We start from the raw sequence: 115343 nt of genomic DNA on the forward strand, positions 1-115343 counted from the left end.
CTGCATTTCGCCATCCAGCCACAGCGCATTTTCCACCCCTGTGGAGCTGATGCAGTTCATCGCCAGGCTGCGCCGTCTTTCAGGCGGCAAGCCCACGGGTTTCAAGTTCTGCGTCGGTCACCCTTGGGAATGGTTTGCCATGGTCAAGGCCATGCTGGAAACCAATATCACGCCCGACTTCATCGTCGTCGACGGTGCCGAGGGCGGAACGGGCGCTGCGCCTGTGGAATTTGTCGACCATGTGGGCGTACCGCTGCAGGAAGGCCTGCTGCTGGTGCACAACACGCTGCTGGGCGTGAACCTGCGCCAGCGCATCAAGATCGGTGCGGCAGGCAAGGTCATCACGGCCTTCGACATTGCCCGCATGATGGCCCTGGGTGCCGATTGGTGCAATTCGGGGCGCGGCTTCATGATGGCGCTGGGCTGCATTCAGGCCCAGAGCTGCCACACAGGCACCTGCCCCACGGGCGTCACCACGCAAGACGCCGTGCGCCAGCAGGCGCTGGTCGTGCCCGACAAGGCCACGCGCGTGGCCAGCTTCCACAAGAACACCTTGCATGCGCTGCAGGAGCTGGTTCAGGCCGCTGGCCTCAGGCATCCCAACGAGATCACGGCCCACCATATAGTGCGCCGGCTGGACGACACCCAGGTCAGCCTGCTGTCCAACCTGATATTGCGCGTGGAGCCGGGCTGCCTGCTCAAGAACCTGGAGCGCCAGCACAAGGTCTTCCAGAACTACTGGCCGCTGGCCACGGCACAGAGCTTTCAGCCGCTGCACGAGCCCGTGTTGCGCCCTTCTGCTGCGGGCAGTTCCGACAACGCGGCACAATCGCAGGCTTTTCCCCAGCGCAACGGCATCTGGACCTGAGAAGCCAGAGCCTCGCGCGCCTGACAGACCCCACGCCGTGCCATCTCAGGATATTTCCACCCAAGAGCAGATGCCATCTGCGCATAACGCCATCGATTACCAGGCATTCCTGCGCGAGCATCTGGACCAGCCCCATAGCATCATGCGCTATGAACTCGCGCATGAAACCCTTTGGGTCAAACGCGCCAACAAGGGCAACCCGGCCCTCAACTACTGGCTGCTGAGCACACTGGCCAAGCTGTTCAGGGCCGCCGTGCTGCAGCCCGTGCCCAACCCCGGCGGGACCGAATCCCTGCAAACCGAGGTGCGCCGCCTGCGCAGCTTCATGGCCAAGGGCCTGCGCGTGCCGCAAGTGCTGGCCACGGACGACCAGGCCTTTGTAATGCGCCATCTGGGCCGCCCGGGCGAAGAGGCGCCGTCCCTGAGCAATGCCATCGAAGACGCGATTGCCCAGGGTGCGCAGGCCACGCTGCAGCTCTGGCAAAGAGGCCTGGAGGCCATCGAGCAGGCCCATGCCAGCGGCGAGGTACTGAGCCAGGCCGTAGCGCGCAATATGGTGGTCTGCGCCGATGGGGTCATAGGCTTCATCGACTTTGAAGACGACCCTGCTGCCCATTTGCCGCAAGCCGTCTGCATGGCGCGCGATGCGCTCAACTACGCCCAGTCCACGGCACTGTTTCTGCAGCAGGCAGGTGCGCTGGAGCAGGCCCGGCAGGCCTGGCTGCAGTTTGTGCAGCAGCTTCCCGCCGAGGCCCGGCAGGTACTGGAGCGCACCGTCAACAAACTGAGCTGGGTGCGCTTTCTGCCCCGCAGCAAGAGCCTGGGGCGCGACACCCTGCGCGTGCTGGCGGCCCATGACTTGCTGACGGCCACCTCACACTCCGCCTGAATGCAATCGAATCAATAGCTATCAACGCCTTCCCCTGCTGGGCTTAAAGCCTGAAATCCATGAAAAAAGCCCCGACCTGATGGCCGGGGCTTTTTGGCATGAGGCCTGTGCTCGCTCAGGCGTGAGCGGACACCGCCTCGTTTTCTTCCTTGCCTGCCAGAGCAGCATCCAGCTTTTCGTAGTCCAGCGCGCTCTCCCATTTGGAGACCACCACGGTAGCGACGGCGTTACCGATGAAGTTGGTCAGCGAGCGGCATTCGGACATGAAGCGGTCCACCCCCAGAATCAGAGCCATGCCGGCCACTGGCACCTCGGGCACCACGGCCAGGGTCGCTGCCAGGGTGATGAAGCCAGCCCCCGTCACACCCGCCGCGCCCTTGGACGACAGCATGGCAACCAGCAGCAAAGCAATCTGGTGGCCCAGGGTCAGATGGGTATCGGTCGCCTGGGCAATGAACAGAGCAGCCAGCGTCATGTAGATATTGGTGCCGTCCAGGTTGAAGGAATAGCCGGTAGGCACGACCAGACCGACGACGGACTTGCTGCAGCCGGCTTTTTCCATCTTGTGCATCAGCGAAGGCAGAGCCGATTCGGAAGACGATGTGCCCAGCACCAGCAACAGCTCGTCCTTGAGGTACTTGATCAGCTTGATCACGGAGAAGCCGCAAAAGCGCGCCACCGCACCCAGGACCACCAGCACGAACAGGGCCGAGGTGATGTAGAAGGTCAGCACCAGCTCGGCGAGGTTGACCAGCGAGCCCAGACCGAACTTGCCGATGGTGAAGGCCATGGCGCCAAAGGCACCGATGGGAGCGAACTTCATCACGATGTTGACCAGCTTGAACACGGGCTTGGTCAGGGCTTCGAAGAAGCTCAGCACGGGCTTGCCGGCCTCGCCGACCAAGGCAAGGGACACGCCGAACAGCACGGCCACCAGCAGCACCTGCAGGATGTTGTCACCCACGAATGGACTGATCAGCGTCTTGGGGATGATGTCCATCACGAAGCCGGTCAGCGTCATCTCGTGCGACTTGGCCACATAGCCCTTGACGGCCGTCTGGTCCAGGTCGGCAGGGTTGATATGCATGCCGGCACCAGGCTGCATCACATTCGCCACGATCAGGCCCACAACCAGCGCCAGCGTGGAAAAGGTCAGGAAATACGCCATGGCCTTGCCGAACACACGACCCACGGCGCTCAGGTGCGTCATGCTGGCGATGCCGGTGACGATGGTCAGGAAGATCACCGGCGCGATGATCATCTTGATGAGCTTGATGAAGGCATCGCCAAAGGGCTTCATGGCTTCGCCGTAGGCGGGCTCGAAGTGCCCCAGCAGCACGCCCAAGATGATGGCGAACACCACCTGGAAGTAGAGCTGACGGTAGAACGGCAAGTGCTCGCGCGGAGCAGATTCTGTGGGCAGAGTGTGCACGCTGCATCTCCAAAATTGCGGGCGCACCACCGTGGTGCGCCGAATTGCTGCCGTTTGTACTCCCGCGCCCTTTTTGTGCCGATAACCCATTGGTATTAGGTCGGGACGCGCTCCCTGGGAGAGCATGCACCAACTTAGGGAAATCCCTAGGCCTCAGAATCCGCACTGAAACTGCTCCAGAGCCACACTGGGCTCCTTGATCACCCGACCTCGTCATGCGTCTTGCGCGAAACCTTGCCCGAAACCGACTGTTTCTGACCCTTGTCATCGTCCTCAGCGGCATGCTGCTGAGCATGTGGGCCGCCAGTCGCGTCGCGCTGCAAACCTCTTTGCACGATGAAAGCGAAAGCGTGCAACGCCAGCTCACGCTCTATGCCCAGGCCATGGTGCAGCGCGTGGACCGCTACCGCACCCTGCCCGAGGTGCTGGCGCTCGATGCCGAACTCAAGAGCGCGCTCAGCCACCCGCTCAGAGCCACCGAGGTGGACAGGCTCAACCGCAAGCTGGAGCAGGCCAACGGCGCCAGCCGAGCTTCCACGCTGACCCTCATCGACAGAAGCGGCAAGGCCGTGGCCGCCAGCAACTGGCGCGACTCGCACAGCAATGTGGGCGAGGACTACAGCTTTCGCCCCTATGTGACTCAGGCGCTGAACCAGGGCAGTGGCCGCTTCTATGGCATCGGCATGACCACGGGACTGCCCGGCTACTTTCTCTCCCAGGCCATTCATGATGATGACGGCTCGGTGCTTGGACTCATCGCCATCAAGATCCTGTTTCAGGAGCTCGAAGGCGAGTGGAGCCAGTCGCCCGACATCGTCTTCGCCTCGGACGAGCATGGCGTGGTCTTTCTCTCCAACCGCGACGAATGGCGCTACCGCCTGCTGGAGCCGCTGTCCAGCAGCGACCAGCAGGAGGTACGGGACACCCATCAATACGCGGGCCAGACTCTGATTCCGCTCGGCTATCGCACCAGCCGGCAGCCTGCGGGCATCGGCATGCTGGCGCATTTCAGCCAGCCTCCGCTGGTCGACCCCATGCTCTGGCTGCGCATGGAACTCCCCGAAAGCCAATGGCAGCTGCACCTGCTGCACGACATCGTCCACAGCCAGACGGCCAGCCACTGGGCGGCAGTGGCCGCTGGCGGCCTGTGGCTGGCCGCCTCGCTGCTGGTACTCTATATCCGCCAGCGCCAGCGTCTGGCTGCCCTGCGCCAGCGCAGCCGCAAGGAGCTGGAGACCGTTCTGCACCAGCATGCGCAGGAGCTGCGCACCGCGCAGGACGGCATTGTCCAGGCCGCCAAGCAGGCCGACACCGGACTCTCGCGCAGCCTGCAGCATCTGCCGCAAGGCGTGGTGGTCGTGGACCCACAGCTGCGGCTGGTGGCCTGGAACTCGCGCTATGTGGAGCTGTTCCGCTACCCGCCCGAGCTCATGCATGTGGGCCAGCCCATTGAGGCTCTGATACGCCACAACGCCAGGCGCGGCCTGCTGGGCAAGGGCGATGTGGAGCCTGCGATCCAGCGCCGCCTCCAGCATCTGCGCAGCGGCAGCCCTCATCTGCACGAAAGCGCCAAGGGCGACGGCACGGTGCTGGAGATTCGCGGCAACCCCCTGCCCGATGGCGGCTTTGTCACCAGCTATGCCGACATCACCAGCTACAAGAACACGGCGCGCGAGTTGCGCAATCTGGCCGATACGCTGGAAAAGCGCATTGCCGATCGCACCCGGGACCTGGCCCAGGCCAAACAGGAGGCCGAGCGCGCCAACCGCTACAAAACCCGCTTTGTCGCCTCGGCCGTGCATGACCTGCTGCAGCCGCTGAATGCGGCGCGCATTTTCACCAGCCTGCTGCCCACCTATCTGCACGATGAGGCAGGCCGCCAACTGGCCCAGCGGGTGGACAAGGCACTGGCCTCTCAGGACGCCATTCTCACCAGCCTGCTCGACATCTCGCGCATGGAATCGGGCCAGCTCGAAGTCCGTGTACGTGACTTCGCGCTCAACTCCTTGCTGGAAGTGGTGCACAACAATTTTGCACTGCAGGCCGAGAACGAGGGCCTGAGCCTGCACTGCATGCCCAGCCGGCTGATCGTGCGCAGCGACGAAGCCCTGCTGCGCCGCATATTGCAGAACTTTGTCTCCAACGCCATCCGCTATACGCGCAAGGGCCGTATCGTCGTGGGCTGTCGCCGCCAGGGCGACCAGGTGCGCATCGAGGTGCATGACCAGGGTCCTGGCATCCCCCAAAGCCTGCAAAAGGAAATCTTCGAAGAGTTCCGCCGCCTCGACGAAGGCCATGCCGACGACCGCGGCACCGGCCTGGGCCTGGCCATCGTGGAACGCCTGGGCAGATTGCTGGACCATGAGATCGGCCTGCGCTCCACCCTGGGCAAGGGCAGCGTCTTCTGGGTCAAGGTTCCACTGGGCCAGGCCGCTGCATTGACGCCGGTATCGCAGCAGCCTTCCCCCAGCGCTCGTGTGGAAAGTCCGCTGCAGGGCGGCACCGTCTGGTATGTGGAGGACGATCCCGCCACCCGCGACGCCACCTGCGCCCTGCTCGAGCGCTGGGGCTGCGACGTGCCGCTGGCCGCCAATGCCCCCGAAGCCCTGGCCTACGCAGCGCCCGGCAATGCCCCGCAACTGGTGCTGCTCGATGTGCATCTGGGCCAGCTCTACGGCCCCGATATCTATGCCCAGCTCTGCGAGCGCTGGGGGCAGCAGCCTCCCGTCATCCTGCTGACCGCTGAAGGCGATAGCACCCTGCGCCGCCAGGCTGCCGAACGCGGCTGGGGCTTTCTGGCCAAGCCGGTCAGACCGCCGGCGCTGCGGGCGCTGATGAGCCAGACCTTTTTGCGCGGACGAGAAGGCGGGAGCGCCTGACAACCAAAGTCATTTCCAGCTGCGGTGCTTTCAGTGCATCGAACTCTCGCTATCAATTCAGGACCAGCACCGGTCTGCACGCCATGACTGCGCAAGCCGAGCGGCGGATTCTTCGATATGCTGCAACAGCCTCTGCGGCTTTCAGGCACGCGGGCCGTTCAACCCTGACAGAGACAGCATGCACCATCATCCCGTTGAATCCGCCGTTCCGCCCGGCAGCCGCATCGCACAGCGATTGGCCGGGGCCAGCTTTCACGACTCCTGGAGCATCGTCTCGGACGCCACAGGCCTGTCTGCACTGGACCACTTCATTCTTGCCGCGCGGAAAACGCCGCGCTGGATTGAAATCTGCATGCGTGCGCGCAATCTGGTCGGCGGCCTGGTGGGGCTCAAGAACCTGGGCACCTTGTCGGCCCTGAAGCCCGGAAAACCAGCAGCCAGCTACGGCCCCGGCGACAGGGTCGGCATCTTCACGGTGTTCGAGAACACCTTTGATGAAGCCCTGATCGGCGACGATGACAAGCATCTGAAAGTCGTGCTCAGCATTCACCGCAAGAGCGACATCCGTTCCCTGGACACCGTCATCACCGTCACAACCGTCGTGCATGTCAAGAACGCACTGGGGCATCTCTACATGCTGCCCGTCAAACCCATGCACAGGCTGATCGCTCCTGCCGTTCTGTCCTCCCTGGGAGGGCCAACCCATGCAGCATGAGGCGACACACCTGTGCATGCCTGCTCTTCCTTAGACGGTTGCAGAAGACATGCGCGACTACGACAGCCTGGCTCATCGACACGACAGCAAAGACATGTGCGTGGAGAAGCCCATGTCACTCATTGCCAATCTGATCGGCTTTGCGCCTGCAGAGGAAGACTTGCACTATGCGCTGGGCTTTTATGCCGGAGGCAGCGGCATTGACGACCGCCTGGCTGTGCGCTGCCGGATCGATCTCGCTCATTGGCCCGATGTGGTCAGCAGGCTGCGTCTGAAATCCGTGCATGAAGTATCGTGCGACGCCGACTGGCAAGAGGACTTCCTCTGGCTGATCGATGCGCAAGATGCCCAAGGCTCGCTCCCGACCCATTGTCATCGCTTCATCAATGCGGCGAGACAGGTTTTTCAGGACGAGGTCGATCATCGCTGGGAGATCTTTTTCTCCCACGGCAGCGATATCAATGCATGGTGTGCGGTCTGGCGTAGCCAGGAGCATCTGAACTATCTAAGCTTCGATCAAGGCTGACATCCCGGTGGCGGCCCGTCTCAACACAAGGGGTCGCCAGATGCTGAAATCCTATCGTGCCAGCTGCCATTGCAGCCGGGTTCAGGTTGAAGTCGGCCTGGACCTGAGCCAGCCCAGCTATCGCTGCAACTGCTCCATCTGCAGACGCAGCCGATTCTGGCCCGCCATCGCCAGCCCCGAAAATTTTCGCCTTATTACGGGCGAGAAGGAGCTCACACTCTATGTGTTTGGCTCGCAAAAGAACCAGCATTTCTTCTGCAAACGTTGCGGCATCCGCGTCTTTGGCGTGGGCCACAACACGCCGATAGGCCAGATGTACGGCATCAATATCGGCTGCCTGGAAGAGCTGTCGGAGGAGGAGCTGTCGCGAATTCCCGTCACCTATGTCGATGGCATGCACGATCGCTGGGACACGACGCCGGAGTTTTTTGCGCACTTGTAGCCATCGAACTGCGACAGCGGCATGCCGCTGCAAGCGGCACAAAAATGAGGCAAAACACCTCGAACCATTACCAGAAAAGCGCAGCAAGCTATCAAAACTGAGGGACCTTGAGGCACCAGGGCAATCAAACCTCGTGATCGTTTTCCAGGCTCTTGACCAGCACGGCGGCCTGGGTGCGTGAATAGCATTCGAGCTTCTTGAGAATCGCCGTCACATGGACCTTGACGGTGTTTTCGGCCAGGCCCAGTTCGTGCGCGATCTGCTTGTTGAGCAGTCCGTCGGCAATGCACAGCAGCACGCGAAACTGCTGGGGCGTGAGCTGAGCCAGGCGAGCGGCCAGGGCCGCATCGGCCTCCGAGCGCTCGGCCACCATGGAGGGAAAGCTGATATCCCCGCTCAGCACATCGTCAATGGCGGCACTCATATCGTCTGCAGCAGCAGACTTGGAGATAAAGCCTGCCGCCCCGAACTGCTGGGCGCGACGGATGATGCGAGGGTCGTCATTGGAGGAGATGATGATCACCGGAACCTGCGCATATTCGCCGCGCAGATGCAGCAGGGACGAGAAGCCGCGCGCTCCGGGCATGGCCAGGTCCAGCAGCACCAGCTCGATTTCAGGATTCTCCTGCATCGCTGCGCCCAGGGTCTGGGCGCTGGCCGCCTCCACAATGCGGAATTGCGGAAAGCGGTCGTGCAGCACCTGGATCAACGCTGCGCGAAACAGCGGGTGATCGTCGGCAACGAGAAGAGTGGGCTCGGACATGGCCCGCAGTCTGCCACGGCTGGCACGGCGCTGCATCTGCAAAAACGCATATCCCGCAGCGCCCGGGCCTGTCCGTCACCCAGGCTGCGGCCCACTGAGTCTGGTTGTCAATCGAGCTTGATGTTGTTGGCCGTGATCACGCGCCCCCATTTGCTGCGCTCGTTGCTGACGAATTTCTCCATCTGCTCGGAGCTGCCGGGCATGGGCTCGACCCCCATGGCTGCCAGACGGGCCTTGGTGCGAGTGTCGGCCAGTGCAAACTGCAGCGACTGGCTGAACTTCTTGACCACCTCGGCCGAGCTGCCCTTGGGCACGACGATGCCCTGCCAGGCATAGCCTTCGAAGCCCTTGAGGCCCTGCTCCTGCAAGGTGGCGACCTTGGGCAGCACATCGATGCGGGCCGGGCTGGCCACGCCTATGGCCTTGAGCTTTTTCTCGCCGAGGAAGGGAATGATGGTGGCGCTATCGGCCCACATGGCAGGAATCTGGCCGCCGATCACATCCTGTACTGCCGGCGCAGCACCGCGATAAGGAACATGGGTCATATTGCCCAGACCGGCTTCTTCGCGAAACAGCTCGCCAACCAGATGATGAGGGCTGCCCAGGCCGGCCGAGCCCCAGCTCACGCCGGTCTTCTGCTGCTTGGCCCAGGCGACAAACTCGCTCAGATTGCTGACCGGCACATCGTTGTTGACCACCAGCAGCATGGGAAAGCGCACCAGCATGCCCACGGGCTTGAAGTCCTTTTCGGCGTTGTAGTTGAGCTTGCGGAACAGAAACGGATTGGCAGCCAGCGTGGCGAAGTCGGCCGTGAACATCAGGTTGCCGTAGTCATGCGAGCGTGCGCTGTACTCGGCCGCGATATTGGTTCCCGCACCGGGCTTGTTGTTGATGACGATGGGGCGCTCCAGATTGCGGCCCATGGCTTCGGCAATCACGCGGGCCACCACGTCGGAGCCCCCGCCTGCGGCGTAGCCTATGACCCATTCCAGGGGCTTTTCCTGCGCCATGGCGACCGGCCCTGCAGCCCATGCCAGCGTCGAGCAGGCCAGTGCGGCCAGAAATTTTTTGCGTTGCATCATCCTTGTCTCCTTGATTCATGGCCCCTTGAATAGATTTTGGTGACGGGGCCTTTAGGGGATGGCGCAGCTGCCGCCAGGCCGGCGGCTTGCTGCATCTCAAGCGGCAGCGTGTACCGGGGCAACCGGTGTCACGGCACCGCGCTCGGCAGGATCTGCGCCGGCAGGAGGGAATCCTGCGCTGGCGCGGGCCAGTTCGAGCGCATGCAGCAAGGTCTCTTGATGGCCGATGTGATTGGCCAGCAGCAGCACCAGGCGGGCATTGAGGGCGTGGCTTTGCGCGGTTTCCAGGCCCTGATGCGTGGTGATCAGGGCTTCATAGAAATCGTCGCAGGCCTGCAGATTTGGATGGGTGGACAGCAGCATGGCGGTCTCCTGAAAAGAAGGGAATCCTCTGGGGTATTTCATTGCAAGGCGCCGCTGGCTTGCAGCAGCGCGGCACGCACGCCAGCCTCGTCAGGACGGCGCCAGCGCGCGCAGACATGCTGGTCGGGGCGCAGCAGATAGCTGGTGCCCGGCCGCGCATCCAGGCGCTGCGCCGCCAGACCCTGCACATCCAGCAGATCGGCTCGCGCGGCCCCGGCATCGCCCTCGGCGGCTATCGAGAGATTGAGCACACCGGTCAGCTCGCGCGCCCAGTCCGGCGTGGGGCCGAAATGCAGCAGCGTGAAGTCCGGGCCCAGGGCGCGCAGCAGCCAGGTGATCTGGCTGTCGCCGGGACGGCGCATGGGCGCGTCGCTGAGCACGGCGCCGGGCAGTTGCGAACCCGCGAAGGCCTCGCTGTCCGGCGTGTTGAGCGGCGAGTGATGCAGCGTGGCCGGCACCGACAGACGCCCGCTGTTGACGATGCGACGCGCAAACTCATGCTCGCGCGCCAGCTCCAGCGCCGCATCGCGAAACAGGCGGCTGATCTCGCTCTTGGGCGTAATGAAGTCGGTGGCGCGCGTGGAGTTGCGGATGTTCTCGTCGGCCGCGTATTCGCGCTCGGCACCGTACGTCGCGATCAGCGCAGCGTCGGCCTGGCCGCGCAGCACGCGGTCGAGCTTCCAGGCCAGGTTCTCGGCATCCTGCACGCCGCTGTTGGCGCCGCGTGCGCCGAAGGGCGAGACACCATGCGCGCTGTCACCCGCGAAGACCACGCGGCCGTGGACGAAGCGGTCCATGCGCAGGCAGGCAAAGGTGTAGACACTGGCCCATTCGAGCTCGAAGTGCGCGTCCTTGCCCAGCAATGCACGGATGCGCGGCAGGATGTTCTCGGGCTTTTTCTCCTCCTCGGGATCGGCCTCCCAGCCCAGCTGGAAGTCGATGCGCCAGACATCGTCGGGCTGGCGGTGCAGCAGCACGCTCTGGCCCGGATGAAATGGCGGATCGAACCAGAACCAGCGCTCGCTCGGGAAATCCGCATGCATCTTCACATCGGCAATCAGAAAGCGGTCGCGGAAGATGCGGCCATGGCTTTCCTGGCCCAGCAGGCCGCGCAAGGGCGAGCGCGATCCGTCGCAGGCCAGCACCCACTGGACATCGATCCGGTACTCGCCTTCGGGCGTTTCCACGGTCACCAGGGCTCCGTCGTCGCGCGGCGCCAGCGCCGTGACCTTGTTGTGCCAGCGCAGGTCGATCAGCGGCAGCTGCAGTGCGCGCTCGACCAGATAGGCTTCGGCGTAATACTGCTGCAGATTGATGAAGGCCGGGCGCTCGTGACCGGCTTCGGGCAGCAGGTCGAACTGGTAGAGCGACCTATCCCCGGCAAACACCTTGCCCAGATTCCAGGACACGCCCTTGTCCACCATGGACTGGCCCACGCCCAGGCGGTCCCAGATCTCCAGCGTGCGCTTGGAAAAGCAGATGGCGCGCGAGCCCGTGGACAGCTTGCAGTCGTTGTCGAGCACCACCACCGGCTGGCCGCGCTGGGCCAGATCGATGGCCAGCGACAGGCCCACGGGCCCGGCGCCGACGACGACCACGGGGTGGCGGGCCGGGACATCGGCATCCTGGTCTGCATGCCGCCGATAGGGAATCTGGATGGACTGGATGTCGGCGGCGCTGCCGCGCAGGGCGTCAGGAGCAATGGCTGGAGTGGACATGGCGTTCATCGGTGCGCAAACCTTGAAAAGCGTGGATCTGTTTCTTGGGGCAAAAGCCGCCCCTCCGGCTCTTTGCGACCGGATTCAAACTCTATTTTTTTGATAGCTACTACCGCTTGTCAGTCAATGAATTCAATGCTGCTTCCATTTGAATTCATTGCGATCAAAGCGCAAGCAGCTCCTGTTTTAGATAGCTTCGCAGTAGACCGCCGCACCTGCGCAGGAGACTGCCAGCCGGGCGGCCCCGCAGGCGATCAGCCTTCCAGCGCCAGCCACATCTCGCGGTCGCGCTCGGCGGTCCAGATGCGCGGGTCGGCGTGGCCCGATGCCTCGTCATAGGCGCGCGTCACGTCGAAGGGCATGCAGTGGTTGAAGATCACCCAATGGCCGTATTTGGGCTGCAGCTTGGCAAAGGCCGCCTCGTAGACCTTGCGCAGGTCCTGCCTGGCGTCGGCACCAGCCTTGACCTCGGCCCACAGGTCGCTGATGAAGCTGCGCGTTCCCGCCAGGCCGGCCTGCACTTCGGCCGCGTTCTGCAGCGCCGCGCCGCGGCCGGGCACCAGCTTTTCGGGCTGGAGGGCGGCGATGGCATCCAGCGTCTGCGGCCAGTCCTGGAAGTAGGCATCGCCGGCATAGGGCGTGGCATCGAACTCGACCAGATCGCCACTGAACAGCACCTTGTCCTGAGGCAGCCAGACCACGGTATCGCCCTTGGTGTGGCCGCGGCCCAGTTGCAGGATCTGCACCTCGAGCTTGCCCAGCCACAGCGTCATCTTGCCGGTGAAGGTCATGGTCGGCCAGGTCATGCCCTCGGGCACGCTCTCGACGTTCTGGAACAGGCGCGGAAAGCGGCCGATCTCGCTGGCCTTGTCCTGCTCGCCGCGCTCGACGATGAGATCGTAGGTGTCCTGGCTGGCAATGATGTGCTCGGCGCCATAGGCCGAGGCTCCCAGCACGCGCACCGCGTGGTAGTGCGACAGCGTGACGTATTTGATGGGCTTGTCCGTGACCTCGCGAATGCGGCGGATCACGTCCTCGGCCATGACGGGGGTGGCCTGGGTGTCGATGACCATCACGGCGTCGTCGCCGATGATGATGCCGGTGTTGGGGTCGCCCTCGGCCGTGTAGGCATAGGCATGTTCGGAGAGCTTGTCGAAGCTCACCTTCTTGACTTCAAGGTCGGCGGCGGAGGCAAAGGTCTTGGTGCTCATCGTTGCAATCTCTTTGTTTTAAACAAATGCATTCAGCTTTATCGAATTTCCGAATGCTAGATATAAATTCAACATTGCACAATCGATTTGTCATAGTGAAAAACCCTTGCGGCTTTCCAGCCGCTTTTACACCGTCACAATGCCGTCATGCCTCATGCCAACTCTTCTTCGACCGACGCCCGTTTGATGCTTGAATCCAGTGACGACGAACCCGCGCGCGCACCGCGCGGCATACAGAGCGTGGAAGTCGGCGGCCAGTTGCTCAAGGTGCTGGCGCGCACGGGCCGGCGCATGGCGCTCAAGGATCTGGCACGCGAGGCCGAGATGACGGCGGCCAAGGCCCACCCCTATCTGGTGAGCTTTTGCAAGCTGGGCCTGATGGAGCAGGATCGCGTCAGCGGCCACTACGGCCTGGGGCCGCTGGCCATCCAGATGGGGCTCATCAGCCTGCAGCAGGCCGATCCCGTGCGCATGGCGATTGCCGAGCTGCCCGCCCTGGCACAGGAGGTGGGCTACACCGTGTCGGTGTCCATGTGGAGCGGCCAGGGGCCGATCATCATCCGTGTCGAGGAAGGCCCGACCCATGTCTATGTGGCCATGCGCCACGGCACGCCGGCCTCCCTGCGCCATACCGCCACGGGCAAGATTTTTGCGGCTTTCGGCGACCCGGCCCGTATCGCACCGCTGCTGCAGGCCGAAGGCCACAGTCTGGACGAACCGGCGTTTGCCAAGGAACTGGACTCCATTCGCCGCAACCACCTGAGCGTGGTCGAGAACCAGTTGCTGTCGGGCGTGAGCGCGCTGGCGGTGCCGGTGTTCGACGGCTTCGGCCAGTTGGTGCTGGCGATTGCCGCCATCGGTCCTTCGGTCACGCTGACGCTGGACCCCGCCGGTCTGCCGGCACGGACACTGCAGACCCAGGCCCGTCAGCTGTCCCTGCGCCTGGGAGCCCCGGCTGTACTGACCGGTGCCTGATCACAGACCTGGACTCGGTAGCCCATCGAAGCGCTGATACTGCGCGCCTCTTCGCACACAGCCTGGGCAATCTTGCCCTGCGGATCGGGGTCGAAGCCGCCGCTGGCCCCGAGCGCGCAGAGCACGGCCACCACATGGCCGTTGTAATCGAACAAAGGCGCTGCCACGGCGCTGATGCCGGGTAGATTCAGGTCGCGGATCGCCGCACAGCCGGCCGCGCGAATCTCGCTGCGCAGCTGCTCCAGCGGCTTGCTGGCATGCAGCAGGCGGCGATGCTCCGGGCTGGCGGCATCCAGCTCACGTGCCAGCAGCGCCTCGACCTCGGGCTGCGGCTCCATGAAGGCAAAAAATGCCCGCCCCGTGGCCGACCACAGCATGGACATGACCGAGCCCACACGCACATTGACGGTAATGGGCAGGCTGGGCTCTTCAAAACGCACGATGGTGGGCCCCATATTGCCCATGACCGCGACAAAACTCGTGACCTGCAAGGACTCGCGCAGATGCTGCAAAGCGGGCTCGGACATGCGCACAGGATCGTTCTGGCGCATCGCAGCCAGGCCGATATGAATGGCCTCACGCCCGAGCGCGTACTGGGTGCCGCCACGGTCCTGCTCCACCAGGCCCTCGGCCATGAGACTGGCCAGATAGCGATGCACCTTGGCAGGACTTTCATCGACGGCAGCACCGATGGCCGTGAGACTGGCACGCCCGCCCAGCCCGGCCAGTGCCTTGAGCACGGCCAGACAAGTCTCTGCGGCCTGCACACGCTGGCGACGTTGATCCGGCTCTTGCCGGGCATTCTGCGACGCCACTCTTGCGGCTGGGCTGGCTGCTTGCCGCTTCGCCATAGCCAAAGTCTTCTTCTCGATTTTCATAGCTGGTTGCGCCTGTCTCGTAAGCCGTTGAAGACATTTTCACGCATGTCTGGTGCTGACTCTCGGGTAATCCCTTGAAGCATATTTACGCTATGCGTATAAAAATTACGCAAAACAATTTCCGTATTAAAGCGGAACCGCAGGCGGAGTGAAGCTTGGTTAACCCGCAGGCAAACAACACCACAGCCCAGGAGACACCCTCAATGAAAAAACGCCTCTTCACCGCCTCGGTTCTGGCCACCAGCATGCTCTGGCTGGCCGCAGCCCCCGGCACCGTCATGGCCCAGGACAAGTACCCAAGCAAGAGCGTGCGCTGGATCGTGCCCTACGCCGCAGGCGGTGGCTCGGACTTTCTGGCCCGCACCATAGGCCAGGCCTGGGGCGCCCAGGCCCATCAGCCCATCGTCGTGGACAACCGCCCGGGCGGCAACACGGCCATCGGCGCCTCGGAGACCGCGCGCGCACCGGCCGACGGCTATACCGTCCTTTCGGCCGACAACGGCACGCTGATCTTCAACCCCGTGCTCTACAAGAGCCTGAGCTACAACCCCGGCAAGGATCTGACGCCCGTCACGCTCATGGGCCGCTTTCCCATGATTCTGGTGGCCGGCCCCGCCGAGAAGGCCAAGACCGCCAAGGAGTTCATTGCCGCGGCCAAGGCCAGTGCCGAGGGCGTGAACTACGGCTCCGCCGGTGCGGGCAGCCCCCATCACCTGGCCATGGAACTGCTGAAGTCCGAGGCCGGCCTCAAGCTCGCCCATGCGCCCTATCGCGGTGCGGCTCCGGCGCTGGCCGATGTGGCGGGCGGTCAGATTCCCGTGATGATGGTGGACCTGGCCGCCGGCGCCGGCTTCATCAAGGGCGGCAAGGTGCGTCCGCTGGCCGTGGCCAATGCCACGCGCCTGCCCCAGCTGCCCGATGTGCCCACCTTCGGCGAGCTGGGCCTGCCCGGCGTGCAGGCTGCGGCCCTGGTCGGCATGGTGGCCCCGGCCAAGACACCGGCCAACGTCGTCACGGCGCTGAACAAGCAGGTGGTCGCCGCCATCAACGAGCCTGCGGTCAAGCAAAAGCTCATCGACTTTGGCGTGGAGCCCGTGGGCAACACGCCCGAGCAGTTCCAGGCGCTGATCCACAGCGAAAGCGCACGCTGGCAAAAGCTGATCAAGGACCTGAACATCACGCTGGACTGATTGCCCCGCTGATCCACGCCGCAGAGGCTGGCGGCAGGCCGCCTCTGCGCTCTCGTCCGATGGCTTATGCCATCTCCTGCCTCTTTGCGTTTGCGAGCGAGCCATGACCACTTCCACCCCCAGTCGCTGCCCCATCGATCACAGCCAGTTCGGCAAGCCCACCGGCCAGAGCGGCCCTACGGGCTGCCCCATCAGCCACGGTGCCGCCAGCTTCGATCCCTTTGCCGACGGCTACCAGCAGGACCCGCCCGAATATGTGCGCTGGGCACGCGAACAGGAGCCGGTGTTCTACAGCCCGCAGCTGGGCTACTGGGTGGTCACGCGCTTCGACGACATCAAGGCCATCTTCCGCGACAACCTGACCTTCAGCCCCTCGATTGCGCTGGAGAAGATCACGCCCACGGGCGATGAGGCCAATGCCGTGCTCGCCAGCTATGGCTTTGCGCTGAACCGCACTCTGGTCAACGAGGACGAGCCCGCCCACATGCCGCGCCGCCGCGCGCTGATGCAGCCCTTCACGCCCGAGGAGCTCAAGCACCACGAGCCCATGGTGCGCCGGCTGGCCCGCGAATACGTGGACCGCTTCATCGACGACGGCCGCGCCGATCTCGTCGATCAGATGCTGTGGGAAGTACCGCTGACGGTGGCCATGCATTTTCTGGGCGTGCCCGCAGACGATATGGACACGCTGCGCCAGTACAGCATCGCCCACACCGTCAACACCTGGGGACGACCGCAGGCCGAGGAGCAGGTGGCCGTGGCCCATGCCGTGGGCAACTTCTGGCAGCACGCGGGCCGGATTCTCGACAAGATGCGTGCCGATCCCGACGCCGAGGGCTGGATGCAATACGGCATCCGCAAGCAAAAAGAGCTGCCCGATGTCGTCACCGACTCCTATCTGCACTCGATGATGATGGCCGGCCTGGTCGCCGCGCACGAGACCACGGCCAACGCCACGGCCAATGCCGTCAAGCTGCTGCTGCAGCACCCCAAGGTCTGGCAGGAGATCTGCGCCGATCCCTCGCTGATACCCAATGCCGTGGAGGAATGCCTGCGCCACAACGGCTCGGTAGCCGCCTGGCGGCGCCTGGCCACCAAGGATGTGGTGATCGGCGGCCAGGCCATTCCGGCCGGCAGCAAGCTGCTCATCGTCACCTCTTCGGCCAACCACGACGAGCAGCACTTTGTCGATGCCGACCTGTTCGACATCCACCGCGACAATGCCAGCGATCACCTGACCTTCGGCTACGGCTCCCACCAGTGCATGGGCAAGAATCTGGCGCGCATGGAAATGCAGATCTTCCTCGAGGAATTCACACGCCGCCTGCCCCATATGCAGCTGGCCGAGCAACGCTTCACCTATGTGCCCAACACCTCGTTCCGCGGCCCCGAACACCTGTGGGTGCAATGGGATGTGAGCCGCAACCCCGAGCGCGCCAACCCCGCCGTGCTGGCCGAGCAGCAGCCCGTGCGCATCGGCGAATCCTCGCAAGGCGGCGTCAGCCGCAGCATGCTGGTGGAAAGCACCGAGCTGATTGCCCAGGACGTGCTGCGCGTGCGCCTGAAGGCGCCCGACGGGCGCGACCTGCCACGCTGGACCCCGGGCTCGCATATCGACCTGCACTGCGGCGACACGGGCATCTCGCGCCAGTACTCGCTATGCGGCGACCCGCAGCAAGCGGATACCTACGAGATCGCCGTGCTGCGCGAGGAGCACAGCCGTGGCGGTTCTGCCTGGATACATGGGGCGCTGCAGGCCGGCATGAAGGTGCAGATGCGCGGCCCGCGCAACCACTTCAAGCTCGACGAAGGCGCGCAGCAGCTGATTCTCGTCGCCGGAGGCATAGGTATCACGCCGGTTGCGGCCATGGCGGCTCGCGCCCAGACCTTGGGCATCCCCTATGAAATCCACTACAGCTGCAGCCAGCGCGAGCGCATGGCGCTCCTGGATGCATTGCAGGCACGGCATGGCGAGCGCCTGCAGATCTATGTGGGCGCGGAGGGCCGGCGAGCCGACTACCAGGCGCTGCTGGCTCAGGTCAGGCCAGGCGCACAGATCTATGCCTGCGGTCCGCAGCGCATGCTCGACGGCCTGGCGGAGGCCTGCCGCCACTGGCCCGAGGACAGCCTGCGCGTGGAGCATTTCTCCAGCACCCTGGGAGCCCTCGACCAGGACAAGGAACACGGCTTTGAGGTCGAGCTGCGCGAGTCCGGTATCACGCTGCAGGTGCGCAACGATGAGACCCTGCTCGATGCACTGCGCAGCGCCAATATCGATATCGAGTGCGACTGCCGCGAAGGCCTGTGCGGCTCCTGCGAGGTGCCTGTGCTCGAAGGCGATATCGACCATCGCGACATGGTGCTGACCCGTGCCGAGCGCGCGGCATGCACGAAGATGATGAGCTGCTGCTCTCGCGCCAGGACGCAGGAGTCCAGAATCGTCCTGGCGCTGTAGCGTCCGAGGCGGGCAGCCCCAGGCGGGCAGCACCCGGGCGGGCAGCACCCTGCCGGAGGCTGCCGCAGGCCATGCATGGCTTGTGCCTAGAATCACAGCCCATATGGGCCTGTTGCAAATATTGCTGATTCTTGTGTGGGCGCCGACTGCAGCGCTCATCGCCTTCGTGGCCACCAGCTGGCTGGGCCATGGCGTGCAAGCCATCTGGAGCGCCGTGACTCGCGCTCAAGCCGACGAGCGCTCGACCTGGCCGCTGCTGCTGGGCGGCGTGGCGGCCCTGGCTGGCATGGTGGGGGCCGTCATCACCTTTCCGGACCAGGCCGTCATGCGCCATGCGTTTGACAAGCTGCTGGGCTATGGCTCCACACGTGTGGAGATCACGCTGCGCCAGGACGATGCCGCCACGCGCCAGGCCCTGCTGGAGACGCTGCGCCCCTTCATGGAGATGGGCGGGCGCGAGATCCGCTACCGCGTCTCCACGCGCCACGGCAGCTATACCGAGACCGACGAAGTGCCCAGCTACTACCGCTTCGAGAACGGGCGCCTGGAGATCGCCACAGGCGGCATCGTCAGCAACGACAGACTGTCCGTGATGCAGCCCGGCTTCAAGGCACTGGCGCAATTTCCCACAGCCGGCTCCATTGACGCCAGCGTGCCGGCCACAGTGAGCCTTGGCAAGGCACGGATAGCAGCGGAGATGCTGCCGCGCACAGCCATGCTGGTCCACGGCGATGCCGCCAAGGAATTGCCAAGCATGCTGCGCCCCGCCGCCCCGGCCCGTTGCCATCTGGAGGTGCAGGCGCTGTTCTCCACGGATGCCTTCAGGCTGCTCATGTTTGCGGGCCGGGCCTCGGGCGATGTCAAGATCCACACCGGCCCCGATACCGCCCTGCGCGACACGCAGTACCAACTGGTCGGCATGGGCCTGGTGCCGGGCCGCAACGGGCGCAGCGTCAAGGAGCTTGAGACCGATGCCACCCGCATCTATGGCGTGCTGAGACTGCTGCCGCCGGACCTGAATCTTGATGTCATGGACTGCGATACGGCGCTGGGACGCATGAGCGACCCGGCCCTGGTGGCAGCCGCCATGCTGTCCACGTTTCCCGGCCTGGAAGGACGCGTGAATGGCATAGAGATCACGCCTTCAGCCTCCTTCTCGCCCTGGCACCACCGGGGCTGGACGGCCGTGCCGCCCGGCACGCGCTCGAAAGGCGGAACGCGAGCCGAAGCGGGCACACGCAGCTGCTCGCTTGAACAGCACCGCCACACGCGCGCCCGACTGGCCATGATCGAGGAGCTCTGCATGGAGCGCGATCCTCAAAACGGTGGTGCCGCCTGCACCCAGCTGCGCAAACGCCTGAACTGGACCCAGGCCGAGCTGGCCCGGTGCACCGGCCGATCGGCACCTTGAAACCCTGGCCTGCAACAGCGCCCAAGCTACTAGGGATGCCGGGCTGCAGCAGCCGCAGATCGGCCGGTCGCTGGCTCACATGGACCAGATTCTCGGCGTGCCGCCCTGCAGACCCCAGAGTTCTTTTCTCCAAAATATCCACACTGTTTTCCACAGCATCATCACAGGCTCCACCACAGGTGATGCACAGCGCAGAACCAGCATGTTTTCATTCGGGGCGGTGACACCGCTCAACACCGCCGGAGCGGCCTTGGCAAGCAGCTCCTGCGTGCCTTCCAGCAAGGCTTCGCGCTGATGGCGTGCCATGGCTGAGCCGCTGGCAAAGATCAGACTGCCCAGGCAGCGATGCCCGGCCAGTCCCAGATCGCCATTGAGCAGCAGCTCGTCCTGTGCATCGATCACGCCGCGCTCCAGAAAACGGCCCGGCCATTCGATGTGCTGCTCGAACCTGCCGGACTCATAGGGCTGGTCCGCCAGCGGCAGGCCCAGCGCCGTCACATCCCAGGTCAGCAGCTGAGCGTCTTCGGCGAGATCGAACTCCAGCTGGTTGACAGCATCGCAGGCGTTGTACGCAATCGCCTCCAGCGGCAGCCACTCCAGCCTCGCACCGGGGTCCAGGCGCAGCCGGGTGCGCTGCATGGCCTGCTTCCCGTTGCTTTTGTAAAAGCGCGTGGCACCAGGCGTGGTGACCAGCGTATGCGCACCTTCTGCGACATGGACATCAATGTCCAGCACATCGCCGCCCACCAGCCCGCCCGGTGGGTGCACCAGCACGTTGTGGCAGATGGCCGGCCCCTCGGGATACAGACTTTTGAGGATGCGCAGCGGACCATCGTGCGTGAAATGCACCGAGGTCTTGCCGGCCTGCAGGAAATAGTTCAGCGCCAGTTGCGCATGCCAGGTCATCGTCTTTCTTGCCTCTTCAAGCAGGCCTGCCGCTCAGGCCCGGGTAGCTCAGCTCTTTTGCTTACTAACTCATGAAAATTCATTCGTTGTTGCAAGGCTGCCGCGCTTCTACAGTCTTCAGCACGCCAGCCCGCAAAGCGCATGGCGATTGACTTCAGGAGCTTTCATGTCGGCCAGTACCGTAACTCATTCCCGCCTGCATCGCACTCTGGCCCCGTGGCTGACATCGATGGCGGTGCTGTGCTGCACGCTGGCAACGAGCCCTGCTGCTGCGCAATCGGGCGGTGCAGCGGCCTCGGCCTGGAAGCCCAGCAAAGCCACGGAATTCATTGTCCCCAGCGGAGCCGGCGCTGCGCTGGATCAGGCAGCCCGCAAGCTCACCGAGCTGCTGGCACGCGAGGGCCATGCACCGCAGTTCGTGGTCAGCAACAAGGCCGGCGCGCATGCGATCGCCGCGCTGGAGAGCCTGCACCGCCACCCTGGCGACGCCCACACGCTGATGACGCTGAGCACCAGCTACTGCAACAGCCTGGCGCAGAACGCCCTGCCCGCGCATCTGCAAAAAGGCACGCCGCTGGTGACCTTGCTGCGCGAGTTCACCACCGTGGTCGTGCGTGCGGATTCGCCGCTGCGCAATGCCCAGGATCTGATCACCCAGCTGCGCAAGGACCCCGAGAAATACTCCATCGGCATCGCCACCACGCTGGGCAATCACATCCATCTGGGCGTGGCCCAGCCCTTGCAGCAAGGCGGCGTGAATATCCAGAAACTGCGCATCGTGCCCTACAAGTCCTCCGCCGAATCCATGGTGGCGCTGGCAGGCGGGCATCTCGATGTGGTTTCGGCCACCACGCCGAATCTGCTGCCCTATCTGCAGTCGGGCCGCGTGCGCGTGCTGGCGATTGCCGCCGACAAGCGGCTTGAAGGCGTGTTCGCCCAGTCGCCCACCTGGAAGGAGCAGGGCATCGACTATGTCAGCGACTCGTTTCAGGGCGTGATGACGGCACCCGGAGCCAGCGCCGCGCAGCAGGCGTACTGGGTGAATGCGCTGCGCAAGGTTTCCGAAACCCGGGAGTGGAAGGACTTTGTGGCGCTCAACCAGTGGGAGCCCGTGTTTCTCGGCCAGCAGGACACCGCCCGCGCCCTGAGTGCACAGGTCGAACGCAGCCATGCGCTTCTCACCGAGCTGGGCCTGCTGCCGGCCAGCACCTCCCGTATTGCCCAGGCCCGTTGAAGCCTCGCTCTCATCAGGAAAAATCCCATGAACATGCCCCTGCCCCACGCTCCGCTGCAGCATCTGGACGAACGCCTGAGCTCCGCAAGCAACATCACTCCGCATATCCGCATCGCACCGCAGTCGGCGCATATCGGCGCGCTGATCAGCGGCGTCAATCTGAAGCAGGCCTTGAGCGCCGCCGAAGTGCACACCATCCGCTCGGCATTGCTGCGCTGGAAGGTGCTCTTCTTTCGCGACCAGCACCTCAGCCATGAGCAGCAGATCGCTTTTTCGCGCCAGTTTGGCGAGCTGACGCCCGGCCATCCCGTCTTCGGTCATGTCGATGGCTTTCCCGAGCTGTATTCGATTGCCAAGCACCGCAAGGCCAACCGCCACAGCGGCCAGGCCGAACAGCGCCCCTGGACCGGCTGGCATGCCGATGTGACGGCCGCCCACAACCCGCCGGCCGCATCGATTCTGCGCGGCGTGACGATTCCGCCCTATGGCGGCGACACGCAATGGACCAATCTGGCCGCTGCCTACGAAGCGCTCTCCAAACCGCTGCAGGTCTTTTTGCAGGGCCTGCGTGGCGAGCACCGCTTCAGCGCTCCGCAAGGCGCCACGGCATCGCAGGAATACCTGGATCTGGTGCGCGACAACACCCTGATCAGCGAACACCCGCTGGTCACGATCCACCCCGAGACTGGCGAGAAGGTGCTCTACATCAGCCCCGGCTTTCTCAAGTCCATCGCGGAACTCTCCACCCGCGAATCGCGCGTGCTGCTGGAGCTGCTCTGGGAGCACGCTGTCAGCAGCGAGTTCACCGTGCGCTTCAAGTGGGAACCCGGCTCGCTGGCCTTCTGGGACAACCGCTCCACGGCCCATGTGGCACCACAGGATATCTTTGCGCTGGAGTTCGATCGCCAGCTCTATCGCACCACGCTGGTGGGCGAAGTTCCCCGGGGCGCGGACGGCCGCGCCAGCACTGCCATACAGGGCAATCCGGTGCTGGCCGCGCACGGCGCAGCGTATTGACGAAATGAGTTGTCCTGCGGGCATGGCCTGAGGCTTTGAGGTGCCGCTTGCGGCACCTTTTTTTCTTCGCCCGATATTCAAATCGCCACCAGCGAGCGCACATTCTTCTCCTGCATCTCGCTGCCCGGGCCCGATGCGATCACCTCGCCGCGCTCCATCACCACATACTGGTCGGCCAGCTCCTCGGCAAAGTCGTAGTACTGCTCGCACAGCAGGATGGCCATGTCGCCGCGATTGGCCAGCATGCGGATCACGCGGCCTATGTCCTTGATGATGCTGGGCTGTATGCCCTCGGTGGGCTCATCCAGGATCAGTATCTTGGGCTGCGGCGCCAGCGCGCGCGCAATGGCCAGCTGCTGCTGCTGCCCGCCCGATAGATCGCCGCCACGGCGGTGCAGCATCTGCCCCAGCACGGGAAACAGCTCGTACAGCTCGCCCGGAATCCGGGTGCCTGCCGAGCAGTAGGACAGGCCCATGCGCAGATTGTCTTCCACTGACAGCCGCGAGAAGATTTCGCGCCCCTGGGGCACATAGCCGATGCCGCTGCGCGCGCGCTCATAGGGCGTCCTGCGCGCGATATCGCGGCCCTGCCATTCAATGCCGCCGCTTCTGATGGGAACCAGCCCCATCAGGCTTTTGAGCAAGGTGGTCTTGCCCACGCCGTTGCGGCCCAGCAGCACCGTGACCTTGCCGATCTCGGCCGTGAAATTCACGTCACGCAGGATGTGCGAGCCGCCGTAGTACTGATGCAGGTTCTGAACTTTAAGCATTTTGACCTCTAACGCTTACACAGCAAGCGCAAGCAGCTATCCAATTTGATTAACCCTCAGCGCTCATCGGGCCGGAGACACCGAGCAAGAGCCGCCTCGCGGCGGGGCCGCCCAGGCGAAGCGTCTCAGGGGGTTACCTCCCAAGGTACACCTCGATCACGCGCTCGTCGGCCTGGACCTGGGCCAGCGTTCCCTCGGCCAGCACCGAGCCGTCGCAGAGCACCGTGACCTTCTCGCTGATGGTGTCGATAAAGCTCATGTCGTGCTCCACCACCATCAGCGAATGCTTGCCTTTGAGGGTGAGAAACAGCTCCGCCGTGCGCGCTGTTTCCTCGTCGGTCATGCCGGCCACGGGCTCGTCGAGCAGCAGCAGCCTGGGCTCCTGCACCAGCAGCATGCCGATCTCCAGCCACTGCTTCTGGCCGTGGCTGAGCAGACCCGCCTGGCGCGTGACACTGGCCGCCAGATGAATGGTGTGCAGCACCTCGGCAATGCGGTCCTTTTGCGCGCCGCTGAGCTTGAACAGCATGGAGGAGGCAATCCCCTTGTGGGTCTTGAGCGCCAGCTCCAGGTTCTCGAACACGCTGAGCTGCTCGAACACCGTGGGCTTCTGGAACTTGCGGCCAATGCCCATGGCGGCGATCTCGGACTCCTTGTAGCGCAGCAGATCGATGGTGGACCCGAAAAACACCGTGCCGCTATCGGGCCGGGTCTTGCCGGTGATGATGTCCATCATCGTGGTCTTGCCCGCGCCATTTGGGCCGATGATGCAGCGCAGCTCGCCGGGTGCGATATCGAGGTTCAGACCCTTGATGGCCTTGAAGCCGTCGAAGCTCACATGCACGTCTTCGAGGTAGAGGATGCGGCCGTGGGTCACATCCACTTCGCCGGCCACCACGGGGCGCGCCAGACTGGCGTTGCGCCCGCCGGATTCGGTGCGCAGCGCGGCTTCGCGCTGCTGGTAGGAGGCCAGGCGCTGCTCGCCTTCCTGCATCAGATCGGGGGTCATGCGCGGGCTCCTTTCAACGAGTCTGCGGCTGCGCGTTCGCTGGCTTTGCGAGCCAGGGCAGCAGCGGCTTGGTTGAGCTCGGATTGCGTCTGCGCATTGCGCTTCTCACGCCACTGGCGAAGCTGCTGCGGCAGGCGAATCAGTCCTCCCGGCATGAACAGCGTCACGACGATGAACAGCGCACCCAGCACGTACAGCCAGTATTCGGGTGCGGCCACGGTGAGCCAGCTCTTGCCGCCATTGACGGCAAACGCGCCGATGATGGGGCCGACCAGCGAGGCACGTCCGCCCACGGCCGTCCACACCGCCATTTCGATGGAATTGCCCACGCTCATCTCGCTGGGGTTGATGATGCCCACCTGGGGCACATAGAGCGCGCCCGCCAGGCCGCACATCATGGCCGAGATGACCCAGATCGACAGCTTGTAGGGCAGCGGGTTGTAGCCGCAGAACATGGTGCGCGATTCGGCATCGCGCACGGCCTGCAGCACGCGGCCGTACTTGCTTCTTATCAGCCAGCGCGAGAACAGAAAGCAGCCCAGCAGCGCCAGCCCCGACAGCGCGAACAGCAGCACATGCATGGCCTGCGAATTGACTGAATAACCGACCAAGGTTCTGAAGCCCGTGAAGCCGTTGTTGCCGCCAAAGCCGGTCTCGTTGCGGAAGAACAGCAGCATGGCGGCATAGGTCAGGGCCTGGGTGATGATGGAGAAATACACGCCCTTGATGCGCGAGCGAAAGGCGAAGTAGCCGAACAGCCCGCCGATCAGGCCCGGCACCAGAAACACCAGCAACACGGTGGCGGCAAAGCTGCCCGAGAGCGCCCAGTGCCAGGGCAGTTCCTTCCAGTCCAGAAAACCCATGAAGGCGGGCAATGCCTCGGGGCCTGCGGCCTCGCGCATCAGGTACATGCCCATCACATAGCCGCCCAGTGCGAAGAACAGGCCGTGGCCCAGGCTCAGGATGCCGGTATAGCCCCAGATCAGGTCAATCGCCAGCGCGCAGATGGCATAGCACATGAACTTGCCCAGCAGGCCCAGCATGTAGTCGGAAAGGTGCAGCGCACTGTCCTCGGGCACCCACAGATTGAGTGCGGGAGCCACGGCGCAGACCATGGTCAGGGCCAGCAGAAATGCCGTCCAGCCCTTGGCGGATAGCAGCGGCGCGGGCTTGGGCAGTTCGATGGGTATGAATTGGGTTGTCATGTCAGTTTTCCCTCAAGTCGAGCAAGGCACATGGCCTGCGCAGCTGGCGCGGTCCAGGTACGAGACACCGAGCAAGGGCCGCCCCGCAGCGAGGGTGTCGTCCCCTGCCCGCAGCGCGCAGCAATGCGAGAGCGGGGGAGGTCGCGAAGCGACTCAGGGGGTGTTTCATGTTTCCGCACTCCGGCCCTTCAAGGCAAAGATGCCTTGCGGACGCTTTTGAATGAAGACGACGATGAACAGCAGCACGGCGATCTTGGCCAGCACGGCCCCGGTCCAGCCTTCCAGCAGCTTGCTGAGCACGCCCAGACCCAGAGCCGCGTAGACGGTGCCCGCCAGTTGCCCCACACCACCCAGCACCACCACCAGGAAACTGTCCACGATGTAGTTCTGCCCCAGATCCGGGCCCACGTTGCCGATCTGGCTCAGGGCGCAGCCGGCAAGACCGGCGATACCGGATCCCAGTGCAAACGCATAGGTGTCGGTGCGTGCCGTGTTGACGCCCACGCAGGAGGCCATGGCGCGGTTCTGCGTCACACCGCGCACAAACAGGCCCAGCCGCGTTCTGGCGATCATGAAGGCCACGCCCGCCAGCACGGCGAACGCAAAGACGATGATGGCGATGCGGTTCCAGGGCAGCGTGAGATTGGGCAGCAGCGCAATCCCGCCGCTCATCCAGACGGGGTTTTCCACGCCCACGTTCTGCGCCCCGAAAAGGCTGCGCACGGTCTGCTGCAGCACCAGGCTGATGCCGAAGGTAGCCAGCAGGGTCTCCAGCGGGCGACCGTAGAGAAAGCGGATCACGCCGCGCTCCAGCACCGCACCCACCAGCGCCGAGGCCAGAAAGGCCACAGGAACGGCCACCACCAGATACCAGCCAAACCAGGCCTCGGACAGCCAGCGCTGGAATGCGACCTGCACCAGGTAGGTGGCATAGGCACCGATCATGATCAGCTCGCCGTGCGCCATATTGATGACGCCCATCAGGCCGTAGGTGATAGCCAGACCCAGCGCCGCCAGCAACAGCACCGAGCCCAGGCTGATGCCACTGAAGATCGCCCCCAGCCTGTCGCCCCAGGCCAGGCCTTCGGCAATGCCGGCCAGCGCGGCCTTGATGGCTTTTTGCACGCCAGGGTCGGACTCTTCGGACAGGCGCTGGTTCAGCAGCCGCTGCGTCTCCGGCGTCTGCTGGCGCGACAACTGCTCCACCGCCTTCAGACGCTGCTGCACCTCGTCGCTGCCCAGCAGGCTGGCAGCCAGGCTGCGCTCCAGCAGGGCTCTGACCTGCCCGTCCTGTTCAGTAGCCAGCGCTTTTTCGATCAGGGGAAGTCGCCCCGCATCAGGCTCGGAGGCCAGTTGCTCGGCAGCCTTGCGGCGCGCCTGCACATCGCTGCTGCCCAGCGCCAGCGCTGCCTGCGCCGTGTCGATGACGGAGCGCAGATAGTTGTTGCTGACGACCTCCTCGGCATCGGCCGGGAGTTGGGCGGCCCGGCCGGTCACCGCATCGCTGACCGCATCGCCGCTGACCACATAGGCCCGGCCCTGGGACACGCGCACCTCATCGTCGGACAGCGCCTTGAGATAGGCAGCGAGGCGACCGCCGTCGCTCTGCGCATCGGGTGCCAGCACGGCCTGATTGATGGCCTGCACGCGCTGCTCGGAATCGTCTGCCGCCGCCATGGCATAGGCCTGCTCGGTCGTCAGCGCGTGACTGGCAAAGCTCAGCAAGGAGCCCAGCCCGGCGGCCCATACCAGCCGCCATGACTTGCGCAGTAGTTTCATAAAAGAATCTCGGATATTTAGCGCTGCATCCGTTGCCAATAAATCGCAAGCAGCTATCTTTTCAGGACTGGAGAGCCCACCAGACCTCTCCAGCCCGAGGGGCGAATCAGGAGCTCTTGCCGTTGGGCTCGTCCTTCTTCTTGTCGTTGCCTTCGATATACGGGCTCCAGGGCTGGGCCTTGATCGGCCCCTTGGTCTTCCAGACCACGCTGAACTGGCCGTCGGCCTTGATCTCGCCGACCATCACGGGCTTGTGCAGATGGTGGTTCTTCTCGTCCATCTTCAGCGTGAAGCCGCTGGGTGCTGTAAAGGTCTGGCCGGCCATGGCCGCGATCACCTTGTCGGTATCCGTGCTCTTGGCTTTCTCCACGGCCTGCTTCCACATATGGATGCCGACCCAGGTGGCTTCCATCGGGTCGTTGGTCAGAGGCTTGTCCTTGTGGCCCGCGATGTTCTTGGCCTTGGCGTAGTCACCCCACTGCTTGATGAAGGCCGTGTTGGTCGGGTTCTTCACGCTCATGAAGTAGTTCCAGGCGGCCAGATGGCCGACCAGAGGCTTGGTGTCCACGCCGCGCAGCTCTTCCTCACCCACGCTGAAGGCCACGACCGGAACGTCCTTGGCCTTGAGGCCGGCATTGCCCAGCTCCTTGTAGAAGGGCACGTTGGAGTCGCCGTTGATGGTGGAGATCACGGCGGTCTTGCCACCGGTGGAGAACTTCTTCACATCGGCCACGATGGTCTGGTAGTCGCTGTGGCCGAAGGGAGTGTAGGTTTCCATGATGTCGGAATCCTTGACGCCCTTGGACTTGAGGAAGGCACGCAGAATCTTGTTGGTGGTGCGTGGGTACACATAGTCCGTGCCCAGCAGTACAAAGCGCTTGGCACCGCCGCCTTCCTTGCTCATCAGGTACTCGACAGCGGGAATGGCCTGCTGGTTGGGCGCGGCGCCGGTGTAGAAGACGTTCTTGGAGAGTTCCTCGCCCTCGTACTGCACGGGGTAGAACAGCAGGCCGTTGTTCTGCTCGAACACCGGCAGCACGGACTTGCGCGACACGCTGGTCCAGCAGCCGAAGACCACGGCCACCTTGTCCTGGGTGATCAGCTGCTTGGCTTTTTCGGCAAACAGCGGCCAGTTGGAGGCCGGGTCCACCACCACGGGCTCCAGCTTCTTGCCCATCACGCCGCCCTTGGCATTGATGTCGTCGATGGCCATCAGCACCGTGTCCTTGAGCACGGTCTCGGAGATGGCCATGGTGCCCGAGAGGCTGTGCAACACACCCACCTTGATGGTGTCTGCAGCCAGCACCTGAGAAGTCAATCCCAGGCCCAGAGCCATGGATGCAGCCAGTGTTGTGAGGGTTCCGCGACGATTCATTTCAGCACTCCCAGGAGGTTTTGTTCGGTCACATTGACCGCAAAAACTTAAGTGCAATTACCGTGCCAGCACCACCCGCCATGGCTTGCTCACTGCATACGGCGGCGCTGCTGCCGCTTTTTTGCAGAGCCCGGGCCGAATGCAACTTTGTGCGATCAGCATTGGCCAGATGCAGGCACCATTGCAGTGCCGCATGCACCAGATGCAGACCGCGCAAACCAACCGGCACTATTGAAGTGCACGGCAGCCTGTCGCCTCAGACCGGCTGCAGGCACGCCGGCAAGGCCGCGCTGCGCAGCTTGCCGGGGCACGGATCGAGAGCGGTCTTGGTCTTGGCCTGCACCGCATAGACATGCAGCTTGCTGATCTGCACGCCAAATCGCCGCCTCGCGGATGCCTTGCAGAATCTGCTCTCCGGTGCGAAGGCCGACGCAATGCCGCTTCATCAATGCACGGCAAAGCGCAGCAGATACTCGTAGCTGTTCTCGGTTGTCATGGGGTCGCCCTGCACAGGCTGACGCAGTATGGCCTGCAGCGTATTGCTGCCGACAGCAGGCGTCATGGTCGCCTGCCCTTGAGCGTCCGTCATCGTGGGAGAGCCTCTCTCTCCCCAGGACAGCCTCACGCCAGACTGCGGCTTGCCATGCAGCAACACCTGCAGCCTGAGCGGCTGACCGGCATGGGGAGACTGTCCCTGAAGCGGTACCACCTCGAACATCTGCCCCAGGGGCTTTTGCATGACGGCACCCCAGCGCACCACGGTCTTGTGGAACTTGCGCGCATGCACGCCGCGCACCGCACCGGGATTCTGGTCCATGGGCAAAGGCAGCATGGCGCCCTCGGCACCCGTACTGCTGAAATAGCCGTTATCGAGTTCCACTGCGATCAGTGCAGCACCGGCATCGGGCTTGATGCGTATGCCGCCCTGCACATTCTGTACGGTACTGGGCACTTCACGGCCGCGCAGGTCATAGGCATGCACCCGCTGCAGCTTGGCCGGATCGAAGGCTTCTGTCCTGCCGTCATGACCGCCAAACTGCATGACATAGCCGCCCTGCGCGTCAGGCTCCAGCCAGACGTTATGGGCAGAGACCGGATGTGCGCAGAGCAGCCAGGCAGCGGCCGTGGTGCACAGAATGCGCGCGATGATGTCTTTACGTGTCCTGCAAACAGACATGGAAGCTCCGAAAAATCATAAGAAAAACTGCAGGCCCAGCTGCACGCTGCGCGGTGCACCGGGCGCGACCAGACGCTGTCCGGCAATCATGGTGGTGGTACTGGCATAGCGGGTGTTGGCGGCGTTGCGCAGCCACAGGCTCAGGCGGGCATTGCGCGCCAGACTTGCGGGCAATCGGTATTGCAGACCCAGGTCCAGCCAGCGATAGCTGTCGGCCCATTCGGTATTGCTGGCGTTGATGGGCACACGCCCCACATGGCGCAGCAAGCCATGCACGGTGACATCGCCACGCGGCATCCAGCGTGCATGCAATGTGCTGGTGTATTCGGGCACGGCCACCACGCGCCGGCCCAGCAGTGCGGCGTTAGCGTTCTGCGTGACTTCGGAGCGATTGTGGCCATAGGCCCATTCCACATGCCAGTTGCGGCTGGGCAGCCAGTGAAGCTGAAGCTCGGCGCCCTTGCGTACGGTCGCTCCCAGGTTTTCGTACACGCCAGGTGCCGTGTTGCGTATTTCATGGCTGGAGCTGATGCGGTAGAGCGAGGCATCGATCAGCCAATGGACCGATGGCTTCCACTCCACGCCCAGCTCGCTCTGGCGAAAGACATTGGCATGCAGATCGTTGTTGCGCAGCGCGTATTTGGCAAAGTCGCTGGGCAGCGCAAAGCCCTGCGACCAGCTGGCACGCACGGCCGTCCTGGCATCGAGCTGCGCCAGAGCGCCCAGCTTGGGGCTGGCATGGCTGCGGCCCTGCATGCGATTGCATTCATCGCCACCGGCCTCCGCCGCCAGCAGGCGGCAGCGGCCGTCAAAGTGGTCCCAGCGCAGGGCCGCCGTGGTCTGCAGCCAGGCCGCTGGCTGCCAGCCAAGCTGGCCGTAGATCGCCGTGTTGTCGAGCCGCGTATTGCGATCATCCAGTGCAGGACCGGTGCGCCGGCGGTCGACCAGGCCGTCCCAGTAGCCATAGTCCGTGGACTCGCGCACCTGCTCCAGGCCCAGCATCCAGTTCAGCTCGCGCGCCGAAAGAAGGGACTTGCCGCCGAGATTCAGTCCCGCACCCAGCACGCTGCGGTCGTAGCGCTCCTCGCGCTGCATCCAGGTGGCGCTGCGCGGGCGGGTGAACCAGCGCACAAAATCCTGCTGCGTGCCGTAGACAAAACCCAGCAGCCGGGTATCTGCATCCAGTGTGTACTGCGCATCCAGGCGCAGCGTGCCAAAGTGCTTGTCGGCACCATCAGCCACCACGCGGCGGTCCTTGCCCTGTGGGTCCTGCCGCCACTGCGCTTCGGTCAGATAGCCGGGCGAGTCGCCACGCGCCTCATGCCAGCGACCGGACAGCGAGATATCGAGCTTTTCATGCACATGGTGCTTCCAGGTGCCGCTGAGGGTGCTGCGCTCATGGCGCGAGGCGGGCCGCGCACCATCACCGCGTGCATGCTGGGTCGCCAGGTTGAGCTGATCGCCGCCTTCCAGCTCGCGCCCGAGAGCAGCCTGGGCATCGAGCATGCCGTGCGAGCCGGCGCTGACCTCGAACTCCGCATAGCTGCCGTTGCGCCGCGTGCGCAGCTCCAGCAACCCTGCGCGGTTGTAATTGCCCTGCAGCACCGACACGGGACCACGATAGACATTGACCTTGTCCAGCTCCAGCGGCACCACCACGTTGAGATCGAAATAGCCATCAGCATGCGACATGGCTTCGTTGAGCGGGATGCCATCCAGTGTGGCGGCCACATCGCCGCCATGGCCGCCGCCGCCAAAGCCGCGCAGCACCAGCCCGTTAGCCACACCGCTGAGCTGGTAATGATTGACATGCATGCCAGGTACCTGGCTCCACAGCGATTCCACCTCCTGTCTGGGTTGCTCGCGAATTTCGTCGCGCCTGAACTCGGTGACGGAAAACGCGCGTTGTGACTCATCCAGCGCCTGGCCTTTAACCAGGGCATTCACCCTCACCTCGGGCAACACCTTGTCGCCTTCCTCGGCTGTTTGCGCTTGTACGGCTGAAGCCATCCACAGCGTACCGCCCAAGGCCAGCACTCCGAGTCTTGTCGTGGCACCCAGGCCCTGAGTGACTCCCCTATTCAATGCTCTTTTGTACATGCACCAGAACAGCAAAGTTCGTGCCATGCAATGCACCACAAAGCAACATCGCTGCCTCGCCGATACGCCGTGGTGCACAACCGCGTGCCGGCAGCACCAACAAGGTGCAAAACATCTGAGGCGGCTTGCCTGCAGGCTGGTAACAAAGACTGGCCTTTGGCATGGCACTTGCTACATAAAAGGGCATGAAACTGACTCCTCGCGTTCATTCAGCCCTGCCGGATGCGCGTGCCGACTGAGGGATTGAAGACGATGGAACTGACACCACGCGAAAAAGACAAGCTGTTGATCTTCACTGCAGCCCTGCTGGCCGAGCGGCGCATGGCCCGCGGCCTCAAGCTCAACTACCCCGAGGCCGTGGCGCTGATCAGCGCCTTTGTGATGGAAGGCGCACGTGACGGCAGGACCGTGGCCCAGCTCATGAGCGAAGGCCGCAGCGTGCTGACCCGCAACGATGTGATGGAAGGCATCCCCGAGATGATTCCCGACATCCAGATCGAGGCCACCTTCCCCGATGGCACCAAACTGGTCACCGTGCATGAGCCCATCGCCTGAAGCAGCATCCAGAGACTTCCAAGCCTTTCAGCCATCAAACCCTTATCCATCAAGCGCAGATAGCTATGAAATTCAATAAGCTCCTTGCCACCACAGCCGCCGCGGCGACTGCACTGCCCCTGTCAGCGCTCGCACATATGGGCTCCGATGCAGGCGGCCATCACCACTTTCTCGACAGCCTGGGTCATGCCTTTGCCCACCCGTTTACCGGCGCTGACCATCTGGCCGCCATGCTGGCCGTGGGTGCCTGGAGTGCGCTGACCATGCCCGGCCTGCGCACTGCCTGGCGTGCACCAGCGGCCTTTGTGGCCCTGCTGGTGGCGGGCGCCGTGGCCGGCTTTGCCGGCCTGTGGGTGCCGGGCGTGGAGCCCATGATTGCAGCATCCGTGCTGGTACTGGGCCTGCTGGTGCTGGTTCAGCAAAAAATGCCCTGGGGCGTTGCCGCCGCACTGGCTTCTGTGTTTGCCTTCTTCCATGGCGCTGCGCACGGCTTTGAGCTGGCCGGAGACAGCGGCCTGTCTGCCGTCGGCGCACTGGTGGGCATTGCTCTGGGCTCGGCCACACTGCATGTCGCAGGCATGGTGCTCGGTCATGCCCTCATGCAGCGCCACCAGTGGGCAGCCCGGTTCGGCGGTGCAGCCACCGCCGCGCTCGGCGCTTTCATGCTGACGAAACTGGCGTGATATGAAACACCCCGGCACAACGCAGCACAAGGCCTTTGCGCAAGGAGGCGAAAGATGATCCCCGGCGAACTGCTTCTTGACGAGGGCAGCCATGCACTCAACCCTGGCCGCCACACGCTCACGCTGGTGGTGAAAAACGCCAGCGACCGGCCGATTCAGGTCGGCTCGCACTATCACTTCGCCGAAACCAATGCGGGCCTGGATTTCGACCGCGCCGCCGCCCACGGCATGCGCCTGAATATTGCCAGCGGCATGGCCGTACGTTTCGAGCCAGGCCAGCAGCGCACGGTGGAACTGGTCGAGATCGGCGGCGACCGCCAGATCTATGGCTTTCGCGGTCTGGTCCAGGGTGTGTTGCCCGCAGTTGCCGGGGACTGACCGGTCATGCTGATGCTGTTTGCTTCTGCTTTTGTGCTGGGCCTGGTGTTCAATGCCGCGCCCGGCGCGGTGTTTGCAGAGACCGTGCGCCAAGGTGTACGCGGCGGCTATCGCCCGGCACTGGCGGTACAGCTTGGCTCCCTGGTGGGCGATGCGAGCTGGGCCTTGCTGGGCCTGGCCGGCATTGGCCTGGTCATGCAGGTCGACGCCTTGCGCTGGCCGATTGGTCTGTCGGGCAGCGCCTACCTGCTCTGGCTGTCCTGGGACAGCTGGCAGGCCGCGCGTACCGAACACCGGCTCGATGTCTCGACCACCGCCGCCGCCACGCAGAAACAGGCCCTGCGCCGCGGCATGGCCCTGTCGCTGAGCAACCCGCAGAACCTGGCCTACTGGGCCGCCATGGGCAGCGCCCTCGGGGCGGTGGGAGTGACCCAGCCCAGCGCCAGCGATTACGGGCTGTTCTTCGCGGGATTCATGACTTCGTCCCTGCTCTGGTGCTTTGTCTGCGCGGCCTTGGTGGATCGACTGTTCCGCCGGGCTGCCGCGCACTGGAGCCGTTTTACCTACCGCTGCTGCGCCGCCCTGCTGCTGGCCCTGGCACTGGGCACATTGCGCGACCTGGTCGGCGCAAGCCCCGCCGCCCTGCCACCCGCAGCCCAGCAGCAGCCCCTGCGCTGAACACCTGAATCGGAGATTCCTCAATGGCCACCATGGACCGACGAGCCTACGCAGAAACCTTTGGCCCCACCGTGGGCGACCGCCTGCGCCTGGCCGACACCGAACTCATCGTCGAGGTCGAAAAAGACTACACCCTGGCCGCTGGCGGCTATGGTGAGGAAGTGAAGTTCGGCGGCGGCAAGACCATCCGCGACGGCATGGCGCAAAGCCAGCGCACACGCGACGGGACGGGAACAGGGCCCTCCGGCGGTGGCTCGGTCGACACCGTGCTGACCAACGCACTGATCCTGGACCACTGGGGCATCGTCAAGGCCGACATCGGCCTCAGGGACGGCCGCATCGTGGCCATAGGCAAGGCCGGCAACCCAGACACCCAGCCGGGCGTGAGCATCATCATCGGCCCGGGCACGGAAATCATCTCCTGCGAAGGCAATATCGTCACCGCAGGCGGTATCGACACCCACATCCATTTCATTGCCCCGCAGCAGATCGAGGAAGCACTGACCAGCGGCGTGACCACCATGATCGGCGGCGGTACCGGCCCGGCCACCGGCACCTTCGCCACCACCTGCACGCCAGGCCCCTGGCATATGGAACGCATGCTGCAGGCCGCCGACGCCTTCCCCATGAATCTGGGCTTTCTGGGCAAGGGCAATGCCAGCCTGCCCGGCGGCCTGCACGAGCAGATCAGTGCCGGCGCCATCGGCCTCAAGCTGCACGAGGACTGGGGCAGCACGCCGGCAGCGATCAGCAACTGCCTGGATGTGGCCGAAGACACCGACACCCAGGTCGCCATCCACACCGACACGCTCAACGAGTCCGGCTTTGTGGAGGACACCGTGGCCGCCTTCAAGGGCCGCACCATTCACACCTTCCACACCGAAGGCGCGGGTGGCGGCCATGCGCCCGACATTCTGAAAGTGGTGGGCGAGGCCAATGTGCTGCCCAGCTCCACCAACCCCACGCGCCCCTACACCATCAACACGCTGGACGAGCATGTGGACATGCTCATGGTCTGCCACCACCTGGACGCCGGCATTGCCGAAGACCTGGCCTTTGCCGAAAGCCGCATCCGCAAGGAAACGATTGCGGCCGAAGACATCCTGCACGACATCGGTGCGATCAGCATGTTCAGCTCCGACAGCCAGGCCATGGGCCGGGTGGGCGAGGTCATACTGCGCACCTGGCAGACAGCGCACAAGATGAAGCTGCAGCGCGGCGCCCTGAGTGGAGACGGCGCGCGCAACGACAACTTCCGCGTCAAGCGCTATATCGCCAAATACACCATCAATCCCGCGATTGCCCACGGCATCAGCCACGAGGTGGGCAGCATCGAGGTGGGCAAGTGGGCCGATATCGTGATCTGGAAGCCCGCCTTCTTTGGCGTCAAACCGTTTTGCATCCTCAAGGGCGGCAGCATCGCCATGGCGGCCATGGGCGATCCGAACGCCTCCATTCCCACGCCTCAGCCCGTGCATTACCGCCCGATGTTTGCAAGCTTTGGCGGGGCGGTTGCCAGGACTTCGCTGACCTTTGTATCCCAGGCAGGACTGGCCACCGGCATCGGCCAGCGCTTCGGGCTGCACAAGACCTTGTCGGCGGTCAAGGGCATACGCAATGTGAAGAAGCAGCACATGATCCACAACGATCTGGCGCCGCATATGGAGGTGGATGCCCAGACCTATGCCGTGCGCGCCAATGGCGATCTGCTGACCTGCGAGCCCGCGGTCAGCCTGCCCATGGCGCAGCGCTACTTCCTGTTCTGAGCGGTGTTGAGCTGAAACTCCGTATCCGGATGCTGCATGCCCTTGCCCTCAAACCAGGCCAGCCAGTCACTGACTGCGATCTCCGGCGCAGCGCTCACGGTGGCGGGCAAGGCCTCGTACACCAGCAAGGTGATGGACTGCTGACCGCCCTGGGTCAGCATCACCGGCAGGGTCAGAATGCGCTTGGCGTATTCGCCCAGGTCCTCGGGCCAAAGGCCTTCGATGCGATCCATGGCCTGCTCCAGCGCTGCGTCCATGGGGTAGACCTCGGCCAGCACGGTCTGCGAGCCTTGCAGCCTCAGGCCCGGGTACCAGCCCAGGTCATGCAAAGTGCCGGTCAGCTGGGTCCTGCCGACACAGGCTATGCCTGGCCGGAGCCTGGCAATATCGTTGATGCCACCGGCACGCAAAGTGCCATATACCGCCACATAGACCGCGCCACAGCCCTGCCAGTCAGCAGACGCATCATGCAAAGAGGTCGGGGCCGCCATTTCTGCCGAAGTTTCCAAAATAGTTGTCATCTTGCTCGAACCATCAAAATCACCGGGATGCGCAGCACATGCAACATGCGCGCCAATCTGATTCGGGCTTTTTATTTCATTGTGAACTCACCATGCTGACTGCCAACAAACTGCTGCTCCAGGGTCAGGGCCTTTCCGCCGTCATCCTCAAACGCGCCGCGTCCGTGGAACTGGACTGGGATCTGCGTCAGAAGAGCCGCTTTGCCGCCACCGACAGCCAGGGTCGCGAGCTGGCCGTCTTTCTGCCACGCGGCCAGGCCGTGCGCGGCGGCGATGTGCTGGTGGCCGAAGACGGCAGCCTGATCCGCGTGCTGGCCGCACCGCAAAAAGTGCTGCACATCACGGCCTGCGCCGAGCATGGCACGCCGTTTGACCTGATGCGCGCGGCCTACCATCTGGGCAACCGCCATGTGCCGATCGAGCTGCAGCCCGACCATCTGAAGATCGAACCCGACCATGTGCTGGCCGATATGCTGCGCAGCATGCATATGACGGTGGTCGAAGCAGACCTGCCTTTCGAACCCGAAGGAGGCGCCTATGGCGGCCATGTGACCAATGATGGCCACAGCCACCATCATCATGGCCATGGACACTCGCATGACCACGCCCACTGAGCCACTGCTGGCTCTTGGCGCGCAGAGCTTTCTGCAGCTGATGTGGCTGGCCTCGCCGGCCCTGCCCATCGGCGGCTTTTCCTACTCGGAAGGGCTTGAAGCGGCCATCAATGCGGCGCTGGTCACAACGGAAGCAGAGGCCGCCGGCTGGCTGGTGCAGCAGTTGCATCTGACCCAGTCGCGCGGGGACATGGCCGTGATTGCACAGGCCATGCCGGCCTGGAAGAGCGCTGATCTGGCGCGTATCGCCAGCCTCAACCAGTGGGTAAGAGTCACCCGCGAAACCAGCGAGCTGCGCCTGCAGACCGAGCAGATGGGCCGCTCGCTGACCGAGTGGCTGAAAAACCGCTACGCCGATGAATCCGTCCCACTGGCCTGCGTCCACTGGCTGGCCGCTCAGGATGCCTGCTACCCTATCGCCTTCTCGCTGGCGGCCCAGTGCACCGGCGCCACGCCGCGCGATGCACTGCTGGCCTATGCCTTTGGCTGGGCAGAGAACATGGTTCAGGCCGCCATCAAGACCGTGCCCCTGGGCCAGAGCGCCGGCCAGCGCATCCTGGCGCGACTGACTTCAGAGATTCCCGCCGCCGTCGAATACGCGCTGGCGTTGCCGGACAACGCAAGACAGGCTTTTTCGCCCATGCTGGCCATTCTCTCGGCCCAGCATGAGCACCAGTATTCTCGACTTTTCCGTAGCTGAACTTTCATCCGCCATGTCTGCACTGTTTGCCGCCACACCCCAGCCACCGTACTACGCCGCCATCTTCACCTCCCTGCGCACCCAGGCGGACCAGGGCTATGGCGAGATGGCCGACCGCATGGTGGAGCTGGCCAGCCAGCAGGCAGGCTATCTGGGCGCCGAAAGCACCCGCGACGCCCAGGGCTTCGGCATCACCGTGTCTTACTGGGAAAGCGAGGAAGCCATTCGTCAATGGAAGCACAACGCCGAGCACCAGATCGCCCAGGAAAAAGGCCACACCACCTGGTACCAGCATTTCGAGCTGCGCATTGCCAAGGTGGAACGTGCCTACGGCAAGGCCCGCTGATCGCAACCCTCTCATTCACCAAAGAACTCACCATGTCGACCGCACTGCACCATATCCCCAACCGCACCAAGAAGCTGCCGCCGCTGCGCGTGGGCATAGGCGGGCCCGTCGGCTCGGGCAAGACCACGATTCTGGAGATGCTCTGCAAGGCCATGCGCAGCAAATGGGACCTGGTCGCCATCACCAACGACATCTACACCAAGGAAGACCAGCGCCTGCTGACCATCAGCGGCGCCCTGCCCGCCGAGCGCATCATGGGTGTGGAAACCGGCGGCTGCCCGCACACGGCGATTCGCGAGGATGCCTCCATCAACCTGGAAGCCATTGACCGCATGCTCAAGGACTTCCCCGATGCCGACATCGTCTTCATCGAATCGGGCGGTGACAACCTGGCTGCCACCTTCAGCCCCGAACTGTCGGATCTGACCATCTACGTGATCGACGTGGCAGCAGGCGAGAAGATTCCGCGCAAGGGCGGCCCCGGCATCACCAAGAGCGATCTCCTCGTCATCAACAAGACCGACCTGGCTCCCCATGTGGGCGCCGATCTGGACATCATGCGCAGCGACACCATCAAGCAGCGCACCACGCCCAAGGGCCTCAAGCCCTTTGTGATGACCAACCTCAAGACACTGGACGGCCTGGACGAGGTAGTGGCCTTCATAGAGAAACAGGGCCTGCTGACGGCCTGAGCACTTCTTTCGGGACGAAAAAAAGCCGCCTGGAGCGGCGGCTGTTTCTCGAACCAGTGCGTGATTACTGGTTGGCCAGATCCAGATGGAACTCGCGAGCTTCCTGGATGAATTCGATCAGGGAGTTGATAGCTTGGCGCATGATGAACTTTCTATGAAATCAAGAGATGCACTTCAAGCGATGGACAGCACGCATCTCATGTACTGTCATTCGCGGGTTAAACCTTAAGGGTTAACCCTTGTAGATAAGTATAAACCACTAGCTCCATTTTTGCAAAGCCCGTCCTGCGCAAAGAACGCCAGACTCGTCAGTGCACTGCCCTGAAGTGCTCGCTCACGCAGTTGCAAGGCCTGTGCAGATCAATGTTTGCGAGATTCCTGCATCAAAATTGCCGCAGAACGCTGTACTTTTCACCAGTACGTCACCGAATTTGCCCGCCGACTGCTACGCTATGGCCTGTTGACAATATTTGTGGCGGGCTCACAACTCCCGCAGGTGGAAAGTGGAAATGGCGCGAGATTGTGGTTTGCAGCAGATGGACGGGTTTGCGTCCCATCGAGTGAATGCCGACATCCAGCCCGGCCGATATGCAGCGCCCGCCTTCCGCCGCAGCGGAGTGCGCGTATGAACTCCACGCTGTCCGGCCCCGGCACGACCGACTCCTGGCATATCACCACCATGAACCCCGCAGAAGCCCCCTGGCATCTGCTGCTGCTGGCCGACCCCTCACGCGAGCGCATCAAGCGCTATCTGCCCGGATCCACCTGCTTCGGAGCGCGCCAGACGACCCAGTTCACGCCCAGCGGCCTCGGCGCCCTGATCGGCGTATGCGTGCTGGTCCCCGAGGGCGACGGCCGCCACAGGTGGGAGCTGATGAACATGGCCGTGTCCACGGCCTGGCAGAGCAAGGGCATAGGTTCGGCCCTGCTGCAGCGCGCCATCCGTGAGATGCGCGAACGCGGCGTGCAGCAGCTGGACGTGGGAACTGGCAGCTTTGGCGACCAGCTGCTGTTCTATCAACGCCTGGGTTTTCGCGTCACCGACATCGAGCGCGACTTCTTTTTGCAGAACTACACCACCCCGCTATGGGAGCGCGGCGTACAGCACAAGGACATGCTCAAGCTGACGCTGGAGCTTTGATGACACGGGCGGCCCGCCCAATGCCCAAAAGGACTACTCGTTGAAAAGAACAAGAGGCGCCTCGGCGCCTCTTGTCCATCCAGCCTCGTTTGTCCGGCGTCAGGCCACCTTGAGGCGACGCGCGCGCACGGCGGCTGCCAGTTGCTCCAGCACCGGAGCCGTCTGCTCCATGCTGATGCAGGCATCGGTGAGCGAAACGCCGTATTGCAGCTCCTGCCCTTCGACGATGTCCTGACGGCCTTCATGAATATGGCTTTCGATCATCACGCCGGTGATGCGCGTGTCGCCCCCGGCAATCTGCTGGGCCACATCCGCCGATACATCGATCTGGCGGCGATGCTGCTTGCTGCTGTTGGCATGCGAGAAATCGATCATCACCTGCGGATGCAGGCCGGCTTTTTCCAGCACTTCGCACGCGGCCTGGACATGGGCCGCGTCGTAGTTGGGAGCCTTGCCGCCGCGCAGGATGATGTGGCAGTCCTGATTGCCGCGTGTCTCGAAGATCGCACTCTGGCCCATCTTGGTCATGCCCATGAACGCATGTGAGGACTGGGCGGCCAAAATGGCATCGCTGGCCACCTTCACGCCGCCATCGGTGCCGTTCTTGAAGCCCACAGGGCAGCTCAGACCGCTGGCCAGCTGGCGATGGCTCTGGCTCTCCGTGGTGCGCGCACCAATCGCGCCCCAGCTGACCAGATCGCTGATGAACTGCGGCGACAGCAGATCCAGGAATTCCGTGCCGGCCGGCAGGCCCAGCGCCAGCACATCGAGCAGCAGGCGGCGCGCCAGCTCCAGCCCTTCGTTGACGGCAAAGCTGCCATCGCGGTACGGGTCATTGATATAGCCCTTCCAGCCCACGGTGGTGCGCGGCTTCTCGAAGTAGACCCGCATCACGATCAGCAGATCGTCCTTGAGCGCATCGGCCTGGACCTTGAGCTGGCGCGCGTAATCCATGGCCTGATCGTGATCGTGAATGGAGCAGGGTCCGACCACCACCACCAGCCGGTCATCCTGGCCATGCAGCACACGCGAGATGGCGGCACGGCTGGATTCGACCAGCTGCTGCGCCTCTTCGGTCACGGGCAGCCACTCTTCCAGCAGTGCCGGAGTCAGCAGCGGGCGCACGATCTTGATGCGTGTGTCGTCAATGCGGGTCTTGTCCAGCGTGGTCAGTTTGGGCTGGGCCTTGCGGGCCGAAGCTGCGCCGGGATGCAGGGGCGTCGTGGAGGATGTCATACCGTTATTGTCGCGCCATGCGCTTCACCCCACGCGTTCGTCCACCGCCGCCATACTGCCGACTTTTCACGCCAGGAGATCGGGTACGACCTCCGCACGGAACTGCAGCGCTGGCCGGGACGAAGCCCGGGCATTCATTCCGCCGACAACTTCATCAGCACCAGACCGCTGACGATCAGGACAGCCGCTCCCACGCGCATGGCGCTGAGCTGCTCGCCCAGCACCGTGACGCCCACCAGGAATGCACCCACGGCACCGATACCGGTCCATATCGTATACGCCGTGCCCAGGGGCAGCGAGCGCATGGCCACCGACAGCAGACCGAAGCTGGCGATCATGGCCACGATGGTGATGGCGCTGTATTTGAGGTTGGTGAAACCATGGGACTGCTTCATGGTGAAGGCCCAGACCACCTCCAGAGCGCCGGCCACCAGCAGATAAACCCAAGCCATAGAAAACCTCATTGAAGATCGAATGACCAGGCCGTCCCGGCAGGAATACAGGCCATGCATCGCATCGCCTGGCAAGGTCGTCCCTGCGGCATGAATCCTAATCCGCATGGGCAAATCCGGGCCAGCCATGGGTGGTTCGGCCGCCACAACCATGGGCCGGTGTATCGTTGGCTCCGGCCGGCGGTGCCTGCGGATTCCATGTGGCAGTGCAAGGTTTGGCGGACTGCGACGGACTTCGCGGGCCCGATGCCGGCAGAAGCGGCGCCATGGCGCTTATGGATGCCCCGCGCACAACACAGGCGGTGCGCAGCACCTTCTGACCCGCTAGGACTGCGCCATGCAGGGACAGAGCTGATGCACGGCAATGGCACACTGGACGGCTTGTGCCATGCCCGCCCATTGCCATCATGCTTTCAGGATTGAACCACCTCACTCTGGCCGTCACGGACCTCCAGCGCAGCATGGACTTCTACGTGCGCGTGCTGGGCTTTCGTCCACGCGCGCAGTGGGATATGGGCGCCTATCTGCAACTCGGCGATCTATGGCTGTGCCTGTCATCAGACGAACAACGAAGCCAGGCCCGCGCCTCTGGCTACACCCACTATGCATTCACCATTGCCCAGCAGGACTTTGCGCACCTTGTGGAGCATGCCAGGTCGTGCGGCGTCCGGGAGTGGAAGAGCAACCGCAGCGAAGGCGATTCCTTCTACTTTCTGGACCCGGATGAGCACCAGCTCGAAGCCCATGTCGGTTCGCTGGAAAGCCGCCTGGCGCAATGCCGCTTGCGGCCTTATGCGGGCATGCGGTTTTTCGACTGAGCCAACGAGCAGGCAACGGAGGCAATACTCAGGCAAAAACAGGTGCAAGAGCCTGTTTGACACAGCAGCTCCAAGTAGCGCTGCCAGTCGATACCGGGGTGCACGCCTTGCTGCGCCACACTAGGCGGCCAGCCGCTCCTCTTCCATCACCACCACATTGCCAACTGTCGCGCCATAGTGCGTTGCCACGCGCTTGCGCTGCTTGAGCACGGCCCTGTCCTTGCTGACCAGCAAGGCCTTGTGCTGGCTGGCCAGATCGAGGAAATGCTGATCGTCGGGGTCGGTGCAGGTAAAGCGGATCTTGGGTGCAGCGGACACATATTCGACGGCTGCATCAAAAGCGGCCATCACGCCTTCGGGCGTCTTGCCGTAGTAGCTGACGCGCGGTGCAATCTGGCTGTAGTGCAGCACGCGGCCCAGCTCGATGCGCTGGGCTTCATCGGCAATCCAGCGCACTTCGCCACGGGCGACCAGTTCACGGATGGCGGGGATATCCGGATCGTCAAAGATCAGCATGTCCAGCACCACATTGGTGTCCAGAATCATGGGACGCGGCAACGGGCCGTCGTAGCCGGCGTTGCAGGCCGGCCAGCGCAGGGGAGCGATCTTCATTGAGGCCGGCCTTCCGGCGATCCGTTCTGAGCGGCATCGTCCGCAGGCTTGCGTGGCTTGACCGCGCCCTTGATCATGTCGAAGCGGAACAGACGGCACTCGATAGGGCCGTTCCACATGGGCGTGCGGCGCGACTCCTTGAGGCGCATCTTGCTGGGCAGCTTGAGATCGGGCGTCAGCATCCAGGCGCTCCAGCCGCTGTAGTTCTTCTTCCAGTGGCTGGCCAGCTGGTTGAAGAATTCGCCGCCGTCCTCGGTCTGCGCGGTTTCACGGCCTGCGCGTTCGACCTGGCCCATGCGCTCCGCCGCATTGCGGCCTGCGCTGCCAGCTGCCGCGATACGCTCGCCGTAGGGCGGGTTCAGCAGCATCATGCCCGGCTGCTCGCAGGGCGGCATGCGCTGCAAGGCATCACCGCCGCGCAGGCTGACGGTATCGGACACCCCTGCACGCTCGGCATTGCGCTGGGCAAAGTCCACCATGCGGAAGGCGATGTCAGAGCCGTAAATGCCCACCGGCGATTCGGGCAGGATCTGGCTCTCCGCCTCATCCAGCATGGCTTCCCATACATGGCGCTGAAAAGGCACGAGCTTCTCGAACGCAAAGCGACGCAGAATGCCGGCCGGAATCCTGCGCGCGATCTGCGCGGCCTCGATCACCAGGGTACCGCTGCCGCAGCAGGGGTCGTACAGCGGCTGGGGATTGTCTCCATGCGGGTTCCAGCCCGAGGCTGCAATCATGGCTGCGGCCAGGGTTTCCTTGAGCGGGGCATCGCCCTTGTCTTCGCGCCAGCCGCGCTTGAACAGTGCCTCGCCCGAGGTGTCGATATAGATGGTGGCACCGTCGGTCGTCAGGTGCAGGTGCACGCGCACATCGGGGTGATGGGTCTCGACGCTGGGGCGCACGCCGTTGCGCTTGGCGCGAAAACGGTCGGCAATCGCGTCCTTGACCTTGAGCGCCGCAAAGTTCAGGCTGGTCAGCGGGCTATGCTGGGCCGTGACTTCGATCTTGAAGGTTTCCTTGGGCGTGAACCAGATCTCCCAGGCCACCTCGCTGGCGGCACGGTAGAGATCGTTCTCGCTGCGGTACATGGTGTGCGACAGCTCGATCAGCACGCGCTGAGCCAGACGGCTGTGCAGATTGAGCAGCATGGCATCGCGCCACATGCCGCGCAGCATGACGCCGCCCCGGCCCACGAGCAGATCCTGCCCGCTGGCGCCGGTGATGGCGTGGACCTCGTCGGCCAGAAAGCCCTCGACGCCGGCGGCGCAGGGCAGAAACAAATGCAGTTGGTTCATAGAAATCAGTGCGCGCCAGCAACGGCGCAGGCGCCGGACGCTCACGGGAGCCTGTTGTGCGCTTTACAGGGCATAAGCATACGCGCTAGGCCTTTTCCGGTGCCCGCGCACGACAAGCGTTGCTCTACAGATGCACGCAGGGCCCAAGGCATGATGCCAGGCCAAGGAGCAATGACGACATGGAAGAAATCAGCTGGAACGACTTTATGAAGGTGGAGCTGCGCGTGGGCCGCGTGCTCCAGGCCGAGGTCTTTGCCGAGGCTCGCAAACCTGCCTACAAGCTGCTGGTGGACCTGGGCCCCGAGCTGGGCCAGCGCAAGTCCAGCGCACAGATCACCGAGCATTACCGGCCCGAGGACTTGATTGGCCGCCTGGTGGTGGCCGTGGTCAACTTTCCGAAGAAGCAGATTGGGCCTTTGATGAGCGAATGTCTTGTGACCGGTTTTCACGATGCCACGGGAGCCGTGGCCCTGTGCGTGCCCGACAGGGAGGTGCCGCTGGGCACACGCCTGCTGTGATCGGCATATTCAGAGGCAAAATGGCCACCAGCCATTCTCCTGCCTGCGGATACTGCTATGAATATCAGCTTCAACCCTCTGGTGCGCGTGCGCACCGTCACTGCCTTTGTCAACCTGAGCGCCGATGAGGCACATTGGCAGGCCGGCCTGACCCAGGCCAAGCAGCAATGCGATGCCGTGGCCGATGCCATCGAGGCCCGGGGCTATCAGGTGCAGTCCATCCGCATCGTGAGCAACCCGTTCGGCGAATACCTGAACGTCTGCGGCATAGACAGCGCCCTCGCCGGCCTGCAGCGCATTGCCGAAACGCTCAACACCATCAACACCGGCAAACGCCGCATCCGCTTTGCCGTGGGCGAAGCGCGCAATGCGCAGGAAGTGGCCCTGCTGCCGCAGCTGATTGCCGCCTACGGCGACCTGTGCAACGCCTGCGTGAACATCGATCTGGATGAACACGGCTTTCTGCAGACCGACTTGCTGGCCCACAGCGTGCAGGCGATTCAGCAAATCGCGCGCACCACGCCGCGCGGCGAAGGCAACTTCAACTTCACGGTCAACTTCAACTGCGCGCCCGGCATTCCCTATTTCCCGGCCAGCTACCACCGCGGCAAGCACCACGGCGCCCTGGTGCTGGGTCTGGAGACGCCAGACCTCATGGTGGCTGAACTGCAGCAGCTGCAGCAGCAGCGCCTGCAGCTCGATCACGCGGCGTGGTTCAGGCTCGCATTCGAGCGCCTGAGCCAGACCCTGAACGAGCATGCCACTGCCATCCAGCGCTGTGCCGACGGCGTGACGCTGGCCGAGGGCTGGCATATCGCGGGCATGGACACCTCGGCTGCGCCGTCCAAGTCCTGCGCCTCCATGGTCGATGTCTACCAACTGCTGGGCGTGCCCTGTTTCGGCGCCAGCGGCACGGTGGAAGCCTCGGCCCTGCTGACCCGCGTCTTCAAATCGGTCAGCGGCGTGACGCAGATCGGATTCAGCGGCCTGATGCTGGCCGTGACCGAGGACGAAGGCCTGGCCCAGGCCAGTCTGAATGACGAATTCGATATCCGCGCCCTGCTGACCTATAGCAGCGTCTGCGGCATCGGCCTCGATACCGTACCCGTGCCGGGCGACAGCAGCGCCGAGCAGATCGCTGCCGTCATGCGCGATACGGGCACCATGGCTTTTCGCCTCAACAAGCCGCTGACTGTGCGCCTGTTCCCCGTGCCGGGGCTCAAAGCGGGCGACAGAACGGCCTTCGAGAGTGCCGATCTGTGCAACTGCGCCGTACTGGCTCTGCCTTGAGCATCTAACAGGCGGGCTGCTGCGCCTGGCCGTCAAGCGCCGGCAGCTATTGCTTTTGATATTCCCCTACCCCGGTTCTGTTTGACCTGCCCCCATGGTGGCCGCCGGGGTGCCCCCGGTAAAATTGGCTCTTATGGCAAAAATTATCGTTCTGGCACTGGTGCTGCTTTTCTTTGGCTGCGGGCTGTACATGCATCTGCGCGGCAAGGTGCGCCACAAGGTGCTGCGCCAGCTGTTTGATCACTCCACGTTCACGGCGCCGTTCAACGTCTTCATGCTGATGTTCAGCAAGGTACCGCGCACGCCCTACCTGCCCACCAGCACCTTCCCCGAGCTGGCACCGCTGCAGGCCAACTGGCGTGAAATCCGCGAGGAAGCCGTCAATCTGCAAAAGAACATGCAGATCAAGGCCGCCGCCAACAACGACGACGCAGGCTTCAACTCCTTCTTCAAGACCGGCTGGAAGCGCTTCTACCTCAAATGGTACGGCGACGCCCACCCCTCGGCCATGGAGCTGTGCCCCAAGACCACGGCCCTGGTGAAGTCGATTCCCAGCGTCAAGGCTGCCATGTTTGCCGAGCTGCCGCCCGGCGCCAAGCTCAATCTGCACCGCGACCCCTATGCAGGCTCGCTGCGCTATCACCTGGCCGTGCTGGCCCCCAACGACGACCGCTGCATGATCGAGGTCGACGGCCAGCCCTATAGCTGGCGCGAAGGCGAAGGCGTGATCTTCGACGAGACCTTTATGCACTGGGCCGAGAACCGCAGCGAGGGCAACCGCATCGTGCTGTTCTGCGACGTGGAGCGTCCCATGACCAATGGCTTTGCCCAGTGGCTCAATCACTGGCTGGGCAAGAATGTGGTGGCCGCCGCCAGCTCGCCCAACAACGAAGGCGATCCGCGCGGCATGATCAGCAAGCTGTTCAAGATCTCGTTCTATGCGGGCAAGTACCGCCGCGCCTTCCGCAACTGGAATCCGACCTTCTACAAGATCCTCAAGTTCGGACTGATGATCGGCGTGCTGGTCTGGTTTATCTGGTGGCTGGTTTCTTGATAACCCCCTGAGGCGCTACGCGCCTTCCCCCTGGCCGGGCGCCCCCAAGGGGGACGGCGGCATCGCCGCAAGGGCGGCTCTTGCTCGCTGCCCCTGACTTGAGAAATGCCTTATCAAGGCTCCCGCCCTAAATGCAGAACAAGAAAGCCGCTGTGCGATGCATCAGCGGCTTTCTTGTTTCTGCGGTGCCCTACAGCGCCTTGCGCAGCGTGGTCGTCGGTATCTTGAGCTGCTCGCGGTATTTGGCGACGGTGCGGCGCGCGCACTCGATGCCCTGCTCCTTGAGCATATCGGCCAGCTTGGCGTCCGATAGCGGCTTCTTGGCATCTTCGGCATCGACGAACTGCTTGATCAGCGCACGCACGGCCGTGCTGGAGGCACTGCCGCCGGTTTCCGTGCCCAGGCCCGAGCCGAAGAAATACTTGAGCTCGAAGGTGCCCTGGGGCGTGGCCATGTACTTGGCCGTGGTCACGCGGCTGATGGTGGACTCGTGCAGGCCCAGGGTGTCGGCGATATCGCGCAGCACCAGCGGGCGCATGGCCAGCTCACCATGCACAAAGAAGTTCTTCTGCCGCTCCACGATGGCTTCGGAAACACGCAAGATGGTGTCGAAGCGCTGCTGGATGTTCTTGATGAACCAGCGCGCCTCCTGCAGCTGCTGCTGCAGCGCCGCATGGCCGTCGCTGTTCTTGTGGCGGCGCAGCACACCGGCATAGATGTCGTGCACGCGCAGACGCGGCATGACCTCGGGGTTGAGCTGCACGGAAAAGTCCATCCGGCCGGCGCCGGCCCGCACCGGACGCACGATGACATCGGGCACCACGATATGGCGTTCCACATCGACAAAGCGACGCCCCGGACGCGGCTCCAGTCTGGCAATCAATGCCATGGCCTCGCGCAGTTGCTCCTCGCGCGCGCCGCACAGGCTGGTGAGCTTGCGCAGATCGCGCCGCGCCAGCAGGTCCATGGGCTGCGCACAGATGGCCTGCGCCAGCAGCAGCCGGTTCATATGCGCCTCGGTCGTGCCCTCGTCCTCGGCGGTGCGGATCAGGTCGCGCAGCTGCAGCTGCAGGCACTCGGCCAGATCACGCGCGCCCACGCCCACGGGCTCCAGGCTTTGCAGCAGCTTCAGAGCAATGACAAAGTGCTGCTCCAGCTCCTCGCGCTCTTCCAGGTCGTCGCCGGCTAGGCTCTGCGCCAGCTCCTGCAGGGAATCCTCGAGATAGCCGTCGTCGTTGAGCGACTCGATGAGAAAGCGCAGTGCCGCCATGTCCGCCGCGCCCAGATGCAGGCTCAGCGCCTGACGATGGAGAAAGTCGGTCAGGCTCTGGTGCTCGCGCGCCAGATCGATGGCATCGGTTTCGTCATCGCCATCGCGGTTGCGTGTGGAGCTGCTGGCCGAGGGCGTATCCCACTCGCTGCTGGATTCGCCGCCCCATTCCCCGTCCTGGCCGTCCATGCCGTCGGCCTCCCAGTTCAGCGTTTCCGGGGTCTCGGCACTTGGCGTCTCCGCTATTGTTTCAGCAGCTGCTTGCGTTTGCTTCGCATCATTTTCAGCATGAATACTGTCTGAAGTGTTGTATTCACTTGCGCTAGCAGCTACATCTACAGGAGCATCTCCCGTAGATTCGGCCTCATCGCCAGCACGTTCCAGAAAAGGGTTGTCGACCAGCATCTGCTCGACTTCCTGCGCCAGCTCCAGAGTGGAGAGCTGCAGCAGCTGAATGGATTGCTGCAGCTGCGGCGTCAGCGACAAATGCTGCGAAACGCGTAGCGAGAGACCTGGCTTCATCGAGGCGCGGCTCCCAGACAATCATTGCAAACGCGCACAGTGCCATGGGTTGGCAGCCGGGTCTCCCCAGGGCAAACCCCGGCGCAGCCGGTCAGGGTCCCTTCCGGGGGCAGCGACCACACAAAGTGAAGGAGCGTGGGGGTCATCACATTCTGAAATGTTCGCCCAGATAGACGCGGCGCACATCGGCGTTCTCCACGATCTCCTCGGGCGTGCCTTCGGCCAGCACATGGCCGTCGCTGATGATGAAGGCGTGGTCGCAGATGCCCAGCGTCTCGCGCACATTGTGGTCGGTAATCAGCACGCCGATGCCGCGCTCCTTGAGGAAGCCGATGATGCGCTGGATCTCGATCACCGCAATCGGGTCGATGCCGGCAAACGGTTCGTCAAGCAGGATGAAGCGCGGTTGCGTGGCCAGGGCTCGGGCAATTTCCACGCGACGGCGCTCACCGCCGGACAGAGCCAGTGCCGGCGACTGGCGCAGATGCTCGACGCGCAGCTCCTGCAGCAAGCCGGTGAGGCGCTTTTCGATCTCGCCCTGCGTCAGCGTCTTGCCCTGCTCGTCCTTTTGCAGCTCCAGCACGGCGCGCACATTGTCTTCCACGCTGAGCTTGCGAAAGATGGAGGCTTCCTGGGGCAGATAGGACAGGCCCAGACGCGAGCGTTGGTGAATCGGCATGCCGCCCACCGGCTGGCCGTCGATGAAGATCTCGCCGCCGTCGCTGCGCACCAGGCCCACGATCATGTAGAACGATGTGGTCTTGCCCGCGCCGTTGGGGCCGAGCAGACCGACCACCTCGCCTTTTTGCACGGACAGGGACACATCCTTGACCACCTTGCGGCTGCCGTAGGACTTGGCCAGATGCTTGGCTTCCAGGCGGCTGTCGGACTCGCCGCTGCGGCTGCTGGAGAAAGTCGGCTCGCTCATTTCTTCTCGTCGGCTTTCTCGCCGCCCAGCGTCATGCTCTGGCGCAGCTGCGTGCCAGGTGTTGCAGGCTTGGGCTGGGCTCCCGGCGTGCCGTCCTTGGGCGCCATGATGGCGCGCACACGACCGCCCTGCCCCACGGAGGAGCTCGGCAGGCCGCCGCTGGTCTTCTGACCATCGACGGTATAGACGTCCGTGATGTTGTTGTAGACGATGATGGAGCCCGTGACCTGATCGCTGAGCTGACCGCCACGGTAGCGGCGCATCTCGCCACGGCGGATGAACTTGACGATATCGGCCTTGCCGTCGTACTCGATGACTTCGCCTTCGCCCTCGATGAACTCCTCGGGCTGACCGGCCACGGTATCGCGCTTCTGACGGAAGAATGCTCGCTTGCCGGCCTCGGCCTTGATCACCCCGTACTGATAGCCCTCGGCATCCTGCCGCACATCGAGTTGGGCGCCGCGCAGCACGATGGAGCCCTTGGTCATCACCACATTGCCGGTAAAGACACTGGTCTGCTGCAGCTCGTCATGACGCAACGCATCCGCCTCGATATTCATGGGCTTGGCGCTGTCGGCTTTTTCGGCATGGACAATGCCGGTCGCTGCTGCCAGGGCGCAGGCCAGCGCAAGAGGTATGAGTGTTTTTTTCATGGAAGGCACGTTTCTTGCATCCATTGTAGTCATTCCCTTTTTGCAACTTGCGTAAAAAACACCCACAAAAAAGCCCGCACGGCGGCGGGCTTGCTGGGCATCAAACGTCACTGGCGTCTGCTGCCTGATCTCAGGCCTTGCGGCTGGAGGCGATCAGCGCATTGACCACGCGCAGCACATTGTCCATATTGCCGGCCCTGGTGCCGTCCGTGTAGTAGCGGCCGGCCACACCCATGGCGGGCACGCCTTCCACGTCATACTCGTTTTGCAGCTGGGCGGCCTTGCGCGCCTGATTGGCCACGGTGAAGGAGTTGTAGACCTCCTTGAACTTGGCCAGATCCACGCCCTGCTTGCCGACCCAGTCAAAGATGGCGTCATCGGTCTTGAGCAGATTGCGATCCACGTGAATGGTACGGAACACCTTGGCGTGCAGCTGGGGCAGCAGGTTCATGCCCTCCAGAGCGTAGTAGAGCTTCTGCTGCGGCACGAAAGAGGCATTGAAAGCCACGGGCACGCGGCGAACCACCACATCGGCAGGCTGGCTCTTGGCCCAGGCTTCGAACTGGGGCTCGAAGACATTGCAATGCGGGCAGCTGTACCAGAAGAACTCGACCACCTCGACCTTGCCGGCCGGCGCGCTCACGCTGGCGGGCTTGCCGAGCTTGATGTAGTCCTTGCCTTCTTTGGGCGCAGCGCCCTGGGCCCAGCTGGAGGAGGCACCCAAAGTCAGGGCACCGGCAGCAGCTGCCGAGGCAGCCAGAGAGAATTCGCGACGTTTCATCTAAAAAAACTCCTGTATCAGGTCTGCAGTATCAGAGCCCAGCGGCCCCAAAAAGTTCAGCAAAGTCCTAAATCTCGCACCCGCTGTCTGGGACGCCTCGGGCCGCAGCCTGAGGGATCCGCAGAGAGAGGCTGCACAACGCCTCGCAGGGCCGATTATCGCGCTGCACGCACCAGGGTCGAGTCCACGCCCGCGCCATCAAGCTTGCCCTTGAGCTGCTCCGCGTCGTCACGCTTGCTGAACGGCCCCACGCGCACGCGGAAAACGGTGATGCCGTTCTGCTCACGCTCGCTGATGCGCGACTCCCAGCCCAGCATGGCCAGCTTGGCACGCTGCGCTTCCGCTTCGCTCTGGCCGCGGAAAGCACCGGCCTGCACAAAGTAGTTGAATGCAGAGTCCGAAGAGGATGCAGTCTGCGTGGCCGCCTTTTCCTTGTCTGCACGCGCCTTGTCTGCCTTGTCGGCGGCGGCGGAGCGTTCCTTGACCAGATCACCCAGCGGATCGCCCGATGCGGGCTTGGCCGTCTTGTCCGGCGTCGCTGGTGCCGGCGGCGTGGTGACTCCGCCGGTTGCAGTAGGCTGTACCGCAGGCGTGGGCGGCGACACCGTCACGTCGCTCGGAGGAACTGGTGGTGTCACCGGGGGAGGCGCAGGCTGGCGGCTCTGCAGCGGTGCGTTGGGATCCCAGTTCTTGTTGCGCTCGGCCTCGGCCGCATCGCGCTGAGTGTTGTTTCCACCCTTGTTGAGGAAAGGCACCGGCACCTTGGTCACATAGATGGCCACGGCCAGAGCCGCAGCCAGACCGATGACCATGCCAAAGATAAGCCCCAGGATGGTTCCACCGCGTTGCTGGTTCTTCATATCAGTCGCTTAACGCTTTCTGCTTCAGTTATTCCATTCTCAGACCCATCGGCCACTGACAGGCAAGGCCGGCAAGGCGACCGATGGACAGGAAACTGGGATTACATGCGCTCGGGTGCGCTCACACCCAGCACCGCCAGCCCATTGTGCAACACCTGGGCCGTGGCAGCGACCAGGGCCAGACGTGCGAGCTTGACCTTTTCGTCGTCCACCAGAATGCGCTCGGCGTCGTAGTAGCTGTGATAGCTGGAGGCCAGATCGCGCAGATAGAAGGTCACGTCGTGCGGTGCATTGCCTTCGGCAGCAGCGGTCAGCATCTCGGGGTACTTGGCCAGCAGCAGCATCAGGGCCTGGGCCTGCGGGCCTTCCAGTGCGGACAGGTCCACATCCTTGAGTGCCGCCAGGCCGGCACCGCCGGCTTCCTGCCAGGCGCGCAGCACGGACTGGATCCGCGCATGGGCGTACTGCACGTAGTACACGGGGTTGTCGTTGTTCTGGGCCACGGCCAGATCCACGTCGAAGGTGTACTCGGTGTCGGGCTTGCGCGAGAGCAGGAAGAAGCGCACCGCGTCCTTGCTGGTCCACTCGATCAGATCGCGCAGCGTGACGTAGGAGCCGGCGCGCTTGCTGATCTTGACCTCTTCGCCGTTGCGCACCACGCGCACCATGGTGTGCAGCACGTAGTCGGGGTAGCCCTCGGGAATGCCCACATCGGCAGCCTGCAGGCCGGCGCGCACGCGGGCGATGGTGCCGTGGTGGTCCGTACCCTGAATGTTCACCACCTTGGTGAAGCCGCGCTTGAACTTCTGGATGTGATAGGCCACATCGGGCACAAAGTAGGTGTAGCCGCCGTCGGTCTTGCGCATCACGCGGTCTTTGTCGTCGCCGTAGTCGGTGGACCTGAGCCACAGCGCGCCGTCCTGCTCATAGGTCTTGCCGTTGGCGATCAGGCGGTTCACGGTCGCTTCGACATGACCGTTTTCATAGAGGCTGGACTCGAGGTAGTACTCGTCGAACTTCAGGTTGAAGGCCTGCAGGTCCTTGTCCTGCTCGTTGCGCAGATAGGCCACGGCGAACTGGCGGATGTTGTCGTAATCCTCGACATCGCCGTTGGCGGTGAACTCGCGGTCATCGGCCTTGATGGTTTCCTTGGCCAGGAAAGCCTTGGCGATGTCGGCAATGTAGTCGCCGTTGTAGAAATTCTTGGCCAGCGGGTTTTCGCTGTCGGTGGGCCAGCATTCGTCACCGGGCTTGAAGCCTTTGGCGCGCAGCTGGGTGCTCTTGGTCAGGGTGTCGATCTGCACGCCCGCGTCGTTGTAATAGAACTCGCGGTGAACCTTCCAGCCCTGGGTGGAATAGAGGTTGCTGATGGCGTCGCCGATCGCAGCCTGGCGGCCATGGCCCACATGCAGAGGGCCGGTGGGGTTGGCGGAGACGAACTCGACGAGGATGTTCTCGCCGCGATCGGCCTGGTAGCCGAACTTCTGGGCTTGCGCCAGCACTTCGCGCACCACCTCCTGCTTGGCAGCAGGCTTGAGGCGGATGTTGAGAAAGCCCGGGCCCGCGATTTCAATCGCATCCACCCACTGCTGGAAGGCTGCGGTAGCCTCCAGCGCGGTCTTGAGCTGCTCGCCCAGGGCGCGCGGGTTGGCCTTCAGAGGCTTGGCCAGCTGCATGGCCGCCGTGCAGGCGAAATCGCCATGGGCTGCCACTTTGGGGTTTTCAAACGCAGCGCGTGCGCCAGCGCCGGGCGAGAGTGTTTCGAGCTCAGCAGCCAGGGCTGCGAGCAATTCCTGTTTGACGGAGAGCATCGCGGGATTTTACGTGCCGGATTCAAGTCCTGCCGAATCGCTGGCGCCACACCCTTGTTCCAGGGCCGGTTCACAGGCTGCAGGGCCGCATCCGCATGTCTCGCCGGCCATACACAGCCATCACGCAAATGAAAGTCATTCTCGTTTAAACACGGAATGCAGGCCAAGCTCACGTTCAGCGGCGAGCTCAGCCGCTGCTGGAGCCTGAGCCTGTCTGCCGGCGACACCTTCAACCGCAACATCTACGAGCGCGACATCAACAACCAGGGCCTGGACTTCAATACCTACACGCCCAGGCACATATTGCGCCCCTGGATCACCTACCGGCTGCCCGGCGCCTGTAGTGCCGTGTGGAGCAGCTATGTGCGCTACCAGATCAACAGGCAATGGCAGGCCTCGCTGACTCTCAACAATATGTTCGACAAGCGCTGCTACACCTTGATCGGCAACCAGGTCAACAGCAGCCACCATGGCAATCCACGTAAGGTGATGCTGACGCTGCGCGGCAGCTTCTGAATGCCGCAGACGTGAAAAAGGCCGCTTTGCAGCGGCCTTCGCCCTTCGCACGGCCCGGCACAGGCCTACATGCCGCGCGCCCAGAAGATGGCAACCACGGCGATCACCGGCACCACATGGCCCTGCCACATCACCCATTTGCGGGTCTGCTTGATCTCTTCGGGCGCCGGCAGCCGGCCGCTCGCATCCAGCGTCTTCTTCCAGCGGCGGAAGGTCAGCGTGGGCTTGAGCGAGAGCACAAAGGCGATGACGAACAGCGTCATCTTGAGGTGGAACAGCGGCGAGGCCGTATAGGCACCCATGCCCTTGACGCCCCAGACCAGGCGCGCGATGCCGGTCAGCAGCAGGATGACGGCGGCAATGCCGTAGATCATGTCCAGCCGCGCCAGACGCTGCACCACTGCGGCATTCATCCATTCCACACGGCACAGGGCGGCCTGGCTGGTCAGAAACACCACCAGGGTCAGGATCGCCAGCAGATGGGCGCTGGCAAGAACAGCTTCAAAGGTCATGGCTTCACAGTAGAAAAAAGGACGGGTTCAGCGGCCTGTATCAGGCCACGGCGACCAGTCCATTGTCTACCGTTTCAGGCCCGCTCAGAGATCCACGCCGAGACGAAAGAAGTCCGGCTGGTTGTAGTGGTGCTTGAGGTAGTCGATCCACATGCGCACGCGCAGCGGCATGTGCTTGCGCTGGGGGAAGACCACGAAGATACCGTTGGGAGGTGCGGCAAACTCTTCCAGCACGGGCACGAGGCGGCCAGCGGCGATCTCGGCCTCCACCTCCCAGGTGCTGCGCCAGGCAATGCCCCAGCCTCCCAGGCACCAGTCGTGCAGCACCTGACCATCGGAGCAATCCAGCGGGCCACCCGGCTTGAAGTGCACGACTTCGCTGGTGCCGCTTTCGGGATGCGGGATGCGGAAGGCCCAGCCCCTCGTCTGCGAGGCGTCGGACGACAGCGTCAGGCAGTCATGCTGGGTCAGCTCGCTGGGATGCTTGGGCGTACCGCGGCGCTCCAGATAGCCGGGCGTGGCCACGCACAGGCGGCGGTTGTCGGCAATGCGCACGCTGACCAGGGCCGAGTCCGGCAGATCACCCACGCGCACCGCGCAATCGAAGCCCTCTCCCGCCAGATCGACCACGCGGTCGCTGAGGTTCAGCGAAATGGTGACATCGGGATGCAGGTCGCGGAAACGCGGCACCAGCGGCGCCACATGGCGGCGCCCGAAACCGGCCGGCGCCGTGATGCGCAGATGGCCCGTGGCCTTGACTCCGCCGGCCGACACGCTGGCCTCGGCATTGCACACATCGGAGAGCAGGCGCTGGCAATCTTCCAGGAAGGCGCTGCCTTCATGCGTCAGCGAGATGCGGCGCGTGGTACGCACCATGAGCTTGACGCCCAGATGCTCTTCCAGAGCGTCCAGACGGCGCCCCATGATGGCGGGCGCCACACCTTCGGCCTTGGCTGCAGCCGTCAAGCTGCCCCTGGTCGCTACCGATACAAAAGACTCAAATGCCTTGAGTTTGTCCATGACCGCTGCTCCTGTCTGGTCCGTGTTGTCTCCTGCTGCGGTAGCGTGCACTATTAATACAAGAGCACATACCGCACAAGCAGTCTTGATTTCTCAAATGTTTTTATCGAAAGTTCTTTAAACAAGAGCGCTGAGTGCTATCACTATAAAAGTCATCAATCAGCGCTGCACGCCTGTCCCGCATGCGACTTCATTGCGATATATCTTACTTAGAAGTCACAAGTTGCCAGTGAATCTTTGATGTTTATATATGTTTATATCAAAATTTACCGTTTTCCCTGAGGCAGGAATATCGCTTATTCGCCAGCGCCATGAGCTTTTGGGCGCAGCCAGACGTTAAACCTATGATTTGCAAAACACATTTACAAATCCGCTGCAGCCCGCCGTCATGAGCTTTTCACCCGCTTCTGCCGCCCAGCTGGCCGATCTGCTGGGCCGCTCCGGCCAGGGCTGTGCGCTCTGGAATGCCGAAGGGCTGCTGCTCATGGCCACTCCCGCCTGGTGCCAATGGCTGGATGTGCCCGAGGGCGCAAGCCCCATCGGCCAGCCGTTGCAGGGTCTGCTGCCTGCCCAGACCTGGCAAGTCCACGGCCCGCGCTTTACCGCCGCCGCCCGAGGCTTGCACCAGGAATATGACGATATACGGCCCGGTGACGCCGGTTCGCAGCACCACCGCCGCATCCAGCTCACGCCCGGCGCCGCCGATGCCCAGGGCCGGCACGAGGTGCTGATGCTGCTCAGCGACATAGGACGCGAATATGCGTGTGGCGAAGTCGTTGCACGCCAGCGCGAGCAGCTGCAGGCCTTGCACGAGCAACTGCGCAGCAGCCGCCAGGACGCGGGCGAGCTCGACAGGCTGCGTACCCTGCTGGACTGGCGCACGGCCATGCTGAGCGAACACAACGAGATGCTGCAACTGCTCTCCCATGAAATCCGCCAGCCGCTGAACAATGCCTCGGCTGCCATGCAGGCCACGCTCAAGGCCATCGAAGATCTGCATCTGGCCGATGCCGCGCCTGCCGCCAGGGCCTTGCTGCGCGCCGAGCATGTGCTGCAGCAGGTGATAGGCACACTGGACAACACCCTGACCGCCGGCACGATCTTGGCAGCGGGCGGCAAGGCCGGTGCCTCCAGCGAGACCGATCTGCCGACATTGATCAAGCTGGTGCTGCACGATATTGCAGCCGACCTGCGCCCGCGCATCGATGTGCAATGGCTGAGCATGGCACGCACCGTACAACTGCATCCGGCGCTGATGCGGCTGACGCTTCGCAATCTGCTCAACAACGCCCTGGCCTATGCGCCCGCAGATACCCGGGTGCAGCTGCGCATCTCCGAGTCCGACGAACCGCTGGCGCTGATTCTGGAAGTCATGGACCAAGGCCCCGGGATTTCCGAGGAGCTGCTCCCGCGTCTGTTCGAAAAAGGCTCGCGCGGCAACCACAGCCACAGCCGCCCTGGTGGCGGTCTGGGCCTGTTCATCGTGCATTCGGTCTTGCAGCTGCACCAAGGTACAGTACAAGCTCTGCCGCACAGCCCGCATGGCACGATCATGCGCCTGGTCATTCCCCAAGGTCTTGCCGAATGAGGTCCGCCGCCCATGCTGCCTGCCACTCTTGCCCTGGTCGACGACGACACCGAGTACTGCGAATTTCTGGCCCAGCATCTGCGCGGCCAGGGTGTGGAGGTCACGGCATACAGCGACAGCAGCGACCTGCTCGCCGACGATGCTCCCTATCGCTTTGATTTCTATGTACTGGATCTGATGCTGCCCGGGGTGGCAGGCACCGAGCTGCTGCGCATCATCCGCAAGCGCAGCCAGGCGGGCGTGCTGATCGTCTCGGGGCGCCTGGGGCCCGAAGTGTTTGCCGAGGTCATCAATGCTGGTGCCGATATGTATCTGACCAAGCCCGTGACCTTCGAGCAGGTGGAACTGGCCGTGCGCGCCGTGCACCGGCGCATCATGACCACGGCCCGCACGGCCACGGCCTGGAAGCTGGACAGCCGCCGCAGCCTGCTGACCGCTCCCGACGGCCAGAGCGTGGAGCTGGGCGCCACCGACCTGATGCTGATGGAGTGCTTTTTGCAGGCCCAGGGCGAAACCGTAAGCCGCGACCATATCCGCAGCCTGCTGACCCATACCAGCGCAGCCGAGTCCGACAACAACCTGCACGCTACCATCTACCGCCTGCGGCGCCGCATCGAAAAGGCGACGCCCGTGGCCGTGCCGCTGCAGTCCCAGCAGAAAGTCGGTTACCAGTTCCGCGCTCCCTTGATCGCGGCCTGATCAATCCGGCGCGGCGCAGAAAGCAAGAACGGGCCTCCAGGCCCGTTGCGTGCCTTCAGACCGGCTGCATCACATGACGAACCTGGACTCCACATCCGAGACCTTGCGCCTGGCCAGGGCCAGGTTGGCACGGCCGTTGTCCAGCACGTAGTAGATGAAGATGCCGTTGATCTTCTCGGCAGGGCGCAGGATGTGATACTGCTTGCCCAGGGTGATCAGAATGTCTTCGATGCTGTCGTTCAGACCCAGGGACTTCATGGTCTTCATCTTGGCGCGCACCACTTCGGTATTGCCCGCTGCGGCCAGCTCCAGGTCCACGCCGGAACCTATGCTGCCCAGCAGCATGCCGCTGTTGTAATCCACCACTGCCGCGCACATGGCGCCATCCAGGGTCATCAGATCTTGCAGGCTTTCGTTCAGATTCGCCATCAGGAGCTCCTTGGTAAAGATTGGCTGGCCGATATCGGAAGATGCTCAATTTGTTTCAAGATTAACAAATCATTTCTGAGCGCGGATATCGACTGATGACAGACAAAGCCTTGTCATTTGATGGCGCGCACTTACTTCAGAAACAAAGATCAGACACGTGAAAACACCGTCAAGCGATTGAAGCTATTGCTTCGGGAGAGACCTCGCGCCGCCTCATCCGGTTTCTGCAAACCATTGCTGAGCCAGTCACCACCGCAGCCGCCGCGCATATCGGTCAGAACTGACGAGCTCTGGCGCCTTTGCTACTTAAAAACGCATAAACCCCAGAGACTCCATATAAAAACATCATGAGTTCTGAACTATTTAGGCTATTTATGTACTCAAAAAATTCAAATACAGTCTCCACACATGCTGCCCATGATGGGCAACGACTCCTGAATCCTGAGACATCACAACCAGAGGTTTCCAATGACTGATCGCACCCAAGTCCACGGCCTGCAAGTCGCCACCGAGCTGTACAACTTTGTGAACACGCAAGTGCTGCCTGGCACGGGCGTGGACCAGGACACCTACTGGAAGGGCTTCGACGCCATCGTGGCCGATCTGGCGCCCAAGAACGCAGCCCTGCTGGCCGAGCGCGATCGCCTGCAGACAGAGCTCGATACCTGGCACAAGGCCAACCCCGGCCCCATCACCGACATGGTGGCCTACCGCAAGTTTCTGACGACCATCGGCTATCTGGTCGAGTCCCCCAAGGATGCCAAGGCCACGACAGAAAACGTGGATGCCGAGCTGGCCATCCAGGCCGGCCCCCAGCTGGTCGTCCCCATCCTGAACGCCCGCTACGCGCTGAACGCCGCCAACGCCCGCTGGGGTTCGCTGTACGACGCGCTGTATGGCACGGACGCCATCAGCGAAGAAGGCGGCGCTGAAAAAGGCAAGGGCTACAACCCCGTGCGCGGCGCCAAGGTCATCGAGTTCGCACGCAACTTCCTCGATCAGGCCGTCCCCCTGGCCTCGGGCTCGCACAAGGATTCCACCGGCTACGCCGTCGAAGGCGGCAAGCTGGTCGTGTCCCTGAAGGACGGCAGCAAGACCGGCCTCAAGGACGAAGCCAAGTTCATCGGCTACCAGGGCGATGCTGCGGCTCCCAAGTCGGTGCTGCTCAAGAACAACGGCATCCACATCGACATCATCGTCAACAAGTCCACCCCCATCGGCAGCACCGATGCTGCCGGCGTGGCCGACGTGGTGGTCGAGGCCGCCCTGTCCACCATTCTGGATCTGGAAGACTCCGTGGCCGCCGTGGATGCCGAAGACAAGGTCAACGGCTATGCCAACTGGCTGGGCATTCTGAAGGGCACGCTGACCGAGTCCTTTGAAAAGGGCGGAAGGGTCGTGACCCGTGGTCTGAACCCCGACCGCGAATACACCGGCGCCGATGGCAAGCCCGTGAAGCTGCACGGCCGCTCGCTGATGTTCGTGCGCAACGTGGGCCACCTGATGACCAACCCCGCCGTGCTGTGGGGCCCCGAGCAGAAGGAAATCCCCGAAGGCATCATGGACGCGCTGGTGACCACCGCCATCGCCATCCATGACCTCAAGGGCAACGGTGCCAACGGCATCAGGAACAGCCGCACCGGCAGCGTCTACATCGTCAAGCCCAAGATGCACGGCCCCGCCGAAGCCGCTTTTGCCAACGAGCTGTTCGGCCGCGTGGAAAAGGTTCTGGGCCTGCCCGAGAACACCGTCAAGCTCGGCATCATGGACGAAGAGCGCCGCACTTCGACCAATCTGAAGGCCGCCATTGCAGCCGCCCCGGCACGTGTTGCCTTCATCAACACCGGCTTCCTGGACCGCACCGGCGATGAAATGCACACCGCCATGCATGCCGGCCCCATGGTCCGCAAGGCCGACATGAAGACCTGCGCCTGGCTGCCCGCCTATGAAAAGAACAATGTGCTGGTCGGCCTGAACATGGGCCTGCGCGGCCGCGCCCAGATCGGCAAGGGCATGTGGGCCATGCCCGACCTGATGAAGGCCATGCTGGAGCAGAAGATTGCCCAGCCCAAGGCCGGTGCCAACACCGCCTGGGTGCCCTCGCCCACCGGTGCCACCCTGCACGCCCTGCACTATCACCAGATCAATGTGGCCGACGTGCAAAAGGGTCTGGAAAGCCCCAACGCCGACGCCGAGTGCGACGAGCTGCTCAACGCCATCCTGCAAGTGCCCGTGTCCACCAACCCCAACTGGAGCGATGCGGAAAAGCAGCAGGAAGTGGACAACAACGTGCAAGGCATCCTGGGCTATGTGGTGCGCTGGATCGACCAGGGCGTGGGCTGCTCCAAGGTACCCGACATCCACAACGTGGGCCTGATGGAAGACCGCGCCACGCTGCGTATCTCCAGCCAGCACATCGCCAACTGGCTGCAGCACGGCATCGTCACCGAAGCCATGGTGCGCGACAGCTATGCCCGCATGGCCAAGATCGTGGACGAGCAGAACGCCGGCGACGCCGCCTACAAGAGCCTGGTGGCCAACCCCGATGGCGCAGCCTATCAGGCGGCTCTGGATCTGGTGTTCAAGGGCAAGGAACAGCCTTCTGGCTACACCGAACCCCTGCTGCATGCCTGGCGCCTGAAGGTCAAGGCCGGCGCTTGATGGCCTGGCAAGGCTGCTCCTGAATAAGGAGTGGCTTTCGCTTGATATCAATAGATCTGGAAGGCATTTCTACCTGATCCTATTGATTCAAGCGCGCAAGCAGCTATCCAAAAAATGCACTCCATGTCAGTACATCGAGTGCATTTTTCTTGGCCTCCCCACTAGCGCAGCGGTATGGCTTCTACACTGCTGCCATGCCCATCGATCCCCTCATAGACGCCAGCCGCTGCCCTCTGTGCGGCCAGCACAACCAGTGCGCCATCAGCGCCGGCCTGCCGCCGCAGAGCTGCTGGTGCATGCAGACCCCGGTTTCCCGGGACGCGCTGGAGAAGCTGCCCGCAGACGCACGCGGCAAGGCCTGCATCTGCCCCGCCTGCGCGCGGCCGGTCGTCGACGATTCCAACCCCGCCTGATCCTGCGTTCACCGCTTTGCAGTTCGGGCATTCCACATCAGCAAGGAGACCTTGATGCCCACCTATCGCATTGAACTGTTTGAAGGCCGCAGCGTTGAACAAAAGCGCAAGCTGGCCGAAGAAATCACCCGCGTGACCACCGAGGTGCTGGGCAGCGCGCCCGAGTCCGTGGACATCATCATCACCGACGTGCCGCGCCACAACTGGGCCACCGGCGGCAAGCTCTGGTCGGAGCAAGGCTGACCGGCCCGGACGGCTCTTGACCCGCCCGGCCTTATGATGGACCTTTTTCCCCAACCCCAAGTCAGCAAGGAAACCTGCACATGCCCACCTACCATGTCGAAATGATGGAAGGCCGTACCGTCGAACAAAAGCGCAAGCTGGTCGAAGAAATCACCCGCGTCAGCGTTGAAGTGCTGGGCGGCTCGCCCGAATCGGTGGACATCATCATCACCGACATCAAGCGTCACGACTGGGCCACCGGCGGCAAGCTCTGGCTGGACCGCGAATAGGCCATCGCCGCCCTCTTGCACAAAGCAGCTTAGGCTGCTTTTTTCATGCCGGCCCGAGTGCGGTTGACGATCTCGGCCATACAGCACCATCATTGACGAGATCGTCCATAGATTCTTGGGCTATAAAGCTTTTTTGCTTGAAAGATATGACGAAGCCATGTGCCAGCTGCTTGGAATGAACTGCAACACGCCTACCGATGTGCGCTTTAGCTTCTCAGGCTTCACGCAGCGCGCAGGCAACACCGGCGACCACACCGACGGCTGGGGCATCGCCTTCTTCGAAGACAAGGGCCTGCGCCACTTCGTCGATCACGAACGCGCCGTCGACTCCCAGATCGCCAAGCTCATCCGCGAATACCCGATCAAGAGCACCAACGTCATAGCCCATATCCGCAAGGCCACCCAGGGCGTGGTCAGCCTGCAGAACTGCCACCCCTTCGTGCGCGAACTCTGGGGACGCAACTGGGTCTTCGCGCACAACGGCGATCTCAAGAACTTCGCCCCCAAGCTTCATGCCCACTTCCAGCCCATTGGCAACACGGACAGCGAACAGGCCTTCTGCTGGATCATGCAGGAGCTGTGGAAGTCCCATGCCGGCGTGCCCAGCATCGAAGAGCTGACCCACACCCTGCGCGAGCTGGCCGCGAAGATCGCTCCGCACGGCACGTTCAACTTCCTGCTCTCCAACGGCGAAGCGCTCTGGGCCCATGCCACAACCCACCTCTGCTACATCGAGCGCAGGCATCCCTTCTCCCAGGCACAGCTGTCCGACGAAGACCTCAGTGTGGACTTCTCCCGCGAAACCACGCCTCAGGACAAGGTAGCCATCATCGTCACCACCCCTCTGACCCAGAACGAGCAATGGGTCCCCTTCCAGAACGGCGAGCTGAGAGTGTTCGTTCATGGCCAGGCGGCGCCTTATTGAAGTGCGCCAGGCCGGAATTGATAAATAAAAAGAGAGCGCCTAGCGCTCTCTTTTTATAGGCTTCCGGTATTTTTGCAGCTGCAATGCTTTGCCAGCCTACGACAAGCGCTCCTCATTTTGAATCGCCCAATAAAAAACCCCGTAATCTTTCGACTACGGGGTTTTCACTGTAAGAGCCTGACGATGACCTACTTTCACACGGGAACCCGCACTATCATCGGCGCTAAGTCGTTTCACTGTCCTGTTCGGGATGGGAAGGAGTGGTACCAACTTGCTATGGTCATCAGGCATAAACTTTTTGTCAGATTGACGGCGCCTCGATTAACTTCTTAATCTCGCTCACCTTCAGTCCAACGAATTCATAGAGTCTTCAATCAGCTTTTCGATTGCGCCTTTTCGGCATAACTAGAACTTGCGTTCTGTCTTTATTTTTCCAGGCTTACCCAAAGTTATAGGGTCAAGCCGCACGGGCAATTAGTACTGGTTAGCTTAACGCATTGCTGCGCTTCCACACCCAGCCTATCAACGTCGTGGTCTACAACGACCCTTCAGGGGGCTCAAGGCCCCGGCAGATCTCATCTTGAAACGAGTTTCCCGCTTAGATGCTTTCAGCGGTTATCTCTTCCACACTTAGCTACCCTGCGATGCCACTGGCGTGACAACAGGTACACCAGAGGTGTGTCCACTCCGGTCCTCTCGTACTAGGAGCAGGCTTCCTCAAATCTGCAGCGCCCACGGAAGATAGGGACCAAACTGTCTCACGACGTTTTAAACCCAGCTCACGTACCTCTTTAAATGGCGAACAGCCATACCCTTGGGACCGACTACAGCCCCAGGATGAGATGAGCCGACATCGAGGTGCCAAACACCGCCGTCGATATGAACTCTTGGGCGGTATCAGCCTGTTATCCCCAGAGTACCTTTTATCCGTTGAGCGATGGCCCTTCCATACAGAACCACCGGATCACTATGTCCTGCTTTCGCATCTGCTCGACTTGTCAGTCTCGCAGTTAAGCACGCTTATGCCATTGCACTATCGTCACGATGTCCGACCGTAACTAGCGTACCTTCGAACTCCTCCGTTACGCTTTGGGAGGAGACCGCCCCAGTCAAACTGCCTACCATGCACTGTCCCCGATCCAGATAATGGATCCAGGTTAGAACCTCAAACGCACCAGGGTGGTATTTCAACGTTGGCTCCATGCGATCTAGCGACCGCACTTCAAAGCCTCCCACCTATCCTACACAGATCCGTTCAAAGTCCAATACAAAGCTACAGTAAAGGTTCATGGGGTCTTTCCGTCTTTCCGCGGGGAGATTGCATCATCACAAACATTTCAACTTCGCTGAGTCTCAGGAGGAGACAGTGTGGCCATCGTTACGCCATTCGTGCAGGTCGGAACTTACCCGACAAGGAATTTCGCTACCTTAGGACCGTTATAGTTACGGCCGCCGTTTACTGGGACTTCAATCAAGAGCTTGCACCCCATCATTTAATCTTCCAGCACCGGGCAGGCGTCACACCCTATACGTCCACTTTCGTGTTTGCAGAGTGCTGTGTTTTTATTAAACAGTCGCAGCCACCAATTTTTTGCAACCCCTTTGAGCTCCGTTTGTACAACTTCACTTACTTGGGGTACACCTTCTCCCGAAGTTACGGTGTCAATTTGCCGAGTTCCTTCTCCTGAGTTCTCTCAAGCGCCTTAGAATACTCATCTCGCGCACCAGTGTCGGTTTGCGGTACGGTCGTCAATAGCTGAAGCTTAGTGGCTTTTCCTGGAAGCAGGGTATCACTCACTTCGTCTGCAAGCAGACTCGTTATCACCCCTCATCTAAGCCTGGCGGATTTGCCTACCAGGCACGACTACAGGCTTGAACCAACATATCCAACAGTTGGCTGAGCTAACCTTCTCCGTCCCCACATCGCACTATTGATCGGTACAGGAATATTGACCTGTTTCCCATCAGCTACGCATCTCTGCCTCGCCTTAGGGGCCGACTCACCCTACGCCGATGAACGTTGCGTAGGAAACCTTGCGCTTACGGCGAGGGGGCTTTTCACCCCCTTTAACGCTACTCATGTCAGCATTCGCACTTCTGATACCTCCAGCATCCGTTACCAGACACCTTCACAGGCTTACAGAACGCTCTCCTACCACTTGCAATAAATTGCAAATCCGCAGCTTCGGTAACTGGCTTAGCCCCGTTACATCTTCCGCGCAGGACGACTCGATCAGTGAGCTATTACGCTTTCTTTAAATGATGGCTGCTTCTAAGCCAACATCCTGACTGTTTTAGCCTTCCCACTTCGTTTCCCACTTAGCCAATTTTAGGGACCTTAGCTGGCGGTCTGGGTTGTTTCCCTCTTGAGTCCGGACGTTAGCACCCGGTGCTCTGTCTCCCAAGCTGTACTCGTCGGTATTCGGAGTTTGCATAGGTTTGGTAAGTCGCCATGACCCCCTAGCCTAAACAGTGCTCTACCCCCGACGGTAATACTTGAGGCACTACCTAAATAGTTTTCGGAGAGAACCAGCTATTTCCAAGTTTGTTTAGCCTTTCACCCCTATCCACAGCTCATCCCCTAATTTTGCAACATTAGTGGGTTCGGACCTCCAGTACCTGTTACGGCACCTTCATCCTGGCCATGGATAGATCACTTGGTTTCGGGTCTACACCCAGCGACTAGTCGCCCTATTCGGACTCGATTTCTCTTCGCCTCCCCTATTCGGTTAAGCTTGCCACTGAATGTAAGTCGCTGACCCATTATACAAAAGGTACGCCGTCACCCCTAAGGGCTCCGACTTTTTGTAAGCATACGGTTTCAGGATCTATTTCACTCCCCTCCCGGGGTTCTTTTCGCCTTTCCCTCACGGTACTGGTTCACTATCGGTCGATGATGAGTATTTAGCCTTGGAGGATGGTCCCCCCATATTCAGACAGGGTTTCTCGTGCCCCGCCCTACTTGTCTGCAGCCTAGTACCACCGATCGGTTTTCACATACGGGACTATCACCCACTATGGTCGGCCTTTCCATGCCGTTTTGTTAACTGATCGACTATCACTGCAAGGCTCTTCCGAATTCGCTCGCCACTACTATCGGAATCTCGGTTGATGTCTTTTCCTCTGGGTACTTAGATGTTTCAGTTCTCCAGGTTCGCTTCGTGCACCTATGTATTCAGTGCACGATACCTCTTGCGAGGTGGGTTCCCCCATTCAGAAATCTCCGGATCAAAGCTTATTTGCCAGCTCCCCGAAGCTTATCGCAGGCTATCACGTCTTTCGTCGCCTATCATCGCCAAGGCATCCACCATATGCTCTTAGTCACTTGACCCTATAACTTTGGACTCTCTCGTCGAGAATCAAAGCCTGGTGTTCAAAGACTGGTGAGGTCTTGCACCTCACGCGTTATGCCGTAATGTGAATATCTTTGGCTGCATCTTTCGACGCAGCTTAGAGAATATTCGTCATTACTAGATAAATTTGCATTCGCAAAATATCTGTTTTGACGCAATCAAAATGTTGCTGGCGGCACGGTGCACAAACCTTGGTTTGTGCTTTCCACCAGCAACGCTGATTTCGACTCTATGAATTTTTAAAGAACAGCCAATTGATCGACGTTTCGATCAATACAAAAGCAGTCTTTGCAAGACTGCTTTTGTATTGGGAAGCCTTCGATTATAGCACCATTAGCGCTATCATTTTTGGTGGAGGATGACGGGATCGAACCGACGACCCCCTGCTTGCAAAGCAGGTGCTCTCCCAGCTGAGCTAATCCCCCGGGATCCTCTGACCAGATATTGGAATCTTGGTGGGTCTAGTTGGGCTCGAACCAACGACCCCTGCGTTATCAACACAGTGCTCTAACCAGCTGAGCTACAGACCCATTCCATGCAGCCCGCTGTCACTCAGCAGGCCACCTGGCTTGTTCCAACAACCGATAAGTGTGGACGTTCAATTTGAAGCAGCATTTTTCCAGAAAGGAGGTGATCCAGCCGCACCTTCCGATACGGCTACCTTGTTACGACTTCACCCCAGTCACGAACCCCGCCGTGGTAAGCGCCCTCCTTGCGGTTAGGCTACCTACTTCTGGCGAGACCCGCTCCCATGGTGTGACGGGCGGTGTGTACAAGACCCGGGAACGTATTCACCGTGACATTCTGATCCACGATTACTAGCGATTCCGACTTCACGCAGTCGAGTTGCAGACTGCGATCCGGACTACGACTGGCTTTATGGGATTAGCTCCCCCTCGCGGGTTGGCAACCCTTTGTACCAGCCATTGTATGACGTGTGTAGCCCCACCTATAAGGGCCATGAGGACTTGACGTCATCCCCACCTTCCTCCGGTTTGTCACCGGCAGTCCCATTAGAGTGCTCAACTGAATGTAGCAACTAATGGCAAGGGTTGCGCTCGTTGCGGGACTTAACCCAACATCTCACGACACGAGCTGACGACAGCCATGCAGCACCTGTGTGCAGGTTCTCTTTCGAGCACCAAACCATCTCTGGTAAGTTCCTGCCATGTCAAAGGTGGGTAAGGTTTTTCGCGTTGCATCGAATTAAACCACATCATCCACCGCTTGTGCGGGTCCCCGTCAATTCCTTTGAGTTTCAACCTTGCGGCCGTACTCCCCAGGCGGTCAACTTCACGCGTTAGCTTCGTTACTGAGTCAGTTAAGACCCAACAACCAGTTGACATCGTTTAGGGCGTGGACTACCAGGGTATCTAATCCTGTTTGCTCCCCACGCTTTCGTGCATGAGCGTCAGTGCAGGCCCAGGGGATTGCCTTCGCCATCGGTGTTCCTCCGCATATCTACGCATTTCACTGCTACACGCGGAATTCCATCCCCCTCTGCCGCACTCTAGCCTTGCAGTCACAATGGCAGTTCCCAGGTTGAGCCCGGGGATTTCACCACTGTCTTACAAAACCGCCTGCGCACGCTTTACGCCCAGTAATTCCGATTAACGCTTGCACCCTACGTATTACCGCGGCTGCTGGCACGTAGTTAGCCGGTGCTTATTCTTACGGTACCGTCATGACCCGGGGATATTAGCCCCAGGCTTTTCGTTCCGTACAAAAGCAGTTTACAACCCGAGGGCCTTCATCCTGCACGCGGCATTGCTGGATCAGGCTTTCGCCCATTGTCCAAAATTCCCCACTGCTGCCTCCCGTAGGAGTCTGGGCCGTGTCTCAGTCCCAGTGTGGCTGGTCGTCCTCTCAGACCAGCTACAGATCGCAGGCTTGGTAAGCCTTTACCCCACCAACTACCTAATCTGCCATCAGCCGCTCTAGTAGCACAAGGCCCGAAGGTCCCCTGCTTTCATCCGTAGATCTCATGCGGTATTAGCTACTCTTTCGAGTAGTTATCCCCCACTACTAGGCACGTTCCGATGTATTACTCACCCGTTCGCCACTCGTCAGCATCCGAAGACCTGTTACCGTTCGACTTGCATGTGTAAAGCATGCCGCCAGCGTTCAATCTGAGCCAGGATCAAACTCTATAGTTCGATCTTGAATTTAAAGTCTTTCGACTGCTCACTCACTTGACGGAATCAAGAAGAATAAATTCTTCCTCATTACTGTTTTTGTGAGCGTTTGATAACTCCGAAGAGTTTGTTCCGAAGAACTGGCTGCTTGCCCTCAAACGCCCACGCTTATCGGCTGTATTTTTTTAAGGAACCGAGTGCAAAATCAGAAGAACCGATCTTGAATCTCGTTGCTTGCTGCGATCAGCGAAGCCTTCTATTGTAGCACTGTTTTCACAGCACTTTTGAAACGTTTTTGCGTTTTCTTCTCACCCCTTAGCACAAGGAGGGAGAAGAAAACGCCTGGCGTGAGCCAGGCGTTTTGGCGTAAGAGCCTGACGATGACCTACTTTCACACGGGAACCCGCACTATCATCGGCGCTAAGTCGTTTCACTGTCCTGTTCGGGATGGGAAGGAGTGGTACCAACTTGCTATGGTCATCAGGCATAAACTTTTTGTCAGATTGACGGCGCCTCGATTAACTTCTTAATCTCGCTCACCCTCAGTCCAACGAATTCATAGAGTCTTCAATCAGCTTTTCGATTGCGCCTTTTCGGCATAACTAGAACTTGCGTTCTGTCTTTATTTTTCCAGGCTTACCCAAAGTTATAGGGTCAAGCCGCACGGGCAATTAGTACTGGTTAGCTTAACGCATTGCTGCGCTTCCACACCCAGCCTATCAACGTCGTGGTCTACAACGACCCTTCAGGGGGCTCAAGGCCCCGGCAGATCTCATCTTGAAACGAGTTTCCCGCTTAGATGCTTTCAGCGGTTATCTCTTCCACACTTAGCTACCCTGCGATGCCACTGGCGTGACAACAGGTACACCAGAGGTGTGTCCACTCCGGTCCTCTCGTACTAGGAGCAGGCTTCCTCAAATCTGCAGCGCCCACGGAAGATAGGGACCAAACTGTCTCACGACGTTTTAAACCCAGCTCACGTACCTCTTTAAATGGCGAACAGCCATACCCTTGGGACCGACTACAGCCCCAGGATGAGATGAGCCGACATCGAGGTGCCAAACACCGCCGTCGATATGAACTCTTGGGCGGTATCAGCCTGTTATCCCCAGAGTACCTTTTATCCGTTGAGCGATGGCCCTTCCATACAGAACCACCGGATCACTATGTCCTGCTTTCGCATCTGCTCGACTTGTCAGTCTCGCAGTTAAGCACGCTTATGCCATTGCACTATCGTCACGATGTCCGACCGTAACTAGCGTACCTTCGAACTCCTCCGTTACGCTTTGGGAGGAGACCGCCCCAGTCAAACTGCCTACCATGCACTGTCCCCGATCCAGATAATGGATCCAGGTTAGAACCTCAAACGCACCAGGGTGGTATTTCAACGTTGGCTCCATGCGATCTAGCGACCGCACTTCAAAGCCTCCCACCTATCCTACACAGATCCGTTCAAAGTCCAATACAAAGCTACAGTAAAGGTTCATGGGGTCTTTCCGTCTTTCCGCGGGGAGATTGCATCATCACAAACATTTCAACTTCGCTGAGTCTCAGGAGGAGACAGTGTGGCCATCGTTACGCCATTCGTGCAGGTCGGAACTTACCCGACAAGGAATTTCGCTACCTTAGGACCGTTATAGTTACGGCCGCCGTTTACTGGGACTTCAATCAAGAGCTTGCACCCCATCATTTAATCTTCCAGCACCGGGCAGGCGTCACACCCTATACGTCCACTTTCGTGTTTGCAGAGTGCTGTGTTTTTATTAAACAGTCGCAGCCACCAATTTTTTGCAACCCCTTTGAGCTCCGTTTGTACAACTTCACTTACTTGGGGTACACCTTCTCCCGAAGTTACGGTGTCAATTTGCCGAGTTCCTTCTCCTGAGTTCTCTCAAGCGCCTTAGAATACTCATCTCGCGCACCAGTGTCGGTTTGCGGTACGGTCGTCAATAGCTGAAGCTTAGTGGCTTTTCCTGGAAGCAGGGTATCACTCACTTCGTCTGCAAGCAGACTCGTTATCACCCCTCATCTAAGCCTGGCGGATTTGCCTACCAGGCACGACTACAGGCTTGAACCAACATATCCAACAGTTGGCTGAGCTAACCTTCTCCGTCCCCACATCGCACTATTGATCGGTACAGGAATATTGACCTGTTTCCCATCAGCTACGCATCTCTGCCTCGCCTTAGGGGCCGACTCACCCTACGCCGATGAACGTTGCGTAGGAAACCTTGCGCTTACGGCGAGGGGGCTTTTCACCCCCTTTAACGCTACTCATGTCAGCATTCGCACTTCTGATACCTCCAGCATCCGTTACCAGACACCTTCACAGGCTTACAGAACGCTCTCCTACCACTTGCAATAAATTGCAAATCCGCAGCTTCGGTAACTGGCTTAGCCCCGTTACATCTTCCGCGCAGGACGACTCGATCAGTGAGCTATTACGCTTTCTTTAAATGATGGCTGCTTCTAAGCCAACATCCTGACTGTTTTAGCCTTCCCACTTCGTTTCCCACTTAGCCAATTTTAGGGACCTTAGCTGGCGGTCTGGGTTGTTTCCCTCTTGAGTCCGGACGTTAGCACCCGGTGCTCTGTCTCCCAAGCTGTACTCGTCGGTATTCGGAGTTTGCATAGGTTTGGTAAGTCGCCATGACCCCCTAGCCTAAACAGTGCTCTACCCCCGACGGTAATACTTGAGGCACTACCTAAATAGTTTTCGGAGAGAACCAGCTATTTCCAAGTTTGTTTAGCCTTTCACCCCTATCCACAGCTCATCCCCTAATTTTGCAACATTAGTGGGTTCGGACCTCCAGTACCTGTTACGGCACCTTCATCCTGGCCATGGATAGATCACTTGGTTTCGGGTCTACACCCAGCGACTAGTCGCCCTATTCGGACTCGATTTCTCTTCGCCTCCCCTATTCGGTTAAGCTTGCCACTGAATGTAAGTCGCTGACCCATTATACAAAAGGTACGCCGTCACCCCTAAGGGCTCCGACTTTTTGTAAGCATACGGTTTCAGGATCTATTTCACTCCCCTCCCGGGGTTCTTTTCGCCTTTCCCTCACGGTACTGGTTCACTATCGGTCGATGATGAGTATTTAGCCTTGGAGGATGGTCCCCCCATATTCAGACAGGGTTTCTCGTGCCCCGCCCTACTTGTCTGCAGCCTAGTACCACCGATCGGTTTTCACATACGGGACTATCACCCACTATGGTCGGCCTTTCCATGCCGTTTTGTTAACTGATCGACTATCACTGCAAGGCTCTTCCGAATTCGCTCGCCACTACTATCGGAATCTCGGTTGATGTCTTTTCCTCTGGGTACTTAGATGTTTCAGTTCTCCAGGTTCGCTTCGTGCACCTATGTATTCAGTGCACGATACCTCTTGCGAGGTGGGTTCCCCCATTCAGAAATCTCCGGATCAAAGCTTATTTGCCAGCTCCCCGAAGCTTATCGCAGGCTATCACGTCTTTCGTCGCCTATCATCGCCAAGGCATCCACCATATGCTCTTAGTCACTTGACCCTATAACTTTGGACTCTCTCGTCGAGAATCAAAGCCTGGTTTCAAAGACTGGTGAGGTCTTGCACCTCACGCGTTATGCCGTAATGTGAATATCTTTGGCTGCATCTTTCGATGCAGCTTAGAGAATATTCGTCATTACTAGATACATTTGCATTCGCAAAATATCTGTTTTGACGCAATCAAAATGTTGCTGGCGGCACGGTGAGTATTTTTCAACTCTTTCCACCAGCAACGCTGATTTCGACTCTATGAATTTTTAAAGAACAGCCTATTGATCAAAGATCAATATAAAAGCAGTCTGATGCAGACTGCTTTTATATTGAATTTGGTTTTTTCGCTTTCACTCTGCTTTTGCTTCGCTTGCGCTTCACATCTGCTGAGCCAACGATTATAGCACCTTTGGGCGCTATCATTTTTGGTGGAGGATGACGGGATCGAACCGACGACCCCCTGCTTGCAAAGCAGGTGCTCTCCCAGCTGAGCTAATCCCCCGGGATCCTCTGACCAGATATTGGAATCTTGGTGGGTCTAGTTGGGCTCGAACCAACGACCCCTGCGTTATCAACACAGTGCTCTAACCAGCTGAGCTACAGACCCATTCCATGCAGCCCGCCGTCACTCAGCAGGCCACCTGGCTTGTTCCAACAACCGATAAGTGTGGACGTTCAATTTGAAGCAGCATTTTTCCAGAAAGGAGGTGATCCAGCCGCACCTTCCGATACGGCTACCTTGTTACGACTTCACCCCAGTCACGAACCCCGCCGTGGTAAGCGCCCTCCTTGCGGTTAGGCTACCTACTTCTGGCGAGACCCGCTCCCATGGTGTGACGGGCGGTGTGTACAAGACCCGGGAACGTATTCACCGTGACATTCTGATCCACGATTACTAGCGATTCCGACTTCACGCAGTCGAGTTGCAGACTGCGATCCGGACTACGACTGGCTTTATGGGATTAGCTCCCCCTCGCGGGTTGGCAACCCTTTGTACCAGCCATTGTATGACGTGTGTAGCCCCACCTATAAGGGCCATGAGGACTTGACGTCATCCCCACCTTCCTCCGGTTTGTCACCGGCAGTCCCATTAGAGTGCTCAACTGAATGTAGCAACTAATGGCAAGGGTTGCGCTCGTTGCGGGACTTAACCCAACATCTCACGACACGAGCTGACGACAGCCATGCAGCACCTGTGTGCAGGTTCTCTTTCGAGCACCAAACCATCTCTGGTAAGTTCCTGCCATGTCAAAGGTGGGTAAGGTTTTTCGCGTTGCATCGAATTAAACCACATCATCCACCGCTTGTGCGGGTCCCCGTCAATTCCTTTGAGTTTCAACCTTGCGGCCGTACTCCCCAGGCGGTCAACTTCACGCGTTAGCTTCGTTACTGAGTCAGTTAAGACCCAACAACCAGTTGACATCGTTTAGGGCGTGGACTACCAGGGTATCTAATCCTGTTTGCTCCCCACGCTTTCGTGCATGAGCGTCAGTGCAGGCCCAGGGGATTGCCTTCGCCATCGGTGTTCCTCCGCATATCTACGCATTTCACTGCTACACGCGGAATTCCATCCCCCTCTGCCGCACTCTAGCCTTGCAGTCACAATGGCAGTTCCCAGGTTGAGCCCGGGGATTTCACCACTGTCTTACAAAACCGCCTGCGCACGCTTTACGCCCAGTAATTCCGATTAACGCTTGCACCCTACGTATTACCGCGGCTGCTGGCACGTAGTTAGCCGGTGCTTATTCTTACGGTACCGTCATGACCCGGGGATATTAGCCCCAGGCTTTTCGTTCCGTACAAAAGCAGTTTACAACCCGAGGGCCTTCATCCTGCACGCGGCATTGCTGGATCAGGCTTTCGCCCATTGTCCAAAATTCCCCACTGCTGCCTCCCGTAGGAGTCTGGGCCGTGTCTCAGTCCCAGTGTGGCTGGTCGTCCTCTCAGACCAGCTACAGATCGCAGGCTTGGTAAGCCTTTACCCCACCAACTACCTAATCTGCCATCAGCCGCTCTAGTAGCACAAGGCCCGAAGGTCCCCTGCTTTCATCCGTAGATCTCATGCGGTATTAGCTACTCTTTCGAGTAGTTATCCCCCACTACTAGGCACGTTCCGATGTATTACTCACCCGTTCGCCACTCGTCAGCATCCGAAGACCTGTTACCGTTCGACTTGCATGTGTAAAGCATGCCGCCAGCGTTCAATCTGAGCCAGGATCAAACTCTATAGTTCGATCTTGAATTTAAAGTCTTTCGACTGCTCACTCACTTGACGGAATCAAGAAGAATAAATTCTTCCTCATTACTGTTTTTGTGAGCGTTTGATAACTCCGAAGAGTTTGTTCCGAAGAACTGGCTGCTTGCCCTCAAACGCCCACGCTTATCGGCTGTATTTTTTTAAGGAACCGAGTGCAAAATCAGAAGAACCGATCTTGAATCTCGTTGCTTGCTGCGATCAGCGAAGCCTTCTATTGTAGCACTGTTTTCACAGCACTTTTGAAACGTTTTTGCGTTTTCTTCTCACCCCTTAGCACAAGGAGGGAGAAGAAAACGCCTGGCGTGAGCCAGGCGTTTTGGCGTAAGAGCCTGACGATGACCTACTTTCACACGGGAACCCGCACTATCATCGGCGCTAAGTCGTTTCACTGTCCTGTTCGGGATGGGAAGGAGTGGTACCAACTTGCTATGGTCATCAGGCATAAACTTTTTGTCAGATTGACGGCGCCTCGATTAACTTCTTAATCTCGCTCACCCTCAGTCCAACGAATTCATAGAGTCTTCAATCAGCTTTTCGATTGCGCCTTTTCGGCATAACTAGAACTTGCGTTCTGTCTTTATTTTTCCAGGCTTACCCAAAGTTATAGGGTCAAGCCGCACGGGCAATTAGTACTGGTTAGCTTAACGCATTGCTGCGCTTCCACACCCAGCCTATCAACGTCGTGGTCTACAACGACCCTTCAGGGGGCTCAAGGCCCCGGCAGATCTCATCTTGAAACGAGTTTCCCGCTTAGATGCTTTCAGCGGTTATCTCTTCCACACTTAGCTACCCTGCGATGCCACTGGCGTGACAACAGGTACACCAGAGGTGTGTCCACTCCGGTCCTCTCGTACTAGGAGCAGGCTTCCTCAAATCTGCAGCGCCCACGGAAGATAGGGACCAAACTGTCTCACGACGTTTTAAACCCAGCTCACGTACCTCTTTAAATGGCGAACAGCCATACCCTTGGGACCGACTACAGCCCCAGGATGAGATGAGCCGACATCGAGGTGCCAAACACCGCCGTCGATATGAACTCTTGGGCGGTATCAGCCTGTTATCCCCAGAGTACCTTTTATCCGTTGAGCGATGGCCCTTCCATACAGAACCACCGGATCACTATGTCCTGCTTTCGCATCTGCTCGACTTGTCAGTCTCGCAGTTAAGCACGCTTATGCCATTGCACTATCGTCACGATGTCCGACCGTAACTAGCGTACCTTCGAACTCCTCCGTTACGCTTTGGGAGGAGACCGCCCCAGTCAAACTGCCTACCATGCACTGTCCCCGATCCAGATAATGGATCCAGGTTAGAACCTCAAACGCACCAGGGTGGTATTTCAACGTTGGCTCCATGCGATCTAGCGACCGCACTTCAAAGCCTCCCACCTATCCTACACAGATCCGTTCAAAGTCCAATACAAAGCTACAGTAAAGGTTCATGGGGTCTTTCCGTCTTTCCGCGGGGAGATTGCATCATCACAAACATTTCAACTTCGCTGAGTCTCAGGAGGAGACAGTGTGGCCATCGTTACGCCATTCGTGCAGGTCGGAACTTACCCGACAAGGAATTTCGCTACCTTAGGACCGTTATAGTTACGGCCGCCGTTTACTGGGACTTCAATCAAGAGCTTGCACCCCATCATTTAATCTTCCAGCACCGGGCAGGCGTCACACCCTATACGTCCACTTTCGTGTTTGCAGAGTGCTGTGTTTTTATTAAACAGTCGCAGCCACCAATTTTTTGCAACCCCTTTGAGCTCCGTTTGTACAACTTCACTTACTTGGGGTACACCTTCTCCCGAAGTTACGGTGTCAATTTGCCGAGTTCCTTCTCCTGAGTTCTCTCAAGCGCCTTAGAATACTCATCTCGCGCACCAGTGTCGGTTTGCGGTACGGTCGTCAATAGCTGAAGCTTAGTGGCTTTTCCTGGAAGCAGGGTATCACTCACTTCGTCTGCAAGCAGACTCGTTATCACCCCTCATCTAAGCCTGGCGGATTTGCCTACCAGGCACGACTACAGGCTTGAACCAACATATCCAACAGTTGGCTGAGCTAACCTTCTCCGTCCCCACATCGCACTATTGATCGGTACAGGAATATTGACCTGTTTCCCATCAGCTACGCATCTCTGCCTCGCCTTAGGGGCCGACTCACCCTACGCCGATGAACGTTGCGTAGGAAACCTTGCGCTTACGGCGAGGGGGCTTTTCACCCCCTTTAACGCTACTCATGTCAGCATTCGCACTTCTGATACCTCCAGCATCCGTTACCAGACACCTTCACAGGCTTACAGAACGCTCTCCTACCACTTGCAATAAATTGCAAATCCGCAGCTTCGGTAACTGGCTTAGCCCCGTTACATCTTCCGCGCAGGACGACTCGATCAGTGAGCTATTACGCTTTCTTTAAATGATGGCTGCTTCTAAGCCAACATCCTGACTGTTTTAGCCTTCCCACTTCGTTTCCCACTTAGCCAATTTTAGGGACCTTAGCTGGCGGTCTGGGTTGTTTCCCTCTTGAGTCCGGACGTTAGCACCCGGTGCTCTGTCTCCCAAGCTGTACTCGTCGGTATTCGGAGTTTGCATAGGTTTGGTAAGTCGCCATGACCCCCTAGCCTAAACAGTGCTCTACCCCCGACGGTAATACTTGAGGCACTACCTAAATAGTTTTCGGAGAGAACCAGCTATTTCCAAGTTTGTTTAGCCTTTCACCCCTATCCACAGCTCATCCCCTAATTTTGCAACATTAGTGGGTTCGGACCTCCAGTACCTGTTACGGCACCTTCATCCTGGCCATGGATAGATCACTTGGTTTCGGGTCTACACCCAGCGACTAGTCGCCCTATTCGGACTCGATTTCTCTTCGCCTCCCCTATTCGGTTAAGCTTGCCACTGAATGTAAGTCGCTGACCCATTATACAAAAGGTACGCCGTCACCCCTAAGGGCTCCGACTTTTTGTAAGCATACGGTTTCAGGATCTATTTCACTCCCCTCCCGGGGTTCTTTTCGCCTTTCCCTCACGGTACTGGTTCACTATCGGTCGATGATGAGTATTTAGCCTTGGAGGATGGTCCCCCCATATTCAGACAGGGTTTCTCGTGCCCCGCCCTACTTGTCTGCAGCCTAGTACCACCGATCGGTTTTCACATACGGGACTATCACCCACTATGGTCGGCCTTTCCATGCCGTTTTGTTAACTGATCGACTATCACTGCAAGGCTCTTCCGAATTCGCTCGCCACTACTATCGGAATCTCGGTTGATGTCTTTTCCTCTGGGTACTTAGATGTTTCAGTTCTCCAGGTTCGCTTCGTGCACCTATGTATTCAGTGCACGATACCTCTTGCGAGGTGGGTTCCCCCATTCAGAAATCTCCGGATCAAAGCTTATTTGCCAGCTCCCCGAAGCTTATCGCAGGCTATCACGTCTTTCGTCGCCTATCATCGCCAAGGCATCCACCATATGCTCTTAGTCACTTGACCCTATAACTTTGGACTCTCTCGTCGAGAATCAAAGCCTGGTTTCAAAGACTGGTGAGGTCTTGCACCTCACGCGTTATGCCGTAATGTGAATATCTTTGGCTGCATCTTTCGATGCAGCTTAGAGAATATTCGTCATTACTAGATACATTTGCATTCGCAAAATATCTGTTTTGACGCAATCAAAATGTTGCTGGCGGCACGGTGAGTATTTTTCAACTCTTTCCACCAGCAACGCTGATTTCGACTCTATGAATTTTTAAAGAACAGCCTATTGATCAAAGATCAATATAAAAGCAGTCTGATGCAGACTGCTTTTATATTGAATTTGGTTTTTTCGCTTTCACTCTGCTTTTGCTTCGCTTGCGCTTCACATCTGCTGAGCCAACGATTATAGCACCTTTGGGCGCTATCATTTTTGGTGGAGGATGACGGGATCGAACCGACGACCCCCTGCTTGCAAAGCAGGTGCTCTCCCAGCTGAGCTAATCCCCCGGGATCCTCTGACCAGATATTGGAATCTTGGTGGGTCTAGTTGGGCTCGAACCAACGACCCCTGCGTTATCAACACAGTGCTCTAACCAGCTGAGCTACAGACCCATTCCATGCAGCCCGCCGTCACTCAGCAGGCCACCTGGCTTGTTCCAACAACCGATAAGTGTGGACGTTCAATTTGAAGCAGCATTTTTCCAGAAAGGAGGTGATCCAGCCGCACCTTCCGATACGGCTACCTTGTTACGACTTCACCCCAGTCACGAACCCCGCCGTGGTAAGCGCCCTCCTTGCGGTTAGGCTACCTACTTCTGGCGAGACCCGCTCCCATGGTGTGACGGGCGGTGTGTACAAGACCCGGGAACGTATTCACCGTGACATTCTGATCCACGATTACTAGCGATTCCGACTTCACGCAGTCGAGTTGCAGACTGCGATCCGGACTACGACTGGCTTTATGGGATTAGCTCCCCCTCGCGGGTTGGCAACCCTTTGTACCAGCCATTGTATGACGTGTGTAGCCCCACCTATAAGGGCCATGAGGACTTGACGTCATCCCCACCTTCCTCCGGTTTGTCACCGGCAGTCCCATTAGAGTGCTCAACTGAATGTAGCAACTAATGGCAAGGGTTGCGCTCGTTGCGGGACTTAACCCAACATCTCACGACACGAGCTGACGACAGCCATGCAGCACCTGTGTGCAGGTTCTCTTTCGAGCACCAAACCATCTCTGGTAAGTTCCTGCCATGTCAAAGGTGGGTAAGGTTTTTCGCGTTGCATCGAATTAAACCACATCATCCACCGCTTGTGCGGGTCCCCGTCAATTCCTTTGAGTTTCAACCTTGCGGCCGTACTCCCCAGGCGGTCAACTTCACGCGTTAGCTTCGTTACTGAGTCAGTTAAGACCCAACAACCAGTTGACATCGTTTAGGGCGTGGACTACCAGGGTATCTAATCCTGTTTGCTCCCCACGCTTTCGTGCATGAGCGTCAGTGCAGGCCCAGGGGATTGCCTTCGCCATCGGTGTTCCTCCGCATATCTACGCATTTCACTGCTACACGCGGAATTCCATCCCCCTCTGCCGCACTCTAGCCTTGCAGTCACAATGGCAGTTCCCAGGTTGAGCCCGGGGATTTCACCACTGTCTTACAAAACCGCCTGCGCACGCTTTACGCCCAGTAATTCCGATTAACGCTTGCACCCTACGTATTACCGCGGCTGCTGGCACGTAGTTAGCCGGTGCTTATTCTTACGGTACCGTCATGACCCGGGGATATTAGCCCCAGGCTTTTCGTTCCGTACAAAAGCAGTTTACAACCCGAGGGCCTTCATCCTGCACGCGGCATTGCTGGATCAGGCTTTCGCCCATTGTCCAAAATTCCCCACTGCTGCCTCCCGTAGGAGTCTGGGCCGTGTCTCAGTCCCAGTGTGGCTGGTCGTCCTCTCAGACCAGCTACAGATCGCAGGCTTGGTAAGCCTTTACCCCACCAACTACCTAATCTGCCATCAGCCGCTCTAGTAGCACAAGGCCCGAAGGTCCCCTGCTTTCATCCGTAGATCTCATGCGGTATTAGCTACTCTTTCGAGTAGTTATCCCCCACTACTAGGCACGTTCCGATGTATTACTCACCCGTTCGCCACTCGTCAGCATCCGAAGACCTGTTACCGTTCGACTTGCATGTGTAAAGCATGCCGCCAGCGTTCAATCTGAGCCAGGATCAAACTCTATAGTTCGATCTTGAATTTAAAGTCTTTCGACTGCTCACTCACTTGACGGAATCAAGAAGAATAAATTCTTCCTCATTACTGTTTTTGTGAGCGTTTGATAACTCCGAAGAGTTTGTTCCGAAGAACTGGCTGCTTGCCCTCAAACGCCCACGCTTATCGGCTGTATTTTTTTAAGGAACCGAGTGCAAAATCAGAAGAACCGATCTTGAATCTCGTTGCTTGCTGCGATCAGCGAAGCTTTGAATTCTATCACAAATTTGCCGCCTTATTTCTTTCAGGTCGACCAGCAAAAAATTTGCATTTTGCTCAGTGAAGCCTTGCATTGTACACAGATTTTGGCAGGCCAGACAACATCCGCACGGACATCCAGACAAAGAACCCCGGCAGGCAAAGCCTGCCGGGGTTCTTTGTCGCTTCTCAGGTGCTAGAGGCCTGCTCCAGTGCATCAACAAACAGCGCCGCCACATCGCAGCCGGTCTGATCAAAGATCTCCTGGAAGCAGGTGGGGCTGGTCACATTGATTTCGGTGACGTTGTGACCGATGACATCCAGGCCAATCAATAGCAGGCCACGCTGCACCAGACGCTCTCCAATGAACTCGGCAATGGCCTTGTCCTGCTCCGCCAAAGGCTGGGCAACACCCTTGCCGCCGGCCGCCAGATTGCCGCGCACCTCATTGCCCTGCGGAATGCGGGCAAGGCAGAACGGCACGGGCTTGCCGCCGATGATGAGCACCCGCTTGTCGCCATGAGCGATGTCGGGCAGGAATTTCTGCACCATGACACTGGTGGAGCCGCCCTGGTTCAGGGTTTCGATGATGCTGCCGAGATTGCGGCCGTCTTCGCCGACCCGAAAGATGCCCATGCCGCCCATGCCGTCCAGCGGCTTGAGAATGATGTCCTTGTGCTCTGCATGAAAAGCACGGATGTCCTGGGCGCTGCGCGTGACCAGGGTGGGCGAGATGAACTGCGCAAACTCCATGATGGCGAGCTTTTCGGGATGCTCGCGCAGTGCGCTGGGTTTGTTGAAGACCTTGGCGCCCTCACGCTCGGCCTGACCGAGCATGTGCGTGGCGTAGAAGAACTCGGAATCGAAGGGCGGATCCTTGCGCATGACGATGGCATCAAAGTCTGCCAGTGCCGTCAAAGCGCTTCGTGTCTCCTCGAACCAGCGGTCTTGCTCCCCGGTCAGGCTGATATGGCGCACCTGCGCCATGACCTTGCCGCCGCTTTGCCAGGAGATATGGCGGGGCTCGCAGGCCACGATCTGGTGACCTCGGCGCTGAGCCTCACGCATCATGGCAAAGGTGGAATCCTTGTAGATGGCAAAGGATTCCAGCGGATCGGCGACAAACAGTATTTGCATGGTGAAGAACTCTAGCGGTTGATACAGGCATCATGCCGAGCCGGACATAACACCACAATATGACGGCTGATACTCAGGCCTTGCGGGCTCGCAGGCTCTGGACAAGGAGGGCAAGGCTGCCCGCAACCACCCCCCAGAAGGCGGAGCCCACCCCTGCGATGACAACGCCGCTGAGCGTGACAAGAAAGGTGATGAGCGCGGCCTCTCTGTGCTTTTCTTCCTTGAAGGCCGTAGCCATGCCACCCCCTATGGAGCCCAGCAAGGCCAGTCCGGCGATACAGGCCACCAGCTCCTTGGGGAAGGCCGTCAGCAGACCCGTGACGACTGCACCAAAGATAGCTATCAATATATATAGCAGTCCGCACACGGCAGCAGCGGTGTAGCGCTTGTTTCTATCTTCATGCGCCTCATCTCCCATGCAGATCGCCGCCGTAATTGCACTGAGGTTGAGGGCATAGCCACCAAAAGGCGCCAGCAGCAAGGTCGCCACGCCCGTCATGCTGATGACCTTGGACACCGGTATCGGATAGCCCGTGGCACGAATCACCGCCACGCCTGGCAGATTCTGGGAAGCCATGGTCACGACAAACAGGGGCAAAGTCAGACTGATGAGAGCCTGCAGCGAGAACTCGGGTGCCGTATAGACCGGCATGGCCAGCCCGCCATGCACGGCCGACCACTGCATCTGCCCGCGCAGCGCCGCCCAGGCGGTTCCGGCCAGCAGGGTGATGATGACCGCATAGCGCGGAGCCATACGCCGCGAAAGCAGATAGGCGAGCAGCATGACCAGTACCAGCGACAGATTGGTCTCGGCCGCAGAAAAGGCCTGCATGCCGAACTTGGCCAGAACGCCGGCCAGCAGGGCCGACGCAATTTCCATGGGGATGCGGTTCATGATGCGCTCGAACCAGCCAGTCACCCCCACCAGAATGATGAGGGCCGCACTGACGATGAAGGCACCGATCGCCTCCCCCATGGAGAAACCACCCGCCAGCCCGGCGGTCGCCAGCACCGCCGCCCCTGGAGTGGACCATGCAACCATGACCGGCATGCGCAGAATCAGCGACGGGAGCAGCGAACACAGACCCATGCCCAGGCCCAGCGCCCAAATCCATGAAGTGATTTGCTCAGGCGAGGCATGAAATGCCTGCGCCGCCTGAAACACCAGGGCTACCGAACTGGTAAAGCCCACAAGCACGGCCACAAAGCCTGCGGCCACGGCGGCAGGACTCAAGTCTTTGAAAAAGCGCATCCGTGCATTCTGGCACCAGCCCCGCCAAAAAAGATGCACCCCGCGTGAGCGTGAATGATGAAGCCCATCATCACTTCTAAATCAATAGCTATCAGTGCTTACTGATAAATCACCAAGGCATGTTTGACTCAAAGTATTTACAGCTCGATCTTGGAGCCCAACTCCACCACCGAGTTGCTCGGCAGGTGCAGGAAATCAGCAACCCGGCTCGCATTCTTGTGCATCTGCGCAAACAGCTTTTCACGCCAGTGCGCCATCGAGTTGTTCATGCGCGGAATGATCACATCACGCGACAGGAAATAGCTGGTGGACATGGAGTCCAGCTTGCAGCCTTGAGTACGCAGCTGCGCTAGCGCAGCAGGCACATCGGGCTCGTTCTTGAAGCCGTAGTGAATGATGACTTCCCAGCAATCGCCCCCTAGCGACTCCGCCTCCACCCGCTTGTCCATCCCGACCCAGGGCACTTCGTGGTTGCGTACGGTCACAAAGAGATTGCGCTCATGCAGCACTTTGTTGTGCTTGAGGTTATGGAGAAGCGCATGCGGCACGGTGCCGGGCTCCCCCGAGAGGAAAACCGCCGTACCGGGCACGCGCGTGGGCGGATGGCGCCAGGTGGATTCCAGAAACTGACGCAGATCCAGCGCATCCGCCTGCAACTTCTGATGCAGCAGCTCGCGCCCGCGGCGCCAGGTCATCATCAGGGTAAAGACCGTGCCGCCGATCAGCAGCGGGAACCAGCCGCCTTCAAACAGCTTGAGCAGGTTCGAGGCGAAGAAAGCCAGATCCACCACGAAGAAGAAGCCCGTTGCCAGCAGGCACAAAGCCAGCGAGTAGTTCCAGCGATAGCGGATGACAAAGAAGGTCAGCATGGTGGTGATCAGCATGTCCAGCGTCACCGCAATACCGTAGGCCGCCGCCAGATTGCCGCTATTGCGAAACAGCAGAACAGCCAGCGCAATCGCCACAAACAGGCCCCAGTTGACCAGTGGCATATAGATCTGACCAGTCTCCTTCACACTGGTGTGGCGTACTTCAAAACGTGGGAAGTAGCCCAGCTGAATGACCTGACGCGTCACGCTGAAGGCTCCCGTGATCAGCGCCTGCGAGGCGATCACTGTGGCCATGGTGGCCATGATGACCAGCGGCAGCAGCGCCCAACTGGGTGCCATCATGAAAAATGGGTTCTTGACGGCCTCGGGATTGGCCAGCAGCAAGGCGCCCTGACCAAAGTAGTTCAATGTCAGCGCCGGCATGGCAATGCTGAACCAGGCCAGGCGGATCGGCTTCTTGCCGAAATGCCCCAGATCGGCATACAGCGCCTCGGCACCGGTCACACAAAGCACGACCGAGCCCAGAATGATGAAGCTGATGCCCGGGCTGTTCCAGATGAAGCGGACCGCGTAATGCGGGCTGAGCGCGGCCAGGATTTCCGGATGCCCCATGATCTGGTGCACGCCGAGCAGGGCAATACAGGCAAACCAGGTCACGGTGACAGGGCCAAAGAATTTGCCTATGCCTGCTGTTCCGCGCTTTTGCACAAAGAACAGCAGAAACAGAATCACCAGCGTCAACGGAATAACGGCCTTGGTGAAATGCGGCGAGATGACTTCCAGGCCCTCGACCGCCGAGAGCACGGAAATCGCCGGAGTGATAACGCCATCGCCATAGAAGAGCGAAGTGCCGAACATACCCACCAGAAACAACGTGCCGGACAGGCGCGGCTTGTCCTTGACCGTCTGCGAGGCCAGGGCCAGCATGGCCACCAGTCCGCCTTCGCCGTTGTTGTCGGCGCGCAGCACCAGGGTCACGTATTTGAGGGAGACGATGACCGTGAGCGTCCAGAACAGTACCGATAGCACGCCATAGACGTTGTCCGGCGTGAACGGCACATAGCCTGAGCCGAAAACCTCCTTGACCGAGTACAAAACACTGGTTCCGATGTCTCCGTAGACGACACCGATCGCGCCCAGGGTCAGGGCGCCTAGCGAGGATTTCGAATTTTGCACGGCTCAGGAAGCGACTCGTAAGGCAGTCACCAAGTGATGAATTGTCGGCATTGTGCGCTGTCCTCAGCGCCTGCGAAATCAGTCGTAGATTTCTGCGTCGGGATTAGTGGCTTCCAACTCGTAGCTGGCTGCCAACATGGCCAAACGTGCTATCACGCCATACATATAGAAGCGGTTGGGTGCGCTGGCGCCCGGACGTGCGCTGGCCTGAGGCAGGTGGTTGCTCTGCTGGAAAGCCAGGGGCACGTAGCCCGCACCGGGGGCATTGAGGTTCTCGTCCTCACCGCGTTCGGGGTGCATGCGGTAGAAACCTCCCACCACGTAACGATCCATCATGTAGACCACGGGCTCGGCCACGGCGTTGTGCATGCGCTCATAGGTCAGCACGCCCTCCTGCACGATGACGTCATGCACGGTCTGGCCATCCTTGATGACGCCCATCTTGTTGCGACTCTTGCGCGGCAGCGCAGCCAGTTCCTTGGCGTCGCGCACGGTCATCACGCCCATGCCATAAGTGCCGTTGTCGGCCTTGACCACGGCAAACGGCTTTTCCTTGATGCCATATTCCTTGTACTTGCGGCGCACCTTAGAGAGGATCACGTCCACCTGCTCGGCCAGGGCCTCCATGCCCGTGCCTTCGGCAAAGTCGATGTTCTCCACATGGCCGAACAAGGGGTTGATCAGCCAGGGATCGATGCCCAGCAGCTTGCCGAAGCGCTTGCCGACTTCCTCATAACTCTGGAAGTGACGGCTCTTGCGGCGCACATTCCAGCCTGCATGCAGCGGCGGCAGCAGGTATTGCTCGTACAGCTCCTCGATGATGCCGGGCACGCCGGTGGAGAGGTCGTTGTTGAGCAAAATGGTGCAGGGGTCGAAATCCTTGAGGCCCAGACGGCGCTTGCTGCGGATCACCGGCTCCAGCTTGATCTCGTCGCCCAGCGGCAGCGTGATGGACAGCGTCTTCTTGATCTCGGGGCTGATGGAGCCGATACGCACATTGAGACCCGCCATGCTGAAGATGCGCTTGAGCTGCAGTACGCTGGCCAGATAGTGGGTGTTGCGCGTGTGGTTCTCGGGGATGATGAGCAGGTTGCGCGCCTCGGGACATATCTTTTCGATAGCAGCCATCGCAGCCTGCACAGCCAGTGGCAGCATTTCATCGGTCAGGTTGTTCCAGCCGCCTGGAAACAGGTTGGTATCCACCGGTGCCAGCTTGAAACCCGCATTACGAATATCCACCGAACAGTAGAACGGCGGCGTGTGCTCCATCCATTCCAGGCGGAACCAACGCTCAATGGCAGGCATGGAGTCAAGAATGCGCTGCTCAAGTTCGTTAATGGGGCCGGTCAAAGCCGTGACGAGATGTGGAACCATAAATACCCTCAGGAGACGATGGTGGGGGGCAATTGTAGAGATTGAAGCATGAGATAGGTGTTTTCCCCAGTCTTTGTTTCAACGACGCCAGAATGCCGGTGACAGCAAAGCCATGAAACTCAGTATCTCGAGCCGCCCCAACAGCATGCCCAGAGTACACACCCAGATCTGGAAATCCGTCAACACCGTGTAGTTGGATGATGGGCCAACCGCGCCCAACCCCGGCCCCGTGCAGTGCACGCTGGCCAGCACGGCAGAGAACGCGGTCAGAGGGTCGAGATCGGTCAGCAACAGCACCATGCTCAGCACAATGACGGTGGCACCGTAAACCAGCATGTAGGCCAGCACCGAAAAAATCATCGGGTTATCTACCACCGCATCGCCCAGCCGCACCGGCTGCACGGCTCGCGGGTGCACCAGACGTGTCATCTCACGCCTGGCCTGCTTGACCAGAATCAGCATGCGCACCATCTTGATGCCGCCTCCGGTCGATCCCGCACTGGTGGCCACCCCCGACAGCAGCAACAGCAAAACAGGAATGAACACCGGCCAGGACAGATAGTCCGTGGTGGAAAAGCCCGTGGTCGTGGCTACCGAGACGGTGTGGAACATGCCGTTGCGCAAGGCATCGAGCGGGCCATAGACACCCTTGATCCAGAGCAGCAGCGCCACCAGCAGACCCGATCCCACCAGCACGCCCATCGTGGCGCGCATTTCGGGGTCGCGCATGAAGCTATCGATGCGCCCCTTGCGCATGGCCACGAAGTACAGCGCAAAGTTGCAACTGGCCAACAACATGAACAGCAAGGCTGCAGCCTCCAGCAGCGGCGAGTTGAAATAGGCGAAGCTGGCATCGTGCGACGACAGCCCACCCAGACTCACCGTGGCGAACATATGCATCAGCGCATCCAGCGGCTGCATGCCACAGACCCAGAAGGTCAGAAAACAGCCAATGGAAAACAGCGCATATACACCCCACAGGCCTTTGGCTGTCTCGGTAATACGGGGCGTGAGCTTGGTGTCCTTGACGGGGCCTGCGGCTTCCGCTCTGAAAAGCTGAGCGCCACCGACACCGAGCAGCGGCAGCACGGCCACGGCCAGAATCAGAATCCCCATGCCCCCCATCCACTGCAGGAAGGTGCGCCAGACGTTGATAGAAACCGGCAGCTGGTCCAGACCGCTGAGCACCGTGGCCCCGGTTGTCGTCAGGCCCGACACGGCCTCAAAGTAGGCATGGGTAAGGCTGATGGAGATGCCCACCCGGTTCAGCCCCATCATCAGCGGCACCATGGCGCATAGCGGCAGCACCACCCAGACCAAGGTCACCAGAATCACGCCATGACGCGCTTGCAGATCCTGCTTGTGACGGTGCAGCCCCCCCCACAGCAGCAGGCCCACGCCGACCGTCAGTCCGATCGACCATGGATAGATGCGCCAGATGCCGTCCTGCGTGAACCAGGAGATGCCAAAGGGCAGCAGCATGGCGCCGGCAAACATGATCATCAGCATGCCCAGCACACGCAGGACAGGGAGCAGGTCTTTCATGAGCTCAGCTTAGAAAAAGGTGGCACTGACGCGAAACAGGTTTTCCACGTTGCGCACCAGTCGCTTGTTGGGCAGGAAGAACACCACATGGTCGCCGGATTCAATCACGGTATGGCTGCGCGGAATGATGACCTCGGCCTCCTGTGCCGCGCCTGCCACTTCCTCGCAGGTCTTGCCTTCCGGAATACCCCGAACGATGAGACCGATATGAACTTCCTCGGGCAGGCGCAGCTCTTCCACCTTACGCCCCACCACACGCGAGCTTTTGCGGTCGCCGCGCGCCACGATCTCCAGTGCCTCGGCAACGCCGCGGCGCAGGCTGTGCACGGCTTGCACATCGCCGCGGCGCACGTAGGCCAGGAACTCGCCCAGCATGGCTTGCGCAGGCGATAGCGCAATATCGATCTGCGTGCCGTGCATCAGGTCGGCATAGGCACGGCGATTGATCAGCGACAGAACGCGGCGCGCGCCCATGCGCTTGGCCAGCAGGCTGGACATGATATTGTCCTCGTCATCGTCCGTCAGCGCCAGAAACAGATCCACCTCTTCGATGCCCTCTTCCTCCAGCAAGGCCTCATCGGTGGCATCGCCTTCCAGCACCAGCACCTCGGCAGGCAGCACCGACGACAGGCCCAGGCATTGCTGGGCATTGGACTCGATGATCTTGACGTGAAAGCGCCCGGGCGTCTGCGCCAGCTTCCTGGCCAGTCGCAGGCTGACCTGACCACCGCCCGCAATCATGATGCGGAACACCGGCCGGCTCGGGCGACCTTCCGGCAGGTTGATGACCTTGAGCGCCTCGGACACATGCTCGGTCGCAGCCAGCATGAAGACCTCATCGCCGGGTTCTATGCGCGTAGCCCCGTCGCAGCGCACAAACCGGTCGGGTTCATCCATGAAGCGCCGATAGATGGCCACGATGCGCATGGCCAGCTCCGGCATGCGCTCACGCACCTGGGCAATCTGCAGGCCCACGGCAGGCGCACCGGCGCGTGCTCGTACCGAGGCCAGAGCGGCCCGACCGCCCGCAAAGGCACGCACCTGCATGGCCTCCGGGTACTCGATGAGCTTGCGGATGTAATGGGTGACCGATTCCTCGGGACAGATGATGCGATCGACCGCAAAACCCTCCTTGCCCAGCACCGGGTCGTCCACTGCAAAGCTGGACGAGCGCACCCGTGCAATGCGGGTCGGAATCTCGAACACCGTCTGGGCAATCTTGCAGCACACCAGGTTCGTTTCGTCCATGGAGGCACAGGCAATCAGCAGGTCGGTATCCTTGGCGCCCGCTTCAGCCAGCACCTGGGGATCGATGCCGTTGCCGACCACGCCGCGCAGGTCGAAGCGAGACTCCAGCTCGCGCAATGCTCGCGCATCCGTGTCGATGACGGTGATTCCGTTTTGCTCGGATACCAGACTTTCGGCCACACTCTGGCCTACGCGCCCGGCACCCAGAATAATGATTTTCATGGTGTTATGGAAAGGGATCCAAGCTGCGGCATTGAGTCATATCCGGAAAAAGTCCGCGCCTGCGGCTTCTGCGGCAGACGAACTTCAGGAACGGACTTCGCCGTCGCCCAAGACCACGTATTTGAGCGAAGTCAGGCCCTCGATGCCCACCGGCCCACGCGCATGGAACTTGTCGGTGCTGATGCCGATCTCGGCGCCCAGTCCGAACTCGAAGCCATCGGCAAAGCGGGTGCTGGTATTGACCATGACGCTGGCCGAATCGACCTCGCGCAGGAATTTCTGTGCGTGCAGGTGATTGGTCGTCAGAATCGACTCCGTATGGTGGCTGGAGTACTTGTTGATGTGGGCGATGGCCTCGTCCACGCCGTCCACCAGCTTCACGCTGATGATGGGAGCCAGATATTCCTCGTACCAGTCCTGCTCCACCGCCTGGGCCAGCTTGGCATCCTTGACGGTCTGCAAAATGGCCAGTGCCTCGGCATCGCAACGCATCTCCACCCCCTTGGCCGCATAGACGGCACCGATTCTGGGCAGGAAGTCTGCAGCCACGGCACGTGCCACCAGCAGGCTTTCGCTGGCGTTGCAGGGGCTGTACTTGTTGGTCTTGGCGTTGTCGGCCACCTTCACGGCCATGGCGATGTCGCAGGGATCATCCACATAGGTGTGGCAATTGCCATCCAGATGCTTGATGACGGGCACCTTGGCCTCGCGGCTGATACGCTCGATCAGGCCCTTTCCGCCACGGGGGATGATGACGTCCACATAGTCGGGCATGGCGATGAGCTGGCCCACGGCGTCACGGTCGGTGGTCTCCACCAGCTTGACGCCGTCTTCAGGCAGGCCTGCCTCGGCCAGCGCCTGGGCCACCAGCCTGGCCAGCGCCTTGTTGGAGTCAATCGCCTCCGAGCCGCCGCGCAAAATGCAGGCGTTGCCGCTCTTGATCGAGAGGCTGGCCGCTTCGATGGTCACATTCGGGCGGCTTTCATAAATCATGCCGAACACGCCCAGGGGCACACGCATCTGGCCCACGCGAATACCGCTGGGCATTTGCTTGAGGCCGCTGATCTCGCCAATCACATCGGGCATGGCAGCCAGTTGCTCGCAACCTTCTGCACAGGTCTCCAGCACCTTGGGCGTCAGACGCAGTCTGTCGACCATGGGGGCCGACAGACCGTTGGCCACGGCACGCTCCAGATCGCGGGCATTGTCGATCTGCAGCGGCTCGACGTTCTCGCGCAGCAGACGGGCCAGCGCCTTGAGTGCTTTGTTTTTAGTAGCTGCAGACGCACGCGCCATCAGTGCAGAGGCGGATTTTGCCTGTACACCGAGGTTGTGCATGTATTCGACGGTATTGAGCGCGTTCATAGCGTGATTTTCGCCGAGATAAGCAAGTTGCGCAGACAAGCCCGACCATGAGGGGGTTTATGGCCCTGCTGACACCTACACTCGGCCTCTGAATCGCAAGGAGACCTATGAGCCACAACACCACAGCGCTGCAGGAAAGCGCCCGCCAGCTCCAGCAGCTGCGCAGCGGATTCGAGCAGCTTGCCCATTCGCAGATCAGCGCCAGCGCCCTCGGCCAGCAGGCACGCGCCGCGACCACACTGCTTGAGGCACTGCCGCCACGCTATGGTGAGGTGCTGCTCAATCTGCTGGACCGGCTCGAATCCAGCGCGCTGTTCACCGAGGAAAGCTGCTCCTTCAGCCAGAAGGACCTGCTGGACAACCTCCGCGCCTGGGCGGACAAGGCGCAGATACAACTGGAGAAGGTGCACTGAGCCGAGCACAACGCCAAAAACCGACTCAGCTCTAGCGCGAGGGACACTGAGGAAGGGCCTGCGCCGGCCGCGCCGCAACAAAGGTGTCGTCCCCCACCCGCAAAGAGAGGGGAGATGGCGCGTTGCGCCTCAGGGGGGGTTCCCTATTGTCGCCAGCTGCATGGCCAGCTGACGCAGGGCCTGCCAGCTGTCGCGTGGCCAGCCCGCGCTGGGCAGGCCTTTGACAATGCCGTCCACGGCATGGGCAGCCTGCAGCAGCTCGGCTGCGCGTGCATCGCTGACACGTGGGAGCAGCCGCTCCATCAGCCTCTCCTTGGGGCCCCAGATGCGGTTTTCGCGCAGCGCCATGGGCAGAGGCTTGCCGCCCGCCATGGCATCCTTCACGCGCTTGATGTTGCGAATGTCCTCGGCCAGCGCCCAATGCACCAGCACCTCGGCCTCGCCTTCGGCCTGCAGGCCGTCGAGCATGCGCATGCTGCGCGCCACCTGCCCCGAGAGTACGGCCTCGGACAGCTTGAACACGTCATAGCGTGCCACATTGAGCACCGCCTGCTCCACCTGTGCCAGGCTCAGCTCGCCCTCGGGGTGCAGCAGGGCCAGCTTCTGGATTTCCTGGTGCGCGGCCAGCAGATTGCCTTCCACGCGGTCGGCAAAGAACTGCAGCGTGCGCTGGCCCTCTTCACCTGCGGCCACACGCTGGTTCTGCAGCGCCAGCCGCTGGGCAATCCAGTGCGGCAGCGCGCCACGCTCCACCGGGTCGACCTGGATGGAGACGCCATTGCCGTCCAGCGCCGCAAACCAGGCCCCGGTCTTGGTGGCCTTGTCCAGGCGCGGCAGACTGATCAGGGTCAGCGTGCTGTCGTTGCCCTGGGCGCTGCTGGCCAGCTGCTGCAGCGCAGCACTGCCATCCTTGCCGGGTTTGCCGCTAGGAATGCGAATTTCCAGAATCTGCTTATCCGCAAACAGGCTCAGGCTGCCGCCGGCCGCCAGCACGCCACTCCAGTCAAAGTGAGCGCCCATGACGGTATAGCTGCTGCGCTCGGTATAGCCCTGAGCACGCGCCGCTGCACGAATCGCGTCGGCCGCTTCCTGCTGCTGCAAGGGCTCGTCGCCATGCAGCACATAGAGCGAGCGCAAGCCCTTGGCCAGATGGGAGGGAAGCTGATTCAGCGCAAGCTGCATGGAGAAGAATTTTCTATAAAAAGCATCTGAAACGCCCTGAGATCAAGCGTCAGAAGCTATCAAATTTACCGAACCAGCACTGACAACTCGCAGGCCCGGGTGGAGCCGCTCAGCAACTCAGAGAGGGTTCAAGACACTTGCATGCTCTTGACTGCGGCCAGACGGCGAATGATCTGCTGCACGATGTCGTTGCGCATATCCTTGTTCAGCATTTCTTCTTCTACTGCCTTGGACAAGGCGTTGGTTTCGTTATAGGTCACGTTGCGGATCTGGCGAATCTCGACCGGCTCGATCAGCTCATCGCCGCCGGGGGTACGCAGCGAGAAGCGCACTATCAGGCGCAGCTCGATTTCACGCACCTGACCGGCCACGTTGGAGCCGATGATCACGCGCTGGGCCTGCTCGCTGATGATCTGGCAGATCACTTCGGCGGTATCGGGCGAAGCCGGGTCCTTGACTACGCTCAGTTGGTCGCTGCTCGATTCCAGACTGCGACGCAGCAAAGTGCCCACGGGCGCACCGCGCCCCGCCTGCACATAGATGGAGCGAAACACAAAATTAGGCGCTCCGCGCAGGCGAAAGCCGCAAGCCCCCAGCAAAGGCGTCAAGGCCATGGCGGCCAGCAGCGTACGTTTTTGCATCAACTGTCCTTTTATCTTCAACCCGAGCAGCGAATTCGCCGCCCTGCTGCGAGCACCGCCTCTTGCGCCAGGGATAGCAAGCAAGGGCAGCCCCGCAGCGAGGCTATCGTCCCCCTGGGGGGAAGGCGCGAAGCGCCTCAGGGGGAGTCATTTACACAACAATATTCACCAGGCGGCCCGGCACCACGATGATCTTCTTGGGTGCACGGCCTTCGGCAAACTTCTGGTACTCCTCATTGGCCAGCGCGGCCGCCTCGATGGCAGCCTTGTCGGCGGTGGCGGACACCAGGATCGCACCGCGCAGCTTGCCGTTGACCTGCAGCACCAGCGAGATCTCGTCCTGCACCAGGGCCTTGGGATCGACCTGCGGCCAGGGGGCATCGAGCAGATCGCCCAGGTGGTTGGCATAGCCCAGCTCGCTCCACAGCACATGCGCCAGGTGGGGGGTTGCAGGGTAGAGCACGCGCAGCAGAATGCCGAAGCCTTCGATCAGCGCCACCTTGGCACCGGCGTCATCCAGGGCCTTGAAGTCTTCCAGCGCATTGATCATCTTCATCGCGCCGGAAACCACGGTGTTGTACTGCATGCGCGAGTAGTCGTACTCGACCTGCTTGAGAACGTTGTGGATTTCCAGACGCAGGGCCTTGGCTGCCTTGCCGAATTCCACATCGTCCAGCGACTTGGCACCGGCCACGCCCTGCACGGCGGAAGCCATGTCCATGGCTGTCAGCTTGCTGCCGAAGTTGTAGACGCGGCGCAGGAAACGATAGCTGCCTTCCACGGCGGCGTCGTTCCACTCCAGCGTCAGCTCGGGGGGCGAGGTGAACATGGTGTACAGACGTGCGGTGTCGGCGCCGTACTTCTCGATCAGGTCCTGAGGGTCCACGCCGTTGTTCTTGGACTTGGACATGGTGCCTACGCCCTCGTAGTCGATGGCGGTGCCCACGGGCAGCAGGCCGTCGGCGCTGTCCACTTCGATCTTCAGCTTGGCGCCGATGATCTTGCCGGACTCGTCGAACACATGCTCCACATCCTTGGGCCAGAAGTATTCCTTGGCGCCCTTGGCCGTGCGACGGCTGTAGATATGGTTGAGCACCATGCCCTGGGTCAGCAGCTTGGTGAAGGGCTCGTCGATCTTGACCAGACCCAGGTCGCGCATGACCTTGGTCCAGAAGCGCGCATACAGCAGGTGCAGGATGGCGTGCTCCACGCCGCCGATGTACTGGTCCATGGGCATCCAGTAATCGGCGCCGTCGGCCACCATCTGCTCGCTGTTCTTGGCGTCGCAGTAGCGCATGAAGTACCAGGACGAATCCACAAAGGTGTCCATGGTGTCGGTTTCACGGCGGGCAGGCTTGCCGCAGCAGGGGCAGACCACGCCGGCGTGGAAGGCCTCGGACTTGACCAGTGGATTGCCGGAGCCATCGGGCACCAGATCCTGGGGCAGGACCACGGGCAGGTCCTTCTCGGGCACGGGCTGAGGACCGCAATCGACGCAATGAATGATGGGGATGGGGGTGCCCCAGTAGCGCTGACGGCTGATGCCCCAGTCGCGCAGACGCCAGGTCGTCTTGAGCTCGCCCAGGCCCTTGTCGCCCACAATCTTGGCCACGGCCTGCACCGCATCCTTGTGGTTCAGTCCGTCGAGGTCGCCGGAGTTGATCAGTACGCCGCGCTCCTTGTCGCCATACCAGTCGCTCCACTGCTTGTCGTCATAAGCGGCCTGGCCTTCCACGGCTACCACCTGCTTGATGGGCAGTCCGTACTTGTTGGCAAAGGCGAAGTCGCGCTCGTCGTGGGCGGGAACACCCATCACGGCGCCGTCGCCATAGCTCATCAGCACATAGTTGCCGATCCAGACTTCGACCTGCGCGCCGGTGATGGGGTGGGTGACGAACAGGCCCGTGGGCTTGCCTTCCTTTTCCTTGACGGCCAGCTCGGCCTCGGTCGTACCGCCCTTTTTGCACTCCTCGATGAAGGCTGCCAGCTCGGGGCTGGCGGCCGCAGCGTGCAGCGCCAGCGGGTGCTCGGGGGCAACCGCGCAGAAGGTCACGCCCATGATGGTGTCGGCACGCGTGGTGAAGACATACATCTTGCCATCGCCAATCAGTTCGCCTGCAGCGTTCTTGACCTCATGCGTGAACGCAAAGCGCACGCCGGCGGACTTGCCGATCCAGTTCTCCTGCATCAGGCGCACCTTGTCGGGCCAGCCATTCAATGTGGCCTTCTCGTTGCCGACCTGCACATGGTCCAGCAGCTCCTGCGCGTAATGGGTGATGCCCAGGTAGTAGCCTGGAATCTCGCGCTTTTCCACCAGCGCGCCGGTACGCCAGCCGCGGCCGTCGATGACCTGCTCGTTGGCCAGCACGGTCTGATCCACCGGGTCCCAGTTCACCACCTGCGTCTTGCGGTAGGCAATGCCTTTTTCCAGCATCTTGAGGAACAGCCACTGGTTCCACTTGTAGTACTCGGGGTCACAGGTGGCGACCTCGCGGCTCCAGTCGATAGCCAGGCCCATGGCCTGCATCTGCTTCTTCATGTACGCGATGTTCTCGTACGTCCACTTGGCAGGCGGCACCTTGTTCTTCAGCGCAGCGTTCTCAGCTGGCAGGCCGAAGGCATCCCAGCCCATGGGCATGAGGACGTTGTAGCCCTTCATGCGCAGCTGGCGCGTGAGCATGTCGTTGATGGTGTAGTTGCGCACATGGCCCATGTGCAGCTTGCCGCTGGGGTAGGGCAGCATGGAGCAGGCGTAGTACTTGGGCTTGCTGCCGTCTTCGCTGACGCGGTAGGCGTCCTTGGCTTGCCAGTGGTCCTGCGCGGCGCGCTCGACCTCGATGTGGTTGAATTTTTCTTGCATGGTGCAGTGCAGTGGCCGCCAGCCCCACTTGGGACCCGGCAAGGTAGAAATCTGAAATCAGCAGGGATTTTAGGCTGCCCGACCGCTTGCGCCGTTTTAGCCCTGCATGACCGCAGAACCCGCTGCGCCATCCCTGCGGCCTTCCTGCACGCCACGCTGGGAAATACGGCTTTGCGTAAGCTAGTGGTTGTTCACAAATTGCTGAACTTTTTGCACGGCTGGCAATCTGACTGGCCTGTTTCCGTGCCCGACGCCATCGCCTGCCTTCTGCCCGAAGTTGCCAGACTTGCGCTCCTGCCCTGGTCCATTCTTCTGAGGAGCTGCTCTTGCTTTCCCGCTGGTCTTTTGTTTCTGACTGGAACCCCGCCATGCAAATGCTGGCCTCGCTCTGCGTCCTGGCCCTGACCGCCCTCGTGGCCGGCTGGCTGACCCAGTGGCTGGGGCTCAAGGTCTTTCGCCGTATGCGCGACACCCTCAGGACAGGCTGGGCCCAGATCCTCATGCACGACAAGGTGCTGCGCCGCCTGGCCAAGGTCGCGCCCTCGCTGATCGTGCAGTTCGGCGTGCAGGGCGTACCCCATCTGGAGCCGCGCTGGACCACGCTGATCACCAATGTGGCGGTGGCCTTCACGCTCTACCACCTGGCGCGGGCGCTGTGCGATCTGCTCAACGCCATGAACGAGGCCCATGAACGCGACGAGGCACGCAAGGCCGCCGTTCAGACCCACTCCATCAAAAGCTATGTGCAGCTGGGCAAGCTGCTGGTCTGCAGCTTTGCCGTGGTGCTCATCGTGGCCACGCTGATGGACCGCTCGCCGCTGCTGCTGCTCTCGGGCCTGGGCGCCATGTCGGCCGTGCTGATGCTGGTCTTCAAGGACACCATCCTCTCCTTTGTCGCGGGCGTTCAGCTCGGCAGCAACGACATGCTGCGCGTGGGCGATTGGATAGAGATGCCCCAGGTCGGCGCCGACGGCTTTGTGACCGATATCGCGCTCAATACCGTCAAAGTGCAGAACTGGGACAAGACCATCACCACCATTCCCACCTGGCGGCTGATGACGGACAGCTTCAAGAACTGGCGCGGCATGTTCGACTCGGGCGGACGGCGCATCATGCGCTCGCTGAACCTGGATGCCAACACCGTGCATCTGCTCTCGCCCGAGGAACGCGCAGGCATGGGCCATATCGCACTGCTGCAACCCTACTGGAGCGAGCGCGACGGCCTGCAGGCCATGCCCGGCGCGGCCGAGGCCGCCATGCCAACCCAGGCCATCGCTGCACACCAGGTGACGAATCTGGCTGCCTTCAAGGCCTATGCCTACGCCTATCTGATGGGCCATCCGCGCATTGGCAAAGGCCCGGGCATGTTCCTCATGGTGCGCACCATGGAGACATCGCCCACGGGACTGCCGCTGCAGCTGTTCTGCTACACCAACACCACCGTCTGGGTGGAGTACGAAGGCATACAGGGCGAAATCTTCGACCATCTGATCGGCGTGCTGCCGCAGTTCGGGCTGACGCTGTACCAGCGCTCGTCGGACTACGGCACCCACTATCCGCCCGCCCGCCCCGATGTAGTAGCCCGTTAATACCTACAGCGCGCCCTGACTGCCCACAATGGCCTGACCCAACCACAAGGAGACAGACCATGGCAGGCAAGAAGATTTTGATGATTTGCGGCGACTACTGCGAGGACTATGAAACCATGGTCCCGTTCCAGGCACTGCTGGCCGTGGGCCATACCGTGCACGCGGTCTGCCCGGACAAAAAGGCCGGCGACCAGATCAAGACCGCCATCCACGACTTTGAAGGCGCACAGACCTATAGCGAAAAGCCCGGCCACAACTTCACGCTCAACGCCACGTTTGCCGATGTAAAGCCCGAGCAGTACGACGCGCTGGTCATCCCCGGCGGCCGCGGCCCCGAGTATCTGCGCGGCTATGAAAGCGTGCGCGCGGCCGTACGTCACTTCTTCGACACCAACAAGCCCGTGGCCGCCGTCTGCCACGGCGCGCAGTTGCTGGCCGGGGCCGGCGTGCTCAAGGGCCGCACCTGCTCGGCCTACCCCGCCTGCCGCGCCGAGGTGGAACTGGCCGGAGGCAGCTATGCCGATATTCCCGTCGACCAGGCCCATACCGAAGGCAATCTGGTCAGCGCCCCGGCCTGGCCTGCCCATCCGGCCTGGATCGCCCAGTTTCTCGCGCTGCTGGGCACGAAGATTTCACACTGAAATCGGCCTCCAGCGCTTTCCCATCAAGCGCAGAAAGCTATCAATTCAAGAGTTCTCCTCTTGACGCCGCAGTCACCGGGCCACACCATGGCCCGGTTTTGTTTTGGAGAGTCGCGCCATGTGCCAGGTCTTTATCAGCGCCGATCCCCAGCTCTGGGCCCACCGGGCCCGCTCCATCCGGCTGCATGGAGTGGCGACCAGCATCCGGCTGGAAAACCTGTTCTGGCAGGTCCTCGAAGAGATTGCCACGCGAGACGGCTATACCGTGCCCCAGCTCTGCACCAAGCTCTACGACGAACTGCTGGCCGAGCGCGGAGCGGTGGACAACTTCAGCTCTTTTCTGCGCGTGTGCAGCACCCGCTACCTGGCGCTGCAGCTGTCGGGCGAGATTCCGCAGGACATGGGCATACCGATCCGCTCGCTGGGCAATGCCTCGTCACTCAAGTCCTCCAGCCCGCAACTCACGCACTGAGGCTCAGCGCAGATACACGGCCTCGAGTCGCAGCAGCACACGCCCCTCGGCATCGCTGAGCACCAGTTTCTGCCCCTGCACGGCGTAGCTGCTGACCTGGGCCAGGGTTGCCACCAGCAGTTGCTCCCGGCGCATGCCCTGCACACAGGCCATGCGGGTGCCGCCCACGACCGAAAAACGCAGCCAGCGCCCGTCCAGGCCGTAGCTGCCGCGCAGGCGATTGCAGCCGCCCGCGCCATGAAAACGGCCGCTGCCGGTCTCCAGCACCAGATGTGGCTCGGGCTGGTTGTCATAGACACTGACATGCGGGCCGTCACCCAGCTGCACCAGCTTCCAGTAGGTATCGAGCAGCGGTGCCGGCACGGCGGCCATGGCTTCGCCCTCGGACGCTTCGGGCGCTGCATCCGTAGCGCCGACTGCCAGGCTCCCCAACATCAAGAGTGCGCTCAGTGCCGGACGAAGAAAGGTGCGCAGGCTCGGGAAAGCAGTCATCACAAACACCTTTGCGGCCTTCAACGCGTACAGAAAAAACGCTTGCAGCTCATTTTTCAGGAGTCTCAGACACTTGCGCAAGCATCTGTTCACCGCGCACAAAGCTGCAGGCCACCGCATTGGTACAGCGCCAGATGGCCTGCCCCGCCAGTGGCCCGCGCTGCATCAGCAACTTGCGCAGCGGCCATTCGCATTGCGGGCAGACCGGCACAGCATCGACCCGCCCGGGCCGCACCGGCTCTGCAGCCTCTGCCGCAGTGTCAACCAACCTGGCAGGAGCCGCAACGGCTGGCCGGGTGGGCTGAGCCTGCGCCGACAGATCCCTCTCGACTGCGGCCGAAGGCGGCGCCGGCATGACAGGCTCCAGCAGAATATCCACGGTCTCGGGCGCGGGCGGCTTGACCAGCTGGGCTGCGGCTTCCGCTACCGGCTCCAGCCTGGGTTTGCGCGCCTTGCTGGCCGCCTGCAACTGCCGGACATGTGCCACATGCCGCCTGTCGGTGGCACGGCCGGGCTGCAGCCGCAGTTCTTCAAGCTTGTCCAGCAGCGCCTGCATTTGCTCGGGGCTCCACACAGGCTGGGCAAAGCTCTGGATATGGCCGACAAAACCAAGGCCGCGCGTGACGTGAGCCGGCATCTCGGTCTTGAATTCGCAGTCGCCCACAAAGGCGATCACCGAGTGCAGATGCTCGGGCGCAATGTCCAGCAGCGACTGCAATGTCTTGATGTGCTTGTAGTTCTGGCGCAGCGGGTTCTGGAAGCGGCTGCGTTTCCTGAAAATCTGCTGCGTCCATTCACGCTGCTTTTCAGTGCCGAAAATCCAGCCCTGGAAGTTCTTGGTTTCCAGCACGAACAGGCCATAGGGCGAGAAGATCAGATGGTCGATCTGCGTGCTGCCGCCATCCGCCGTGGGCAGGGTAACGTTGTGCATGTCCACATAAATCAGCGGATTGAGCCGTCGGCGGATCGCTGCCTGCACGGCCCGCTCGCCACGCCAGCCCTTGAAGCGCGGCGAGCGCAGCACGCCCACCAGCACCGCGAATGCCAGCGCCAGCCCCAGATAAACAAAGAGGCCCTGAAAGGCCACTGAAAAGATCTGATCCATCGCGAGTCTCATTCAACGCAAGCAGCAAAAACTGGCGTGCCCCAAGGCAAGGGACAGCGAGCAATGCCTGGGCGCCCCCCGCCACCGCGCAGCGAAGCTGTCGTCCCCCTCCCATAGCGCGAAGCGCGTAGAGAGAGGGGGAAGGCGCAAGCGCCTCAGGGGGAGCCTTCAATTCAACGCCATGCTCAGCTTGCGGCGATAGCTGTTGACCAGCGCCGTCGCCTCGTCCTGCTCGGCGCTGCTCTTGCCCAGCAGCTCGATGCCGCCACTGGTCTTGCCGGGCACGGCGTCCTGCTTCTTGGGCTTGGGCGGGGTCAGCAGCTCCAGCACGCCGACGATGAGCTTGCGCGCCGCCTGCTCGTTCCAGGTCTTGTCGCGCATGATGATTTCCAGCAGTTCGTCCATGGCGTCGGTCCACTGGCTGTGTGCCAGCAGGGCGCGCGCCCGGCCAAAGCGGGCGTCGAAGTCGCGCTTGTTGGCGGCGATGGCGGCATCATATTTGGCCAGGTCAGCATTGTCGTCCTGCACCGCGAACTCCAGCGCCTTGAGCCACTGGTTCAGCGCTTCGAAGCGCAGCGGCTGGGGAATGCGCTTGATGGGCTCGGCCAGCAGGGCCGCAGCTTCCTCGAAGCTGCCGGTGGCGATCAGCAGGCGCACATAGTCAAAGCGCGCATCGTCGTTGGCCGGGTCGGCCGCCAGCGCATCGGCCAGCTTCTGCAGCGCCGCCTGGGTGTCGCCGGACTCCAGCAGGGCCTGGGCTTCGTCGGCATCGGCCTCGGCCGTCAGTTCGCCTTCGGAGGGCAGATGCTTGTCCAGGAACTCGCGCAGCTTGCCTTCGGGCTGGGCGCCCATGAAGCCGTCCACCGGCTTGCCGCCGATCATCAGCACGCAGGTCGGGATGGAGCGAATGCCGAACATGCTGGCCAGCTGCTGCTCCTGATCGGAGTCGATCTTGACCAGTTTGAAGCGACCTTCATAAGCGACTTCCAGCTTCTCCAGCACCGGGCCCAGCGTCTTGCAGGGGCCGCACCAGGGCGCCCAGAAGTCCACCAGCACGGGCACGGCCATGGAGGCGGCTACGACTTCGGCTTCAAAATTCTCGAGGGTGACGTCAATCATGTGATTCCCAATGCTGCTTGTGCGCTGCCACGCGGGCAGCGGCGCTGAAAAGTCTGCGAACCGGCCACTCCAGCAGAGTGCCCACCGCACGATGCTGCGATTCTCCACGCAAATGCGCGAGCGCAAGCCATAGACCAGAACGGAGCGGGTCTTTGCTACTCAGATGGGAGCAGCTTGCGCATGTTTCAAGGTCGATTCAAGGTGTTTTATGTCGACAATCAATGAACGGCATGCGCAAGCAGCTACGGTTTAAAGAGTGACCGCCACCACGGTGCCTCACGCCCCTGGGCTATATTGTTCGCGAACCAAGGAGCGCAGACTTGATTGAAGTTTCACAACTGGTGTTTGAATATCCGGGCCACCGCGCCCTTGACGGCGTGAGCCTGTCCATCGCTGCGGGCAGCGTGACGGCACTCGTCGGCCCCAACGGCGCCGGCAAATCCACACTGATGCGCTGCATTGCCGGACTGGAGCAGCCGCTGTCTGGCCATATCCGCGTCAAAGGCCTGTCGGTCGAGGAACAGCCGCGCGAGGTGCACCGCCACCTGGGCTATCTATCGGACTTCTATGGCCTGTACGACCGACTCAGCGTGATGCGCTGCCTGCAGTACTCGGCCCTGTCCATGGGCGTTGCACCCGGTGACGTGGATGCCCGCGTACGGCAGGTGGCCGCCCAGCTGGGCCTGACGGAGCTGCTGCACCGCCACCCGACCGAGCTCTCGCGCGGCCAGCGCCAGCGCGTGGCGATCGGCCAGGCCATCGTCCACCAGCCCGGCGTACTGCTGCTCGACGAGCCGGCCAGCGGCCTGGATCCCGATGCGCGCAGCAGCCTCTCCACGCTGTTTCGCCAGCTTCAGGCCCAGGGCATGACGCTGATCGTCTCCAGCCACATCCTCAGCGAGCTGGACGAGTACTGCACCCATATCCTGAGCATCCGCGACGGTCGCATCGAAAGCCATGAGGCACTGCAGAACGCCCACGGCCCGGGCCAGCCCGCCGCAGTGGGTCAGCAGCCCCAGCTCTATGCGCTGGAAGTGGCCATGGAGCAAAGCGAAGGCCTTGAGGCCCGCCTGCGTCAGGCACTGCTGAGCACCTCGGTGCAGGACTTCGACACCACGGGCCGCCGCCCGATCCAGCTCTGGCTGCCGGCCGCCGCCAATGCTCGCGCCCAATGGCTGGCCCAGCTGGTGCAGGCCGGCATTCCGGTCGCCGCACTGTACCCGGTGCGCGAGCGGCTGCAGGACCGCTATGCCCGCACGGCTCAGGCCCGCGATACCGAAAGTCAGGAGCAAGCATGAGCCAACACAATCCCGAATTCCAGCGCCAGCTCTGGCTGAACTGGCGCCCCTCGCTGCTGGCCTGGAGCCTGGGCCTGAGCCTGCTCATCCTGGCCCTGCCCTTTGCCCTGTCCTCTGCCAAGGGGCTGCCCGGCATGCTGAGCATGACCGCCATCGCCGGCCTGTACCTGGCCGCCATCATCTATGGCAGCGTGCTGGCCGGGCGCAGCCTGGCCGAGGAAGCCAGCCAGAACACCTGGGACTGGCAACGCCTGTCCGTGCTCACGCCCTGGCAGATGGCCTGGGGCAAGCTGCTGGGCGCCACCTTGCCTGCCTGGCTCTATGTGCTGTGGTTTGCGCTGGCCGTGGCGGGTGTGAGCCACTTCTGGGCGCTGGAGCCCCTGAAGCTGCAGCACACGATTGGCCTGGCCGTGATCTGGGGCCTGGGCCTGCAGACCTGGGCCATGAACTCCGTGCTCATGAGCTGGGGACTGAGGGACAGGCCCATCAATCGCCGGCGCGCGGCACTGCTGCCTTTGCTGATCCTGTTCTTCGCACCCGGCCCCTTTATCGACCATGTCTACAAAGGCATGATGGACGTCGACGTCGAGCCCGTCTTCTGGTGGGGCCTGAATGTGGGCGGCCTGGGCCTTGCCTATCTGGCCGGAACCCTGGTGCTGGGCCTGGGGCTGCTGGCCCTGTGGCGCCAGCTGTGCACCCGGCTCGATGTACGCACGCTGCCCTGGGCCTGGCCTCTGGGCCTGGCACTGGCGGGATTCTTCGCCGCCGGCTCGCTCAATCTGGGCATTGCCGAATTTTTCAGCAGCACCGCCTGGATCGCGCTGATCGGCACCGCCTATGTCGCCCTGCAGCATATGGACCAGCATCTGCGCGCCTGGCGCCAGGTGCAATGGTCGGCCAGCCGCCAGCGCTGGCGCGAGGCGCTGGAGGCGCTGCCGCTGTGGCCGGTCAGCCTGCTGCTGGGCTTTGCCATGGCCTTGCTGCTGCTGTTCGCCCCCCAGTCACTTGAGGCGGCCATCAGCGGCAAGCTCAACAGCTTTACCTTCTATCTGTGCCTGCATCTGCTGCGCGACTGCCTGCTGCTGACCGGCTTTGCCCTGCTGGCGGGCAGACTCAAGTCCCCCCTGGCCTCGTTTGTCGTCACCTGGCTGATCCTCAACATCGCCGCACCGCTGCTGGCCTATGGCATGGGCGGCCATACGGGCGCCATGTTTGTTCAGCCCGTGGTGGCCATGTGGATGAGCTCGCCGGACGGCATAGAACAAGTCGGCGCCTGGGTCAGCTATGTGCCCTGGGCTTCTCTGAGCCTGCAGATCCTGGTCACGCTGGCCTGGGTCATCCATGTCTTCAGGGACCGCGTGCTGGGCTTTGCACGCGATAACGCGGCGGCCCACATCCGGGGGTCATAGTTGCTTTGCCCGGACGGCTATGCCCCACAGTCGACCGGCAATGCAGCGAAACCGTAAAATCAGGGGTTCCACTAGGCCGGGCGGCAGCGCCCTGAAGAACATGAACCCCATCCAAGTTGGCGTGGTCATGGGTTCCAGCAGCGACTGGGACACCATGCAACACGCAGTTGCCATCCTCCAGCAATTCGGTATCGCTTTTGAAGCACAGGTCGTATCGGCCCACCGCATGCCGGACGACATGTTCCGCTTCGCCGAAGCTGCGGCCGACCGAGGCCTCAAGGCCATCATTGCCGGCGCCGGCGGTGCTGCCCACCTGCCCGGCATGATTGCCGCCAAGACCACCGTGCCGGTGCTGGGCGTGCCTGTGGCCAGCCGTCACCTGCAGGGTGTGGATTCGCTGCATTCCATCGTGCAGATGCCCAAGGGCGTGCCCGTGGCCACCTTTGCCATCGGCAATGCCGGTGCTGCCAATGCGGCCCTGTTTGCCGTGGCCCTGCTGGCCAATGAAGATGCCGAGCTGCGCAAAAAGCTCGAAGCCTTCCGCGCCGAGCAGACCGAAGCGGCCCGCAATATGACGCTGCCGGTGAACGCATGAGCAAAGACACCGATGTGATCCTGCCCGGCGCGACGCTGGGCGTGCTGGGCGGCGGTCAGCTGGGCCGCATGTTCGCCCATGCCGCTCAGGCCATGGGCTATTTCACCGCCGTGCTGGACAAGGACGAGACCAGCCCCGCCGGTCTGGTCAGCCACCAGCATGTGCGCACCGGCTACGAAGACGCCAAGGGCCTGGCCGAGCTGGCCGGACTCTGCGCGGCCGTGACCACCGAATTCGAAAACGTGCCCGCCGGCTCGCTGAACAAGCTGGCCGAGAGCCTGCCCGTATCGCCCGCCGGCTCGGCCGTGGCGATCGCCCAGGACCGCGCTGCCGAAAAAGCCCACTTCGTGAAATGCGGCGTGCCCTGCGCCCCCTATGCCGTGATCGAGACGGCCGAGCAGCTGGCGGCCGTCAACGACGCACTGCTGCCCGGCATCCTCAAGACCGCACGCATGGGCTATGACGGCAAGGGCCAGATCCGTGTCAAAACCCGCGACGAGCTGATCAAGGCCTGGGACGAGCTCAAGCAGGTGGCCTGCGTGCTCGAAAAAATGCTGCCGCTGGCGCATGAATGCTCGGTCATCGTGGCCCGCGGCCGCAATGGCGACATCGTCAACCTGCCCGTGCAGCGCAATCTGCATCGCGACGGCATTCTGGCCGTGACCGAGGTCTACGAAGGCAACGTGCCCGCAGCGCAGGCAGAGCAAGCGATTGCCGCCGCAAAATCCGTAGCTATCGGCCTCGACTACGTGGGCGTGCTCTGCGTCGAATTCTTTGTGCTGGACAACGGCCAGCTGGTGGTCAACGAGATTGCCCCGCGCCCGCACAACAGCGGCCACTACAGCCAGAACGCGATGGATGTGTCGCAGTTCGAGCTGCAAGTGCGCTGCATGACCAATTTGCCCCTGGTGCAGCCGCGCCAGCACAGCGCCACCGTCATGCTCAACCTGCTGGGCGATCTGTGGTTCAGGAACGGCGACAGTGCGCAGGCTCCGGCCTGGGACCAGGTCCTGGCACTGCCAGGCGCCCACCTGCATCTGTACGGCAAGGTCGATGCCAAGCCGGCCCGCAAGATGGGCCACTTGAACATCACCGCGGCCAGCCCCGAAAAAGCGCGCGAAACCGCTTTGAAGGCGGCCGAGATCCTGGGCATTGAAGCGTTCTGATAACACCCCCTGAGCGGCTTTGCCTAGGCGGCCCCGCCGCTTCCCCCTAGCCGGGCGCCCCTCTCTCGCTACGCGGGAGGGGGACGACGCCCTGAGCGTAAGGGGCGGCCCTTGCTCGGCGTCCTTCGCTGATGCTCTGCAAGCGCAAAAGCACCGCACATACGGCGGCGCAGTGCATGAAAGAGGAATTGAAATGATCTTGGATGGAATGCTGGAAGCCTCGGTGCAAGCCGCTGCGGTTGCGCTGCAGCAAGGCCGGCTGCTGGGCCTGCCCACCGAGACGGTCTACGGCCTGGCCGCGGACAGCGACAACGACGCCGCCGTGGCGCAGATCTTTGCCGCCAAGGGCCGCCCGGCCAACCATCCGCTGATCGTGCATGTGGCCGACGCCGCCGCCATCACCCGCTATGCCAGGGAAGTACCGGTCTTTGCCCAGCAACTGATCGATGCATTCTGGCCCGGCCCGCTGACCCTGATCCTGCCGCGCCTGCCGCATGCCGCCAGGGCATCGACCGGCGGCCAGGACAGCGTGGGTCTGCGCTGCCCCTCGCACCCTGTGGCCCATGCGGTGCTGCAGGCCTGCCAGCAGCTCGATCCGCCGGTCTGGGGCGTCTCGGCCCCCAGCGCCAACAAGTTCGGCCGCGTCAGCCCCACCACGGCCGAACATGTGGCCACCGAGTTTGGCGAAGAACTGCTGGTGCTCGATGGCGGTGCCTGCGAAGTGGGCATTGAATCCACCATCGTCGACTGCACGCGGGGCGTGCCCGTGCTGCTGCGCCCCGGCGCCATCACACGTGACGATATCGAGCGTGCCTGCGGCCTGCGGCCGCTCTCGAAAGAAGAGCTGACTGCGGATACCCCACGTGCCTCGGGAACGCTCTTGGCGCATTACGCGCCCAACGCCAAGGTGCGGCTCATGGATGCCAGGCAGCTGCAATCGGCGCTGGACATCCTGGGCAGGGATGGCAGGAATATTGCCATCTATCACCGCAGCCCCCTCAATGTCACAACGGCCCAGCTGCTGCTGCGCCGCATGTCCGACGAGCCGCGCGACGTGGCCCGCGAGCTGTTTGGCATGCTGCGCAATTTCGACGACTGGGGCGCCAAGCTGATCTGGATCGAAACCCCGCCCGACACCGCCGATTGGGAAGGTGTGCGCGACCGCCTGCAGCGTGCGGCGGCTGCGGGCTGAGCGGCCGCTTAGCTGATTTTCAAGTAAAGATACAAATTTTTATTCGTTTTCTTTATTAGAAACCCTCTCTAACCTTGCTTGCTTCAAAGCAACTTCAAAGGTTAGAACCATGGGAACCCGTCGCGACGCGCTTGGCAAGCTTCTGTCCATCAGTGCTGCATCCCTGGGCTTGGCGGCTTGCTCGCGCTCCGACAACCAGGCCAGCAGCGATACGACCCGCACGGCACAAAATGGCAAGGTCGTTCCCTTCAACTACCCCGACAATCCCTCTTTCGACCTGATCTATCTGGCCGACAGACTGGGCTACTTCGACGGGACCTCCACCCGCCCCAACTACGTGGGCAAGATTGCCGCCCCCCAGATCATTCCGCTGGTCGGCACGGGCGACATCCATTTCGGCTCGCGCATGGTGCCGCTGGTGATTTCGGCCATTGCGGCCGGGGCCGACATGAAGGTGATTGCCGCCGGCAGCAAGACGCTGCAGGAGGCGCCGCATATGAAGTACTTCGTGCGCAAGGATTCGGGTATCCGCACGCCCAGGGATCTGGAAGGCAAGACCATAGGCTTCAACAGCTTCGGCGCCTGCGCCGAGTTTGTCTCCAAGACCTATTTCCGCGAGCACGGCGCCGATGTCAACAAGATCAACTTCCTGGTCGTTCCCGACAACCAGGGCGAACAGGCCGTGATCGGCCGCAATGTGGATCTGGCCATCATCCACCCACCCCATTCCGGCGGTGCCGAGGCCAACCCCGAGCTGCAGCGCCTGTGGACCGACTACGACCTGGACCGCGGCCTGGGCGGCATGGCTCCCTACAGCGTCAATGGCAAGTTTGCGCGCGAGAACCCACAGGCCGTGCGCGATGTGGTCACCGCCATCGCCAAGGCCGGCAACTGGGTCAACGCCAACACCGACGAAGCGCGCCGCTACACGGCCGAGCGTCTGGGCATGGAGCTCAGGCATGTGGAGCGCTATGCCTATGTGGACGACCAGGTCATCACCGAGCCGCCCATCCAGTACTACATCGACGTGCTGGAGCGTGAAGGCAAGCTGCAGCCGGGCAAGGTGGCAGTCAAGGATGTGTACACCAACGAGTTCAACCCCTTTGCCAAGGGAGCAGCGACATGAGCACGGCCCGCTCCGCCATCAAGATCCGGGCACGCGATGTGCGCATGGACTTCGCGATTGCCGACGAGCACGGCCGCAAGCAGCAGATCGCCGCCCTGGAGGACTTCAATCTCGATATCCGTGAAGGCGAGTTCTTCACCCTCCTCGGGCCCTCGGGCTGCGGCAAGTCCACGTTTCTCAACGTGCTCGCCGGGCTGGCGCGCAAGACCGGCGGCAGCATCAGCATCGACGGCCAGCCGGCCAGCGGCATCAACCGCGAGCAGGGCGTGGTGTTCCAGGGCTATGCGCTGTTTCCGTGGCGCAGCGTGCTGGAGAACATCGAGGTCGGGCTGGAGATCCGCAAGATTCCCAAACGCGAGCGCCGGGAGACTGCCGAGCAGTTTCTGCACCTGGTGGGCCTGGCCGGCTTCGGCCAGCGCTACCCGCACGAACTCTCGGGCGGCATGCGTCAGCGCGTGGCCATCGCCCGCTCCCTGGCCTATTCGCCCAGCCTGCTGCTGATGGACGAACCGTTTGCCGCCCTGGATGCCCAGACACGCGAAATCCTGCAGTCCGAGCTGCTGCGCATCTGGGAACAGCGCAAGACCACCATCGTCTTCATCACCCACAGCCTCGATGAAGCCATCTATCTGTCGGACCGCATCGCCGTCATGACGCACCGCCCCGGTCGCATCAAATCCGTTCTGGACATAGCGCTGCCGCGTCCGCGCCCCGCCGAGATACGCCACGCCCCGGCCTTTGTGCAGCTGCGCGAACAGGCCTGGGATGTGCTGCGCGACGAAGTCGCCTTTGCCAGCGGCCACCGCCAGCAACCGCTGGCACCGCTGCTGCCCACCGCCCCTGATTTCAGCCTGGCCTTGCGAGGATTTGCCATATGAGCCAACTGGCCGCCTCCCCATCCCGGCGCCCCGGCAAGCCGGTGTCGCCGCCTTCCTCCCGGCAACTCGGGCTCCAGTGGCTGGAGCGCTCGGCCTGCGTGCTGCTGTTCTTTGGCATCTGGGAATTCCTGCCGCGCGCGGGACTGGTCAATTCGGCCTTTCTCAGCCCGCCATCCGCAGTTCTGGCGGCCATCGTCCAGCTGGCGCAGAGCGGCCAGTTGGGCAAGCATGTGGCGGCCAGCCTGCAGCGCTCGCTGGCAGGGCTGATTCTGGCCGTCGTGGCAGGCGTGGCGCTGGGCCTGCTGATGGGCGTGGTGCGCCGCTTCCAGGCCTTTGTCGACCCCTTGCTGCAGCTGTTCCGTCAGGTCTCTGCCCTGGCGCTGTTTCCGGTCTTTCTGCTGTTCTTCGGCATCGGCGAGGCCTCCAAGATCGCCATCATCTTCTGGGCCGCCTTCTGGCCGGTGCTGCTCAACTCCATCAGCGGCGTCAAGCAGGTGGAAAAGCTGCTGATTCATTCGGCGCTGTCCATGGGGGCCTCGCGCGGCTTCATCTTCTTCAAGGTCATCCTGCCGGCGGCAGCACCGTCCATCTTCACCGGCATCCGGCTGGCGGGCGCCTATTCCATCACCGCGCTGGTCGCCGCCGAGATGATCGGCTCGCATGCAGGCCTGGGCTTTCTCACGCTGAACTCCCAGGAGATCTTCCAGATCCCCAGCATGTACGCCGGCATCGTGCTGCTGGCCGTTCTGGGCCTGGCTCTCAACTATGGGCTGGCCTTGCTGGAAAAGCGCCTGACGCGCTGGCGCAGCGGACTGGAATTTCATGAGTAGCGCCACGCAATCCTGGCTGCGTCTGGTCCTGGCCGGCACTGCGCTGGCAGCCGCTGCCGCTGCCGCCGGCGCTGGCGTGCTGTGGCCGGCACTGCCGGATCTCGGCGGCACGGAGGCTGCAGGCCCGGTGCTGCAGCAGGCCCGGCGCCAGGGCATGCTCCATGTGGCCCTGCGCAGCTATGCACGCCCCTCCCTGCCCGGCGCACCCCTGCCGCCAGAGCCCGATGTCTACGACCTGGCCCTGGCGGACTGGCTGGGCCGGCAACTGGGCACCAGCGTCAGAATCACCCCCGCAAGCGATGCCGACCTGGTGCTCGAAGGCGTGGCGTCACAGGACGGCCCGGTCGCTGCCGATCGCCAGACCGGCGGCAGCTATATGCCGCAGAGCCTGCAACTGCTGGTGCTCAAGCAGCAGGCCTCCCTCTGGAGCCGCCATGCTCCCGGTCACTGGAGCTCCTGGCTGCCGCATGTGAGGCAGAAGGCCGCCCCTGGACCCACGGCCTGCGTCGCCATCGGTCAGGCCTCTGCCAGCACCTTGCAGGCCCAGGGCCTGCAGCCTCTTTTCGCGCCCTCCAGCATTCATGCGGTCAGCGATTTCCTGGCCGGCAAATGCCATGTTCTGGCCGAGTCGCCCGATGTCATCACGCGCCTGCTGCAACAGGACAGCTGGCGCTTCTACACCCGTCTCGGCAACCGCTTTCGCACCACGGATCAGGCCCATATCCGTCTGGCCAGGGCCGATGCGCAGTCGGCCCGCTGGCTGCAGCAGGCTGTCCAGCAGTGGCAGCGCAGCGGCCTGCAGCAACGCGCGCAGGACAACCGCGTCAGCACGATTGCGCTGGAAGCTTCCTTGCTGGAAGACGGAGCCATCTGCCACTGAGCGTCCGCCTCTTTTCCGCTACCCACCTTCTTCACCATGTTCTCCAGTCACTTCAACGATGTACTAGTCGCCCTGGAAAAAACCGCCGTCGCACGCGACCGCCAGGGCGGCCATGCGGCAGCGGAAAAAGCCTTGCTGCGCGATGCCGGCCTGCTGCGCCTGGCGATCCCCCGCGAGCATGGCGGCGATGCGCTGAGCTGGCCCGACATCTACCGCCATGTCCGGGCCCTGGCCGCAGTCGACAGCGCCCTGGCCCATGTGCTGGCGTTTCACCAGCTCCAGGTCGCCACCGTGCTGATCTATGGCTCGCGCCAGCAGCAGCGCCTCTGGCTGCGCCGCACCATCGACGAGCACGGCTGGTGGGGCAATGCGCTGAACCCGCGCGACACGCGCCTGCAGGCCCAGCCCCGAAGCTCGGAGCCGGCCGGCGGCTATGTGCTCGACGGCCTGAAAGGCTTTTGCTCGGGCACGCGCGGCTCTCACTACCTGACGGTATCGGCCAGCGTGGCCGGGCACGCACAGCCGGTTCTGGGCCTGCTTGAGACCGCCTCGCCCGGCATTGCCGTCAAGGACGACTGGAACCCCATGGGCCAGCGCCAGACCGACAGCGGCTCGGTACAGTTCAATCGCGTCCAGCTTCCCGCCAGCGCCGTCATGCGCGACGAGACTGCCGAAGTCACGGCCTTTCATACGCTGCGCAACTGCCTGGCCCAACTGGTGCTGGTCAACCTGTTTGTCGGCGTGGCCCAGGGCGCACGCCGGCAGGCTCGCGACTATGCGCGCGAACATGGCCGCCCCTGGCTGGGGTCGGCAGTGGAGCGCGCCACCGACGACCCCTATCTGCTGCGCCGCATGGGCGAGATGCAGGCCCAGATTTCGGGAGCCGCCCTGATGGCCGATCACGGCGCAGAGCTGCTGCAAAAAGCCTGGCAGCGCGGCCCTGGGCTGAGCGCAGCGGAACGCGCCGAGGTCGCCATCGCCGTCTTCGAAGCCAAGGTCATGGCGCATCGCTGCACCCTGTTCGCGACCCAGGAAATGTTCGATGTGGTGGGCTCACGCGGCACCCATGCCGACCTCGGCTTCGACCGTTTCTGGCGCAATGTGCGCACCCATACCCTGCACGATCCGCTGGACTACAAGCTACAGGCCCTGGGCCGCTGGGCCGTGCATGGCGAGGAGCCTTCGGCCCAGCACTACAACTGAGCCGCGACACAAAAAAATCCGGGACCAGCCCGGATTTCATGTTTCGGCCTTGCCGCCTCAGAAGCGGTAGCCGATGGCCAGGTTAAACACATCGGGATTGAGCCTGACGCTGATGCTCTGGCCCGAAGACAGATGGATCTTGGTCTTCAGAAAGCTCTTGGCGTAGGACGCATCCACGAACCAGCGTTCGTTGAACTGGTAGACAAAGCCCAGTTGCGCCAGGGCACCAAACTTGTCATCCAACTTGGCGGTGGTCGGATTCGCCTGGGTGCCCCCTGTCAGGCCGTTGAGCGTGGCCGTGGTCTTCTCGCCATAGAAATGGGCATAGGTCACGCCCAGGCCCACATAGGGACGAAATGGCGCATTGGCTTCATTGAAGCGGTACTGCAACATCAAGGTCGCGGGAACGGCCTTGGTGCTACCCAGCTTGCCCACGCCGGCAATCGAGCCGGCTCCCGACAGGTCATGCTTGAAGGGCGTTGCCAGCGGCACGTCCAGCGCCAGATTGTCGGTCACCATATAGGTGATGCCGCCGCCCAGCTGGGTGTTGCTGCCGGCGTCGACCTTGGTGTTGGGAAACGATGGCGCCGACAGATTGCCGCTGCTCACATCGGGCGCCAGATGGGTCACGCCCACACGCGCCATCCAGCTTCCGGCCGATTGGGCGCTGGCCAGACCGCAGGCCGCCAGCGCAGCAGCGGCTGCAATGATCCGCACAGAAATTTTCATGGTTTTGTCTCCTTGTTATTGAGGTGCGGACGGATTTACAGCCAGCCCTTCTGGGCCAGAGAGCGGGAAACCAGCTGGCTCATTTGCTGATGGCCGTAAGGCGTGGGATGGAAACTGTCGGCAAAGACATGGTGCTGCCACCAGTCAGGGCTGGATTTGCCGGGTGTGGCACTCAAGGCCGCTGCCGTGCAGGTGGGGAAGGTATAGGTGGGCAGGCCGCTTTCGTCCACGCCGGTGATCGGGCAGACCGGGTCCTTCACGTTGTCGAAGTCGTACTGGGCCGGGTTGCTGATCTGGCTCTTGAACTCGGTGTAGAAATCGACCACGACCACCTGGGACTGGCCTGCCAGACTGGCTGCCAGCTGGTTGTTGAAGACCTGTACCAGGGCATCGAATGACGCTTCCTGCTTGGCGGCCGCAGCAGCCCCCTGATCCCCGCCGCCTGCGGCCTGGGCAATGCTGGCCAGGACCATCTGGAAGCGCGGTGTCTTGGTGATGGCGGGAACATTCAGCACGGCCACACGCGTGGCGCCCTTGGCGACCACATTCTGCGCAATGGAGCCGGCCAGAGTCTTGGCCAGGGTCTGCAGATAGGCACCCGCCGCCAGGCCGGCAAACTTGGAGGCATCGCCTCCGGCCTGGGTCATCAGGGCCGTGGACGTGCCCGGAGCCTTGGAATCCAGCCAGGCCACCATGGCGTTCAGCGGCTGCGAATTGCCCTTGGCCGCGGCAATCAGCGCCCCGATCACGTCGGCTGCATCGTTGGCGCCGCCATCGATGACGACGAGATCATCAGCAGTGAAACCGGCCTTGGATGCGGCCTGGATCTGAACCAGAACCGACTTGGGCGATGTCGGCGCATCCAGCGGGTTCACGCGGCCACCACCGACTGCGTAGTTGGTGCAGGTGGCGACTTCCTGATAAGTCGTGAGATTCTCGTCACCGGCACGAAAGTGTGCGCACAGGCTCTGGCTGAACTGGTCGGCAATGCGCTCAGGCCAGATCATGGTCGAGCCGGCACCGGTGGGCGCCGAGCCCTGTACCGTGAACTTGAAGCCGAAGGTGCCGCTGTCCGAGAGGCTGTCGCCCATGACCTTGACCGAGGTGACCTTGGCCTTGGGGGTGGTATCGGCGCCGCCTCCGCCACCGCAGGCCGCCAACAGGCCCACCGTTGCCATTGCAGCCGCCAAGAGTTTGAGTTTGCTTGCCAAGATGATGTTCTCCTGAGGTGTTGTGAATCGCACGGTCGTGCTTTTTTCCTCAGCGTCATCCTAGCGACACTCATCCCCGCGTTGTTATCGGGCAATTACCGATGGTCGGACAAAAATCCAACGCCCAATAACCTGATCAGCAGGCTGTCACGCAACAAAAAACCGGACCAGGGTCCGGTTTGTCGAGGCTGGCAGAGAACTGGGATTGAGCGGCGATTGAGCAGGGATAGAGCGTCCGCCCTCCTGGCGACTACTGGGCCGCCGTCCAGTCCACCAGAGCATCCCAGGCCGTGCGCGCCGCGGCCGCATTGGCATGGTTGGCCATGGCCACCAGCACATAGCGCTGGCCGCTGGCACCGTCGACATAGCCGGCCAGCGCCGCCGAGTCGCGCAGGCTGCCGGTCTTGAGGTGGGCCGCGCCCGCAAAGCGGCTCTTGCTGCGGCGCAGCGTGCCGTCCACGCCGACGATGGGCATGGAGGAGACGAACTCCGGCATCACGGGCGAGACCCAGGCGTTCTGCAGCATCTGCCCCAGTCCGCTGGCCGTGATGCTGGCATTGCGGCTCAGGCCTGCGCCGTTGTCCACCACAGGCTGCTCGGCATTGCCCCAGCGCGCGGCCCACCACTGGGCCAGCGACTGCCTGGCGGAGTCGAAGCTGGCCACGCCGGTGCGCTGCATGCCCAGGGTGAGCAGCACATGCTGGGCCATGATGTTGTTGCTGTATTTGTTGATGTCGCGCACCACTTCGGACAGTGCCGGAGACTCCAGCTGGAATGCCGGCTGCAGGCCCTGGGGCACGCTGCCGTCGCGCACGGCGCCGGTGAGCTTGCCGCCCAGCTCACGCCACATGCCTTCTATGGCCTTGGCTGCAAAGCGCTCGGGCTGCGCCGGTGCGATGGACCAGCTCTTGTCGCCGCAGCTTGCCGGATAGCTGCCATTGAAGGCGATGCGCTGCGGATTGTTCATGTCCAGCTGCATCTTGCTGCGCCAGTCGCCGCAATCAGAAGTAGGAGCAGCCAGCGCAACTGTCTGCTGGTTTTCCATACCGAACATCGGTGGATCGTATTGAATACGAGCGACACCAGCTCCTGTATCAGGAGCAATATTCAGCGCCACGGCCTTGTAGTTGATCAGCAGCGCATCGGGCGAGGCG

Annotated in this window: 92 protein-coding genes, 6 tRNA genes, 9 rRNA genes and 1 pseudogene (2 of these 108 cut by a window edge); 48 read left to right on the forward strand and 60 right to left on the reverse strand. The window is 61.5% G+C overall.

Going from position 1 to position 115343, the window contains the following annotated elements:
- Together NOX35_RS25035 and NOX35_RS25040 are read left to right on the forward strand one after the other, a co-directional pair.
- Nucleotides 1–868: the 3' end of an FMN-binding glutamate synthase family protein gene (locus NOX35_RS25035; RefSeq protein WP_182284891.1), read on the forward strand. The gene continues 881 nt to the left of window position 1, outside the view; the window shows 868 of its 1749 coding nt (coding positions 882–1749); the start codon falls outside the window, past its left edge; its stop codon occupies nucleotides 866–868.
- A 70-nt stretch (nucleotides 869–938) separates the two neighbouring features.
- On the forward strand, nucleotides 939–1757 hold the full coding sequence (locus NOX35_RS25040) for an RIO1 family regulatory kinase/ATPase (RefSeq protein ID WP_182284892.1): 819 nt from the start codon (nucleotides 939–941) through the stop codon (nucleotides 1755–1757).
- A gap of 115 nt (nucleotides 1758–1872) precedes the next feature.
- Here NOX35_RS25040 and NOX35_RS25045 read toward each other — a convergent pair whose 3' ends face one another.
- Nucleotides 1873–3189: a dicarboxylate/amino acid:cation symporter gene (locus NOX35_RS25045; RefSeq protein ID WP_256495107.1), complete on the reverse strand. Its 1317-nt coding sequence runs from the start codon at nucleotides 3187–3189 to the stop codon at nucleotides 1873–1875.
- Between the two features lie 215 nt (nucleotides 3190–3404).
- Between NOX35_RS25045 and NOX35_RS25050 the strand changes: the two genes are divergently transcribed.
- The 4 genes from NOX35_RS25050 to NOX35_RS25065 all read left to right on the forward strand — a co-directional run bounded on the left by NOX35_RS25050 (nucleotide 3405) and on the right by NOX35_RS25065 (nucleotide 7751).
- Nucleotides 3405–6068, forward strand: a complete 2664-nt coding sequence (locus NOX35_RS25050; protein ID WP_256495108.1) for a PAS-domain containing protein — start codon at nucleotides 3405–3407, stop codon at nucleotides 6066–6068.
- Between the two features lie 178 nt (nucleotides 6069–6246).
- The gene (locus NOX35_RS25055; protein WP_182284895.1) at nucleotides 6247–6783 is read left to right on the forward strand and encodes a DUF2867 domain-containing protein; all 537 of its coding nucleotides are present in this window, start codon (nucleotides 6247–6249) and stop codon (nucleotides 6781–6783) included.
- Nucleotides 6784–6832: 49 nt separating this feature from the next.
- Nucleotides 6833–7309, forward strand: coding sequence for a hypothetical protein (locus NOX35_RS25060; RefSeq protein ID WP_256495109.1), 477 nt, complete (start codon nucleotides 6833–6835; stop codon nucleotides 7307–7309).
- Between the two features lie 40 nt (nucleotides 7310–7349).
- A complete protein-coding gene (locus NOX35_RS25065; protein WP_182284897.1) occupies nucleotides 7350–7751 on the forward strand; it encodes a GFA family protein in 402 nt (133 codons plus the stop codon).
- Nucleotides 7752–7875: 124 nt separating this feature from the next.
- On the opposite strand, the gene NOX35_RS25070 is transcribed toward NOX35_RS25065, so the two are convergent.
- The 5 genes from NOX35_RS25070 to NOX35_RS25090 form a co-directional block, all read right to left on the reverse strand.
- Complete coding sequence (locus NOX35_RS25070; RefSeq protein WP_003068280.1) at nucleotides 7876–8514, reverse strand: response regulator transcription factor; 639 nt, start codon at nucleotides 8512–8514, stop codon at nucleotides 7876–7878.
- Nucleotides 8515–8621: 107 nt separating this feature from the next.
- Nucleotides 8622–9596 (reverse strand): tripartite tricarboxylate transporter substrate binding protein, encoded by a 975-nt coding sequence (locus NOX35_RS25075; protein WP_182284898.1) that lies wholly within the window; start codon nucleotides 9594–9596, stop codon nucleotides 8622–8624.
- Nucleotides 9597–9692: 96 nt separating this feature from the next.
- A complete protein-coding gene (locus NOX35_RS25080) occupies nucleotides 9693–9959 on the reverse strand; it encodes a DUF2783 domain-containing protein (RefSeq protein WP_256495111.1) in 267 nt (88 codons plus the stop codon).
- Between the two features lie 38 nt (nucleotides 9960–9997).
- A complete protein-coding gene (locus NOX35_RS25085; protein ID WP_256495113.1) occupies nucleotides 9998–11677 on the reverse strand; it encodes an FAD-dependent oxidoreductase in 1680 nt (559 codons plus the stop codon).
- 254 nt (nucleotides 11678–11931) lie between these two features.
- Nucleotides 11932–12888: an MBL fold metallo-hydrolase gene (locus NOX35_RS25090; protein ID WP_182284901.1), complete on the reverse strand. Its 957-nt coding sequence runs from the start codon at nucleotides 12886–12888 to the stop codon at nucleotides 11932–11934.
- Between the two features lie 147 nt (nucleotides 12889–13035).
- On the opposite strand from NOX35_RS25090, the gene NOX35_RS25095 reads away from it, so the two are divergent.
- A complete protein-coding gene (locus NOX35_RS25095) occupies nucleotides 13036–13863 on the forward strand; it encodes an IclR family transcriptional regulator (RefSeq protein ID WP_256495115.1) in 828 nt (275 codons plus the stop codon).
- Here the strand turns inward: NOX35_RS25095 and NOX35_RS25100 are convergent.
- Nucleotides 13815–14714 carry an IclR family transcriptional regulator gene (locus tag NOX35_RS25100; protein ID WP_256495116.1) on the reverse strand — a complete coding sequence of 300 codons (900 nt, stop codon included), beginning with the start codon at nucleotides 14712–14714 and terminating at the stop codon, nucleotides 13815–13817. The genes NOX35_RS25095 and NOX35_RS25100 overlap by 49 nt on opposite strands.
- Before the next feature lie 230 nt (nucleotides 14715–14944).
- Here NOX35_RS25100 and NOX35_RS25105 point away from each other — a divergent pair, with 230 nt between their 5' ends.
- From NOX35_RS25105 to NOX35_RS25115, 3 genes are all read left to right on the forward strand, one after another.
- Nucleotides 14945–15931, forward strand: a complete 987-nt coding sequence (locus NOX35_RS25105; RefSeq protein WP_182284903.1) for a tripartite tricarboxylate transporter substrate binding protein — start codon at nucleotides 14945–14947, stop codon at nucleotides 15929–15931.
- A 103-nt stretch (nucleotides 15932–16034) separates the two neighbouring features.
- Entirely contained in the window at nucleotides 16035–18386 is a 2352-nt protein-coding gene (locus NOX35_RS25110; RefSeq protein WP_256495117.1) for a cytochrome P450/oxidoreductase, read from the forward strand.
- Nucleotides 18387–18489: 103 nt separating this feature from the next.
- On the forward strand, nucleotides 18490–19797 hold the full coding sequence (locus NOX35_RS25115) for a hypothetical protein (RefSeq protein ID WP_256495118.1): 1308 nt from the start codon (nucleotides 18490–18492) through the stop codon (nucleotides 19795–19797).
- Between the two features lie 75 nt (nucleotides 19798–19872).
- Here NOX35_RS25115 and NOX35_RS25120 read toward each other — a convergent pair whose 3' ends face one another.
- Nucleotides 19873–20703 carry an urease accessory protein UreD gene (locus NOX35_RS25120; protein ID WP_182284906.1) on the reverse strand — a complete coding sequence of 277 codons (831 nt, stop codon included), beginning with the start codon at nucleotides 20701–20703 and terminating at the stop codon, nucleotides 19873–19875.
- 166 nt (nucleotides 20704–20869) lie between these two features.
- Between NOX35_RS25120 and NOX35_RS25125 the strand changes: the two genes are divergently transcribed.
- Together NOX35_RS25125 and NOX35_RS25130 are read left to right on the forward strand one after the other, a co-directional pair.
- The gene (locus tag NOX35_RS25125) at nucleotides 20870–21937 is read left to right on the forward strand and encodes a tripartite tricarboxylate transporter substrate binding protein (protein WP_256495120.1); all 1068 of its coding nucleotides are present in this window, start codon (nucleotides 20870–20872) and stop codon (nucleotides 21935–21937) included.
- Between the two features lie 27 nt (nucleotides 21938–21964).
- Nucleotides 21965–22954 (forward strand): TauD/TfdA family dioxygenase, encoded by a 990-nt coding sequence (locus tag NOX35_RS25130; protein WP_256495121.1) that lies wholly within the window; start codon nucleotides 21965–21967, stop codon nucleotides 22952–22954.
- Nucleotides 22955–23031: 77 nt separating this feature from the next.
- Here the strand turns inward: NOX35_RS25130 and urtE are convergent, their stop codons facing one another.
- The 7 genes from urtE to NOX35_RS25165 form a co-directional block, all read right to left on the reverse strand.
- Nucleotides 23032–23724, reverse strand: coding sequence for an urea ABC transporter ATP-binding subunit UrtE (gene urtE, locus NOX35_RS25135; RefSeq protein ID WP_182284908.1), 693 nt, complete (start codon nucleotides 23722–23724; stop codon nucleotides 23032–23034).
- A gap of 133 nt (nucleotides 23725–23857) precedes the next feature.
- Nucleotides 23858–24733 carry an urea ABC transporter ATP-binding protein UrtD gene (urtD, locus tag NOX35_RS25140; protein WP_256495122.1) on the reverse strand — a complete coding sequence of 292 codons (876 nt, stop codon included), beginning with the start codon at nucleotides 24731–24733 and terminating at the stop codon, nucleotides 23858–23860.
- Nucleotides 24730–25938 carry an urea ABC transporter permease subunit UrtC gene (gene urtC, locus NOX35_RS25145; protein WP_256495123.1) on the reverse strand — a complete coding sequence of 403 codons (1209 nt, stop codon included), beginning with the start codon at nucleotides 25936–25938 and terminating at the stop codon, nucleotides 24730–24732. The genes urtD and urtC overlap by 4 nt, the downstream gene beginning before the upstream one ends.
- 165 nt (nucleotides 25939–26103) lie before the next feature.
- A complete protein-coding gene (urtB, locus tag NOX35_RS25150) occupies nucleotides 26104–27717 on the reverse strand; it encodes an urea ABC transporter permease subunit UrtB (RefSeq protein WP_256495124.1) in 1614 nt (537 codons plus the stop codon).
- 106 nt (nucleotides 27718–27823) lie between these two features.
- Nucleotides 27824–29092 (reverse strand): urea ABC transporter substrate-binding protein, encoded by a 1269-nt coding sequence (gene urtA, locus NOX35_RS25155; protein ID WP_003060644.1) that lies wholly within the window; start codon nucleotides 29090–29092, stop codon nucleotides 27824–27826.
- Between the two features lie 445 nt (nucleotides 29093–29537).
- Complete coding sequence (locus tag NOX35_RS25160; protein ID WP_182284912.1) at nucleotides 29538–30269, reverse strand: DUF4198 domain-containing protein; 732 nt, start codon at nucleotides 30267–30269, stop codon at nucleotides 29538–29540.
- A 15-nt stretch (nucleotides 30270–30284) separates the two neighbouring features.
- A complete protein-coding gene (locus NOX35_RS25165) occupies nucleotides 30285–32396 on the reverse strand; it encodes a TonB-dependent receptor (protein ID WP_256495125.1) in 2112 nt (703 codons plus the stop codon).
- A 225-nt stretch (nucleotides 32397–32621) separates the two neighbouring features.
- Between NOX35_RS25165 and NOX35_RS25170 the strand changes: the two genes are divergently transcribed.
- The 5 genes from NOX35_RS25170 to ureC all read left to right on the forward strand — a co-directional run bounded on the left by NOX35_RS25170 (nucleotide 32622) and on the right by ureC (nucleotide 36429).
- A complete protein-coding gene (locus NOX35_RS25170) occupies nucleotides 32622–32924 on the forward strand; it encodes an urease subunit gamma (protein ID WP_256495126.1) in 303 nt (100 codons plus the stop codon).
- A 65-nt stretch (nucleotides 32925–32989) separates the two neighbouring features.
- A complete protein-coding gene (locus tag NOX35_RS25175) occupies nucleotides 32990–33607 on the forward strand; it encodes a HupE/UreJ family protein (protein WP_182284914.1) in 618 nt (205 codons plus the stop codon).
- Between the two features lie 54 nt (nucleotides 33608–33661).
- Complete coding sequence (locus NOX35_RS25180; protein ID WP_182284915.1) at nucleotides 33662–33985, forward strand: urease subunit beta; 324 nt, start codon at nucleotides 33662–33664, stop codon at nucleotides 33983–33985.
- Nucleotides 33986–33991: 6 nt separating this feature from the next.
- Complete coding sequence (locus NOX35_RS25185) at nucleotides 33992–34663, forward strand: LysE family transporter (protein ID WP_182284916.1); 672 nt, start codon at nucleotides 33992–33994, stop codon at nucleotides 34661–34663.
- Nucleotides 34664–34686: 23 nt separating this feature from the next.
- Entirely contained in the window at nucleotides 34687–36429 is a 1743-nt protein-coding gene (gene ureC / locus NOX35_RS25190; RefSeq protein ID WP_256495129.1) for an urease subunit alpha, read from the forward strand.
- On the opposite strand, the gene NOX35_RS25195 is transcribed toward ureC, so the two are convergent.
- Complete coding sequence (locus tag NOX35_RS25195) at nucleotides 36414–36950, reverse strand: gamma-glutamylcyclotransferase (RefSeq protein ID WP_232538069.1); 537 nt, start codon at nucleotides 36948–36950, stop codon at nucleotides 36414–36416. The two genes, ureC and NOX35_RS25195, sit on opposite strands and share 16 nt — an antisense overlap.
- A 92-nt stretch (nucleotides 36951–37042) precedes the next feature.
- Between NOX35_RS25195 and ureE the strand changes: the two are divergent.
- The 5 genes and pseudogenes from ureE to NOX35_RS25220 all read left to right on the forward strand — a co-directional run.
- Nucleotides 37043–37561 (forward strand): annotated as a pseudogene (gene ureE / locus NOX35_RS25200) (urease accessory protein UreE); the annotation flags it as partial.
- Nucleotides 37548–38264 (forward strand): urease accessory protein UreF, encoded by a 717-nt coding sequence (locus NOX35_RS25205; protein ID WP_182284919.1) that lies wholly within the window; start codon nucleotides 37548–37550, stop codon nucleotides 38262–38264. The pseudogene ureE and the gene NOX35_RS25205, both read left to right, overlap by 14 nt.
- A 13-nt stretch (nucleotides 38265–38277) precedes the next feature.
- Nucleotides 38278–38610, forward strand: a complete 333-nt coding sequence (locus NOX35_RS25210) for an antibiotic biosynthesis monooxygenase (protein ID WP_182284920.1) — start codon at nucleotides 38278–38280, stop codon at nucleotides 38608–38610.
- Nucleotides 38611–38642: 32 nt separating this feature from the next.
- Entirely contained in the window at nucleotides 38643–39302 is a 660-nt protein-coding gene (gene ureG, locus NOX35_RS25215; RefSeq protein WP_256495130.1) for an urease accessory protein UreG, read from the forward strand.
- Between the two features lie 625 nt (nucleotides 39303–39927).
- Nucleotides 39928–40443 (forward strand): N-acetyltransferase, encoded by a 516-nt coding sequence (locus NOX35_RS25220; protein WP_256495131.1) that lies wholly within the window; start codon nucleotides 39928–39930, stop codon nucleotides 40441–40443.
- Between the two features lie 99 nt (nucleotides 40444–40542).
- On the opposite strand, the gene NOX35_RS25225 is transcribed toward NOX35_RS25220, so the two are convergent.
- Nucleotides 40543–41679: a 3-deoxy-7-phosphoheptulonate synthase gene (locus NOX35_RS25225; protein WP_232538070.1), complete on the reverse strand. Its 1137-nt coding sequence runs from the start codon at nucleotides 41677–41679 to the stop codon at nucleotides 40543–40545.
- 134 nt (nucleotides 41680–41813) lie between these two features.
- On the reverse strand, nucleotides 41814–42131 hold the full coding sequence (locus NOX35_RS25230; protein ID WP_182284923.1) for a multidrug efflux SMR transporter: 318 nt from the start codon (nucleotides 42129–42131) through the stop codon (nucleotides 41814–41816).
- Nucleotides 42132–42538: 407 nt separating this feature from the next.
- On the opposite strand from NOX35_RS25230, the gene NOX35_RS25235 reads away from it, so the two are divergent.
- Nucleotides 42539–42949 carry a VOC family protein gene (locus NOX35_RS25235; RefSeq protein WP_256495132.1) on the forward strand — a complete coding sequence of 137 codons (411 nt, stop codon included), beginning with the start codon at nucleotides 42539–42541 and terminating at the stop codon, nucleotides 42947–42949.
- A 120-nt stretch (nucleotides 42950–43069) separates the two neighbouring features.
- Here the strand turns inward: NOX35_RS25235 and NOX35_RS25240 are convergent, their stop codons facing one another.
- A complete protein-coding gene (locus tag NOX35_RS25240) occupies nucleotides 43070–43561 on the reverse strand; it encodes a putative toxin-antitoxin system toxin component, PIN family (protein WP_003068209.1) in 492 nt (163 codons plus the stop codon).
- On the reverse strand, nucleotides 43558–44856 hold the full coding sequence (locus NOX35_RS25245) for a class I SAM-dependent RNA methyltransferase (RefSeq protein ID WP_182284924.1): 1299 nt from the start codon (nucleotides 44854–44856) through the stop codon (nucleotides 43558–43560). The genes NOX35_RS25240 and NOX35_RS25245 overlap by 4 nt, the downstream gene beginning before the upstream one ends.
- 179 nt (nucleotides 44857–45035) lie before the next feature.
- Between NOX35_RS25245 and NOX35_RS25250 the strand changes: the two genes are divergently transcribed.
- From NOX35_RS25250 to NOX35_RS25260, 3 genes are all read left to right on the forward strand, one after another.
- Nucleotides 45036–45374: a tRNA-binding protein gene (locus tag NOX35_RS25250; RefSeq protein ID WP_182284925.1), complete on the forward strand. Its 339-nt coding sequence runs from the start codon at nucleotides 45036–45038 to the stop codon at nucleotides 45372–45374.
- A 57-nt stretch (nucleotides 45375–45431) separates the two neighbouring features.
- Nucleotides 45432–46664 carry a DUF711 family protein gene (locus NOX35_RS25255; protein WP_182284926.1) on the forward strand — a complete coding sequence of 411 codons (1233 nt, stop codon included), beginning with the start codon at nucleotides 45432–45434 and terminating at the stop codon, nucleotides 46662–46664.
- Between the two features lie 133 nt (nucleotides 46665–46797).
- On the forward strand, nucleotides 46798–47718 hold the full coding sequence (locus NOX35_RS25260; RefSeq protein ID WP_182284927.1) for an aspartyl/asparaginyl beta-hydroxylase domain-containing protein: 921 nt from the start codon (nucleotides 46798–46800) through the stop codon (nucleotides 47716–47718).
- Between the two features lie 190 nt (nucleotides 47719–47908).
- Here NOX35_RS25260 and NOX35_RS25265 read toward each other — a convergent pair whose 3' ends face one another.
- From NOX35_RS25265 to argS, 6 genes are all read right to left on the reverse strand, one after another.
- Nucleotides 47909–49510: an RNA polymerase factor sigma-54 gene (locus NOX35_RS25265; RefSeq protein WP_182284928.1), complete on the reverse strand. Its 1602-nt coding sequence runs from the start codon at nucleotides 49508–49510 to the stop codon at nucleotides 47909–47911.
- Nucleotides 49511–49655: 145 nt separating this feature from the next.
- Entirely contained in the window at nucleotides 49656–50438 is a 783-nt protein-coding gene (lptB, locus tag NOX35_RS25270) for an LPS export ABC transporter ATP-binding protein (protein WP_003068196.1), read from the reverse strand.
- Entirely contained in the window at nucleotides 50435–51091 is a 657-nt protein-coding gene (gene lptA, locus NOX35_RS25275) for a lipopolysaccharide transport periplasmic protein LptA (RefSeq protein WP_256495137.1), read from the reverse strand. Before lptA ends, lptB begins: the two co-directional genes overlap by 4 nt.
- A 130-nt stretch (nucleotides 51092–51221) precedes the next feature.
- Nucleotides 51222–51872 (reverse strand): thiol:disulfide interchange protein DsbA/DsbL, encoded by a 651-nt coding sequence (locus NOX35_RS25280; protein ID WP_182284930.1) that lies wholly within the window; start codon nucleotides 51870–51872, stop codon nucleotides 51222–51224.
- A 155-nt stretch (nucleotides 51873–52027) separates the two neighbouring features.
- Complete coding sequence (locus NOX35_RS25285) at nucleotides 52028–52732, reverse strand: SPOR domain-containing protein (protein WP_182284931.1); 705 nt, start codon at nucleotides 52730–52732, stop codon at nucleotides 52028–52030.
- A gap of 101 nt (nucleotides 52733–52833) precedes the next feature.
- Entirely contained in the window at nucleotides 52834–54543 is a 1710-nt protein-coding gene (argS, locus tag NOX35_RS25290; RefSeq protein ID WP_003068188.1) for an arginine--tRNA ligase, read from the reverse strand.
- A gap of 156 nt (nucleotides 54544–54699) precedes the next feature.
- Between argS and NOX35_RS25295 the strand changes: the two genes are divergently transcribed.
- The gene (locus tag NOX35_RS25295) at nucleotides 54700–55059 is read left to right on the forward strand and encodes a TonB-dependent receptor (RefSeq protein ID WP_256495139.1); all 360 of its coding nucleotides are present in this window, start codon (nucleotides 54700–54702) and stop codon (nucleotides 55057–55059) included.
- Between the two features lie 65 nt (nucleotides 55060–55124).
- Here the strand turns inward: NOX35_RS25295 and NOX35_RS25300 are convergent, their stop codons facing one another.
- Nucleotides 55125–55571, reverse strand: coding sequence for a DUF2214 family protein (locus tag NOX35_RS25300; RefSeq protein WP_182284932.1), 447 nt, complete (start codon nucleotides 55569–55571; stop codon nucleotides 55125–55127).
- A gap of 84 nt (nucleotides 55572–55655) precedes the next feature.
- The gene (locus NOX35_RS25305; RefSeq protein WP_003060536.1) at nucleotides 55656–56591 is read right to left on the reverse strand and encodes a LysR family transcriptional regulator; all 936 of its coding nucleotides are present in this window, start codon (nucleotides 56589–56591) and stop codon (nucleotides 55656–55658) included.
- A 388-nt stretch (nucleotides 56592–56979) separates the two neighbouring features.
- Between NOX35_RS25305 and NOX35_RS25310 the strand changes: the two genes are divergently transcribed.
- Nucleotides 56980–58179 (forward strand): sensor histidine kinase KdpD, encoded by a 1200-nt coding sequence (locus NOX35_RS25310; RefSeq protein WP_256495141.1) that lies wholly within the window; start codon nucleotides 56980–56982, stop codon nucleotides 58177–58179.
- A gap of 12 nt (nucleotides 58180–58191) precedes the next feature.
- On the forward strand, nucleotides 58192–58878 hold the full coding sequence (locus NOX35_RS25315; RefSeq protein WP_063663445.1) for a response regulator transcription factor: 687 nt from the start codon (nucleotides 58192–58194) through the stop codon (nucleotides 58876–58878).
- Nucleotides 58879–58947: 69 nt separating this feature from the next.
- Here the strand turns inward: NOX35_RS25315 and NOX35_RS25320 are convergent, their stop codons facing one another.
- Nucleotides 58948–59307 carry a hypothetical protein gene (locus NOX35_RS25320; protein WP_182284934.1) on the reverse strand — a complete coding sequence of 120 codons (360 nt, stop codon included), beginning with the start codon at nucleotides 59305–59307 and terminating at the stop codon, nucleotides 58948–58950.
- 468 nt (nucleotides 59308–59775) lie between these two features.
- On the opposite strand from NOX35_RS25320, the gene NOX35_RS25325 reads away from it, so the two are divergent.
- The 5 genes from NOX35_RS25325 (at nucleotide 59776) to NOX35_RS25345 (ending at nucleotide 63818) form a co-directional block, all read left to right on the forward strand.
- Nucleotides 59776–61968: a malate synthase G gene (locus tag NOX35_RS25325; RefSeq protein ID WP_256495142.1), complete on the forward strand. Its 2193-nt coding sequence runs from the start codon at nucleotides 59776–59778 to the stop codon at nucleotides 61966–61968.
- A gap of 194 nt (nucleotides 61969–62162) precedes the next feature.
- Entirely contained in the window at nucleotides 62163–62381 is a 219-nt protein-coding gene (locus NOX35_RS25330; RefSeq protein ID WP_256495143.1) for a cysteine-rich CWC family protein, read from the forward strand.
- A gap of 54 nt (nucleotides 62382–62435) precedes the next feature.
- A complete protein-coding gene (locus NOX35_RS25335; RefSeq protein ID WP_182284937.1) occupies nucleotides 62436–62624 on the forward strand; it encodes a 4-oxalocrotonate tautomerase in 189 nt (62 codons plus the stop codon).
- A gap of 80 nt (nucleotides 62625–62704) precedes the next feature.
- The gene (locus NOX35_RS25340) at nucleotides 62705–62893 is read left to right on the forward strand and encodes a 4-oxalocrotonate tautomerase (protein ID WP_003060524.1); all 189 of its coding nucleotides are present in this window, start codon (nucleotides 62705–62707) and stop codon (nucleotides 62891–62893) included.
- A 157-nt stretch (nucleotides 62894–63050) separates the two neighbouring features.
- Nucleotides 63051–63818, forward strand: a complete 768-nt coding sequence (locus NOX35_RS25345) for a class II glutamine amidotransferase (RefSeq protein WP_256495146.1) — start codon at nucleotides 63051–63053, stop codon at nucleotides 63816–63818.
- Between the two features lie 175 nt (nucleotides 63819–63993).
- Here the strand turns inward: NOX35_RS25345 and rrf (NOX35_RS25350) are convergent.
- The 22 genes from rrf (NOX35_RS25350) to NOX35_RS25455 all read right to left on the reverse strand — a co-directional run bounded on the left by rrf (NOX35_RS25350) (nucleotide 63994) and on the right by NOX35_RS25455 (nucleotide 91158).
- A 5S ribosomal RNA gene (rrf, locus tag NOX35_RS25350) occupies nucleotides 63994–64106 on the reverse strand.
- Nucleotides 64107–64271: 165 nt separating this feature from the next.
- A 23S ribosomal RNA gene (locus tag NOX35_RS25355) occupies nucleotides 64272–67149 on the reverse strand.
- A 371-nt stretch (nucleotides 67150–67520) separates the two neighbouring features.
- A tRNA-Ala gene (locus NOX35_RS25360) sits at nucleotides 67521–67596 on the reverse strand.
- A 28-nt stretch (nucleotides 67597–67624) separates the two neighbouring features.
- A tRNA-Ile gene (locus NOX35_RS25365) sits at nucleotides 67625–67701 on the reverse strand.
- 93 nt (nucleotides 67702–67794) lie between these two features.
- A 16S ribosomal RNA gene (locus NOX35_RS25370) occupies nucleotides 67795–69327 on the reverse strand.
- A gap of 351 nt (nucleotides 69328–69678) precedes the next feature.
- Nucleotides 69679–69791: ribosomal RNA gene (gene rrf / locus NOX35_RS25375) — 5S ribosomal RNA — on the reverse strand.
- 165 nt (nucleotides 69792–69956) lie between these two features.
- Nucleotides 69957–72834: ribosomal RNA gene (locus NOX35_RS25380) — 23S ribosomal RNA — on the reverse strand.
- Between the two features lie 416 nt (nucleotides 72835–73250).
- Nucleotides 73251–73326 (reverse strand) — tRNA-Ala (locus tag NOX35_RS25385).
- A gap of 28 nt (nucleotides 73327–73354) precedes the next feature.
- Nucleotides 73355–73431 (reverse strand) — tRNA-Ile (locus NOX35_RS25390).
- Nucleotides 73432–73524: 93 nt separating this feature from the next.
- Nucleotides 73525–75057: ribosomal RNA gene (locus tag NOX35_RS25395) — 16S ribosomal RNA — on the reverse strand.
- Nucleotides 75058–75408: 351 nt separating this feature from the next.
- Nucleotides 75409–75521: ribosomal RNA gene (rrf, locus tag NOX35_RS25400) — 5S ribosomal RNA — on the reverse strand.
- A 165-nt stretch (nucleotides 75522–75686) separates the two neighbouring features.
- Nucleotides 75687–78564 (reverse strand): 23S ribosomal RNA (locus NOX35_RS25405).
- 416 nt (nucleotides 78565–78980) lie between these two features.
- Nucleotides 78981–79056: transfer RNA gene (locus NOX35_RS25410), tRNA-Ala, on the reverse strand.
- Nucleotides 79057–79084: 28 nt separating this feature from the next.
- Nucleotides 79085–79161, reverse strand: a tRNA-Ile gene (locus tag NOX35_RS25415).
- Between the two features lie 93 nt (nucleotides 79162–79254).
- A 16S ribosomal RNA gene (locus NOX35_RS25420) occupies nucleotides 79255–80787 on the reverse strand.
- The 16S, 23S and 5S rRNA genes sit together here with 6 tRNA genes alongside, the layout of an rRNA operon.
- A 411-nt stretch (nucleotides 80788–81198) precedes the next feature.
- Nucleotides 81199–82146, reverse strand: a complete 948-nt coding sequence (gene gshB / locus NOX35_RS25425; protein ID WP_182284939.1) for a glutathione synthase — start codon at nucleotides 82144–82146, stop codon at nucleotides 81199–81201.
- A gap of 73 nt (nucleotides 82147–82219) precedes the next feature.
- Entirely contained in the window at nucleotides 82220–83398 is a 1179-nt protein-coding gene (locus NOX35_RS25430) for a benzoate/H(+) symporter BenE family transporter (RefSeq protein WP_182284940.1), read from the reverse strand.
- Nucleotides 83399–83535: 137 nt separating this feature from the next.
- Nucleotides 83536–85404: a potassium transporter Kup gene (locus NOX35_RS25435; RefSeq protein ID WP_182284941.1), complete on the reverse strand. Its 1869-nt coding sequence runs from the start codon at nucleotides 85402–85404 to the stop codon at nucleotides 83536–83538.
- A 78-nt stretch (nucleotides 85405–85482) separates the two neighbouring features.
- Nucleotides 85483–86778, reverse strand: coding sequence for a glutamate--cysteine ligase (gene gshA / locus NOX35_RS25440; RefSeq protein ID WP_004340452.1), 1296 nt, complete (start codon nucleotides 86776–86778; stop codon nucleotides 85483–85485).
- A 78-nt stretch (nucleotides 86779–86856) separates the two neighbouring features.
- Complete coding sequence (locus NOX35_RS25445; protein ID WP_182284942.1) at nucleotides 86857–88323, reverse strand: TrkH family potassium uptake protein; 1467 nt, start codon at nucleotides 88321–88323, stop codon at nucleotides 86857–86859.
- A gap of 9 nt (nucleotides 88324–88332) precedes the next feature.
- Nucleotides 88333–89793, reverse strand: a complete 1461-nt coding sequence (gene trkA, locus NOX35_RS25450; RefSeq protein WP_256495148.1) for a Trk system potassium transporter TrkA — start codon at nucleotides 89791–89793, stop codon at nucleotides 88333–88335.
- An 84-nt stretch (nucleotides 89794–89877) separates the two neighbouring features.
- Complete coding sequence (locus NOX35_RS25455) at nucleotides 89878–91158, reverse strand: glutamate-5-semialdehyde dehydrogenase (RefSeq protein ID WP_256495150.1); 1281 nt, start codon at nucleotides 91156–91158, stop codon at nucleotides 89878–89880.
- A gap of 107 nt (nucleotides 91159–91265) precedes the next feature.
- Here NOX35_RS25455 and NOX35_RS25460 point away from each other — a divergent pair, with 107 nt between their 5' ends.
- Entirely contained in the window at nucleotides 91266–91571 is a 306-nt protein-coding gene (locus tag NOX35_RS25460) for a hypothetical protein (protein WP_256495151.1), read from the forward strand.
- Nucleotides 91572–91700: 129 nt separating this feature from the next.
- Here NOX35_RS25460 and holA read toward each other — a convergent pair whose 3' ends face one another.
- From holA to leuS, 3 genes are all read right to left on the reverse strand, one after another.
- Nucleotides 91701–92753 (reverse strand): DNA polymerase III subunit delta, encoded by a 1053-nt coding sequence (gene holA, locus NOX35_RS25465; protein WP_256495152.1) that lies wholly within the window; start codon nucleotides 92751–92753, stop codon nucleotides 91701–91703.
- Between the two features lie 128 nt (nucleotides 92754–92881).
- Nucleotides 92882–93394, reverse strand: coding sequence for an LPS assembly lipoprotein LptE (lptE, locus tag NOX35_RS25470; RefSeq protein WP_182284947.1), 513 nt, complete (start codon nucleotides 93392–93394; stop codon nucleotides 92882–92884).
- A 151-nt stretch (nucleotides 93395–93545) separates the two neighbouring features.
- Nucleotides 93546–96254 carry a leucine--tRNA ligase gene (gene leuS, locus NOX35_RS25475; protein WP_182284948.1) on the reverse strand — a complete coding sequence of 903 codons (2709 nt, stop codon included), beginning with the start codon at nucleotides 96252–96254 and terminating at the stop codon, nucleotides 93546–93548.
- Nucleotides 96255–96622: 368 nt separating this feature from the next.
- Between leuS and NOX35_RS25480 the strand changes: the two genes are divergently transcribed.
- The 3 genes from NOX35_RS25480 to NOX35_RS25490 all read left to right on the forward strand — a co-directional run bounded on the left by NOX35_RS25480 (nucleotide 96623) and on the right by NOX35_RS25490 (nucleotide 98956).
- On the forward strand, nucleotides 96623–97843 hold the full coding sequence (locus NOX35_RS25480) for a mechanosensitive ion channel family protein (protein ID WP_182284949.1): 1221 nt from the start codon (nucleotides 96623–96625) through the stop codon (nucleotides 97841–97843).
- A gap of 59 nt (nucleotides 97844–97902) precedes the next feature.
- On the forward strand, nucleotides 97903–98484 hold the full coding sequence (locus NOX35_RS25485) for a DJ-1/PfpI family protein (RefSeq protein ID WP_003060496.1): 582 nt from the start codon (nucleotides 97903–97905) through the stop codon (nucleotides 98482–98484).
- A 118-nt stretch (nucleotides 98485–98602) separates the two neighbouring features.
- On the forward strand, nucleotides 98603–98956 hold the full coding sequence (locus NOX35_RS25490; RefSeq protein ID WP_182284950.1) for a ribbon-helix-helix domain-containing protein: 354 nt from the start codon (nucleotides 98603–98605) through the stop codon (nucleotides 98954–98956).
- A gap of 3 nt (nucleotides 98957–98959) precedes the next feature.
- Here NOX35_RS25490 and NOX35_RS25495 read toward each other — a convergent pair whose 3' ends face one another.
- The 3 genes from NOX35_RS25495 to trxA form a co-directional block, all read right to left on the reverse strand.
- The gene (locus NOX35_RS25495; protein ID WP_182284951.1) at nucleotides 98960–99448 is read right to left on the reverse strand and encodes an META domain-containing protein; all 489 of its coding nucleotides are present in this window, start codon (nucleotides 99446–99448) and stop codon (nucleotides 98960–98962) included.
- Between the two features lie 49 nt (nucleotides 99449–99497).
- Nucleotides 99498–100553, reverse strand: a complete 1056-nt coding sequence (locus NOX35_RS25500) for a nuclease-related domain-containing protein (RefSeq protein ID WP_182284952.1) — start codon at nucleotides 100551–100553, stop codon at nucleotides 99498–99500.
- A gap of 168 nt (nucleotides 100554–100721) precedes the next feature.
- Nucleotides 100722–101672, reverse strand: a complete 951-nt coding sequence (gene trxA, locus NOX35_RS25505; protein WP_182284953.1) for a thioredoxin — start codon at nucleotides 101670–101672, stop codon at nucleotides 100722–100724.
- A 320-nt stretch (nucleotides 101673–101992) separates the two neighbouring features.
- On the opposite strand from trxA, the gene NOX35_RS25510 reads away from it, so the two are divergent.
- From NOX35_RS25510 to NOX35_RS25555, 10 genes are all read left to right on the forward strand, one after another.
- Nucleotides 101993–102970, forward strand: a complete 978-nt coding sequence (locus tag NOX35_RS25510; RefSeq protein WP_182284954.1) for an ABC transporter ATP-binding protein — start codon at nucleotides 101993–101995, stop codon at nucleotides 102968–102970.
- Complete coding sequence (locus NOX35_RS25515) at nucleotides 102967–104379, forward strand: hypothetical protein (protein WP_256495156.1); 1413 nt, start codon at nucleotides 102967–102969, stop codon at nucleotides 104377–104379. Before NOX35_RS25510 ends, NOX35_RS25515 begins: the two co-directional genes overlap by 4 nt.
- 100 nt (nucleotides 104380–104479) lie before the next feature.
- Nucleotides 104480–104974, forward strand: coding sequence for a 5-(carboxyamino)imidazole ribonucleotide mutase (gene purE, locus NOX35_RS25520; RefSeq protein ID WP_003072555.1), 495 nt, complete (start codon nucleotides 104480–104482; stop codon nucleotides 104972–104974).
- Nucleotides 104971–106140 carry a 5-(carboxyamino)imidazole ribonucleotide synthase gene (locus NOX35_RS25525; protein ID WP_182284956.1) on the forward strand — a complete coding sequence of 390 codons (1170 nt, stop codon included), beginning with the start codon at nucleotides 104971–104973 and terminating at the stop codon, nucleotides 106138–106140. The genes purE and NOX35_RS25525 overlap by 4 nt, the downstream gene beginning before the upstream one ends.
- Before the next feature lie 193 nt (nucleotides 106141–106333).
- A complete protein-coding gene (locus tag NOX35_RS25530; RefSeq protein ID WP_182284957.1) occupies nucleotides 106334–107332 on the forward strand; it encodes an L-threonylcarbamoyladenylate synthase in 999 nt (332 codons plus the stop codon).
- Nucleotides 107333–107441: 109 nt separating this feature from the next.
- The gene (locus tag NOX35_RS25535) at nucleotides 107442–108458 is read left to right on the forward strand and encodes an ABC transporter substrate-binding protein (protein ID WP_256495159.1); all 1017 of its coding nucleotides are present in this window, start codon (nucleotides 107442–107444) and stop codon (nucleotides 108456–108458) included.
- Nucleotides 108455–109336, forward strand: coding sequence for an ABC transporter ATP-binding protein (locus NOX35_RS25540; RefSeq protein ID WP_182284959.1), 882 nt, complete (start codon nucleotides 108455–108457; stop codon nucleotides 109334–109336). Before NOX35_RS25535 ends, NOX35_RS25540 begins: the two co-directional genes overlap by 4 nt.
- Entirely contained in the window at nucleotides 109333–110166 is an 834-nt protein-coding gene (locus NOX35_RS25545; RefSeq protein ID WP_256495161.1) for an ABC transporter permease, read from the forward strand. Before NOX35_RS25540 ends, NOX35_RS25545 begins: the two co-directional genes overlap by 4 nt.
- The gene (locus NOX35_RS25550; RefSeq protein ID WP_256495163.1) at nucleotides 110159–111046 is read left to right on the forward strand and encodes a hypothetical protein; all 888 of its coding nucleotides are present in this window, start codon (nucleotides 110159–110161) and stop codon (nucleotides 111044–111046) included. The genes NOX35_RS25545 and NOX35_RS25550 overlap by 8 nt, the downstream gene beginning before the upstream one ends.
- 36 nt (nucleotides 111047–111082) lie before the next feature.
- Complete coding sequence (locus NOX35_RS25555) at nucleotides 111083–112249, forward strand: acyl-CoA dehydrogenase family protein (protein ID WP_256495164.1); 1167 nt, start codon at nucleotides 111083–111085, stop codon at nucleotides 112247–112249.
- 57 nt (nucleotides 112250–112306) lie between these two features.
- On the opposite strand, the gene NOX35_RS25560 is transcribed toward NOX35_RS25555, so the two are convergent.
- From NOX35_RS25560 to dacB, 3 genes are all read right to left on the reverse strand, one after another.
- Nucleotides 112307–112978, reverse strand: a complete 672-nt coding sequence (locus NOX35_RS25560) for an OmpW family protein (RefSeq protein ID WP_182284963.1) — start codon at nucleotides 112976–112978, stop codon at nucleotides 112307–112309.
- 35 nt (nucleotides 112979–113013) lie between these two features.
- Nucleotides 113014–114189 (reverse strand): SGNH/GDSL hydrolase family protein, encoded by a 1176-nt coding sequence (locus NOX35_RS25565; RefSeq protein ID WP_256495165.1) that lies wholly within the window; start codon nucleotides 114187–114189, stop codon nucleotides 113014–113016.
- A gap of 250 nt (nucleotides 114190–114439) precedes the next feature.
- Nucleotides 114440–115343, reverse strand: the 3' portion of a protein-coding gene (gene dacB / locus NOX35_RS25570) for a D-alanyl-D-alanine carboxypeptidase/D-alanyl-D-alanine-endopeptidase (protein ID WP_182284964.1). The gene runs 545 nt beyond the window's last position; the window shows 904 of its 1449 coding nt (coding positions 546–1449); its start codon lies beyond the right edge, outside the window; its stop codon occupies nucleotides 114440–114442.

It is taken from the genome of Comamonas sp. C11, assembly GCF_024496285.1.
Taxonomy (GTDB): Bacteria; Pseudomonadota; Gammaproteobacteria; order Burkholderiales; family Burkholderiaceae_C; genus Comamonas; species Comamonas testosteroni_F.

Excerpts from the sequence above, each read along its gene's own strand:
- NOX35_RS25055 (WP_182284895.1), top strand. The coding sequence starts at position 6,247 with ATGCACCATCATCCCGTTGAATCCGCCGTTCCGCCCGGCAGCCGCATC.
- NOX35_RS25050 (WP_256495108.1), top strand. The coding sequence starts at position 3,405 with ATGCGTCTTGCGCGAAACCTTGCCCGAAACCGACTGTTTCTGACCCTT.
- urtB (WP_256495124.1), bottom strand. The coding sequence starts at position 27,717 with ATGAAACTACTGCGCAAGTCATGGCGGCTGGTATGGGCCGCCGGGCTG.
- NOX35_RS25260 (WP_182284927.1), top strand. The coding sequence starts at position 46,798 with ATGGCAAAAATTATCGTTCTGGCACTGGTGCTGCTTTTCTTTGGCTGC.
- NOX35_RS25165 (WP_256495125.1), bottom strand. The coding sequence starts at position 32,396 with ATGGCACGAACTTTGCTGTTCTGGTGCATGTACAAAAGAGCATTGAAT.
- NOX35_RS25335 (WP_182284937.1), top strand. The coding sequence starts at position 62,436 with ATGCCCACCTATCGCATTGAACTGTTTGAAGGCCGCAGCGTTGAACAA.
- NOX35_RS25225 (WP_232538070.1), bottom strand. The coding sequence starts at position 41,679 with ATGACATCCTCCACGACGCCCCTGCATCCCGGCGCAGCTTCGGCCCGC.
- NOX35_RS25170 (WP_256495126.1), top strand. The coding sequence starts at position 32,622 with ATGGAACTGACACCACGCGAAAAAGACAAGCTGTTGATCTTCACTGCA.
- NOX35_RS25210 (WP_182284920.1), top strand. The coding sequence starts at position 38,278 with ATGTCTGCACTGTTTGCCGCCACACCCCAGCCACCGTACTACGCCGCC.
- NOX35_RS25295 (WP_256495139.1), top strand. The coding sequence starts at position 54,700 with ATGCAGGCCAAGCTCACGTTCAGCGGCGAGCTCAGCCGCTGCTGGAGC.
- NOX35_RS25480 (WP_182284949.1), top strand. The coding sequence starts at position 96,623 with ATGCAAATGCTGGCCTCGCTCTGCGTCCTGGCCCTGACCGCCCTCGTG.
- NOX35_RS25120 (WP_182284906.1), bottom strand. The coding sequence starts at position 20,703 with ATGACCTGGCATGCGCAACTGGCGCTGAACTATTTCCTGCAGGCCGGC.
- NOX35_RS25330 (WP_256495143.1), top strand. The coding sequence starts at position 62,163 with ATGCCCATCGATCCCCTCATAGACGCCAGCCGCTGCCCTCTGTGCGGC.
- NOX35_RS25205 (WP_182284919.1), top strand. The coding sequence starts at position 37,548 with ATGACCACGCCCACTGAGCCACTGCTGGCTCTTGGCGCGCAGAGCTTT.
- NOX35_RS25445 (WP_182284942.1), bottom strand. The coding sequence starts at position 88,323 with ATGAAAGACCTGCTCCCTGTCCTGCGTGTGCTGGGCATGCTGATGATC.
- trkA (WP_256495148.1), bottom strand. The coding sequence starts at position 89,793 with ATGAAAATCATTATTCTGGGTGCCGGGCGCGTAGGCCAGAGTGTGGCC.
- NOX35_RS25060 (WP_256495109.1), top strand. The coding sequence starts at position 6,833 with ATGCGCGACTACGACAGCCTGGCTCATCGACACGACAGCAAAGACATG.
- trxA (WP_182284953.1), bottom strand. The coding sequence starts at position 101,672 with ATGATTGACGTCACCCTCGAGAATTTTGAAGCCGAAGTCGTAGCCGCC.
- NOX35_RS25495 (WP_182284951.1), bottom strand. The coding sequence starts at position 99,448 with ATGACTGCTTTCCCGAGCCTGCGCACCTTTCTTCGTCCGGCACTGAGC.
- NOX35_RS25125 (WP_256495120.1), top strand. The coding sequence starts at position 20,870 with ATGTCGGCCAGTACCGTAACTCATTCCCGCCTGCATCGCACTCTGGCC.
- NOX35_RS25250 (WP_182284925.1), top strand. The coding sequence starts at position 45,036 with ATGGAAGAAATCAGCTGGAACGACTTTATGAAGGTGGAGCTGCGCGTG.
- NOX35_RS25300 (WP_182284932.1), bottom strand. The coding sequence starts at position 55,571 with ATGACCTTTGAAGCTGTTCTTGCCAGCGCCCATCTGCTGGCGATCCTG.
- NOX35_RS25540 (WP_182284959.1), top strand. The coding sequence starts at position 108,455 with ATGAGCACGGCCCGCTCCGCCATCAAGATCCGGGCACGCGATGTGCGC.
- holA (WP_256495152.1), bottom strand. The coding sequence starts at position 92,753 with ATGCAGCTTGCGCTGAATCAGCTTCCCTCCCATCTGGCCAAGGGCTTG.
- NOX35_RS25085 (WP_256495113.1), bottom strand. The coding sequence starts at position 11,677 with ATGTCCACTCCAGCCATTGCTCCTGACGCCCTGCGCGGCAGCGCCGCC.
- argS (WP_003068188.1), bottom strand. The coding sequence starts at position 54,543 with ATGCTCTCCGTCAAACAGGAATTGCTCGCAGCCCTGGCTGCTGAGCTC.
- NOX35_RS25095 (WP_256495115.1), top strand. The coding sequence starts at position 13,036 with ATGCCTCATGCCAACTCTTCTTCGACCGACGCCCGTTTGATGCTTGAA.
- lptA (WP_256495137.1), bottom strand. The coding sequence starts at position 51,091 with ATGAAAAAAACACTCATACCTCTTGCGCTGGCCTGCGCCCTGGCAGCA.
- NOX35_RS25175 (WP_182284914.1), top strand. The coding sequence starts at position 32,990 with ATGAAATTCAATAAGCTCCTTGCCACCACAGCCGCCGCGGCGACTGCA.
- NOX35_RS25525 (WP_182284956.1), top strand. The coding sequence starts at position 104,971 with ATGAGCAAAGACACCGATGTGATCCTGCCCGGCGCGACGCTGGGCGTG.
- NOX35_RS25430 (WP_182284940.1), bottom strand. The coding sequence starts at position 83,398 with ATGCGCTTTTTCAAAGACTTGAGTCCTGCCGCCGTGGCCGCAGGCTTT.
- NOX35_RS25160 (WP_182284912.1), bottom strand. The coding sequence starts at position 30,269 with ATGTCTGTTTGCAGGACACGTAAAGACATCATCGCGCGCATTCTGTGC.
- NOX35_RS25185 (WP_182284916.1), top strand. The coding sequence starts at position 33,992 with ATGCTGATGCTGTTTGCTTCTGCTTTTGTGCTGGGCCTGGTGTTCAAT.
- NOX35_RS25320 (WP_182284934.1), bottom strand. The coding sequence starts at position 59,307 with ATGGCGAATCTGAACGAAAGCCTGCAAGATCTGATGACCCTGGATGGC.
- NOX35_RS25115 (WP_256495118.1), top strand. The coding sequence starts at position 18,490 with ATGGGCCTGTTGCAAATATTGCTGATTCTTGTGTGGGCGCCGACTGCA.
- NOX35_RS25500 (WP_182284952.1), bottom strand. The coding sequence starts at position 100,553 with ATGGATCAGATCTTTTCAGTGGCCTTTCAGGGCCTCTTTGTTTATCTG.
- gshB (WP_182284939.1), bottom strand. The coding sequence starts at position 82,146 with ATGCAAATACTGTTTGTCGCCGATCCGCTGGAATCCTTTGCCATCTAC.
- NOX35_RS25280 (WP_182284930.1), bottom strand. The coding sequence starts at position 51,872 with ATGAAACGTCGCGAATTCTCTCTGGCTGCCTCGGCAGCTGCTGCCGGT.
- NOX35_RS25550 (WP_256495163.1), top strand. The coding sequence starts at position 110,159 with ATGAGTAGCGCCACGCAATCCTGGCTGCGTCTGGTCCTGGCCGGCACT.
- NOX35_RS25195 (WP_232538069.1), bottom strand. The coding sequence starts at position 36,950 with ATGACAACTATTTTGGAAACTTCGGCAGAAATGGCGGCCCCGACCTCT.
- NOX35_RS25245 (WP_182284924.1), bottom strand. The coding sequence starts at position 44,856 with ATGAACCAACTGCATTTGTTTCTGCCCTGCGCCGCCGGCGTCGAGGGC.
- NOX35_RS25110 (WP_256495117.1), top strand. The coding sequence starts at position 16,035 with ATGACCACTTCCACCCCCAGTCGCTGCCCCATCGATCACAGCCAGTTC.
- leuS (WP_182284948.1), bottom strand. The coding sequence starts at position 96,254 with ATGCAAGAAAAATTCAACCACATCGAGGTCGAGCGCGCCGCGCAGGAC.
- NOX35_RS25180 (WP_182284915.1), top strand. The coding sequence starts at position 33,662 with ATGATCCCCGGCGAACTGCTTCTTGACGAGGGCAGCCATGCACTCAAC.
- urtE (WP_182284908.1), bottom strand. The coding sequence starts at position 23,724 with ATGCTTAAAGTTCAGAACCTGCATCAGTACTACGGCGGCTCGCACATC.
- ureG (WP_256495130.1), top strand. The coding sequence starts at position 38,643 with ATGTCGACCGCACTGCACCATATCCCCAACCGCACCAAGAAGCTGCCG.
- NOX35_RS25555 (WP_256495164.1), top strand. The coding sequence starts at position 111,083 with ATGTTCTCCAGTCACTTCAACGATGTACTAGTCGCCCTGGAAAAAACC.
- NOX35_RS25285 (WP_182284931.1), bottom strand. The coding sequence starts at position 52,732 with ATGAAGAACCAGCAACGCGGTGGAACCATCCTGGGGCTTATCTTTGGC.
- NOX35_RS25105 (WP_182284903.1), top strand. The coding sequence starts at position 14,945 with ATGAAAAAACGCCTCTTCACCGCCTCGGTTCTGGCCACCAGCATGCTC.
- NOX35_RS25090 (WP_182284901.1), bottom strand. The coding sequence starts at position 12,888 with ATGAGCACCAAGACCTTTGCCTCCGCCGCCGACCTTGAAGTCAAGAAG.
- NOX35_RS25315 (WP_063663445.1), top strand. The coding sequence starts at position 58,192 with ATGCTGCCTGCCACTCTTGCCCTGGTCGACGACGACACCGAGTACTGC.
- NOX35_RS25530 (WP_182284957.1), top strand. The coding sequence starts at position 106,334 with ATGATCTTGGATGGAATGCTGGAAGCCTCGGTGCAAGCCGCTGCGGTT.
- NOX35_RS25040 (WP_182284892.1), top strand. The coding sequence starts at position 939 with ATGCCATCTGCGCATAACGCCATCGATTACCAGGCATTCCTGCGCGAG.
- lptB (WP_003068196.1), bottom strand. The coding sequence starts at position 50,438 with ATGAGCGAGCCGACTTTCTCCAGCAGCCGCAGCGGCGAGTCCGACAGC.
- NOX35_RS25560 (WP_182284963.1), bottom strand. The coding sequence starts at position 112,978 with ATGAAAATTTCTGTGCGGATCATTGCAGCCGCTGCTGCGCTGGCGGCC.
- urtA (WP_003060644.1), bottom strand. The coding sequence starts at position 29,092 with ATGAATCGTCGCGGAACCCTCACAACACTGGCTGCATCCATGGCTCTG.
- NOX35_RS25070 (WP_003068280.1), bottom strand. The coding sequence starts at position 8,514 with ATGTCCGAGCCCACTCTTCTCGTTGCCGACGATCACCCGCTGTTTCGC.
- NOX35_RS25325 (WP_256495142.1), top strand. The coding sequence starts at position 59,776 with ATGACTGATCGCACCCAAGTCCACGGCCTGCAAGTCGCCACCGAGCTG.
- NOX35_RS25265 (WP_182284928.1), bottom strand. The coding sequence starts at position 49,510 with ATGAAGCCAGGTCTCTCGCTACGCGTTTCGCAGCATTTGTCGCTGACG.
- gshA (WP_004340452.1), bottom strand. The coding sequence starts at position 86,778 with ATGGTTCCACATCTCGTCACGGCTTTGACCGGCCCCATTAACGAACTT.
- NOX35_RS25460 (WP_256495151.1), top strand. The coding sequence starts at position 91,266 with ATGAGCCACAACACCACAGCGCTGCAGGAAAGCGCCCGCCAGCTCCAG.
- NOX35_RS25080 (WP_256495111.1), bottom strand. The coding sequence starts at position 9,959 with ATGCTGCTGTCCACCCATCCAAATCTGCAGGCCTGCGACGATTTCTAT.
- NOX35_RS25130 (WP_256495121.1), top strand. The coding sequence starts at position 21,965 with ATGAACATGCCCCTGCCCCACGCTCCGCTGCAGCATCTGGACGAACGC.
- urtC (WP_256495123.1), bottom strand. The coding sequence starts at position 25,938 with ATGACAACCCAATTCATACCCATCGAACTGCCCAAGCCCGCGCCGCTG.
- NOX35_RS25310 (WP_256495141.1), top strand. The coding sequence starts at position 56,980 with ATGAGCTTTTCACCCGCTTCTGCCGCCCAGCTGGCCGATCTGCTGGGC.
- NOX35_RS25240 (WP_003068209.1), bottom strand. The coding sequence starts at position 43,561 with ATGAAGATCGCTCCCCTGCGCTGGCCGGCCTGCAACGCCGGCTACGAC.
- purE (WP_003072555.1), top strand. The coding sequence starts at position 104,480 with ATGAACCCCATCCAAGTTGGCGTGGTCATGGGTTCCAGCAGCGACTGG.
- NOX35_RS25075 (WP_182284898.1), bottom strand. The coding sequence starts at position 9,596 with ATGATGCAACGCAAAAAATTTCTGGCCGCACTGGCCTGCTCGACGCTG.
- NOX35_RS25235 (WP_256495132.1), top strand. The coding sequence starts at position 42,539 with ATGCTTTCAGGATTGAACCACCTCACTCTGGCCGTCACGGACCTCCAG.
- NOX35_RS25230 (WP_182284923.1), bottom strand. The coding sequence starts at position 42,131 with ATGGCTTGGGTTTATCTGCTGGTGGCCGGCGCTCTGGAGGTGGTCTGG.
- NOX35_RS25220 (WP_256495131.1), top strand. The coding sequence starts at position 39,928 with ATGAACTCCACGCTGTCCGGCCCCGGCACGACCGACTCCTGGCATATC.
- NOX35_RS25340 (WP_003060524.1), top strand. The coding sequence starts at position 62,705 with ATGCCCACCTACCATGTCGAAATGATGGAAGGCCGTACCGTCGAACAA.
- NOX35_RS25065 (WP_182284897.1), top strand. The coding sequence starts at position 7,350 with ATGCTGAAATCCTATCGTGCCAGCTGCCATTGCAGCCGGGTTCAGGTT.
- NOX35_RS25345 (WP_256495146.1), top strand. The coding sequence starts at position 63,051 with ATGTGCCAGCTGCTTGGAATGAACTGCAACACGCCTACCGATGTGCGC.
- NOX35_RS25490 (WP_182284950.1), top strand. The coding sequence starts at position 98,603 with ATGTGCCAGGTCTTTATCAGCGCCGATCCCCAGCTCTGGGCCCACCGG.
- urtD (WP_256495122.1), bottom strand. The coding sequence starts at position 24,733 with ATGACCCCCGATCTGATGCAGGAAGGCGAGCAGCGCCTGGCCTCCTAC.
- NOX35_RS25100 (WP_256495116.1), bottom strand. The coding sequence starts at position 14,714 with ATGGCGAAGCGGCAAGCAGCCAGCCCAGCCGCAAGAGTGGCGTCGCAG.
- NOX35_RS25305 (WP_003060536.1), bottom strand. The coding sequence starts at position 56,591 with ATGGACAAACTCAAGGCATTTGAGTCTTTTGTATCGGTAGCGACCAGG.
- lptE (WP_182284947.1), bottom strand. The coding sequence starts at position 93,394 with ATGCAAAAACGTACGCTGCTGGCCGCCATGGCCTTGACGCCTTTGCTG.
- NOX35_RS25545 (WP_256495161.1), top strand. The coding sequence starts at position 109,333 with ATGAGCCAACTGGCCGCCTCCCCATCCCGGCGCCCCGGCAAGCCGGTG.
- NOX35_RS25515 (WP_256495156.1), top strand. The coding sequence starts at position 102,967 with ATGAGCCAACACAATCCCGAATTCCAGCGCCAGCTCTGGCTGAACTGG.
- NOX35_RS25485 (WP_003060496.1), top strand. The coding sequence starts at position 97,903 with ATGGCAGGCAAGAAGATTTTGATGATTTGCGGCGACTACTGCGAGGAC.
- NOX35_RS25255 (WP_182284926.1), top strand. The coding sequence starts at position 45,432 with ATGAATATCAGCTTCAACCCTCTGGTGCGCGTGCGCACCGTCACTGCC.
- NOX35_RS25535 (WP_256495159.1), top strand. The coding sequence starts at position 107,442 with ATGGGAACCCGTCGCGACGCGCTTGGCAAGCTTCTGTCCATCAGTGCT.
- ureC (WP_256495129.1), top strand. The coding sequence starts at position 34,687 with ATGGCCACCATGGACCGACGAGCCTACGCAGAAACCTTTGGCCCCACC.
- NOX35_RS25455 (WP_256495150.1), bottom strand. The coding sequence starts at position 91,158 with ATGAACGCGCTCAATACCGTCGAATACATGCACAACCTCGGTGTACAG.